Origin of the sequence: Achromobacter sp. Marseille-Q4954 (assembly GCF_943737025.1) — a bacterium.
GTDB lineage: Bacteria > Pseudomonadota > Gammaproteobacteria > Burkholderiales > Burkholderiaceae_B > Achromobacter > Achromobacter bronchisepticus_A.
Genome location: NZ_CALSFQ010000002.1, coordinates 901,676 through 1,014,151, shown reverse-complemented (window position 1 = coordinate 1,014,151; position 112,476 = coordinate 901,676). Strand labels below are relative to the sequence as shown.

At 67.0% G+C, this 112,476-nt stretch carries 110 protein-coding genes and 1 pseudogene (2 of these 111 only partly in view); 72 read left to right on the top strand and 39 right to left on the bottom strand.

The window, feature by feature from the left end; translation table 11 throughout:
- From tsf to NGK62_RS22630, 17 genes are all read left to right on the top strand, one after another.
- A protein-coding gene (gene tsf / locus NGK62_RS22710) for a translation elongation factor Ts (protein WP_059380352.1) crosses the window boundary here: on the top strand, positions 1–345 show its 3' portion. Its footprint begins 534 nt before the window's first position; the window shows 345 of its 879 coding nt (coding positions 535–879); the start codon falls outside the window, past its left edge; it ends in the stop codon at positions 343–345.
- A gap of 97 nt (positions 346–442) precedes the next feature.
- The gene (pyrH, locus tag NGK62_RS22705) at positions 443–1,159 is read left to right on the top strand and encodes a UMP kinase (RefSeq protein ID WP_013393440.1); all 717 of its coding nucleotides are present in this window, start codon (positions 443–445) and stop codon (positions 1,157–1,159) included.
- Positions 1,160–1,174: 15 nt separating this feature from the next.
- Positions 1,175–1,735, top strand: coding sequence for a ribosome recycling factor (frr, locus tag NGK62_RS22700; protein ID WP_059380351.1), 561 nt, complete (start codon positions 1,175–1,177; stop codon positions 1,733–1,735).
- Positions 1,736–1,914: 179 nt separating this feature from the next.
- Positions 1,915–2,676 carry a polyprenyl diphosphate synthase gene (gene uppS, locus NGK62_RS22695; protein ID WP_118933665.1) on the top strand — a complete coding sequence of 254 codons (762 nt, stop codon included), beginning with the start codon at positions 1,915–1,917 and terminating at the stop codon, positions 2,674–2,676.
- A 56-nt stretch (positions 2,677–2,732) separates the two neighbouring features.
- Positions 2,733–3,590 (top strand): phosphatidate cytidylyltransferase, encoded by an 858-nt coding sequence (locus NGK62_RS22690; RefSeq protein ID WP_118933666.1) that lies wholly within the window; start codon positions 2,733–2,735, stop codon positions 3,588–3,590.
- Positions 3,587–4,786 carry a 1-deoxy-D-xylulose-5-phosphate reductoisomerase gene (locus NGK62_RS22685; protein WP_059380348.1) on the top strand — a complete coding sequence of 400 codons (1,200 nt, stop codon included), beginning with the start codon at positions 3,587–3,589 and terminating at the stop codon, positions 4,784–4,786. Before NGK62_RS22690 ends, NGK62_RS22685 begins: the two co-directional genes overlap by 4 nt.
- A 58-nt stretch (positions 4,787–4,844) precedes the next feature.
- The gene (rseP, locus tag NGK62_RS22680; RefSeq protein WP_118933668.1) at positions 4,845–6,176 is read left to right on the top strand and encodes an RIP metalloprotease RseP; all 1,332 of its coding nucleotides are present in this window, start codon (positions 4,845–4,847) and stop codon (positions 6,174–6,176) included.
- 53 nt (positions 6,177–6,229) lie between these two features.
- Positions 6,230–8,563: an outer membrane protein assembly factor BamA gene (gene bamA / locus NGK62_RS22675; protein WP_059380346.1), complete on the top strand. Its 2,334-nt coding sequence runs from the start codon at positions 6,230–6,232 to the stop codon at positions 8,561–8,563.
- Positions 8,564–8,672: 109 nt separating this feature from the next.
- Entirely contained in the window at positions 8,673–9,233 is a 561-nt protein-coding gene (locus tag NGK62_RS22670) for an OmpH/Skp family outer membrane protein (protein WP_059380345.1), read from the top strand.
- Positions 9,234–9,250: 17 nt separating this feature from the next.
- Positions 9,251–10,348, top strand: a complete 1,098-nt coding sequence (gene lpxD, locus NGK62_RS22665; RefSeq protein ID WP_118933669.1) for a UDP-3-O-(3-hydroxymyristoyl)glucosamine N-acyltransferase — start codon at positions 9,251–9,253, stop codon at positions 10,346–10,348.
- Positions 10,349–10,418: 70 nt separating this feature from the next.
- Positions 10,419–10,874 (top strand): 3-hydroxyacyl-ACP dehydratase FabZ, encoded by a 456-nt coding sequence (gene fabZ, locus NGK62_RS22660; protein WP_008167730.1) that lies wholly within the window; start codon positions 10,419–10,421, stop codon positions 10,872–10,874.
- Positions 10,875–11,669 carry an acyl-ACP--UDP-N-acetylglucosamine O-acyltransferase gene (gene lpxA / locus NGK62_RS22655; protein WP_251880467.1) on the top strand — a complete coding sequence of 265 codons (795 nt, stop codon included), beginning with the start codon at positions 10,875–10,877 and terminating at the stop codon, positions 11,667–11,669.
- A complete protein-coding gene (gene lpxB / locus NGK62_RS22650; protein ID WP_059380342.1) occupies positions 11,666–12,862 on the top strand; it encodes a lipid-A-disaccharide synthase in 1,197 nt (398 codons plus the stop codon). Before lpxA ends, lpxB begins: the two co-directional genes overlap by 4 nt.
- On the top strand, positions 12,849–13,457 hold the full coding sequence (gene rnhB / locus NGK62_RS22645) for a ribonuclease HII (RefSeq protein ID WP_373428969.1): 609 nt from the start codon (positions 12,849–12,851) through the stop codon (positions 13,455–13,457). Before lpxB ends, rnhB begins: the two co-directional genes overlap by 14 nt.
- On the top strand, positions 13,454–14,242 hold the full coding sequence (locus NGK62_RS22640) for a TrmH family RNA methyltransferase (protein ID WP_251880465.1): 789 nt from the start codon (positions 13,454–13,456) through the stop codon (positions 14,240–14,242). Before rnhB ends, NGK62_RS22640 begins: the two co-directional genes overlap by 4 nt.
- Positions 14,243–14,375: 133 nt before the next feature.
- Entirely contained in the window at positions 14,376–14,846 is a 471-nt protein-coding gene (locus NGK62_RS22635) for a DUF2846 domain-containing protein (protein ID WP_059380339.1), read from the top strand.
- Positions 14,847–14,941: 95 nt separating this feature from the next.
- A complete protein-coding gene (locus NGK62_RS22630) occupies positions 14,942–15,421 on the top strand; it encodes a DUF2846 domain-containing protein (protein ID WP_251880463.1) in 480 nt (159 codons plus the stop codon).
- 51 nt (positions 15,422–15,472) lie between these two features.
- On the opposite strand, the gene ppsR is transcribed toward NGK62_RS22630, so the two are convergent.
- Positions 15,473–16,300 (bottom strand): posphoenolpyruvate synthetase regulatory kinase/phosphorylase PpsR, encoded by an 828-nt coding sequence (gene ppsR, locus NGK62_RS22625; RefSeq protein WP_059380337.1) that lies wholly within the window; start codon positions 16,298–16,300, stop codon positions 15,473–15,475.
- 192 nt (positions 16,301–16,492) lie between these two features.
- Here ppsR and ppsA point away from each other — a divergent pair, with 192 nt between their 5' ends.
- Positions 16,493–18,859: a phosphoenolpyruvate synthase gene (gene ppsA, locus NGK62_RS22620; protein WP_251880461.1), complete on the top strand. Its 2,367-nt coding sequence runs from the start codon at positions 16,493–16,495 to the stop codon at positions 18,857–18,859.
- A 72-nt stretch (positions 18,860–18,931) separates the two neighbouring features.
- Here the strand turns inward: ppsA and NGK62_RS22615 are convergent, their stop codons facing one another.
- A complete protein-coding gene (locus NGK62_RS22615) occupies positions 18,932–19,774 on the bottom strand; it encodes a bifunctional transcriptional activator/DNA repair enzyme AdaA (protein WP_118933674.1) in 843 nt (280 codons plus the stop codon).
- A gap of 101 nt (positions 19,775–19,875) precedes the next feature.
- Positions 19,876–20,613 carry a glutamine amidotransferase gene (locus NGK62_RS22610; protein WP_059380334.1) on the bottom strand — a complete coding sequence of 246 codons (738 nt, stop codon included), beginning with the start codon at positions 20,611–20,613 and terminating at the stop codon, positions 19,876–19,878.
- 169 nt (positions 20,614–20,782) lie between these two features.
- Here NGK62_RS22610 and NGK62_RS22605 point away from each other — a divergent pair, with 169 nt between their 5' ends.
- From NGK62_RS22605 to NGK62_RS22595, 3 genes are all read left to right on the top strand, one after another.
- Positions 20,783–21,217, top strand: a complete 435-nt coding sequence (locus NGK62_RS22605; RefSeq protein ID WP_059380333.1) for an NfeD family protein — start codon at positions 20,783–20,785, stop codon at positions 21,215–21,217.
- Positions 21,218–21,286: 69 nt separating this feature from the next.
- Positions 21,287–22,213, top strand: a complete 927-nt coding sequence (locus tag NGK62_RS22600; protein ID WP_059380386.1) for an SPFH domain-containing protein — start codon at positions 21,287–21,289, stop codon at positions 22,211–22,213.
- 25 nt (positions 22,214–22,238) lie between these two features.
- The gene (locus NGK62_RS22595; protein WP_118933675.1) at positions 22,239–23,426 is read left to right on the top strand and encodes a GGDEF domain-containing protein; all 1,188 of its coding nucleotides are present in this window, start codon (positions 22,239–22,241) and stop codon (positions 23,424–23,426) included.
- Here the strand turns inward: NGK62_RS22595 and smpB are convergent, their stop codons facing one another.
- Positions 23,427–23,900, bottom strand: coding sequence for an SsrA-binding protein SmpB (smpB, locus tag NGK62_RS22590; protein ID WP_059380331.1), 474 nt, complete (start codon positions 23,898–23,900; stop codon positions 23,427–23,429). It lies immediately after the preceding gene.
- 106 nt (positions 23,901–24,006) lie between these two features.
- Between smpB and NGK62_RS22585 the strand changes: the two genes are divergently transcribed.
- From NGK62_RS22585 to NGK62_RS22555, 7 genes are all read left to right on the top strand, one after another.
- Complete coding sequence (locus NGK62_RS22585; protein ID WP_042793335.1) at positions 24,007–24,441, top strand: type II toxin-antitoxin system RatA family toxin; 435 nt, start codon at positions 24,007–24,009, stop codon at positions 24,439–24,441.
- A complete protein-coding gene (locus NGK62_RS22580; RefSeq protein ID WP_059380330.1) occupies positions 24,431–24,778 on the top strand; it encodes an RnfH family protein in 348 nt (115 codons plus the stop codon). Before NGK62_RS22585 ends, NGK62_RS22580 begins: the two co-directional genes overlap by 11 nt.
- Positions 24,779–24,973: 195 nt before the next feature.
- Positions 24,974–26,128: an acyl-CoA dehydrogenase family protein gene (locus NGK62_RS22575; protein ID WP_059380329.1), complete on the top strand. Its 1,155-nt coding sequence runs from the start codon at positions 24,974–24,976 to the stop codon at positions 26,126–26,128.
- Positions 26,125–27,300 (top strand): enoyl-CoA hydratase/isomerase family protein, encoded by a 1,176-nt coding sequence (locus tag NGK62_RS22570; protein ID WP_251880459.1) that lies wholly within the window; start codon positions 26,125–26,127, stop codon positions 27,298–27,300. Before NGK62_RS22575 ends, NGK62_RS22570 begins: the two co-directional genes overlap by 4 nt.
- Positions 27,301–27,400: 100 nt before the next feature.
- Positions 27,401–28,291 carry a 3-hydroxyisobutyrate dehydrogenase gene (mmsB, locus tag NGK62_RS22565; RefSeq protein WP_059380327.1) on the top strand — a complete coding sequence of 297 codons (891 nt, stop codon included), beginning with the start codon at positions 27,401–27,403 and terminating at the stop codon, positions 28,289–28,291.
- Position 28,292: 1 nt separating this feature from the next.
- Positions 28,293–28,730 (top strand): PaaI family thioesterase, encoded by a 438-nt coding sequence (locus NGK62_RS22560; protein ID WP_059380326.1) that lies wholly within the window; start codon positions 28,293–28,295, stop codon positions 28,728–28,730.
- A gap of 73 nt (positions 28,731–28,803) precedes the next feature.
- Positions 28,804–29,493, top strand: a complete 690-nt coding sequence (locus NGK62_RS22555) for a VIT1/CCC1 transporter family protein (RefSeq protein ID WP_118933679.1) — start codon at positions 28,804–28,806, stop codon at positions 29,491–29,493.
- 30 nt (positions 29,494–29,523) lie between these two features.
- On the opposite strand, the gene ygfZ is transcribed toward NGK62_RS22555, so the two are convergent.
- A complete protein-coding gene (gene ygfZ, locus NGK62_RS22550; RefSeq protein ID WP_251880457.1) occupies positions 29,524–30,522 on the bottom strand; it encodes a CAF17-like 4Fe-4S cluster assembly/insertion protein YgfZ in 999 nt (332 codons plus the stop codon).
- A gap of 152 nt (positions 30,523–30,674) precedes the next feature.
- On the opposite strand from ygfZ, the gene mltG reads away from it, so the two are divergent.
- The 5 genes from mltG to NGK62_RS22525 all read left to right on the top strand — a co-directional run bounded on the left by mltG (position 30,675) and on the right by NGK62_RS22525 (position 35,332).
- Complete coding sequence (gene mltG / locus NGK62_RS22545) at positions 30,675–31,844, top strand: endolytic transglycosylase MltG (RefSeq protein WP_251880455.1); 1,170 nt, start codon at positions 30,675–30,677, stop codon at positions 31,842–31,844.
- Complete coding sequence (gene tmk, locus NGK62_RS22540) at positions 31,841–32,464, top strand: dTMP kinase (RefSeq protein WP_059380322.1); 624 nt, start codon at positions 31,841–31,843, stop codon at positions 32,462–32,464. The genes mltG and tmk overlap by 4 nt, the downstream gene beginning before the upstream one ends.
- Positions 32,461–33,552 (top strand): DNA polymerase III subunit delta', encoded by a 1,092-nt coding sequence (holB, locus tag NGK62_RS22535; RefSeq protein ID WP_251880453.1) that lies wholly within the window; start codon positions 32,461–32,463, stop codon positions 33,550–33,552. The genes tmk and holB overlap by 4 nt, the downstream gene beginning before the upstream one ends.
- A 68-nt stretch (positions 33,553–33,620) precedes the next feature.
- Positions 33,621–34,391, top strand: a complete 771-nt coding sequence (locus NGK62_RS22530) for a TatD family hydrolase (protein ID WP_059380320.1) — start codon at positions 33,621–33,623, stop codon at positions 34,389–34,391.
- Positions 34,392–34,429: 38 nt separating this feature from the next.
- Positions 34,430–35,332: an ankyrin repeat domain-containing protein gene (locus NGK62_RS22525; RefSeq protein ID WP_419343204.1), complete on the top strand. Its 903-nt coding sequence runs from the start codon at positions 34,430–34,432 to the stop codon at positions 35,330–35,332.
- A gap of 44 nt (positions 35,333–35,376) precedes the next feature.
- Here NGK62_RS22525 and NGK62_RS22520 read toward each other — a convergent pair whose 3' ends face one another.
- A complete protein-coding gene (locus NGK62_RS22520) occupies positions 35,377–36,075 on the bottom strand; it encodes a GntR family transcriptional regulator (RefSeq protein WP_059380318.1) in 699 nt (232 codons plus the stop codon).
- A 164-nt stretch (positions 36,076–36,239) separates the two neighbouring features.
- Between NGK62_RS22520 and gabT the strand changes: the two genes are divergently transcribed.
- From gabT to NGK62_RS22435, 17 genes are all read left to right on the top strand, one after another.
- Positions 36,240–37,598, top strand: coding sequence for a 4-aminobutyrate--2-oxoglutarate transaminase (gabT, locus tag NGK62_RS22515; protein WP_251880451.1), 1,359 nt, complete (start codon positions 36,240–36,242; stop codon positions 37,596–37,598).
- A gap of 10 nt (positions 37,599–37,608) precedes the next feature.
- A complete protein-coding gene (locus tag NGK62_RS22510) occupies positions 37,609–38,589 on the top strand; it encodes an aminopeptidase (RefSeq protein ID WP_059380317.1) in 981 nt (326 codons plus the stop codon).
- Positions 38,586–39,359: an enoyl-CoA hydratase/isomerase family protein gene (locus tag NGK62_RS22505; protein ID WP_059380316.1), complete on the top strand. Its 774-nt coding sequence runs from the start codon at positions 38,586–38,588 to the stop codon at positions 39,357–39,359. Before NGK62_RS22510 ends, NGK62_RS22505 begins: the two co-directional genes overlap by 4 nt.
- Positions 39,360–39,388: 29 nt before the next feature.
- On the top strand, positions 39,389–40,588 hold the full coding sequence (locus tag NGK62_RS22500; RefSeq protein ID WP_059380315.1) for a CaiB/BaiF CoA transferase family protein: 1,200 nt from the start codon (positions 39,389–39,391) through the stop codon (positions 40,586–40,588).
- 119 nt (positions 40,589–40,707) lie between these two features.
- Positions 40,708–41,943, top strand: coding sequence for an ABC transporter substrate-binding protein (locus NGK62_RS22495; protein WP_223283476.1), 1,236 nt, complete (start codon positions 40,708–40,710; stop codon positions 41,941–41,943).
- 27 nt (positions 41,944–41,970) lie between these two features.
- Positions 41,971–42,846 carry a branched-chain amino acid ABC transporter permease gene (locus NGK62_RS22490; RefSeq protein ID WP_059380313.1) on the top strand — a complete coding sequence of 292 codons (876 nt, stop codon included), beginning with the start codon at positions 41,971–41,973 and terminating at the stop codon, positions 42,844–42,846.
- Positions 42,847–42,850: 4 nt separating this feature from the next.
- Positions 42,851–43,753 (top strand): branched-chain amino acid ABC transporter permease, encoded by a 903-nt coding sequence (locus NGK62_RS22485; RefSeq protein WP_054456758.1) that lies wholly within the window; start codon positions 42,851–42,853, stop codon positions 43,751–43,753.
- Entirely contained in the window at positions 43,750–44,511 is a 762-nt protein-coding gene (locus NGK62_RS22480) for an ABC transporter ATP-binding protein (RefSeq protein WP_054456759.1), read from the top strand. Before NGK62_RS22485 ends, NGK62_RS22480 begins: the two co-directional genes overlap by 4 nt.
- The gene (locus NGK62_RS22475; RefSeq protein ID WP_118934172.1) at positions 44,508–45,254 is read left to right on the top strand and encodes an ABC transporter ATP-binding protein; all 747 of its coding nucleotides are present in this window, start codon (positions 44,508–44,510) and stop codon (positions 45,252–45,254) included. Before NGK62_RS22480 ends, NGK62_RS22475 begins: the two co-directional genes overlap by 4 nt.
- Before the next feature lie 81 nt (positions 45,255–45,335).
- A complete protein-coding gene (locus tag NGK62_RS22470; protein WP_251880449.1) occupies positions 45,336–46,688 on the top strand; it encodes an amidase in 1,353 nt (450 codons plus the stop codon).
- A gap of 184 nt (positions 46,689–46,872) precedes the next feature.
- Positions 46,873–47,619: an IclR family transcriptional regulator gene (locus NGK62_RS22465; RefSeq protein ID WP_059380310.1), complete on the top strand. Its 747-nt coding sequence runs from the start codon at positions 46,873–46,875 to the stop codon at positions 47,617–47,619.
- A 74-nt stretch (positions 47,620–47,693) separates the two neighbouring features.
- On the top strand, positions 47,694–48,437 hold the full coding sequence (locus tag NGK62_RS22460) for a transporter substrate-binding domain-containing protein (protein ID WP_013393488.1): 744 nt from the start codon (positions 47,694–47,696) through the stop codon (positions 48,435–48,437).
- Positions 48,434–49,102 carry an amino acid ABC transporter permease gene (locus NGK62_RS22455; protein WP_013393489.1) on the top strand — a complete coding sequence of 223 codons (669 nt, stop codon included), beginning with the start codon at positions 48,434–48,436 and terminating at the stop codon, positions 49,100–49,102. The genes NGK62_RS22460 and NGK62_RS22455 overlap by 4 nt, the downstream gene beginning before the upstream one ends.
- Before the next feature lie 47 nt (positions 49,103–49,149).
- Positions 49,150–49,908 (top strand): amino acid ABC transporter ATP-binding protein, encoded by a 759-nt coding sequence (locus NGK62_RS22450; protein WP_165867946.1) that lies wholly within the window; start codon positions 49,150–49,152, stop codon positions 49,906–49,908.
- Positions 49,905–50,852: a formimidoylglutamase gene (gene hutG, locus NGK62_RS22445; protein WP_251880447.1), complete on the top strand. Its 948-nt coding sequence runs from the start codon at positions 49,905–49,907 to the stop codon at positions 50,850–50,852. Before NGK62_RS22450 ends, hutG begins: the two co-directional genes overlap by 4 nt.
- Positions 50,853–51,150: 298 nt before the next feature.
- Positions 51,151–52,440 (top strand): Glu/Leu/Phe/Val family dehydrogenase, encoded by a 1,290-nt coding sequence (locus NGK62_RS22440; RefSeq protein WP_059380307.1) that lies wholly within the window; start codon positions 51,151–51,153, stop codon positions 52,438–52,440.
- A 346-nt stretch (positions 52,441–52,786) separates the two neighbouring features.
- A complete protein-coding gene (locus NGK62_RS22435; protein ID WP_118934184.1) occupies positions 52,787–53,896 on the top strand; it encodes a porin in 1,110 nt (369 codons plus the stop codon).
- A 197-nt stretch (positions 53,897–54,093) separates the two neighbouring features.
- Here the strand turns inward: NGK62_RS22435 and NGK62_RS22430 are convergent, their stop codons facing one another.
- From NGK62_RS22430 to NGK62_RS22405, 6 genes are all read right to left on the bottom strand, one after another.
- A complete protein-coding gene (locus tag NGK62_RS22430) occupies positions 54,094–54,912 on the bottom strand; it encodes an RsiV family protein (protein WP_251880445.1) in 819 nt (272 codons plus the stop codon).
- Between the two features lie 34 nt (positions 54,913–54,946).
- Positions 54,947–55,723, bottom strand: a complete 777-nt coding sequence (locus NGK62_RS22425) for a lipoate--protein ligase family protein (protein ID WP_059380304.1) — start codon at positions 55,721–55,723, stop codon at positions 54,947–54,949.
- The gene (lplB, locus tag NGK62_RS22420) at positions 55,720–55,995 is read right to left on the bottom strand and encodes a lipoate-protein ligase small subunit (protein WP_013393496.1); all 276 of its coding nucleotides are present in this window, start codon (positions 55,993–55,995) and stop codon (positions 55,720–55,722) included. Before lplB ends, NGK62_RS22425 begins: the two co-directional genes overlap by 4 nt.
- A 30-nt stretch (positions 55,996–56,025) precedes the next feature.
- Complete coding sequence (locus tag NGK62_RS22415) at positions 56,026–56,490, bottom strand: GNAT family N-acetyltransferase (protein ID WP_059380303.1); 465 nt, start codon at positions 56,488–56,490, stop codon at positions 56,026–56,028.
- 10 nt (positions 56,491–56,500) lie between these two features.
- Positions 56,501–57,202 carry a glutathione S-transferase N-terminal domain-containing protein gene (locus tag NGK62_RS22410; RefSeq protein ID WP_059380302.1) on the bottom strand — a complete coding sequence of 234 codons (702 nt, stop codon included), beginning with the start codon at positions 57,200–57,202 and terminating at the stop codon, positions 56,501–56,503.
- Between the two features lie 148 nt (positions 57,203–57,350).
- Complete coding sequence (locus NGK62_RS22405; RefSeq protein ID WP_059380301.1) at positions 57,351–58,256, bottom strand: DMT family transporter; 906 nt, start codon at positions 58,254–58,256, stop codon at positions 57,351–57,353.
- Between the two features lie 122 nt (positions 58,257–58,378).
- Between NGK62_RS22405 and NGK62_RS22400 the strand changes: the two genes are divergently transcribed.
- A complete protein-coding gene (locus tag NGK62_RS22400) occupies positions 58,379–58,846 on the top strand; it encodes an Lrp/AsnC family transcriptional regulator (protein WP_059380300.1) in 468 nt (155 codons plus the stop codon).
- 8 nt (positions 58,847–58,854) lie between these two features.
- On the opposite strand, the gene NGK62_RS22395 is transcribed toward NGK62_RS22400, so the two are convergent.
- The 4 genes from NGK62_RS22395 to NGK62_RS22380 form a co-directional block, all read right to left on the bottom strand.
- The gene (locus NGK62_RS22395) at positions 58,855–59,346 is read right to left on the bottom strand and encodes a glutathione peroxidase (protein WP_059380299.1); all 492 of its coding nucleotides are present in this window, start codon (positions 59,344–59,346) and stop codon (positions 58,855–58,857) included.
- Between the two features lie 9 nt (positions 59,347–59,355).
- Positions 59,356–60,561 (bottom strand): MFS transporter, encoded by a 1,206-nt coding sequence (locus NGK62_RS22390; protein ID WP_059380298.1) that lies wholly within the window; start codon positions 60,559–60,561, stop codon positions 59,356–59,358.
- 71 nt (positions 60,562–60,632) lie between these two features.
- On the bottom strand, positions 60,633–61,826 hold the full coding sequence (locus NGK62_RS22385) for a DUF1501 domain-containing protein (protein ID WP_502803005.1): 1,194 nt from the start codon (positions 61,824–61,826) through the stop codon (positions 60,633–60,635).
- 33 nt (positions 61,827–61,859) lie between these two features.
- Complete coding sequence (locus NGK62_RS22380) at positions 61,860–63,395, bottom strand: DUF1800 domain-containing protein (protein WP_251880443.1); 1,536 nt, start codon at positions 63,393–63,395, stop codon at positions 61,860–61,862.
- 235 nt (positions 63,396–63,630) lie between these two features.
- Between NGK62_RS22380 and NGK62_RS22375 the strand changes: the two genes are divergently transcribed.
- Positions 63,631–63,963 (top strand): hypothetical protein, encoded by a 333-nt coding sequence (locus NGK62_RS22375; protein ID WP_118934194.1) that lies wholly within the window; start codon positions 63,631–63,633, stop codon positions 63,961–63,963.
- A 38-nt stretch (positions 63,964–64,001) separates the two neighbouring features.
- Here NGK62_RS22375 and NGK62_RS22370 read toward each other — a convergent pair whose 3' ends face one another.
- Complete coding sequence (locus NGK62_RS22370; protein WP_251880441.1) at positions 64,002–64,961, bottom strand: methyl-accepting chemotaxis protein; 960 nt, start codon at positions 64,959–64,961, stop codon at positions 64,002–64,004.
- Positions 64,962–65,083: 122 nt separating this feature from the next.
- Complete coding sequence (gene phrB / locus NGK62_RS22365) at positions 65,084–66,502, bottom strand: deoxyribodipyrimidine photo-lyase (protein ID WP_251880439.1); 1,419 nt, start codon at positions 66,500–66,502, stop codon at positions 65,084–65,086.
- A 282-nt stretch (positions 66,503–66,784) separates the two neighbouring features.
- Here phrB and NGK62_RS22360 point away from each other — a divergent pair, with 282 nt between their 5' ends.
- Positions 66,785–68,233, top strand: a complete 1,449-nt coding sequence (locus tag NGK62_RS22360) for a CoA transferase (RefSeq protein ID WP_251880932.1) — start codon at positions 66,785–66,787, stop codon at positions 68,231–68,233.
- Positions 68,234–68,666: 433 nt separating this feature from the next.
- The gene (locus NGK62_RS22355) at positions 68,667–73,370 is read left to right on the top strand and encodes an Ig-like domain-containing protein (protein ID WP_251880436.1); all 4,704 of its coding nucleotides are present in this window, start codon (positions 68,667–68,669) and stop codon (positions 73,368–73,370) included.
- A 72-nt stretch (positions 73,371–73,442) separates the two neighbouring features.
- Here the strand turns inward: NGK62_RS22355 and NGK62_RS22350 are convergent, their stop codons facing one another.
- From NGK62_RS22350 to NGK62_RS22325, 6 genes are all read right to left on the bottom strand, one after another.
- Complete coding sequence (locus tag NGK62_RS22350) at positions 73,443–73,979, bottom strand: peroxiredoxin (RefSeq protein WP_251880434.1); 537 nt, start codon at positions 73,977–73,979, stop codon at positions 73,443–73,445.
- 95 nt (positions 73,980–74,074) lie between these two features.
- Positions 74,075–75,610 carry an adenylate cyclase gene (locus tag NGK62_RS22345; RefSeq protein ID WP_251880432.1) on the bottom strand — a complete coding sequence of 512 codons (1,536 nt, stop codon included), beginning with the start codon at positions 75,608–75,610 and terminating at the stop codon, positions 74,075–74,077.
- 30 nt (positions 75,611–75,640) lie between these two features.
- Positions 75,641–75,805 carry a hypothetical protein gene (locus NGK62_RS22340; RefSeq protein ID WP_165867956.1) on the bottom strand — a complete coding sequence of 55 codons (165 nt, stop codon included), beginning with the start codon at positions 75,803–75,805 and terminating at the stop codon, positions 75,641–75,643.
- 230 nt (positions 75,806–76,035) lie between these two features.
- A complete protein-coding gene (locus tag NGK62_RS22335) occupies positions 76,036–76,443 on the bottom strand; it encodes a DoxX family protein (RefSeq protein WP_054456781.1) in 408 nt (135 codons plus the stop codon).
- 167 nt (positions 76,444–76,610) lie between these two features.
- Complete coding sequence (gene dbpA / locus NGK62_RS22330; protein ID WP_251880430.1) at positions 76,611–77,999, bottom strand: ATP-dependent RNA helicase DbpA; 1,389 nt, start codon at positions 77,997–77,999, stop codon at positions 76,611–76,613.
- A gap of 181 nt (positions 78,000–78,180) precedes the next feature.
- Positions 78,181–78,939, bottom strand: coding sequence for an IclR family transcriptional regulator (locus tag NGK62_RS22325; protein WP_059379597.1), 759 nt, complete (start codon positions 78,937–78,939; stop codon positions 78,181–78,183).
- Positions 78,940–79,099: 160 nt separating this feature from the next.
- Between NGK62_RS22325 and xsc the strand changes: the two genes are divergently transcribed.
- The 11 genes from xsc (at position 79,100) to NGK62_RS22270 (ending at position 92,149) form a co-directional block, all read left to right on the top strand.
- A complete protein-coding gene (gene xsc, locus NGK62_RS22320; protein ID WP_059379598.1) occupies positions 79,100–80,911 on the top strand; it encodes a sulfoacetaldehyde acetyltransferase in 1,812 nt (603 codons plus the stop codon).
- An 87-nt stretch (positions 80,912–80,998) separates the two neighbouring features.
- Entirely contained in the window at positions 80,999–81,919 is a 921-nt protein-coding gene (locus NGK62_RS22315) for a bifunctional enoyl-CoA hydratase/phosphate acetyltransferase (RefSeq protein ID WP_059379599.1), read from the top strand.
- 133 nt (positions 81,920–82,052) lie between these two features.
- Entirely contained in the window at positions 82,053–83,630 is a 1,578-nt protein-coding gene (locus NGK62_RS22310; RefSeq protein ID WP_251880428.1) for an ABC transporter substrate-binding protein, read from the top strand.
- 12 nt (positions 83,631–83,642) lie between these two features.
- Positions 83,643–84,611, top strand: a complete 969-nt coding sequence (locus NGK62_RS22305) for an ABC transporter permease (RefSeq protein ID WP_059379601.1) — start codon at positions 83,643–83,645, stop codon at positions 84,609–84,611.
- Positions 84,608–85,510 carry an ABC transporter permease gene (locus NGK62_RS22300; RefSeq protein ID WP_251880426.1) on the top strand — a complete coding sequence of 301 codons (903 nt, stop codon included), beginning with the start codon at positions 84,608–84,610 and terminating at the stop codon, positions 85,508–85,510. The genes NGK62_RS22305 and NGK62_RS22300 overlap by 4 nt, the downstream gene beginning before the upstream one ends.
- Complete coding sequence (locus NGK62_RS22295; protein WP_059379603.1) at positions 85,507–86,508, top strand: ABC transporter ATP-binding protein; 1,002 nt, start codon at positions 85,507–85,509, stop codon at positions 86,506–86,508. Before NGK62_RS22300 ends, NGK62_RS22295 begins: the two co-directional genes overlap by 4 nt.
- Positions 86,505–87,527: an ABC transporter ATP-binding protein gene (locus NGK62_RS22290; RefSeq protein WP_059379604.1), complete on the top strand. Its 1,023-nt coding sequence runs from the start codon at positions 86,505–86,507 to the stop codon at positions 87,525–87,527. Before NGK62_RS22295 ends, NGK62_RS22290 begins: the two co-directional genes overlap by 4 nt.
- A gap of 28 nt (positions 87,528–87,555) precedes the next feature.
- Entirely contained in the window at positions 87,556–89,211 is a 1,656-nt protein-coding gene (locus NGK62_RS22285; RefSeq protein WP_251880424.1) for an amidohydrolase, read from the top strand.
- 1 nt (position 89,212) lies between these two features.
- Positions 89,213–90,187 (top strand): CobW family GTP-binding protein, encoded by a 975-nt coding sequence (locus NGK62_RS22280; RefSeq protein ID WP_251880422.1) that lies wholly within the window; start codon positions 89,213–89,215, stop codon positions 90,185–90,187.
- A gap of 121 nt (positions 90,188–90,308) precedes the next feature.
- Positions 90,309–90,701: a nuclear transport factor 2 family protein gene (locus tag NGK62_RS22275; RefSeq protein ID WP_118934386.1), complete on the top strand. Its 393-nt coding sequence runs from the start codon at positions 90,309–90,311 to the stop codon at positions 90,699–90,701.
- 32 nt (positions 90,702–90,733) lie between these two features.
- A complete protein-coding gene (locus tag NGK62_RS22270; RefSeq protein WP_251880420.1) occupies positions 90,734–92,149 on the top strand; it encodes an NAD(P)/FAD-dependent oxidoreductase in 1,416 nt (471 codons plus the stop codon).
- Here NGK62_RS22270 and pdxR read toward each other — a convergent pair.
- The 7 genes from pdxR to NGK62_RS22235 all read right to left on the bottom strand — a co-directional run bounded on the left by pdxR (position 92,129) and on the right by NGK62_RS22235 (position 99,599).
- On the bottom strand, positions 92,129–93,706 hold the full coding sequence (pdxR, locus tag NGK62_RS22265) for a MocR-like pyridoxine biosynthesis transcription factor PdxR (protein WP_251880418.1): 1,578 nt from the start codon (positions 93,704–93,706) through the stop codon (positions 92,129–92,131). The two genes, NGK62_RS22270 and pdxR, sit on opposite strands and share 21 nt — an antisense overlap.
- 107 nt (positions 93,707–93,813) lie before the next feature.
- A complete protein-coding gene (locus tag NGK62_RS22260; RefSeq protein WP_059379610.1) occupies positions 93,814–94,641 on the bottom strand; it encodes an ABC transporter permease subunit in 828 nt (275 codons plus the stop codon).
- Entirely contained in the window at positions 94,634–95,467 is an 834-nt protein-coding gene (locus tag NGK62_RS22255; RefSeq protein ID WP_059379611.1) for a taurine ABC transporter ATP-binding protein, read from the bottom strand. The genes NGK62_RS22260 and NGK62_RS22255 overlap by 8 nt, the downstream gene beginning before the upstream one ends.
- Before the next feature lie 91 nt (positions 95,468–95,558).
- The gene (tauA, locus tag NGK62_RS22250; protein ID WP_059379612.1) at positions 95,559–96,587 is read right to left on the bottom strand and encodes a taurine ABC transporter substrate-binding protein; all 1,029 of its coding nucleotides are present in this window, start codon (positions 96,585–96,587) and stop codon (positions 95,559–95,561) included.
- A gap of 228 nt (positions 96,588–96,815) precedes the next feature.
- Positions 96,816–97,361 (bottom strand): GTP cyclohydrolase I FolE, encoded by a 546-nt coding sequence (gene folE / locus NGK62_RS22245; RefSeq protein WP_059379613.1) that lies wholly within the window; start codon positions 97,359–97,361, stop codon positions 96,816–96,818.
- A gap of 166 nt (positions 97,362–97,527) precedes the next feature.
- Entirely contained in the window at positions 97,528–98,184 is a 657-nt protein-coding gene (locus NGK62_RS22240) for a response regulator (RefSeq protein WP_059379614.1), read from the bottom strand.
- The gene (locus tag NGK62_RS22235) at positions 98,181–99,599 is read right to left on the bottom strand and encodes a cache domain-containing protein (protein WP_059379615.1); all 1,419 of its coding nucleotides are present in this window, start codon (positions 99,597–99,599) and stop codon (positions 98,181–98,183) included. Before NGK62_RS22235 ends, NGK62_RS22240 begins: the two co-directional genes overlap by 4 nt.
- A 315-nt stretch (positions 99,600–99,914) precedes the next feature.
- On the opposite strand from NGK62_RS22235, the gene NGK62_RS22230 reads away from it, so the two are divergent.
- Both NGK62_RS22230 and NGK62_RS22225 read left to right on the top strand, forming a co-directional pair.
- The gene (locus tag NGK62_RS22230) at positions 99,915–101,996 is read left to right on the top strand and encodes a carbon starvation CstA family protein (RefSeq protein WP_251880416.1); all 2,082 of its coding nucleotides are present in this window, start codon (positions 99,915–99,917) and stop codon (positions 101,994–101,996) included.
- Between the two features lie 20 nt (positions 101,997–102,016).
- Positions 102,017–102,229 (top strand): YbdD/YjiX family protein, encoded by a 213-nt coding sequence (locus NGK62_RS22225; RefSeq protein ID WP_118935066.1) that lies wholly within the window; start codon positions 102,017–102,019, stop codon positions 102,227–102,229.
- A gap of 43 nt (positions 102,230–102,272) precedes the next feature.
- On the opposite strand, the gene NGK62_RS22220 is transcribed toward NGK62_RS22225, so the two are convergent.
- Entirely contained in the window at positions 102,273–103,448 is a 1,176-nt protein-coding gene (locus NGK62_RS22220) for an MFS transporter (RefSeq protein ID WP_059379617.1), read from the bottom strand.
- 193 nt (positions 103,449–103,641) lie between these two features.
- Here NGK62_RS22220 and NGK62_RS22215 point away from each other — a divergent pair, with 193 nt between their 5' ends.
- Positions 103,642–104,193: a Dps family protein gene (locus tag NGK62_RS22215; RefSeq protein ID WP_013393536.1), complete on the top strand. Its 552-nt coding sequence runs from the start codon at positions 103,642–103,644 to the stop codon at positions 104,191–104,193.
- A gap of 116 nt (positions 104,194–104,309) precedes the next feature.
- Here NGK62_RS22215 and NGK62_RS22210 read toward each other — a convergent pair whose 3' ends face one another.
- Complete coding sequence (locus NGK62_RS22210) at positions 104,310–104,810, bottom strand: hypothetical protein (protein ID WP_059379620.1); 501 nt, start codon at positions 104,808–104,810, stop codon at positions 104,310–104,312.
- A gap of 397 nt (positions 104,811–105,207) precedes the next feature.
- On the opposite strand from NGK62_RS22210, the gene NGK62_RS22205 reads away from it, so the two are divergent.
- The gene (locus NGK62_RS22205; RefSeq protein ID WP_251880414.1) at positions 105,208–105,942 is read left to right on the top strand and encodes an SDR family oxidoreductase; all 735 of its coding nucleotides are present in this window, start codon (positions 105,208–105,210) and stop codon (positions 105,940–105,942) included.
- Here NGK62_RS22205 and NGK62_RS22200 read toward each other — a convergent pair.
- The 3 genes from NGK62_RS22200 to msrB all read right to left on the bottom strand — a co-directional run bounded on the left by NGK62_RS22200 (position 105,823) and on the right by msrB (position 108,518).
- A complete protein-coding gene (locus NGK62_RS22200) occupies positions 105,823–106,974 on the bottom strand; it encodes a LysR family transcriptional regulator (RefSeq protein ID WP_251880411.1) in 1,152 nt (383 codons plus the stop codon). The two genes, NGK62_RS22205 and NGK62_RS22200, sit on opposite strands and share 120 nt — an antisense overlap.
- Positions 106,975–107,293: 319 nt before the next feature.
- The gene (gene msrA, locus NGK62_RS22195; protein WP_118935070.1) at positions 107,294–107,986 is read right to left on the bottom strand and encodes a peptide-methionine (S)-S-oxide reductase MsrA; all 693 of its coding nucleotides are present in this window, start codon (positions 107,984–107,986) and stop codon (positions 107,294–107,296) included.
- Between the two features lie 31 nt (positions 107,987–108,017).
- Positions 108,018–108,518 carry a peptide-methionine (R)-S-oxide reductase MsrB gene (gene msrB / locus NGK62_RS22190; RefSeq protein ID WP_059379625.1) on the bottom strand — a complete coding sequence of 167 codons (501 nt, stop codon included), beginning with the start codon at positions 108,516–108,518 and terminating at the stop codon, positions 108,018–108,020.
- Here msrB and NGK62_RS32385 point away from each other — a divergent pair.
- A pseudogene (locus NGK62_RS32385) lies at positions 108,469–108,630 on the top strand (hypothetical protein); the annotation flags it as partial. The gene msrB and the pseudogene NGK62_RS32385 overlap by 50 nt on opposite strands.
- On the opposite strand, the gene NGK62_RS22185 reads toward NGK62_RS32385, so the two are convergent.
- Genes NGK62_RS22185 through NGK62_RS22175 form a run of 3 tightly spaced genes read right to left on the bottom strand, consistent with a single transcriptional unit; the run spans position 108,553 to position 110,374 of the window.
- A complete protein-coding gene (locus NGK62_RS22185) occupies positions 108,553–108,897 on the bottom strand; it encodes a pentapeptide MXKDX repeat protein (RefSeq protein WP_251880409.1) in 345 nt (114 codons plus the stop codon). The pseudogene NGK62_RS32385 and the gene NGK62_RS22185 sit on opposite strands and share 78 nt — an antisense overlap.
- Positions 108,898–108,939: 42 nt before the next feature.
- Positions 108,940–109,731, bottom strand: a complete 792-nt coding sequence (locus NGK62_RS22180) for a molybdopterin-binding protein (protein ID WP_251880407.1) — start codon at positions 109,729–109,731, stop codon at positions 108,940–108,942.
- Between the two features lie 10 nt (positions 109,732–109,741).
- Positions 109,742–110,374: a cytochrome b/b6 domain-containing protein gene (locus NGK62_RS22175; RefSeq protein WP_251880405.1), complete on the bottom strand. Its 633-nt coding sequence runs from the start codon at positions 110,372–110,374 to the stop codon at positions 109,742–109,744.
- 147 nt (positions 110,375–110,521) lie between these two features.
- Here NGK62_RS22175 and NGK62_RS22170 point away from each other — a divergent pair, with 147 nt between their 5' ends.
- Together NGK62_RS22170 and NGK62_RS22165 are read left to right on the top strand one after the other, a co-directional pair.
- Entirely contained in the window at positions 110,522–111,250 is a 729-nt protein-coding gene (locus NGK62_RS22170) for a response regulator transcription factor (RefSeq protein WP_059379629.1), read from the top strand.
- Positions 111,247–112,476, top strand: the 5' portion of a protein-coding gene (locus NGK62_RS22165; protein ID WP_251880403.1) for a sensor histidine kinase. Its footprint extends 243 nt past the window's final position; 1,230 of the gene's 1,473 nt are visible here — the first part of the coding sequence; it begins with the start codon at positions 111,247–111,249; the stop codon falls past the right edge of the window. The genes NGK62_RS22170 and NGK62_RS22165 overlap by 4 nt, the downstream gene beginning before the upstream one ends.

The window sequence follows — 112,476 nt, the reverse complement described above, 5'->3', positions numbered from 1 at the left end:
ATGCACATCGCCGCCACCAAGCCCAAGGCTCTGAACGCCGACGGCGTGAACCCCGCCGACATCGCCGCCGAACGCTCGGTCGCCGAACAGAAGGCCGCCGAATCGGGCAAGCCGGCTGACATCGTCGCCAAGATGGTCGAAGGCTCGGTCGCGAAGTTCCTGAAGGAAGTCACCCTGCTGTCGCAGCCGTTCGTCAAGAGCGACAAGCACAGCGTTGAGCAGATGCTCAAGGAAAAGGGCGCTTCGATCAGCAAGTTCGTGCTGTTCGTTGTCGGCGAAGGTATCGAGAAGAAGACCAGCGATTTCGCCGCTGAGGTCGCCGCTGCCGCCGCCGGCCGCGCCTGACCCAGGGTAGTGCTTAAGGGCCGGCGCTAGATTAAATTCTAGTCCGGCCTATTTCTTGTCTTACACTTTCGTCGGATTGTTCTTCGGGATATCACCTATGAGCAGCAGAGCATACAAACGGGTTCTTCTCAAACTTTCCGGCGAGGCGCTGATGGGCGACGATGCATTCGGCATCAACCGCTCCACCATCGTCCGCATGACCGATGAGGTCGCTGAAGTCGCCGCCACGGGCGTCGAGCTGGCCATCGTCATCGGCGGGGGCAATATTTTCCGTGGCGTCGCCCCGGGCGCGCAGGGCATGGACCGCGCGACCGCCGACTACATGGGCATGATGGCCACCATCATGAACGCGCTTGCGCTGCAAGACGCGCTCAAGCACAAGGGTGTCGACACCCGCGTGCAATCGGCCTTGAATATCGATCAGGTCGTCGAACCGTACATCCGCCCGAAGGCGCTGCGCTACCTCGAAGAGGGCAAGGTCGTCATCTTCGCGGCAGGTACCGGCAATCCCTTCTTCACCACGGACACGGCTGCTGCGTTGCGCGGCGCCGAGATCGGGGCGGAGATCGTGCTGAAGGCCACCAAGGTCGACGGCATCTACAGCGCGGATCCCAACAAGGATCCCACCGCCACGCGTTACTCGCGCATCAGCTTCGACGAAGCGATCGTCCGCCGGCTGGAAGTCATGGATGCCACCGCCTTCGCGCTGTGCCGTGACCAGAAGCTGCCGATCAAAGTGTTTTCGATCAATAAGTCCGGCGCCCTCAAGCGGGTCGTCAGCGGCGAAGACGAAGGCACCTTGGTACACGTCTAAAGAAAAGGAAATTCCATGAGCGTCGCAGAAATCCGCAAATCCGCCGAAGCCAGGATGGCCAAGTCGCTTGACACGCTCAAGACCAACCTGGCCAAGATCCGTACGGGCCGCGCCCACACCGGCATCCTGGACCACGTGCAGGTCGAGTACTACGGCTCGCCCGTGCCGATCAGCCAGGTTGGCAACGTGAACCTCGTGGACGCCCGCACCATCAGCGTGCAGCCCTACGAGAAGAGCATGGCCTCCGCGATCGAAAAGGCGATCCGCGAATCGGACCTGGGTCTGAACCCCATGTCGATGGGCGACACGATCCGCGTGCCGATGCCTGCGCTGACCGAAGAGCGCCGCCGCGACCTGACCAAGGTGGTCCGCAGCGAAGGCGAGGACGCCAAGGTGGCCGTGCGCAACCTGCGCCGCGAAGCCAACGAAGCGCTGAAGAAGCTGGTCAAGGACAAGGAAATCTCCGAGGACGACGAACGCCGTTCGCAGGACGACGTCCAGAAGCTGACCGATCGCAGCGTGGCTGACATCGACAAGATGGTCACGCAGAAAGAAGCGGAAATCATGACCGTATAATTCCTGGATGCCGTCAGGGTGACAGGCTAGCCCCTATCTCCCTGGCGACCGGGATATCCTGCCTGAGCGCCGTCCTGTCCATTGATTCGCAGCCTTGCTGCCTAGCGGTGGAACGACGGCGCAGGCTTTTCTTCACGTAATTCCGTTTTCGCCGTTTCACCGCGCGCAGCCCCAGACCAATGGCAACCAGTTCGACCCAGGCGGTTCCCGCTACCCGCGACATTCCCGAGCACGTGGCCATCATCATGGATGGCAATGGCCGGTGGGCGACTAGGCGGCTGCTGCCGCGCACCGCGGGCCACGCCAAGGGCGTGCAGGCGGTGCGGCGCGTGGTCGAGGCCTGCGGCCGCGCCGGCGTGCGCTATCTGACCCTGTTCGCCTTCAGTTCCGAGAACTGGCGCCGTCCGGCCGAGGAAGTGTCGCTGCTCATGCGCCTGTTCGTGCAGGCGCTGGAGCGCGAGATCGGCAAGCTGGAAGAGCAGGGCGTGCGCCTGCACGTCATCGGCGACCTATCGGCCTTCGAGCCCCGTTTGCAGGAGCTGATCTTCGCGGCCCAGGAGCGCACGGCCCACAACGACCGCCTGCACCTGACGGTCGCCGCCAACTATGGCGGTCGCTGGGACATCCTGCAGGCGACCCGCGCCATGCTGGCCGCCGAGCCCGCACTGGCCACCCAGCCCCAGCTGGTGGACGAGGAGCGCCTGGCGCGCCATCTGTCCATGTCCTGGGCGCCAGAACCCGATCTGTTCATCCGCACCGGCGGCGAACAGCGCATTTCCAATTTCCTGATCTGGCAGATGGCTTACGCGGAGTTCTACTTCACGGATCGCTACTGGCCGGATTTCGGCGCCGCCGAGCTCGCGGCCGCCTTTGACTGGTACCGCACGCGCGAACGCCGCTTTGGCCGTACCAGCGCGCAAGTCAGCGAAAACGGCGCGTAATAAAACGGACGGCGACTAGCGCGTCTTTCCAGGGCTGTACACGAGGAGACCGTCAAATGTTGGGCCAGCGTATCGTTACCGCAGTCGTTCTGTTGGCCGTTCTGGCCGCCGCGATGGTCAGCGCGAACCCCTGGTGGTTCGTTGCGCTTCTGGCCCTGGCTGCCGCCTGCGCCAATTGGGAGTGGCTGCGCCTGACCCTGCCGCAACCGCCTTCCCCTCTCATTGCCGTCGGCGTCGCCGTCCTGCTGTTCGGGGGCATGCTGGCGTTGGCGTCCGCCTGGCTCGCGGGGCAGAATGCCGGCATCGCGGATCCCGTCTGGGTGCTGCGTTACGTGGTGCCGGCGGTGGCCGCGGTTTGGCTGTTCGGCGGTCTGACGGCGGTGGTGCGCGGGCGCTCCGATGCGCCTCCCGCCAGCTTGGGCTGGTCGGTTTTTTCCGTGCCCGCGGCGTTTGCCGCCTGGGCCGTGCTGGCGCAGATGTTCGTGGCGCATGGCGCCGGTTTCGTGGTGTCGCTGCTGGCACTGGTCTGGGTCGCCGACATTGCCGCCTATTTTGCCGGCAGAGCCTTTGGCAAGCGTAAACTGGCCCCGCGGGTCAGCCCGGGCAAGACGGTCGCGGGCGCGGTCGCCGGCGTCCTGGGCGCGGTGGTCTGGATCGGTCTTTCCAGCCTGTGGGAAGGCACTTACGGCCATGCGCTGGTCGAGCGCTGGAGCTTCTGGCTGGCGCTACCCATTGCCGCCGTGCTCGGCGTGCTGTCGATCGTGGGCGACCTGTTCGAATCGCTGCTCAAGCGGCGCGCCGGCCGCAAGGATTCCAGCACGCTGCTGCCTGGCCACGGCGGGGTCTATGACCGCATCGACGCGATTCTCCCGGTCGCGCCGTTTGCGCTACTTTTGTCTGGAGTGTTGTTTTGACGGCTTTTCAACGCGTCGTCGTGCTGGGATCGACCGGTTCGATCGGTGAAAGCACGCTGGATGTGATCGCCCGCCACCCCGAGCGCCTGGCGGTTTACGCGCTGTCGGCGTACAGCCGGATGGCGCGCTTGGCGGAGCAGGCGCAGGCCAGCCGCGCTGCCGTGGTGGTGGTGCCGGACTCGGCGGCCCGCGAGAAATTCATTGCCGCATGGGCGGGCGGCCAGCCCATGCCGGAAATCCGGGTCGGCGCTCAGGCGTTGGCCGATACCGCCGCCGATCCCCAATGCGACTCCGTCATGGCGGCCATCGTGGGGGCGGCGGGACTGCCCGCTGCCCTGGCGGCCGCCCGCAGCGGCAAGCGCGTATTGCTGGCCAACAAGGAAGCGCTGGTTGCAGCCGGCTCGCTCTTCATGCAGGCCGTACGCGACAACGGCGCCGAACTGCTGCCTATCGACAGCGAACATAACGCCATTTTCCAATGCCTGCCTCATGGCGGGCGAGCCGTCGCGCCGGATCGCCCGGCGCCCGGCGTGCGCCGTCTGCTGCTGACCGCCTCCGGCGGCCCTTTCCGCGGACGCGACCTGGAAGACCTGCACGATGTGACGCCGGCCCAGGCTTGCGCTCATCCCAACTGGAGCATGGGCCGCAAGATCTCGGTCGATTCCGCCACCATGCTCAACAAGGGCCTGGAGGTGATCGAGGCGCATTGGCTGTTCGCGATGCCTGCTGACCGCATCGAGGTGGTGGTGCATCCCCAGAGCGTGGTGCATTCCATGGTCGAGTACGACGACGGCTCGGTGCTGGCTCAGCTTGGCCAGCCCGACATGCGCACGCCCATCGCCTACGGCCTGGGCTTTCCCGAACGCCTGGATAGCGGCGTCGGTCCGCTGGACCTGACGCGTCTGGGGCGGCTGGACTTCGAAAAGCCGGATCTGGCCCGCTTTCCGTGCCTGGCTCTGTCGTTCGCGGCGCTGCGCGCCGGGCAGGGAGCCTGCGTGGCGCTGAACGCCGCCAACGAGATCGCCGTGGAGGCCTTCCTGAGCGGTCGGCTGCCCTATACCTGGATTCCGCGGGTAATCGAGGCTTCCCTGGAGTGGCAGGCGCGGCAAGCATCTGTTACGCTCAACAGTCTTGACGACGTGCTCGCGCTTGATTCCGACGCGCGCGTCTTCGCGGGCAACCTGGGCCTGGCCTGACGCAGGCTCGGTCGCCACCGTCCGCCTGCCTCTGATTTCCTAGATTTCTCCGATTCCGATGCTTTTCACCCTGCTGGCCTTTGCGGTTGCGCTTGGCTCCCTGATCATCTTCCATGAACTGGGGCACTATTGGGTGGCCCGTCTGTGCGGCGTGAAGGTGCTGCGCTTCTCCGTGGGATTTGGCAAGGTCATTCTGCGCCGCACCGACCGCCACGGCACGGAATGGGCCGTTTCGGCCCTGCCGCTGGGCGGCTACGTCAAGATGCAGGACGATCCCCCCGCCGGCGCGAGCCCGGCGGAAGTGGCAGGGGCCTTCAACAGCAAGCCCGTCGGCCAGCGTATCGCCATCGTCGCCGCCGGCCCCATTTTCAACCTGATACTCGCGGTCTTCCTCTACGCCGGCCTGAACATGGCCGGCACCGAAGAGCCCGTGGCCGTCATCGCCCAGCCCGCGGCCGACACGCCGGCCGCGCGCGCCGGCCTTTTGTCGGGCGACCGCATCCTGGCCATCGACGGCGAAGAGGTGGCCTCCTGGTCCGACGCGCGCTGGCGCCTGATGGACGTCATGGCTACCGGCGGCAGCGCCAGGATCGAGGTCAAGACGCCTGCGGGCGCGGTCCAGCAGCGCGAACTGGTGCTGCCGTCGAACACGATGGATCCGGCTGGCGGCGACCCGCTGGCCGCAGCCGGCGTGCGCCTGGCCCAGCCCAAGCCCGCTGTGCGCGTCGTCAACGACGGCGGCGAAGGGCAGGCGGCCGGCCTGCGGGCGGGTGACCTGGTCCTGGCCGTGAACGGCGTTCCCACCCCGGACACCAGCGCGCTGGTCCGGCAGATCCAGGAAAGCGCCGGCAAGACCCTGGCCATGACCCTGGCGCGCGACGGCGCCAATGTTTCCCTGAACGTCACGCCCCGTGCCGAGACGGTCAACGGCCAGGTAATAGGCCGCCTGGGCGTCCAGCTGGGCGGCGACATTCCCATGGTGACCGTGCGCTACGGTGTATTCGAAAGCCTGTGGAAGGGCGCCGTGCGCACCTGGGACACCGCCTGGTTCTCCCTGCGCATGATGGGGCGCATGGTCACGGGCGACGTTTCCTGGCGCAATGTCAGCGGTCCCGTGACCATCGCGGATTACGCCGGCCAGACCGCCAGAATCGGAATTGTTGCGTACATCGCTTATATCGCCTTGATCAGTATCAGCCTGGGCGTACTAAATTTGCTGCCCATTCCCATGCTGGACGGTGGCCATCTGCTGTACTATCTCGTCGAAATTGTGCGGGGTAGCCCGCCGCCAGCAAGGTGGATCGATATCGGACAGCGCGCCGGCATAGGTTTATTGGCAAGCCTGATGGGGCTTGCGCTGTTCAATGATTTCACGCGTTTGTTCACTTGAACGCGATTTAGCATAAAATCCCCCGCCATTTGCACGACCGAGGATACTCAAGGATGTCTTTTCGCCGGATGTTTCATCACAAAAAGGGTGTACTGCCGGGTTTGATCGCCGCACTGCTGGTTCCGGCCATCGCCCACGCCTTCGACCCTTTTGTCGTGCGGGATATCCGCGTAGAGGGTATTCAACGAACTGACGCCGGCACCGTCTTCGGCTATCTCCCCGTCAAAGTGGGCGAAAAGTTCACCGAAGAAGAAGCCACTGAAGCCATCCGCCGCTTGTACGGCACAGGCTTTTTCACCGACGTACAGATCCAGACGGACAACAACGTCGTCGTGGTGGTCGTGCAGGAACGCCCCACGATTGCGTCGGTGAACTTCAACGGCATGCGCGAGTTCGACTCCAAGGCGATCACCACGTCGCTGGCGCAGGTCGGCTTCGCCGAAGGCCGCATCTTCGACCGCTCCATGCTCGAGCGCGCCGAATACGAACTGAAGCAGCAGTACCTGTCCAAGGGCAAGTACGGCATCGAAGTGACTTCCACCGTGACCCCGCTGCCGCGCAACCGCGTGGGCGTGAGCTTTGACGTGTTCGAAGGCTCGGTCGCGCGCATCCAGGAAATCCGCTTCGTGGGCAACAAGGCTTTCTCCGAAAGCGATCTGCTCGACGAGTTCAAGCTGACCACGCCGGGGTGGCTGACCTGGTATACGGATACCGACAAGTACTCGCGCGAAAAGCTCGAGGGCGATCTGGAGCGCCTGCGCTCGTTCTACCTGGATCGCGGCTATCTCGAGTTCTCGGTCGAGCCGCCGCAGGTCACGATTTCGCCGGACCGCAAGGACATCCGCATCACGATTACCGTGCACGAAGGCGAGCCTTACAAGGTGCGCAGCGTGAAGCTGGCCGGCAATCTGCTGGGCCTGGACAAGGAAATCAACGCGCTGCTGGAAATCAAGCCGGAAGAGACGTTCTCGGCCGCCAAGGCCAACGGCTCGGCCAAGGCCATCACCGACTACCTGGGCGAACTGGGCTACGCGTTTGCCAACGTCAACCCGAACCCGCAGCTGGATCGCGCCAAGCATGAGGCCGATCTGACGTTCTACGTCGACCCCAGCCGCCGCGTGTACGTGCGCCGTATCCAGATCGGCGGCAATACCCGCACCCGCGACGAAGTCGTGCGCCGCGAAATGCGCCAGCAGGAAGCCGCCTGGTACGACGCCAAGGACATCAAGACCTCGCGCGACCGCGTCGACCGCCTGGGCTATTTCAGCGACGTCAACGTCAAGACCGATCCGGTTCCGGGTTCGCCCGACCAGGTCGACGTCAACGTCGACGTCAAGGAAAAGCCCACCGGCATGATCAACCTGGGCGTGGGCTACGGCTCGTCCGAAAAGGCCATTCTGTCGGCCGGTATCAGCGAAGACAACGTCTTTGGCAGCGGCACCAACCTGACCCTGCAGCTGAACACCAGCAAGACCAACCGCGCCGTGGTGCTGTCGCACACCGACCCGTACTGGACCAAGGACGGCATCAGCCGCACCACGTCCGCCTACTACCGCGTGACCGAGCCCTGGAACAACAACGACGGCGACTACCGTGTCAAGGCCATGGGCCTGGGCATGAACTTCGGCGTGCCGATTTCCGAGTATGACCGCATCATGCTGGGCGCGAACTTCGAACGCAACCAGATCGATCTGTTCAACAACTCGCCGGCAGCCTACGAGAAATTCGTCAACGATTACGGCGATTCGACCAACTCGGTGATCTTCACCACCGGCTGGACCAAGGATACCCGCGACAGCGGCCTGGCGCCGACCAAGGGCGGCTACACCCGCCTGAAGGCGGACCTGTCGACCGTGGACCTGAAGTACACGATGTTGACGGCTCAGCAACAGTACTTTGTGCCGCTGGGCGGCTCCTACACCCTGGCCTTGAACGGCATGGTCGATTGGGGCCAGAGCTACGGCGGCAAGGACTACCCGGTCATCAAGAACGTCTATGCCGGCGGTATCGGCACGGTTCGCGGCTACGAGGGCTCGTCGCTGGGTCCGCGCGACACGAAGACGGGCGACTACCTGGGCGGTACGCGGCGCGTCATCGCCAACGCGCAGCTTTACCTGCCGTTCCCTGGCGCCTCGAAGGACCGCACCCTGCGCTGGTTCATCTTCTCGGATGCCGGCCAGGTTTCGTCGGGCAGCGGCTTGCAATGCACCGGCGGCAAGCCTGGCAGCGAGGTCGAGGATCCTTGCGGCTGGAGGTTCTCGGCAGGTATCGGGCTGTCGTGGCAGTCGCCGATGGGGCCGCTGCAGTTGTCTTATGCGCGTCCGCTCAATTCGAAGCCTGGCGACGACAAGCAAAGCTTCCAGTTCCAGATCGGGACCGGTTTCTAAGCGCCTCGTTACGCTTGAAAACAAGGGAGAAGGGCGTACGGCCGGCTCCCTTGCTGTTTAGTGGCACAATACACACTTTGGCTTTGCCTTACTGGAAGGTGAGATTTTCATGATGTCTGATTCCGCACTTAAAACCTCGAAATCGCTGCGCACCATGCGCCGCGGCAAACTGGGCGGCTCCATTGCCCTGGTAGGTGCGCTCATTCTCGGTTCGGCTGCTGCGATTCCCGCGCAGGCCCAAGGCACGAAGATCGGTTTCGTCAATACCGAGCGGATCCTGCGCGAGTCGGGTCCGGCCAAGGCTGCGCAAAGCAAGATCGAAGCCGAATTCAAGAAGCGCGACGATGAGCTTCAGCGCCTGAACAACAGCCTGCGTTCGCAAGCCGAGAAGTTCGACAAGGACGCGCCTGTCCTGTCGGAGTCCGATCGCGTCAAGCGCCAGCGTGAACTGTCCAACCTGGATACCGACCTGCAGCGCAAGCGCCGCGAGTTCCAGGAAGACTTTAACCGCCGCCGCAACGAAGAGTTCTCGGGCATCGTGACGAAGGCCAACGACGCCATCAAGCGCATCGCCGAACAGGAAAGCTACGACCTGATCATCCAGGACGCAGTGACCGTCAACCCGCGCATCGACATCACCGACAAGGTGATCCAGAGCCTGGGCAAGTAAGCAGCACCCGTCACGTTATGCCGGTTCTACTGGATCTTGCCCGCGCGCCAACGCTGGAAACACTGTTGAGCGCCGCCAACACCCAGGGGATGGACTGGCGTATCAGCGCGGTTCCCGGCGCGGACCCCATGCGGGTCTGCGGCATCGGAACCCTGTCATCGGCGGGTCGGCAGGAAATCGCTTTCCTGGCCAACCCCCGCTACCAGAGCCAGTTAGGCGCCACGCAGGCGGGGGCGGTCATCGTCTCGCCGGACGTGGCGCAGGCTCTGGAGGCCGAGGGCAACGCCCGGCCGCCGTTCGCGCTGGTCGTCTGTCAGCATCCCTATCTGCTTTATGCCCGCGTGGCGCAATGGTTCGATGCCGCGAGACGGCCCGAGCTGCCCGCATCCACGCATCCTTCCGCCGTGGTCGCCGCTGACGCCATCATCGAAGAAGGCGTGCGCATCGGCCCGAATTGCGTCGTCGAATCCGGCGCCCGCATTGGCCGCGATACCGTGCTCGGACCTGGCTGCGTCATCGGCGCAGGCTCGTCCGTCGGTCCCGGCAGCCGCCTGTACGCCCACGTCACCTTGTATGACGGGGTCAAGGTGGGCGCGCGCGCCATCATCCATAGCGGCGCGGTGCTGGGCGCGGACGGCTTCGGCTTCGCGCCCGATCCCACGCTGGGCAAGGGCGCCTGGGGCAAGATTCCGCAGCTCGGCGGCGTGACCGTCGGTGACGACGTCGAAATCGGCGCCAACACCACCGTTGACCGGGGCGCGCTGGAAGACACCGTCCTGGCCGACGGGGTGAAGCTGGACAACCAGATCATGGTGGCGCACAACTGCCGGATCGGCGCGCATACCGCGATTGCGGCCTGCGTGGGCGTGGCCGGCTCGACCACCATCGGTGAGCGCTGCACCATAGGCGGCGCCGCCATGCTGTCCGGGCACCTCACGCTGGGCGACGATGTGCATGTTTCCGGCGGCACCGCGGTGACGTCCAGCATTTCGAAGCCTGGCCGCTATACCGGGGTCTTCCCGTACGCGGAACATGGCGAATGGCAGCGCAACGCCGCCGTGATACAACAGTTGGCGCAATTGCGCCGGCGCGTGCGGACGCTGGAAAAAGACTAGGGCGGCGCACTGCCGCCCCTGGCGCGTCCGCGCCGCATGATTACTTTACTTCGCAGGAAAGCATAGAAAAATGGAACTCGACATCAAGGGGATCATGGAGAGACTGCCGCATCGTTATCCGATGCTGCTGATTGACCGCGTCGTCGAAATGGTGCCTGGCAAGTCCATCGTGGCCATCAAGAACGTCTCGATCAATGAACCGTTTTTCAACGGCCATTTCCCGCACCACCCGGTGATGCCGGGTGTGCTCATCGTGGAAGCCATGGCTCAGGCCTCCGCCCTGTTCTCGTTCACCGACGAGAATGGCGGGCTGAAGTGCGAAGGTTCCAAGACCGCGTATTACCTGGTCGGCATCGACGGCGCGCGTTTCCGCCGCCCTGTGGTGCCGGGCGACCAGTTGCGCATCGAGGTCGAAGCCGAACGCCTGAGCCGCAGCATCTGTAAGTACCAAGCGCGCGCGACGGTGGATGGCCAGGAAGTCGCTTCGGCCAAGCTGATGTGCGCGATTCGCAGCCTGGAAGAGTAAATGGCAGGAAACATTCACCCCACCGCCGTCATTGATCCGGCGGCAAAGCTCGACCCGACCGTCGTGGTCGGTCCGTTCGCGACCATCGGTCCCAACGTGACCATAGGCGCGGGCACCGAGATCGGCCCGTACTGCATGGTGGACGGGGTGACGACCATCGGGCGCGACAACCGTTTCTATCGGTACTGCTCGATTGGCGGCATGCCGCAGGACAAGAAGTACCAGGGCGAGCCTACCCGCCTGGAAATCGGCGACCGCAATACGTTCCGGGAATTCGTCACGCTCAACACGGGCACCGTGCAGGACGGCGGCGTCACGACGATTGCCGACGACAACTGGGTCATGGCGTACGTGCACGTTGCACACGATTGCCACATCGGCAGCAACACCATCCTGGCCAATTCGGTGCAACTGGGCGGCCACGTCCATGTTGGCGATTGGGCCATCGTGGGCGGCCTGACCGGCGTGCACCAGTTTTCGCGCATCGGCGCGCACAGCATGACGGGCGGCAACAGCTCCCTGATGCAGGACACGCCGCCGTTCGTGCTGGCCGCGGGCAATCCGTGCCGTCCGGTGGGCGTCAACGTCGAAGGGCTGAAGCGCCGCGGCTTTACGGCCGCCGACATTTCGGCGCTGCGCGACGCCTACAAGATCATCTACCGCCGTGGCCTGTCCCTGGACGCGGCGCGGGCCGAACTGCGCGCCCGCCAAGAGGCGGAGCCCGAGGTGGCCCCGCACCTGCAGACCCTGCTCGACTTCCTGGACGTCGCAAGCCGCGGCATCATCCGCCCATGAACGCTCGGATCGGCATGGTGGCCGGCGAGCCTTCGGGCGACCTGCTGGCTGGTCGCATCATTGCCGGTCTGCAAGCGCGCGACGCCAGCGTACGCTGCGAGGGTATCGGCGGGCCGCAGATGCAGGCCCATGGTTTCGATACCTGGCACCCCATGCATGCCTTGACCGTTTTCGGCTATGTCGACGCGCTCAAGCGCCTGCCCAGCCTGCTTGGCACCTATCGCGACGTCAAGCGGCGCTGGCTGGCGGAGCCGCCCGCCGTGTTCGTCGGCATCGACGCGCCGGACTTCAATCTGCGGCTGGAGCACCAGCTACGCCAGGCAGGCACGCCCACGGTGCACTTCGTTGGACCGTCGATCTGGGCCTGGCGCTATGAGCGCATCCACAAGATCCGCGAGTCGGTATCGCACATGCTGGTGCTGTTCCCGTTCGAGGAAGAGATCTACCGCAAGGAAGGGATTCCGGTCACTTATGTGGGCCATCCGCTGGCTGGGGCCGTGCCCATGCAGCCGGACCGCGCCGCGGCGCGCGCGCGCCTGGGCATCGACCAGAATGCGCGCGTGCTGGCGATCCTGCCGGGCAGCCGCTCGTCCGAGATCCGTCTGCTGGCGCCGCGCTTCCTGCAAGCCGCGCAGATCCTGCAGAAAAAGGACCCGGCCCTGCAATGCGTCGTCCCCATGGTCAACGACCAGCGGCGCGCGGAGTTCCAGTCCATTCTGGCCCAGTACCCCGTACCGGGGCTGCGCTGCGTCACCGCGAATGATCTGCACGGCGAGGGCGGAGAGCGCCAGGCGCCCGTCGCCTGGTCCGTCATGGAAGCGGCCACGGCGGTGCTGGTGGCCAGCGGCACGGCCACGCTGGAAACGGCGCTGTACAAGCGGCCCATGGTGATTTCCTACGTGCTGTCGCCCTGGATGCGCCGCATCATGGCCTGGAAGTCCGGCCAGCAGCGTCCCTATCTGCCCTGGGTGGGCCTGCCGAACGTGCTGCTGCGCGATTTCGCCGTGCCGGAGCTGCTGCAGGACGATGCCACGCCCGAGAAACTCGCGGAGGCGACCTGGACGTCCCTGACCGACGACGCGGGCAGGGCGCGCATCGAAGCCCGCTTTACCGCCCTGCATCAGGAGCTGCTGCGCGACACGCCCGCGCTGGCTGCGCAGGCGATCCTGGAGGTGGCGGGTGGAGCAGCCTGACCTGTTCGCGGCGCCCGAGCAGCCTGCCATGATTACGGCAGGCGTGGACGAGGCGGGCCGCGGCCCGCTGGCGGGCGCCGTGTACGCCGCGGCCGTCATCCTGGATCCCGCCCGACCGATCGCCGGGCTGGCGGATTCCAAGGTGCTCAAGGCTGCCACGCGCGAGGCGCTGGCGCTCGAAATCCAGGAATTCGCGCTGGCCTGGTGCATCGCCAGCGCCAGCGTGGCCGAGATCGACAGCATGAACATCCTGCGCGCCACGATGCTGGCGATGCAGCGTGCGGTGCAGGGCCTCGCCACCATGCCGCAGTTGGCGCTGGTGGACGGCAACCAGGCTCCCAAGCTGGGCTGCACCGTGCAGACCGTCATCAAGGGCGATGCGCTGGTGCCCGCGATTTCCGCGGCTTCCATTCTTGCCAAGACCGCGCGCGACGCGGACCTGCTGCGCCTGCATGCCCTGTATCCCCAATATGCCTTCGATCAGCACAAGGGTTACGGCACCCCGCTGCATCTGGAGATGCTGCGCGAGCACGGCCCATGCGCCGAGCACCGGCGCAGCTTCGCACCCATCAAGGCCTTCGGCCTGAATCCATGAAGCACATCAGTTCTCGCGACAATCCCGCAGTCAAGGCGCTGGCCAAGCTGGCCGGCACGGCGGGCAAGCGCGGCGCGCCGGTGCTGCTGGACGGCGTGCACCTGTGCCAGGCGTGGCTGCAGCATCACGGCGCGCCCGATCAGGCGATCTTCGACGTGGAGCGCCTGTCCCAGCCCGACATCGCGGCGCTTGCGGCCGCGGTGCCGGACCGCGACTGCCTGGCCTTGGACGCGCGGCTGATGCAGTCCCTGGCGGCCGTGGAAAGCGGGCAGGGCGTGGCTTTTCAGGTGACGCCGCCCGTCCTGGACCTGCCGGATGCAGTGGACGAAAACTGCGTACTGTTCGACCGCATCCAGGATCCCGGCAATGTCGGCACGCTGCTGCGCACCTGCGCGGCGGCGGGCGTGAAGCGCGTCTTTCTGGCGACGGGCACGGCCGCGGCCTGGTCGCCCAAGGTGTTGCGCAGCGGCCAGGGCGCCCATTTCGCCTTGGCCATCCACGAACACGTCGATCTGGCTGCCTTGCTGCCCAGATTGAGGGTGCCGCTGGTGGCGACCGCGCTGGATGGCGCGCGCGACCTGTACGAGGACGCGTTGCCGCAACGCTGCGCCTGGGTATTCGGTCACGAAGGCCAGGGCGTGGCCGCGGAACTGCTTTCCGCGGCGCGCCTCAAGGTGCGCATACCGCACGACATGGCGGCGGTGGAATCGCTCAATGTGGGCGCCGCAGCCGCGATCTGCCTCTTCGAGCAGCGGCGCCAAGCCTTGCGCGGCAAGCTGGACTGAACGCCGATCTGGCCATCGTTTCGCCGCTTTTCCGCCAATTGCAGGCACCGTCCCCTGTTTATACTGCCCCGTTTGCCTGAGCCGGGCGGTCTTGAGCCGCGCCTCGAGGCCAGGATCCGATCAAGGACGGGACATGAAAAGCTGGATCAAATCGAGTCTTGCCGCGCTGGGCGCGGCGGTGTTGCTTTCCGCTTGCGCCGGCCCCCGGTATGGTGATGTGGCGGACCGCATCCCGGCGCTGGAGGCTGCCGAAGGCCGGATTTACTTCTACCAGCCCGCAACGCCCAATGGCGACAAGGTCGCGCAGCCCGCGATCCTGGTCGACGGCCGCAAGGTCGGCCGCTCCAAATCCGGCCGTTTCTTCTTCGTGGACCGCGCGCCCGGCGAGGTGGAAGTCATCACCGCCACCGACCGCAAGGAGCGCAAGGACGCGCTCAAGGTTCCGCTGGCCGGCGGGCAGACCCAATACGTGCGCGTGGATGTTGCGGGCGGCAGGCAGGTTCTGCGGCTGGAGGCCTCTGCTGACGTCGCCGTGCAGGCGATGTCGGACCTGCGCTACTGGGGCGCCGGACGGCGCGAGCGAGAGCCGCTGCGCTATGAGTAAAATTACAATATGTAGGTTTTAGACTTATTCATATACGTTCTCGCGGGATCCATCGAGCTGATGGCCTGTGGGGCTGGCACATCGGAGAAGACGGAATGAAGCGCAGGTTCAAGATGGTGGCTGCCGCCGTGCTGGGCGCGGCCTTGTTGGCGGGTTGCGGCGGTCCCCGGTACAAGGACGTTGCCAGCACCATCCCCATGATGGTGCCGGAAACCGGGCGCATCTACTTCTACCAGCCGCCGGCGCCGGTTGGCGTGGTGTCGGCCCAGCCGTACCTGCGCGTGAACGGTCTGAAGGTCGGCCGTTCCAAGCCGGGCAGCTTCTTCTATGTGAACCGGCCTGCCGGCAAGTACGTGGTCGACACGTTGCGCGACGACGAGCAACTGTCGTTCACGCTGGCCCCGGGCCAGACCCGTTACGTGCGCTTGAGCATCGAAGGCGTGAGCGGCAATTCGTCCAACATGGGCCGCCAGGATATGCGCCTGGAAGACTCGGAGGCGACCGCCCAGCAGGAGATGGGGCCGCTGAAGTACTGGGGCGCCGGCTCGCGCGAACGCGTCAAGCTGCGTCCCTGATCCGGACTACGCTGCAAGGAAGGGCGCGCCATGGGCGCGCCCTTGTCGTTTTCAGCCCCGATCCAGGCCCACTTCCTGCAACACCGTCGTGGCGATCTCCTCGATCGATTTAGTGGTGCTGGATAGCCAGGAAATGCCCTCGCGGCGCATCATGCGTTCGGCCTCGGCCACTTCGTAGCGGCATTGCTCCAGCTGCGCATAGCGGCTGTTGGGGCGGCGCTCGTTGCGGACTTCGGCCAGCCGTTCGGGCTGGATCGACAGGCCGAACAGCTTGCCGCGGTGCGGGGCGATGGTGGAGGGCAGGGTGCCACGCTCGAAATCGTCCGGCGTCAGGGGGAAATTGGCCGCCTTGATGGCGTATTGCATGGCCAGATACAGGCTGGTGGGCGTCTTGCCGCAGCGCGACACGCCGACCAGGATCACGTCCGCCTGGTCCAGCTGGTTCACGAACTGGCCGTCGTCATGCGCCAGGCTGAAGTTGATGGCGTCGATGCGGTTGCGGTACTTTTCCGAGTTGGCCTGCATGTGCGAGCGGCCGATGGAATGGCTGGACTTCAGGCCCAGCGCCTGCTCGATATGGCTGACGAAGGTGCCGAACAAGTCCAGGAAAACCCCGTTCGCCTGGCGAACGCGCGCCAGGATGTCCGGATTGACCAGAGTGCTGAACACGATCGGGGGAACGCCGGCCTCCAGGGCGCTGCGGTCGATCCGCATGGCCACTTCCGCGGCCTTTTCCAGCGTGTCGACGAAGGGCAGGCGGACAGGCTTGAAATTGACCTCTTCAAACTGTGAGAGCACTGACTGGCTGAAGGTTTCTGCGGTGATGCCGGTACTGTCGGAAACGATGTATACCGTGCGTATGATCGGGGTAGATGTCATGTGTAAAAAATTCCAACCAGGCAGATGGCCGGACGCACTCCACCGAGTACAATCAGGCCCCTATAAGTCACCCCAAGGGCGGTCCAAGGCCAGTTTGGTCAGCGCGTAAATTGGGGCTGTGATCCGACTGTGATCCAGCTTCCTGATGCATTGACCAAACTCGCTTTCATTCCATTGTAAAAGGTGACTTCAATGTCGTACGTTGTTTTGTTCGAGCAGCTCCGCATGACGGACGTGGACTCGGTAGGAGGCAAGAACGCATCACTAGGCGAAATGATCAGCCAGCTGTCTGGCGCGGGTGTCCGCGTGCCGGGCGGCTTTGCCACGACCGCTGATGCTTTCCGCGACTTCCTCAAGGCCTCCGGCCTGGACAAGCGCATCGCCGAACGTCTGACCACGCTGAACCCCGAAGACGTGCGCGAACTGGCCAATGCCGGCTCGCAGATCCGTCAGTGGATCATCGACGCGCCGTTCTCGCCCGAGTTCGAATCGCAGATCCGTACCGCCTTTGCCAAGCTCGACGCTGATGGCAAGGGTTCGTTCGCCGTGCGCTCCTCCGCCACCGCCGAAGACCTGCCCGACGCCTCGTTCGCCGGCCAGCAGGAAACCTTCCTGAACGTCGTCGGCATCGACGACGTGCTGGACAAGATCCGCCACGTGTTCGCGTCGCTGTACAACGACCGCGCCATTTCCTATCGCGTGCACAAGGGCTACGCCCACGCCGACGTCGCGCTGTCGGCCGGCATCCAGCGCATGGTGCGTTCCGACAAGGGCAGCGCCGGCGTCATGTTCACCATCGACACCGAATCGGGCTTCCAGGATGTGGTGTTCATCACCTCGTCCTACGGCCTGGGCGAAACCGTGGTGCAGGGCGCGGTCAACCCCGACGAGTTCTACGTCTTCAAGCCGACGCTGGCCCAGGGCCACTACCCGATCGTGGGCCGCCGCATCGGCTCCAAGCTGATCAAGATGGAGTTCGATCCCGAGCGTCCCGAAGGCCGCGCCGTGCGCACGGTCGACGTGCCGGTGTCCGAGCGCAACCGCTACTCGCTGACCGACGACGAGGTCAACGAACTGGCCCGCTACGCCGTCATCATTGAAAAGCACTACGGCCGCCCGATGGACATCGAGTGGGGCCGCGACGGCATCGACGGCAAGATCTACATCCTGCAGGCGCGCCCGGAAACCGTGAAGTCGCAGCAGGGCGTCAACGACGTGCAGCAGCGCTACCGCCTGAAGGCCACCGGCCAGGTCCTGATCACCGGCCGCGCGATCGGCCAGAAGATCGGCGCGGGTCCGGTGCGCGTGGTCGGCGACATCTCCGACATGGACAAGGTCGAGCCGGGCGACGTGCTGGTCACCGACATGACGGATCCCAACTGGGAACCCGTGATGAAGCGCGCTTCCGCCATCGTCACCAACCGCGGCGGCCGCACCTGCCACGCGGCGATCATCGCGCGCGAGCTGGGCATTCCGGCAGTCGTGGGCTGCGGCAACGCGACCGACCTCCTGAAGGAAGGCCAGGCCGTGACCGTGTCTTGCGCCGAGGGCGACGAAGGCCGCATCTATGACGGCCTGATCGAAACCGAAGTGGAAGAAGTGCGCCGCGGCGACATGCCCCCCATCGATCTGAAGATCATGATGAACGTGGGCAACCCGCAGCTGGCTTTCGACTTCGCCCAGATCCCCAACGGCGGCGTGGGTCTGGCCCGCCTGGAATTCATCATCAACAACAACATCGGCATCCACCCCAAGGCGGTGCTGGACTATCCGAACGTCGATGGCGAACTGAAGAAAGCCGTGGAATCGGCCGCTCGCGGCCACGCCAGCCCGCGCGCCTTCTTCGTCGAGAAGATGGCAGAAGGCGTGGCGACCATCGCCGCTGCCTTCTACCCCAAGCCCGTCATCGTGCGCATGTCGGACTTCAAGTCCAACGAGTACCGCAAGCTGGTCGGCGGTTCGCGCTACGAGCCCGAGGAAGAGAACCCCATGCTGGGCTTCCGCGGCGCGTCGCGCTACATCGCCGAGGACTTCGCCGAGTGCTTCCGCATGGAATGCGAAGCGCTGAAGAAGGTGCGCGATGAAATGGGCCTGACCAACGTCGAGATCATGGTGCCCTTCGTGCGCACCCTGGGCCAGGCGGCCAAGGTGGTGGACCTGCTCGCCAAGCACGGCTTGGCGCGCGGCGAAAACGGCCTGAAGCTCATCATGATGTGCGAAGTGCCGTCCAACGCCATCCTGGCCGACGAGTTCCTGCAGTACTTCGACGGCTTCTCGATCGGTTCGAACGACATGACCCAGCTGACGCTGGGCCTGGACCGCGATTCGGGCATGGAACTGCTGGCTGCCGATTTCGACGAACGCGACGAGGCCGTGAAGTTCATGCTGCGCCGCGCGATCAAGGCTTGCCTGGCCGCCAACAAGTACGTGGGCATCTGCGGCCAAGGCCCCAGCGACCACCCGGACTTCGCACAATGGCTGAAGGAAGAGGGCATCCTGTCGATGTCGCTCAACCCGGATACCGTTGTCGATACCTGGCAGCGTCTGGCCAAGAACTGATCGGCTTGCTGATGTGAAAACCCCGCGCCTGCAAGGGCGCGGGGTTTTTTTACGCGTGCAAGCGGGAAAGGACTATGCCGCCAGCGCTTCGCGTGCAATCAGTTCGCGCTTGCGGTCTATGCCCCAGCGGTAGCCGGCCAGCGAGCCGTCGGTGCGCACCACCCGGTGGCAGGGGATGGCCAGCGCGATGTTGTTGGTGGCGCAGGCGCGGGCCACGGCGCGCACGGCTCGCGGCGAGCCTATGCGTTCGGCGATATCGGTGTAGGTGGCGGTTTCACCCACGGGGATCTCGCGCAGGGCTTGCCATACCTGGCGCTGGAAGGCCGTGCCGCGCACGTCCAAGGGCAGGTCCAGGCCGCGGGAGGGGTCTTCGACGAAGCCCACCACGGCCGCCACCCAGCCTTCGAACTGCGAGTCCGCGCCGATCAGGCGGGCGGCCTTGAAGCGGTCCTGCAGGTTGCGCACCAGTTGTTCCGGGTCTTCGTGCAGCGCGATCTCGCAGATGCCGGTGTCGCTGGCCGCCACCAGCAGCGCGCCCAGGGAGCATTGCGCCACCGCGAAGCGGATATCCACGCCCTCGCCGCTCTTGCGAAAGGCGGTGGGCGTCATGCCCAGGATGGCGGGGGCGGCTTCGTAGAAGCGGCCGCTGGAATTGAAGCCGGCGTCGTACATGGCGTCCGTGACGCTGGCGCTTTGTTTGAGATGCTGGCGGGCGCGGCTGGCGCGCAGGGCGTCGGCGTAGGCCTTGGGAGTGATGCCGGTGGCCGCCTTGAAGACGCGGTGGAAATGGAAGCGGCTCATGCCGGCCTGTTCGGCCAGGGTGGACAGATCCGGCGGCTGCTCGGCTTCCAGGGCGCGGCAGGCGCGTTCGACGGCGGCGGCGTGCTGTTTGCTCAGGGCGGCGGCTTGGTTCATGAAAAAGCTCCTGTTGCGCGTGGATTCGCGCGCTTGGACCCATCGTCTCAAAAGCCTGCCGCCGCCGCACTCCGTATATTGCGCGGGGGCCGCGCAGGGCGCTACGCGGGGGCGTAGGCGTCCAGAAAGCGCCGCAGCAGGCCGCCCGCGACGGGCGTGGCGCGGACGTTGGCGGACAGCCCCGGGACGTCCAGGTTTTCAGCCGCGTAGCGACGGCCGAAGCGTTCCAGATGGGCGCGGATGAAGTCAGGGCCGAATTCGGGATGGAACTGGGTCGAGAACACGTTGCGGCCGATGCGGATCATCTGATGTTCGTCCAGGTCCGAGCGCGCCAGCACGGCGGCGCCGGGCGGGGGTTGCAGCACGGTCTGCGCATGCAGCATCTGGGCGGGGAAGGTGGACGGCAGTCCGGCCAGCAGCTTGTCGCCGGCGGCGGGCGGCAGCAGCTCAACGGTCTGGGTGCCGACTTCGCGCCCGGCGGGGTTGTAGCCGACCTTGCCGCCCAGCGCGTAGGCCAGCAACTGATGGCCGTAGCAGACGCCGAACATGGGCAGGCCGGTTGCGGCGGCTTCGCGCAGCCAGGCGGCGGTGTCCTCGCTCCAGGGTTCCTTGTCGGTCACCATGGCAGGCGAACCCGTGATCAGCGCGGCGCGATAGCGGGCGGGAGCCTGCGGCCGCTTGCCCTCGTGGACGGGCACGATTTCCATGGCCTCGGCGGTCAGGCCGGCGGCCTGCGCGAGTTGTTCGGCATAGCCGCCGAACTGGCTTTTGAGCGTGTCGTCCGGATCGCCGGTGTGCAGGATCAGAACGGGGAGAACGGTGGGTATTGCAGCGGTCATTGGGGGCTAGTGCGTAAAGGATGCGGGCGCCGGGTTCCAGGGGGAGATCCACCGCCAGCGCACATCATAATCCAGCGCCCGGATCCATGATGAAAGCCGCTTTTCCGTTCCGTCCCGGAAATACGTACAATCGCGCTCAGAGACTCATCCTTTCGGGCGAACGAAGACTATGTGGATTTGGCTGGGACTGGCCGCGCTGGCCCTGATCGGGGAATTGGCGACCGGCACTTTCTATCTGCTGCTGGTGGCCCTGGGGCTGGCGGCCGGGGGCGTGGCCGCCTGGTTCGGCGCCGGCCTGGAGTGGCAATTGCTGGGCTGCGGCATCGTATTGCTGCTGGGGCTGCTGGTGCTGCGCAAGACCCGCGTGTTGAAAAAGCGCGAGGTCAATTCCGCCCGCAATGCCGACGTCAATCTGGACATCGGCCAGACGGTGTCGGTCGAGGCCTGGTCCGGCCAGGGGACCGCGCGCGTCTGGTATCGCGGCGCGCATTGGCACGCGGAACTGGCGCGGGGGCATGCGCCGGTCGCGGGCGAACAGACCATTACGGAAATGCGCGGTTCGACTCTGGTTCTGACCCCCAAGGGCAAGCCCGGCTCGGCCTAAGCAGCGCCCGCGCCAGTTCCGCGCGGCGCCCGTGCACCTATTTACCAGAAGGAGAGGCTCCGAATCATGATGATCGATACATCCACCATCGTCCTGCTCGTCATCGTCGCGCTGGCGATACTGATAGTCATCAAGTCGATCGCCATCGTGCCTCAGCAGCACGCCTGGGTGGTCGAGCGGCTGGGCAAGTTCGACCGGGTCCTGTCGCCCGGCGCGGGCTTCGTCATTCCGTTCATCGAACGCGTGTCGTACAAGCACTCGCTCAAGGAAATCCCGCTGGACGTGCCCAGCCAGGTCTGCATCACGCGCGACAACACGCAGCTGCAGGTCGACGGCGTGCTGTATTTCCAGGTGACCGATCCGATGCGCGCGTCTTATGGTTCGTCCAATTACATCTCGGCCATCACGCAGCTGGCGCAGACGACCCTGCGTTCGGTCATCGGCAAGATGGAACTGGACCGCACCTTTGAAGAGCGCGACTCCATCAACAGCAACATCGTTTCTTCGCTGGACGAGGCGGCGCTGAACTGGGGCGTGAAGGTGCTGCGCTACGAGATCAAGGACTTGACCCCGCCCAACGAGATCCTGCGCGCGATGCAGGCGCAGATCACCGCCGAGCGTGAAAAGCGCGCGCTGATCGCGGCCTCGGAAGGCCGTCGCCAGGAACAGATCAACATCGCTACCGGCGAGCGCGAAGCCGCCATCGCCCGTTCCGAAGGCGAGAAGCAGGCTCAGATCAACCAGGCCCAGGGCGAGGCCGCCGCGGTGCTGGCGATCGCCGAGGCTACCGCCAAGGCCATCACCCAGGTGGCGGACTCCGTGCGCCAGCCGGGCGGCATGGAAGCGGTGAACCTGAAGGTCGCCGAGCGCTACGTCGAGGCCTTCGGCAATGTCGCCAAGGAAGGCAACACCTTGATCCTGCCGGCGAACCTGGCGGACGTGGGCGGCATGATCGCCTCCGCCATGACCATCGTGAAGTCCACTCGCAACAGCTGATAACCGCGCCCGGCGGCGCCTGACGATGATCGCTCCCGTTAACTTGCTTTTGATAGCAGCATTGGCGGGAGTGCTTGCGCTGTGCGTGCTGGGGTCGCTGGCCCGCAGCGGCATGGCCGGCATCAAGGAGACGATACGCGCCAACCTGCTGACGCTGGCGGCGTTCGGGCTCTACGCCTTCCAGATCACCGAGGCGCCGCTATGGGTGTCGGTGATGGCGGCGAACACCGCCGTTGCCCTGGCCCTCTGTGCCTATTACACCGGATTGCGCCGCCTGGTCGGCCTGACCGTGCCCAAGCGCCTGATGGCGCTGGTGTCCTGTGCCACGCTGCTGGCGCTGGCGTACTACACCTACATCGATCCTCAGATCGGGCCGCGCATGGTGGTCATGTCCTGGCTGATGTTCGGGTTCATGGTGGCCATCGCCATGACGGTCAGGCGCGGCATGCCGATGAACCGGTCCCGCTACAGCTACCATTTCGTGTGCGTGGTGGCCCTGATCTCGGCGCTGGTGTGCGCGACGCGGGCCGTCGTCTACATGTTCGACATCGCCATCGCGCAGGCCCTGTTGCTGCCCTCGGCCTGGAACATCGCATTCATGACGCTGGGCGTGCTGACGATGCCATGCCTGACCCTGGGCACCATCATGATCATCCACGACCGCATGCTGGCCGACCGCGAACAGGAGGCCAGCACCGACTTCCTGACTGGCCTGATGTCGCGCAAGGCCTGGTGGCTGCAGGCCGAGCGCTATTGCGCCCAGGCGCTGCGCACGCGGCGGCCGCTGACGCTGCTGTTGCTGGACATCGACCATTTCAAGCGTATCAATGACACCCATGGCCACGCAGCCGGCGATGCGGTGCTGCGCCATTTCGGCCTGCTGGCGACCGCCACGCTGCGCACCGGCGATCATGTCGGACGCGTGGGCGGCGAGGAGTTTGCGGTGCTGTTTCCGGATATGCGCAGCGATGCCGTGCTGGATGTGGCGGAGCGGCTGCTGGATTCGGTGCGGCGCACGCCTTGTGCGCACGGCGGCAGCACCATGTCCTATACGTTCAGCGCCGGGGTGGCGGACTGGATGCCCGGAGAGAGCCTGCAGGCGTTTTTCGAGCGGGCCGACCGCAAGCTGTATAGGTCCAAGTCGGCCGGGCGCAACCGCATCACGGGACCGGGGCAGGATGCCGAGCGCCAGATGCTGCCCGAGGCCGCCTGATCAGTCGTCCTTGCCTTTGCGCGGCGCGCGGGTGTCGTGCTTCATGATGCGCTCTTTCTCGCGCTGCCAGTCCTTTTCGCGCGCGGTGTCGCGCTTGTCGAACAGCTTCTTGCCGCGGCCCAGCGCGAAGTCCAGCTTGATGCGCCCGTTCTTGTAGTGCAGGTTGAGCGGCACCAGCGTGTAGCCGCGCTGCTCGACCTTGCCGATGAGCTTGCTGATTTCCTCGGCCTTGAGCAGCAGCTTGCGCGTGCGCATGGCGTCGGGGTGGATATGGGTGGAGGCCGTGGGCAGGGGGCTGACGTGCATGCCCAGCAGGTAGAGCTCGCCGTCGCGCACGATGACGTAGCTTTCCTTGAGCTGCACGCGGCCATCGCGGATCGCCTTGACTTCCCAGCCTTGCAGCACCAGGCCGGCCTCGTAGCGGTCTTCGATGAAATAGTCGTGCGTGGCCTTGCGGTTGTCGATAATGCTCATAAAGCCCTTGTGCCTGGGTGCCGCGCGCTATGGCTAGAGGCGTATTCTGGCCCCAGGTCGTGTTGTGCCGGTAAAATCGTGCCATTCTAGCCATTTGCGATAGTCGATGCACAAAGTACAACGATCCGTCCTGGTGCCTTACAGCGCCGCCCAGATGTTCGATCTGGTCGCCGACGTGGAGAAGTACCCCGAGTTCATGCCCTGGTGCGGCGGCGCCGAGGTGCAAACCCGCGACGAGCACGGCATGCAGGCCTCCATCCTGATCAGCTTCGCGGGCATGAAGCAGCGCTTCACCACCCGCAACACCCATGCCTATCCCGACCGGATCGACCTGGAGCTGGTCGACGGCCCGTTCTCCAGCCTGGTGGGACACTGGGAGTTCCAGCCGCTGGCCGAGGACGCCTGCAAGGTCCTGTTCACCATGGAGTACGCGTTTTCCAACCGCGCGCTGGAAATGGTGGTGGGGCCGGTGTTCAACCGCATCGCCACCAGCTTCATCGATTCCTTCACCAAGCGCGCGCAGGCCAAGTATGGCGAATGAGCCGTTCGCGGGGCCGCAGATCGGCGTCAGCGTCTGCTACGCCTTGCCGGGCCATGTCTGGCTGCGGGAGTTGCGCCTGCCCGACGGCGCCACTGTGGCCGACGCGCTGGCGGCCAGCGGCTTTGGCGAGGCCTTTCCCGTGGTTGAACCCTGGACCCGGGGCGTGGGCATTTTCGGCCGCGCCACCGAGCCGCAGGCCAGGCTGGCCGATGGTGACCGGGTAGAGATCTACCGCGGCCTGAGTTTCGATCCCAAGGAGTCGCGGCGCCGCCGCGCCGAACACCGCCGCGCCAAGACGGCGAAGAACGGCAGGGTCCGCCCGGCCGGGCTGCTGTAGGGCAGCGCTCAGAGGGGCGGCGCGCCGCCCCGCACAATGTCGCAAATAGGACAAATCGCCGTGCCGCTTCCGGCGTAACATAAGCATCGTCACGCATTTACGTTTACGTCAACGTCATGTCAAAATCGACGGGCTGGCGTTCACGAGACGGCAGCAACGCCAACAGACAATACTCAGTACAACAGGAGACAGGCTGTGGACTTTGAACTGACCGACGAGCAACGCGCTTTTGCGCAGGCGGCGCGCGACTACGCCGAGGGCGAACTGGCGCCCAACGCCGCGCGCTGGGACGCCGAAGGCATCTTCCCGCGCGAGGCTTTCGCGCGGGCGGGCGAGATGGGTTTCTGCGCCATCTATGCCAGCGAGGACATCGGCGGCCTGGGCCTGCCGCGGCTGGACGCCACGCTGGTGTTCGAGGAAATGGCGGCGGTGGATCCGTCGACCACGGCTTTCCTCACGATCCACAACATGGCTACCTGGATGGTCGGCAACTGGGGCCAGCCCGCGCTGCGGGAAGCCTGGGGGCCGTTGCTGGCCAGCGGCCAGAAGTTGGCATCCTATTGCCTGACCGAGCCGGGCGCCGGTTCGGATGCGGCGTCGCTGTCGACCCGCGCGCAGCGCCAGGGCGATGACTATATCGTCAACGGCGCCAAGGCCTTCATTTCGGGCGGTGGCGACACGGACCTGCTGGTGGTCATGGCGCGCACCGGCGGCGAGGGCGCGGGCGGCATCAGCGCGTTCGCCATTCCGGCCGACAGCGAGGGCATAGGCTACGGCCGCAAGGAGGAGAAGATGGGCTGGAACAGCCAGTCCACCCGTCCCATCACCTTCGAGAACGTGCGCGTGCCGGCGGCCAACATGCTGGGCCAGGAGGGCGAGGGCTTCAAGATCGCGATGAAGGGCCTGGACGGCGGACGCATCAACATCGGCACCTGCTCGGTGGGCGCGGCGCAAGGCGCGCTCGATGCCGCCCGGCGCTACATGGACGAACGGCGCCAGTTCAACCGCCGCCTGGCCGAGTTCCAGGCCTTGCAATTCAAGCTGGCCGACATGGCGACGCACCTGGTGGCGGCGCGCCAGATGGTGCGCCTGGCGGCCTGCAAGCTGGATGCGGGGGCTTCGGACGCGGCGACCTACTGCGCCATGGCCAAGCGCTTCGCCACCGACATGGGTTTCCAGATTTGCCTGGACGCGCAGCAGATCCACGGCGGCTACGGATACCTGCGGGACTATCCCTTGGAGCGTCTGGTGCGCGATACTCGCGTTCATCAGATTCTGGAGGGGACCAACGAGATCATGCGCGTGATCATCGCCCGCCAATTGTTGGAAAAAGGAGCCGACATAAGATGAATGCACCGGTGCTGTTCGAAGAAAAAACCGCTGCCAATGGAGTACGGTTCGGGATCGCGACGCTGAATTCGCCGCAGACCCTGAACGGCCTGTCGCTGGAAATGGTGGACCTGCTGGCCGAACGGCTGGACGCCTGGGCCCGTGATCCCGGCGTGGCCCTGGTGGTCCTGCAGGGCGCGGGCGACAAGGCCTTCTGCGCGGGCGGAGACCTGCATGGCCTGTACCGCAGCATGACGGAAAACGCCGGCAAGTCAGGCTGGAACAACGCCTATGCGCGCCGCTTCTTCGAGCACGAGTACCGGCTGGACTACCGCATCCATACCTATCCCAAGCCGGTGCTGTGCTGGGGCCATGGCATCGTCATGGGCGGCGGCATCGGCCTGATGATGGGCGCCAGCCACCGCGTGGTCAGCGAGACCTCGCGCCTGGCGATGCCGGAGGTCACGATCGGCCTGTTCCCGGACGTCGGCGGCAGCTGGCTGCTGAATCGCATGTCGGGCAGGATCGGACTATTCCTGGCCTTGACCGGGGCGCAGCTGGGCACCTCGGACGCTTTCTTCGCCGGCCTGGCGGACTTCCGGCTGGATCACGCGGATTGGCCCAAGCTGCTGGCTTCGCTGGAAGAGCAGCCCTGGGCCGGCCAGGCAGCCGGCACGGCGGAGGATGCCATTCCTCCGCGCGCGATCAACGACGGCCTGCTGCGCCGCGCCCTGACGGCGCTGGAGCCTAAGACGCCGTTGGCGCCTGGCAGCCTGCGCCAACACTCGTTCCTGATCAACAGCCTGTGCAGCGGCAACCGCCTGGACGATATCTACGAAGAGCTGGCCGCGCTGAAGGACCACGAGGATCCTTGGCTGGCGCGCGCGGCCCAGACGATGCTGGCCGGCTCGCCCGGATCGGTGCGCCTGTCGTTCGCGCTGCAGCAGCGGCTGCGCCTGCGTTCGCTGGACGACGTGTTCCGCGCCGAGTACATCGCGGCGCTGGCCTGCACCGCCCATGGCGATTTCGCCGAGGGCATCCGCGCCTTGCTGATCGACAAGGACAAGAAGCCCCGCTGGAATCCCGCCGTCATCGACATGGCGACCGACGCCTGGGTGCAGAAGTTCTTTGACGAACCCTGGCCCGAGGGCGAGCCCCACCCGTTGGCGGACCTGGGCCAGGAAGGCCGCTAGGCGCCACGCGGCGGCGGACCGGCCGCCGCCCGCCGGCGCGGCAACGCTAGTACCACGATGGTTTCACACCTATAGCTATAGCAACAGGAGACAGGACATCATGAGCAGCATCGCGTTTATCGGTTTGGGCAATATGGGCGCGCCCATGGCATTGAATCTGGTCAAGGCTGGACATAGCGTGACGGTTTTCGATCTGGTGCCGGCGGCGGTGAAGACCTTGACGGACGCCGGCGCCAAGGCTGCCGCGTCCGCTTCGGAAGCAGTCAAGGGCGCCGAGGTGGTGGTTTCGATGCTGCCCGCCAGCAAGCACGTCGAAGGTCTGTATCTGGGCGAGGACCTGCTGGGCAAGATCCCGTCCAGCGCGCTGGTCATCGAATGCAGCACCATCGCGCCCGACTCGGCGCGCAAGGTGGCGCAGGCGGCCGAGGTGCGTGGCATCGCCATGATCGACGCGCCGGTGTCCGGCGGCACGGGCGGCGCGGCCGCAGGCACGCTGACCTTCATCGTCGGCGGGCAGGCCGCGGCGCTGGAGCGCGCCCGCCCGATCCTGGAAAAGATGGGCAAGAACATCTTCCATGCCGGTCCGGCCGGCGCTGGCCAGGTGGCCAAGATCTGCAACAACATGCTGTTGGGCATCCTGATGGCCGGCACGTCCGAAGCCCTGGCGCTGGGCGTGGCCAACGGGCTGGATCCCAAGGTGCTGTCGGACATCATCGCCAAGAGTTCGGGCCGCAACTGGGCCACGGAACTGTACAACCCCTGGCCCGGCGTGATGGAGCATGCGCCGGCCTCCAAGGGCTATGCGGGCGGCTTCGGCGTGGACCTGATGCTGAAGGACCTGGGCCTGGCGGCCGAGGCGGCCTTGTCGGCGCGGGCCTCGATCCCGCTGGGCGAGCTGGCGCGCAACCTGTATTCGCTGCATAGTTCCGGCGGTTCGGGCAAACTGGACTTCTCCAGCATCGTCAACCTGGTCAAGCGCGAGCAGGACTGACATGGCGGCATCGCAAGCGCAGCCGGACCCAGCCGCACGGGTCCAGGAGAGCTTCGCCCGGCAAAGCATCATGACCTTGCTGGGCGCGGCGCTGGACGTGGTCGAGCCGGGCAGGGTGGACATCGTGCTGCCTTACCGCGCCGACCTGTGCCAGCAGAACGGTTTTCTGCACGCCGGTATTTCCACGACCATCGCCGACAGCGCCGGCGGCTATGCCGCGTATACCTTGTTCGCGCCAGGCGAGGACGTGCTGACCTCGGAGTTCAAGATGAACTTCCTGGCGCCGGCCAAGGGCAGCCGCTACGTGGCCAGCGGCCGCGTGGTCAAACCCGGCAAGCGCCTGTCCGTCTGCCAGGTCGAGGTGCATGCGTACGACGGCGAGCAAGCTACGCTTTGCGTGATAGGCTTGCTTACCGCGGTGCGCGTGACGCCGCGCTGAATCCCGCGCGCGGCGGGTCCTGCGCAAGCCGGACCTGCCGCGCGTTCATCACGCGGCGCATGGGTTTGTGGCAATGCCTTCAAAAGAACATCATCGGATTTTTCGCAGCAACTGGCTGCGCGCGGCCGTGCTGGGCGCAAACGACGGTATCGTGTCCACCGCCAGCATCATCACCGGCGTCGCGGCGGCGCAGGCCACGCAGGGCGCCATCCTGACCTCGGGGCTGGCTGGCCTGGTGGCCGGCGCGCTGTCGATGGCGGCGGGCGAGTATGTGTCGGTGAAGTCGCAGGCCGACATCGAGGCGGCGGACCTGCGCATGGAGCAGCGTTCGCTCAAGCGCAATTCCGGCGAGGAACTGGCCGAGCTGGTCGATATCTACGTGGACCGCGGCCTGACCCGCGACCTGGCCGAGCAGGTGGCGCGCCAACTGACCAGCCACGACGCCCTCGATGCGCACGCGCGCGACGAATTGGGCATCTCTCTTCATAACCGCGCCCGTCCGGTGCAGGCCGCCGTGGCGTCCGCCGCGTCGTTCGCCGCAGGCGCGGCGCTGCCGCTGGCGGTGGCCGCCGTGACGCCAGGGCCGCAACTCATCGGCTGGGTAATCGGCGCATCGGTGGTTTGCCTGGCCGCGCTGGGTGCCCTGGCCGCCGGGGCTGGCGGGGCGCCCAAGGGGCCGGCGGCGTTGCGCGTCACGGTTCTGGGCGCGTTGGCCATGGCCGTGACGGCGGGCGTGGGCGCCTTGTTCGGCGTGGCGGCCTAGGACCGCCACGGTCCGCGCGGGACGGGGAGCTCAGGGCGTGATGGAATAGGGCAGCGCGGCGGCCGCAATGCGCGGACCGTCCGCGGCGCCCAGCCGCAGATCGCCTTCCGGCAGGGCCGCCAGCGTGGTTTCGAATAGCACCGAGACCACGCCTTGCGTGCCGGCCGCATCCACGATCCGTCCGGTGGGTTCGCCGGGCTGGGTGGCGTCATAGACGTCCACGCCGGCCAGCGCCTGGCCTTGAACGGCGGCGTCGGCAATGGTGCCGTAGGCCATGCGCCGCTTGACCGTGCCGCGGTAGTGGCTGCGCGCCACCACTTCCTGGCCGGGGTAACAGCCCTTGGTGAAGCTCACGCCCTGGATCAGGTCCAGGTTGACCGTCTGCGGGATGAAGACATCCTGCGTGGCCGCAGTGATCCACGGGATGCCCGCCGCCAGGTCTGCGGCGCGCCATTGCGCGGCGGGCGCCAGGCCCAGCGCGCCGGCCAGCGCGGCCGACTGGTCCAGTTGTTCGTCCGATGCGATCCACCACCAGCGCAGATGCGCGTTGGCGGACGGCGCGGCGATCCAGGTGCCGGACGGCAGGTCGACGCGCTGCCAGGGCGCGCGCGGCAGCGCGCCGGCGGCGGCTTCCAGCGCCGCCGCGTCCGTGGGCGAGGCCGTCACGCCCGCCACATGCAGCGGCGTGGCGGCGAGCTTGGCCTTGGCGCGCAGCACGAACATCGACAGGCGTTTGAGCAACGCCTGCGCCAGATCCTGAGGCACCAGGCCGTACAGCTGGGGCGCGTCGTCCGCGCCCGGGGCGGCGCGCCACATCACCAGGGTGGCCAGCAGGCGGCCCTTGGCGGTGCAGTAGCCCGCCAGGCGGGCGGCGTCCTGGGGCAGGCCGGTGACGTCCTGCGTGAGCTGGCCGTGCAGGAAACCGAGGGCGTCCGCGCCGGATGCGGCGAAGACCAGGAAATCGTCCAGCGGCGCAATTTGCGCGCAACCTTCTGCGCGGACGGGAATCGAAGAATGGAAAGCGTGCATGGAGGCGGTGTTATCGCGTCATCAAAGTGCTGATGATAGCCGCGTTCCCCTCCGGGCTGGGCCATGTCCCCGCCGCGCGCAGGGACGCGCGCTACGTTCCGCCCCTCTTTAGCCGCAAGAGTTCCGCGCGATCAATTAAACTTCCGACACTTATGAAGAAGCGACTCTTTTTTTACGTCCTGTGGTTTTTCCTGTTGATCGCGCTGGCTGCCGCCGCAGCCGTGGGCGGCGCTTGGTATTGGGCCCACAAGCCCATGCAGCTGAAAGCCGACAGGATCGATTTCGTGGTGGATCCGGGCAGCAGTCCGCGCACGGTCGCGCGGGTGCTCAACGAGGCCGGCGTGCCGGTCTGGGAGCCGGGTTTCATCTGGATGGCGCGCCTGTCCGAACTCGACAAGCAGATGAAGGCGGGCGGCTACCAGGCCATCAACGGCGACTCGCCCTGGAAGTTGCTGGAGCGCCTGGCGCGCGGCGACATGACGCAGCGGCAGATCACCTTCCTGGAAGGCTGGACCTACCGCCAGATCCGCCAGGCGCTGCGCGCGAATCCCGACGTCAAGCAGACGCTGGGCGAAACCACCGATGAAGAACTGATGGAACGCCTGGGCTCGGAAATCAAGCAGCCGGAAGGGCTGTTCTTCCCGGACACCTACATCTTCACGCCCGGCAGCACCGATTATGATCTGCTGCGCCGCGCCTACCAGGAAGGCCAGCGCATCCTGCAGGACACCTGGGCCAAGCGCCAACCAAACCTGCCGGTGACCACGCCCTACGAGGCCCTGGTGCTCGCATCGATCGTTGAAAAGGAAACAGGCCATGGGCCGGACCGCCGCCGCGTGGCAGGCGTGTTCACCAACCGGCTCAAGATCGGCATGCTGCTGCAGACCGATCCGACGGTGATCTACGGCATGGGCGACGCCTACCAAGGCCGCATCCGCAAGCGCGACCTGCAGACCGACACGCCCTGGAACACCTATACGCGTCCGGGCCTGCCGCCCACGCCGATCGCGGCGCCTGGCCGCGCGGCGCTGCTGGCGGCGGTGCAGCCGGAGCAGCACAAGTTCCTCTTTTTCGTTTCCCGCGGCAACGGCACCAGCGAGTTCTCGGTCAACCTGAACGAGCACAACCGCAACGTTTCCCGCTACATCCTGGGCCAGGGCCAAGGCCAGAATGCCGCGCCCAGCCCGGCTTCGAGCCGCGGCGCGGCCAATGGCAATCCGGCCAACGGCACGCCCGCAGCCGCGCCCAGCGCCAGCCCGGCGCCGGACGCCGCGCCCGAGCCGGACCAGGGACAGGCACAAGTACAAGGACAAGACCAATGACCACGCGCGGACGCTTTATCACGCTGGAAGGCGTGGACGGCGCGGGCAAGAGCACGCATACCGTCTGGATCGCCGATTTCCTGCGTGCGCAGGGGCTGGACGTGGTGTCCACCCGCGAACCCGGCGGCACGCCGCTGGGCGAGAAGCTGCGCGCCTTGCTGCTGACCGACTCCATGGGACTGGACACCGAGACGCTCCTGATGTTCGCGGCCCGTTGCGAGCACCTGCACCAGGTCATTGAACCAGCCCTGGCGCGCGGCGCCTGGGTGGTCTGCGACCGCTACACCGATGCCACCTATGCCTATCAGGGTGGCGGGCGCGGCCTGGGCGCGGCGCGCGTGGCCGCGCTGGAGGCCTGGATGCAGGCCGGCCAGCCCGACCGCACCTGGCTCTTCGACGTGCCGCTGGAAGTGGCGCGCGCCCGGCTGGCCGACGCGCGCGAGCCGGACCGCTTCGAGCGCGAGGGCGCGGCCTTTTTCGAACGCACCCGCGAGGCCTACCACGCCCGCGCCGAGGCTGATCCGCAGCGCATCCGCATCGTCGATTCCACCCAGTCCATCGCCCAGATCCGCACCGGCCTGGAGGCGGGACTGCGCGAACTGCTGGGGCAGTCGGCATGAATGCGACCCGCGCCGCCAAAGACGAGGACGTCACGGCGTCCAACGCGCCGCAGTTCCTGCCCTGGCAGGCCGAGACGGCGCGCAACTGGCTCGGCAACCGCGATCGCTTCGCCCATGCCTGGCTGATCCATGGGCTGGCCGGCATCGGCAAACTGGACTTCGCGGTCGCCGCGGCGGCCAGCCTGCTGTGCGAAACGCCGGACAATGGCCTGGCTTGCGGCCGTTGCGCCGCCTGCGCCTGGTTCGCCAGCGGCAATCATCCCGACCTGCGCCGCATCCGCCCCGAGGCCGTGGCGGTGGAAGAGGGCGCGGACGCCGCCGAACCCTCGGAAGACGCCGAACCCGCCACGGGCGCGGCCAAGCGCGCGCCGTCCAAGGAAATACGCATAGACCAGATCCGTTCGCTGGAATCCTGGTTCAACACCGCCACGCACCGCGGCGGCTGGCGCGTAGCGCTGCTGTACCCGGCCCATGCGCTGAACGTGGTGTCGTCCAACGCCTTGCTCAAAGTGCTGGAAGAGCCGCCGCCGCACACGGTCTTTCTGCTGGTCGCGGATGCGCCGGACCGCCTTTTGCCCACGCTGGTGTCGCGTTGCCGGCGTTTGCCGCTGCCGGCGCCGGACCCCGACACCGCGCTGCAATGGCTGCGCGAGCAGAACGTGGAACCGGCCCGCGAATGGCTGGCGGCGGCCGGCGGCGCGCCGCTGGCGGCGTTGAGGCTGGCCCAGTCGAACGAGTCCGCTTGTCCGCCCTGGCTGACCCAGCTGGTCGGGCCGCTGTCCAAGGGCCAGTCGCCCGACGTCGGCACGCTGGCCGAGGCCCTGGAAAAAGTGGCGGCCAGCGAATGGATCGACGCCTTGCAGCGCCTATATACGGACCTGATGCTGGCCGGCGCGGGGGCGCCGTCGCGCTACTTCCCGGCCCTGGGCAGCGCGGTCGCGCGGGTCGCCGCGCGCATGAATCCGGCCAAGGTGGCCGAGGCCGCGCGCTGGCTAACGCGCCAGCGCGCGCTGGCCACCCATCCCTTGAACGCCAAGCTCTTCGCCCACGCGACCTTGCAGCGCGTGGTGCTATCCTGCCTGGCGTAAGCCCTTGATCCGGCGGCGCTTCGTCCGGTAAAGGGCGCGGCGCCGCGGCACTTGTATCCAGACTCATCATGTACGTCGATTCCCACTGCCATTTGAACTTCCCGGAACTGGCCGCCGACCTGCCGGCCATACTTGACCGGATGGCTGCCAACCAGGTCACGCACGCGCTGGTCGTCAGCGTCAACATGCCGGAATGGCCGGGCCTGATGTCGCTGGTCGAGCCGCAGGCCAATCTGTGGGCCTCGGTCGGCGTGCATCCCGATTACGAAGACACCCCGGACCCCACGCCCGAAGAGCTGGCGCGCCTGTCCGAGCATCCCAAGGTCGTGGCCATCGGCGAGACCGGGCTGGACTATTACCGCCTGTCCGAACCCCTGGACTGGCAGCGCGAGCGCTTTCGCCGCCACATCCGCGCCGCCCGCGATACGGGCCTGCCCCTGATCGTGCACACGCGCTCGTCCGCCGAGGACACCGTGCGCATGTTGCGCGAAGAGCAGGCGGCCGAGGTCGGCGGCGTGATGCATTGCTTTACCGAAAATTGGGAAGTGGCACAGGCTGCGTTGGACCAGAACTTCTATATTTCGCTGTCTGGCATCGTGACCTTCAAGAATGCGCAGATCGTGCATGAAGTGGCTGCCAAGGTGCCGCTGGACCGTTTGCTGATCGAAACCGATTCGCCGTATCTGGCGCCTGTGCCGTACCGCGGCAAGTTGAACGATCCGTCCAAGGTGATTCACGTGGCCGAAAAGATCGCGGATCTCAGGGGTATACCGGTGGCTGATGTGGCACGCGCTTCAACGGATAATTTCTTCCGTCTTTTCAATAAGATAAAGAAATAATCTAATCTTATTTATTTAAAGTGATTTATAGGAAACCCATGGCTGCCCGCAACGCTTCCGTCCAGAACACCCTCTTGTCGTGTTGCCGTGGAGCGCTGCTGGCGCTGGCCATGGGCATGGCGGTTCCCGCCGCGGCGCAGGCCGCCAATCCCGGCGATTGGTGGGTCTATGTCGCCAATGACTACCCGGACGACATCAAGGAACTGCTGGCGCGCGGCGAAGATCCCAACGTGCGCTACAAGAACGGCCAACCGGCCCTGATGCGCGCGGTGGTGGACGGCGCCTGGAAGGTGTTCGACGTGATCGCGGCCGACAAGCGCACCGACGTCAACGCCGAGAACCCGGCGGGCGAGACGCCGCTGATGTACCTGGCCATCGCCGGCCAAACCGAACGCGCCAAGAAGCTGATCGCGCGCGGCGCCCAGGTCAACCGCCTGGGCTGGACGCCGCTGCACTACGCGGCCTCGAAGGGGCAGCTGGAAATGGCGCGCCTGCTGCTGGCGCACAAGGCCATGGTCAACGCGCCCGCGCCCAATGGCGAAACGCCGCTGATGATGGCGGCGCTTTCCGGCCGCAAGCCCATGGTGGACCTGTTGCTCAAGGCAGGGGCGGATGTGGGCTCGCGTGATACCAAGGGCCAGACTCCGGCCGATTGGGCCAGGACGGGCAAGTCCACGGCGGTGGCGGCGGAACTGGATAAGCTGATCGCGCAGCAAGAGGAAGCGCGCCGCAAGCTGCGCGCGGCGCGGCCGGCCGAAGAGGGCGCCGAGGCGGCGGGTGCGCAGGCAGGCGCGGCAGTGGGCGCGCCGGCCAGCCCGGAGCCGGGTGCGGCAGCCGCGCAGGCTCCCGCCGCGGAAAAGAAAGCCCCGGCCGCGTCGTCCGCGGTCCAGGGCGTTTCGGGCGTGAAGCTCAACAACTACGACGAGCCCGCCGCGCCCTGAGGCGCGGGCTTGCCCGAGGCCGGCCCGCAAGGGGCCGGCCCGATTCAGATCACGTAGTTCTTGTAGCGCTCGATGTAGTCGCGGGCGCTGCCGTTCAGTTCGCGCACGCAGCGCTCGGCCTCGTCGCCGTCGCCGCGCACCATGGCGTCCAGCAGGGCGCGGTATTGCTTGATCCCCATCTCTGAGCGGCCCGGCAGCAGGGCCACGCGGCGCATCGACACGCGGGTGCGGTCGTAGATGCGCTCGATCATGTCGCTTAGCACCGGATTGCGCGCCAGTTTCTTGATGTGGTTGCGGAACTGTTCGATCGTGGCCACGTGGGCCTCGATGTCGCCGCTTTTCAGGCTTTGTTCGAAAGGCTCGCCCAGCAGGGCCTGCATCGCTTCCCAGTCGGCGGGGGTGGCGTTAGCCATGGCCAGCCGTACCGCCAGTCCGTCCAGGGCTTCGCGCACCTGGTACAGGCGGTAGGTGGTTTCCATGTCGACCAGGGCCACCACGGCGCCCTTGTTGGGCACCCGTTCCACCAGCGCGCGGTCTTCCAGCGTCGCCAGCACTTCGCGCGCCTTGGCGCGCGGGATGTCGTAGGCCTGCGCCAGGTCTTCTTCCGGCACGCGGGTGCCGGGCAGCAAGGCCTGCGACGCAATGCGTTCCCGCATATCGAGTATGACTTCGTGGGTGGAGGCCGCCTTGCGTGTTTCGGGGGCGGCGGCGTCAGCAGAGGCAGTCGCGCGTTTAGTGGGCATGTAGGCACCTGGGTTGAGTGGAGCAAAGCATAGCACATTTTGAACGCAAGATTGTGCACAATTTAGAGTGCGTAGTTGTAAATCAGCATTGACACAATAAAACGCACAAGAATATAGTGGCTCCACTTCGTCGCGGTACCCACTCATTCAAGGAGCCCTGGGCAATGAAAGACGCCGTGCAGTCCCCTCAACTTCCCGGCCCGCAGTGCCAGGCATATCTGGCCCGGCGCAATGCCGCCGTCGCGCTGGGCGTGGCCAACGGTCCCCCGGTGTTCGCGGCCGCTGCCCGCGGCGCCACGCTGACCGACCTGGACGGCAACGCCTACATCGATTTCGCCGGCGGCATCGGCACCCTGAACGTGGGCCACGCGCATCCCGAGGTGGTGGCCGCGGTCCAGGCGCAGGCGGCGCGCTATCTGCACACCTGCTTCAACATCGTCATGTATCCGGAATACATCGAGCTGGCCGAAACGCTGGTCGGCCTGGTGCCCGGATCCTGGCCGAAGAAGGCCATGCTGCAGACCACCGGCGCCGAGGCCGTGGAAAACGCCATCAAGGTGGCCCGCCGCGCCACCGGCCGGCAGGCGGTGGTGGCCTTCGAGAACGCCTTCCACGGCCGCACCTACATGGCGCTGTCCCTGACCGCCAAGGCGCCCGCCTACAAGACCGGCTTTGGTCCCTTCGCGTCCGAGGTCTATCGCGCGCCGTTCCCGGTGCGCTACCGCTCGGGGCTGACCGAAGCCGAATGCGCCGAGGCCGCCTTCAATGAATTCCGCCGCCTGGTCGAAACCGAGGTCACGCCGGAGCAGGTCGCCGCAGTGATCATCGAGCCGGTCCAGGGCGAGGGCGGCTTCCATGCCGCGCCGCCCGCCTTTCTGCAGGCGCTGCGCGCCTATTGCACCCAACACGGCATCGTGCTGATCGCCGACGAGATCCAGTCGGGCTTCTGCCGCACCGGAGAATGGTTCGCCACCCAGCATGCCGGCATCGAAGCCGACCTCTATACCCTGGCCAAGTCCATGGGCGGGGGGCTGCCGATAGCGGCGCTGGTGGGGCGCGCCGACCTGATGGACGCGCCGGCCGTGGGCGGCCTGGGCGGCACCTATGGCGGCAACCCGCTGGCGTGCGCCGCGGCGCTCGCCACCATCGCGGTCATGCAGCGCGAAGACTACGCGGCGCGCGCCCGCGACCTCGGCGGCCGGGTGCGCGCACGCTTTGCGGACTGGGCCGGCCAGTACGGCATCGTGGGCGACGTGCGCGGCCAGGGCGCCATGGTCGCGTTTGAAGTCGTGCGCGGCGCGGGCGACGACAGTCCCGCCGGCGACCTGGCGGCCCACATCGTGCAGGCCGCCTACCAGGGCGGGCTGGTGCTGGTGAAGGCGGGCTTTTACGGCAACGTGATCCGCTTCCTGGCGCCGCTTTCCATTACTGATGAGGAATTGGCCCGCGGCCTGGACATCCTCGGGCGCGCGGTGGCGGATGCCCAGCGCATCGCCGACGCGCGCGCGTCGCAAGCGGCTTGAGGAGCACACCATGCATACGCTGTTGAAACTGAAGAACGCGCGCAAGGTGGTCAGCCAGCTGGGCGCGGCCAAGCCAGGCATGGAAGTGCTGGTGCTGTATGACCTGCATACCCACCACAACGTCGAGCCCCTGGCCATTGCGGTGGACGAGGCGGGCGCCGGCCTGCACCTGCTGCAGATCGCCGGTTCCGCGCGCCATGGCCGGCAGTTGTCGCCGGTGGTGGCCCAGGCCATGCAGGCGGCCGACCTGGTGATTGCATTGACCCGCGCCAACGCCGCGCATACCGATGCGCGCCAGCAGGCCACGCGCGCCGGGGTCGGCGTGATCGTGCTGCCTGAATCGCATCTGCCCGATTTCTTCCTGGCCGAAGGCTGGGACTGCGACTTCGACGCGCTGCGCCCGCAGATCCAGGGGCTGGCCGACGCGCTGACCCGCGCCGACACGGCCCGCGTCACCAGCGAGCTCGGCACCGACGTGACCATGAGCATCGCCGGCCGCCGCGGCCGCGCGCTGCACGGCTTCGCCAACACCACCGACATCTCGGCGGGCTATTGCCTGGAGTCCAGCCTGGCGCCGGTGGAAGGCACGGCCGAAGGCGTGATCGTGGTCAACGCCAGCATTCCCGGCGTCTCGCTGATCCGCGACGAACCCGTGCGCATCCATATGGAAAAGGGCATGGCCGTGGCGATCGAGGGCGGCGCGGTGGCGCGCCAGTTCCGCGAACTGCTGGCCAGCTTCAACGATCCGCTGGTCTACAACCTGGGCGAGCTGGGCGTGGGCATGAACCCGCGCTGCCAGCTGGACGGCACCATGCTGTCCGACGAATCGGTCTACGGCTCGATCCAGTTGGCGCTGGGCACCAGCGCCTACATCGGCGGCACCGTCAAGGCCGCCGCCCACTACGACACCATCGTCACCGACGCCACGCTGGAACTGGACGGCAGGGTGGTGCTCAAGGGCACCGAACTGCGCCTGGAGGACGTGGCATGAGCATAGACCTGAGCCGCGACGCCGACGGCGTGGCCACCGTGTTGATGAACCGCCCGGAAAAGCGCAATGCGTTCACGCTGGACATGTACCGCGAATTCGGCCGGGTCATGCGTGAACTCGATGCCGACGATAGCGTGCGCTGCGTGGTGCTGCGGGGCGCGGGCGGCGCCTTCTGCGCCGGCAGCGATATCGGCGGCTTCGAGGAAGACCGCGACGGCGCGGCGCAGGCGGCCGAGTACGCGCTCTTCACGCTTTCCATGACCGACACGCTCAAGCACCTGCGCCACCCCACCGTGGCCTGCATCGAAGGCGTGTGCGTGGGCGGCGGGCTGGAACTGGCCGCCTTGTGCGACATCCGCATCGGCGGGCGCAACAGCCGCTACGGCATCCCGGTGAATCGCATCGGGCTGACCGTGGACCACCAGGAACTGGCCGACCTGATCCGCGTGGTGGGCGCTGCGCGCGTGCTGGAAATCCTGCTGGAAGGAAACATCTTCGGCGCCGAAGAAGCCATGTCCAAGGGCCTGCTGACCCGCGTGGTGGATGACGAGCGCGTGGCGGAACAAACCTACGCCACCGCCCGCCGCATCGCCGCGGCGGCGCCGCTGGTCAACCGCTGGCACAAGCGCTTCGTGGGCCAGTTGCGCGAAGGACGCGCGTTGAGCGCGCAAGAGCGCAGCGAAGCCTACGAATGCTTCGGCACCGAGGACTACCGGCGCGGCCGCGAGGCCTTTGCCGCCAAGCGCATTCCCGAATTCATCGGCCGCTGATCCGGCCACCGACCCAAGACGGACCGCATATGACTCAAGCTGCATCCCCCCTTGCCGGCATCAAGATCCTGGATCTTTCGCAGATCATGGCCGGCCCGTACTGCACCATGGTGCTGGCCGACCTGGGCGCCGAGGTCATCAAGGTCGAGAAGACCGGCGCCGGCGACGACTCCCGCGAAATGGGCCCCTACGTGAACGGCGAATCCACCTGTTTCGCCCAGATCAATCGCAACAAGCAGGGCGTGGCGCTGAACCTGAAGGATCCCGAGGCGCGCGAGGTGCTGTACGAGCTGGCGCGCTGGGCCGACGTGGTGGTGGAGAACTACCGCGTGGGCGTGACCAAGTCGCTGGGCGTGGACTACGAAACGCTGTCGCGCATCAATCCGCGCCTGGTGTATTGCTCCATCTCCGGCTACGGCCATTCCGGACCCTACGCGGGCAAGGGCGGCTTCGACCTGGTGGCCCAGGGCATGAGCGGCATCATGAGCATGACGGGCGAGCCCGACGGGCGGCCCTTGAAGTCGGGCATCGCCATTTATGACGTGGGGGCGGGGCTGACCGCGGTCTACGCCATCCTGGCCGCCTGCATCCACCAGATGAAGACGGGCGAAGGCCAGCACATCGACATCGCGCTGGCCGAGTGCGGCTTGCCCTGGTTCGTCTGGGAAGCCGCCGCCTATTTCGCCGACGGCACGGTGCCGCAAGGCACCGGCAGCCGCCACCGCGTGTCGGCGCCATACCAGGCCTTCGGCACGCGCCAGGGCTTCATCATGATAGGCGCGGCCAACCAGCGCACCTGGGAGCGCCTGTGCGCGGATGTGCTGGAGCGGCCCGAACTGATCACCGATCCGCGCTTCATCACCAACTCCGACCGGCTGGCCAACATCGCCGAGCTGGAGCCGTTGCTGGAAGCCGAATTCGCGCGTGCCGACGCGGCTGAATGGATCGAGCGCTGCGAACGGGCCTCCGTGCCTTGCGGCCCGATCAACGATTTCGGCCAGGCCATGCAGGACCCGCATTACCTGGCGCGCGGCATGGTGCAGGAACTGGACCATCCCGCGCTGGGCAAGATGAAGACCATCGGCATTCCGACCAAGTTTTCCAAAACGCCCGGCGCCTTGCGCACGGCGGCGCCGCTGATGGGGCAGCACACGGACGAGGTGCTGCGCCGCTTCGGCGTGGCGGAAGACAGAATTGCAGGCATGCGCGCCCGAGGAGTCATCGCGTAGCAGGCAAACCGCAGCAGGCAGTATCGAAGTCGCATCCAAGCTCCAAGGGGACGCCGGCGTTTTCGACGCCGGCGGCTATTCGAAGTTGAACAAAGATGTTCACGCCGCAAGGAACCTTCATGACACAGCCCATCCATCTTTCCCGCCGCGGCTTTATCGCGGCCAGCGCCGCGCTGGCCGCTTGCGCCGCCGCGCCCTCCCTGGTCCGGGCGCAATCGGCCCAGCCGTTCCGCCTGGGGGCGCTCAATTCCATCACCGGCGTCGGCGGTCCCTACGGGCCGGCCATGCTGGAAGCCATCAAGATCGCCATCGATGAGGTCAACGCCGCCGGCGGCGCCGCCGGCCGCAAGATCCAGCTCTACGCCGAAGACGACCAGACCAAGCCCGACGCGGCCGTTCTGGCCGTGAAGAAGCTGATCGAGATCAACAAGGTCGAGGCGGTAGTCGGCATCTGGCCCTCGTCGGTAGGCCTGGCCGCCATGCCCATCACCAATGCCGCGGGCCTCATCACCATGAACACCTGCGGCGCGCCGGAAATGCTGACCGAGAACAAGCAGGGGCTGGCCTGGATGTTCCAGGCCTCCAACGCGGTGTTCGGCCGCGCCTTCGCGGAAGTGGCGCGCCAGCGCGGCTTCAAGCGGCCGGCGGTCATGGCCTTCAATAACTCCACGTTTGTGGGGCAGGCCAACTACTTCCGTGATGCCTGGCAGGAAAAGGGCGGACAGGTCAGCGCCTTCACCATCTACGAGCCCAACCAGACCACCTATCGCACCGAACTGACCAAGGTGCTGGCCTCCAAGCCCGACGTGATTTCGCTGAGCGCCTACCGGCCCGACGCCACCATCATCCTGAAGGAGTGGTTCCAGACCGGCCAGGACTGCAAGTTCATCATGCCGGGCTGGACCGCCAACGAAGACCTGGTGAAGGCGCTGGGCAAGGAGGCCACCGAAGGCATTATCTCGATCTCCAACGTCGCCGCCCACGAGCATCAGGCGTACAAGCACTTCGCCGCCGAATTCCGCAAGCGCACCAAGCGCGAACCGGACATCTTCGCGTCGCAGTCCTACGACATGGTGATCACGCTGGCGCTGGCGATCGAGGCGGCGGGGGCTGCCGCGGACGTGGCTGCCATCAACGGCAAGATCCGCGCCGTGACCGCGCAGGGCGGCGGCGAAAAGGTCAGCGGCTTCGCGCAAGGCCAGGCGCTGCTGCGCGCCGGCAAGCCGGTGGACTACGACGGCGCGTCCTCGCGCCTGGACTTCGGCAAGCAGGGCGAGACCGTGCCGGACTTTGGCGTCTTCGACATCCGCGACGGCAAGCTGGTGCTCAATGAAGTCATCGCCGGCAAAGTCTGACGATAAAAACACTAGGGGAACACAAGTATGGATGCAATCACCGTCATCAACGCCGCGATCAACGGCGTTGTGATCGGGATGCTGCTGGCCTTGCCGGCACTGGCGATCACGCTGGTGTTCGGCATCGCCCGCTTTCCCAACGCCGCCAGCGGCGACTACATGACGTTGGGCGCCTACGCCGCCGTCTTCACGCAGGCGCTGGCCGGCGGCTCGATGCTGGCGGGCGGCCTGGCCGCCGTCGCCGGCACCACCCTGGTCAGCCTGTTCTTCTATGCCTGGGTGTTCCGGCCGCTGGAGTCGCGCTCCAACGTGTCGCGCCTGATCGCGTCCATCGGCGTGGCGTTCGCGCTGCGCAGCACGATCACCTTCTTCGCCGGGCAAGACCAGTACACCTTCGACCTGCCGCTCACGCGCGCCTGGAATTTCGGCGGCGTGCGCATTTTGCCTACCGACCTGTACATCGTCGGCACGGCGGTGGCCGCGCTGGCGCTGGTGTTCGCCCTGATGCACATGACGCCCACCGGGCGGCGCATGCGGGCGGTGGCGGACAACCCCGAGCTGGCCGCGGCCAGCGGCATCCGCGGACGGCGCGTGATGATCACGCTGTGGAGCATCGCGGGCGCCTATTGCGGGCTGGGCGGCGTACTGCTGGGCATCAAGGCGGTGGTGATCCCCGAGCTGGGCTGGGAATTGCTGATGCCCATGTTCGCGGCCGTGATCCTGGGCGGCATCGGCAATCCGGTGGGCGCCATCGTCGGGATCATGGTGTTCAGCATTGCGCAGGAAGTCGCCAGCCTGGTGGTGGGACCTGCCTACAAGATCGTATTTGCCTTCGCGGTGCTGCTGTGCGTGCTGCTGCTGCGTCCCCAGGGCATCTTCGGCCGTCCGATGGCGGCGAGGTGAAATCATGGAAGCCTATCTGATTGCTATCGCCATCGGGATCCTGATCTACATGCTGCTGGCCTTCGGCCTGTCGCTGCACTACGGGTTCACCGGACTGATCAACTTCGGCCACGTTGGCTTCTTCGCCATCGGCGCCTACACCTCGGCCCTGCTGTCGCTCAAGGGCGTGCCCATACCCATCTCCATGGCGGCGGCCGCGGCGTTCGCGGCGCTGGCCGCGTGGCCGCTGGGCATGATCGCCTTGCGGCTGGGCAGCGACTACCTCGCCATCGTGACGCTGGGTTTCTCGGAGTCGGTGCGCATGATGCTGCAGACCGAGGAATGGCTGACGCGCGGGATGCACGGCCTGCCGGGCATCCCGCGGCTGTTCGCGGGCTGGGCCTCGCCGCAGACGGTGGACCTGTGGATCATGCTGTTGCTTCTGGCGGTCAACGCCGGCGCCTTGTTCCTCATCCACCTGGTGATACGCAGCCCGTTTGGCCGCGTGATCGAGGCGGTGCGGGACAACGAAGTCGCGGTGCGGGCGCTGGGCAAGGACCCGGCCCGTTTCAAGACCCGTTCGCTGATGCTGGGCGCGGGCCTGGCCGGCCTGGCGGGCGCCTTCCAGGCGCACTACCTGACCTTCATCAGCCCCGAGCAGTTCGTGCCGCTGATCACCTTCTACATCTGGATCGCCATCATCCTGGGCGGGGTGGGGCGCCTGAGCGGCGTGGTGGCCGGCACGGTGCTGCTGGTCGGGTTCCTGGAAGGCTCGCGCTTCGTGCGCGACTTCGTCGGCGGCATCTCGGAGGTGCAGATGGCCAGCGTGCGCATCGGCGTCATCGGCCTGGCGCTCATCTGCGTGGTGCTTTACCGGCCCCAGGGCATTTTTGGCAACGCGGGCACGACGCGCAGGAGAAAGGCATGACGCTGCTTTGCATCAAAGGGCTGAGCGCCAGCTTCGGCGGCTTCAAGGCGCTGGACGACGTATCGCTGGAAGTGCGCAAGGGTGAAATGGTCGGGGTGATCGGCACCAACGGCGCGGGCAAGAGCACGCTGTTCTCGGTGGTCACGGGCTACATCCCGCCCAGTTCCGGGTCGGTGCGCTTCGCCGACGAGGACATCACGGGCGTGGCCGTGCACCAGCGCGTGCGCCGGGGCCTGGCGCGCACCTTCCAGGTGCCGCGCGAGTTCAGCCAGCTGACGGTCTTTGACAACATGATGGCGGCCGCGCCGGACCAGCGCGGCGAAAAGCTGGCGGCGCTGGTCTTCGCCCGCCGCGAAGTCGCCCGCGAAGAAGCGCGCAACGCGGAGCGGGTGCACGAGCTGCTGGCCTTCCTGAACCTGTCCCGGGTGGCGGACGAGCCCGCCGGCAAGTTGTCGGGCGGGCAGAAGAAGCTGCTGGAGCTGGGGCGGCTCTTGATGCTGGAGCCGCGCTGCATCCTGCTGGACGAGCCGTTCGCCGGGGTCAATCCGGTGCTGATCGAAGAGCTGTCGGCGCGCATCGTGGAACTGAACCAGCGCGGCCTGACCGTCGCCATCATCGAACACAACCTGGAAGAGCTGTCGCGCATCGTGCCGCGCATGTACGTCATGGACCGCGGCCGGGTCATCGCCGAAGGCACGCCCGACAGCGTGCTGGCCAATGAACAGGTGCGCGAAGCGTACATGGGGGGAGTGATATGAGCCAGCTCGTCATGCAAGGCCTGTCCGGGGGCTACGGCGAGGTCGATATCGTGTCCGGCATCGACATGCACGTGGCGCCGCGCGAGATCGTCACCATCGCCGGCACCAACGGCGCGGGCAAGTCCACGCTGGTCAAGGCGGTGATGGGTTTGTTGCCGCGCATCGCCGGCACCATGACCTTCGATGACCGCGACCTGCTCGCGCTGCCGGTCGAGGAGCGCGTGCGCATCGGCATCTCATACGTGCCGCAGGTGCGCAACGTGTTCGGCGCGCTGACGGTGCTGGAAAACCTGCAGGTGGTGGAGCACGTGCAGGCGCGCGAAAAGCGCATCCGCGACATGTTCGACCTGTTTCCCGCGCTGGCCGGGCGGCGCAAGACCCATGCCGAGAACCTCTCCGGCGGCGAACGCCAGCAGCTGGCCTTTGCCCGCGCGCTGATGTCCTCGCCGCGCCTGATGGTGCTGGACGAACCGTCCGCCGCCTTGTCGCCGGCGCTGACCGAGCAGGTGTTCGCCGAAGTGCGGCGCTTGCCCCAGATCGGCGTGGGCGTGCTGATGGTGGAGCAGCGCGCGCGCCAGGCGCTGGCATTCAGCGACCGCGGCTACATCCTGGATTCCGGCCGCATCGTGCTGACCGACACGGGGCAGGCGCTGCTGGCCAACCAGCACATGAGCGATCTGTACATAGGGCGGGGCGGCCATGCGGGCGCGGACCGTCCGCCCAGCGGCAGCGTCCCCGCTTGAAACCGCCAGAGCCATCCCGCCGGCAGCCGCCGTCGCGGATGGCAAATCCATATTCCCATATCTCTTTGCAGGAGCCGTATCTTGCCTATTTCCGAAACCATGGTTTCCCCGGCGCCCGTTGCGCGCCGTCCGGCGCCTGGCGCCATCGCCGCTTTGACCGCCACCGAGGGCCTGGCCGCGCTGGAGCAGGGCAAGCTGACTTGCGAGGCCTGGGCGCGCGCCTGCCTGGAGCGCATCGAGGAGCGCAACGGCGGCGTCAAGGCCTGGGTCCGGGTGGACGCCGAGGGCGCGCTGGCCCGCGCCCGCGAATGGGACCGCCATGGCCGGCAGCGCGCGCTGGACGGCGTGCCGCTGGGCATCAAGGACACCATCGACACCGCCGCCATGCCCACCGAATTGGGCGACCCCGAGATCTTCCCCGGCCGCCAGCCCGAGGCCGATGCGCCCGTGGTGACGCAGGCGCAGGAGCTGGGCTTCAACGTGCTGGGCAAGAACACCGTGTCGCGCCACGCCATCATGCTGCCCGGGCCTGCGCGCAACCCGCATGACCTGACCCGCACGCCGGCCGCGTCCTCGGCCGGTTCGGCGGCGGCCGTCGCCGACTTCATGGCGCCGCTGTCCATCGGCACGCAGACGGCGGGCTCCATCCTGCGGCCATCTGCATTCTGCGGCGCGGTCGGCTTCAAGCCCACGCTGGACGCCATTCCCTACGTGGCGATCCGGCGCTATTCGCGGGTACTGGACGTGATCGGGCCGATCTCGCGTTCGGTCGACGACGCGGCCTTGTTCATGCGTGCGTTTACGGGCGATCCCCGGTTTGATCCGGCGTCCTCGCTGCGCAACGACTTCCGTCTGGGCGTGTGGCGCCCCAAGGATTGGGCCGACACCGAACCCTGCATGCGCGAGAGCTTCGAGGCCAATCTGCGCGCCTTGTCGACCGCCGGCGTCAAGGTCACGGAGCTGGTCATGCCGCCGGCCTTCGACACCATGGGCGAGGCGCAGGACGTGATCATGGCCTACGACCTGGCGCGCGAGTATGCCGCCATCAAGCGCGACCATGCGGCGCTGTGCGATCCCGGGCTGATCGAGTACCTGACGATGGGCGAGGGCCTGTCCGCGGCCGATTACGCCGGCGCGCTGGACGCCGCCGACGCCTGCCGCCGGGCGTTCTACGACGTTGCGCGCGAGGTCGACGCAGTGGCCATGCCGTCCACGCTGGGCGAGGCGCCGCTCGCCAGCTCGACCGGCAGCTCGGCCTTCATCCGCATCTGGTCGTTGTTGCACAACCCGTCCATCACCTTGCCGGTGGCGCGCGGCCCCAACGGGCTGCCGCTGGGCTTCCAGATGGTCGGCTTCGTAAAGGAAGATGCGCGGCTGCTGTACTGGGCGCGTTGCGCCGAGCGCATCCTGGGGTCGACCGCCCACCAACCCTGACCGGCCCCAGGAAAGGGTCAGGTCCGACGCGCGCCGCCGGGGCGCGGCGGACGCTTTGGCGCCTTCGGGCGCTTTTTTTGCGTCCGCCATTCGGGGTTTTCCCCAGCTATTCTCAGTATTCGGGAATAAAAAGCAGAGTTAGAGCCATAAATTGATAATCTGCGCTCCGTTAGCTTGGAGCCACATGTTGAAAGCGGATCTATCAGTCGGGGCAGGCGCGGATCGCGTGCTGTATGTGCTGGCCACCTTGGCCAGGCACGACGGCCCCCTTAGCATTGCCGCGTTGGCCGAGCAGACCGGCCTGGCGCAAAGCACCCTGTACCGCCAGGTGGCGCTGCTCAAGCGCTGGGGTTTTGTCGCCGAGCACGACGGCGAATACGGCCCCGGCCCGCTATGCGTGCAGCTGGCCTGGGGCTTTGACCAGTCCTCGTTCCTGATCCATGAAGCGCAGCCCGACATGGCCGCGCTGGCCGCCGCCTCCGGCGAGACCATAGGCCTGCTGGTGGCGGTCAAGGACCAGGCGGTCTGCCTGGACATGATCGAAAGCCAGCATCCGCTGCGCTGTTCCTTCACCAAGGGGCGCGGCCTGCCGCTGGCGCGCGGCGCCTCGGCCAAGTCGCTGCTGGCCTTCATGCCGCTGGCCCGGCAGCAGGCCGCGCTGGCTTATCTGGCGGCCGAGGCCGACGTGGACGCCGGCCGGTTGGGCCACGAGCTGGAAGCCATCCGCGCCCAGGGTTATGCCGTCACCGACAGCGAAGTCGATGCCGGCGTCTGGGGTGTCAGCGTCCCTATTTTTCAACGCGCCAATCAGGCCGTGGCCTCGATCACGCTGATGGCGCCATCGACCCGGGCCGCCCAGCGGCCCGAGGCATTGACCGAAATGACCGTGGCCGCGGCCCGGCGCATCTCGGCGAAGTTGCAGGTTCATTGAAACAGCCTTCTTCCATTCCACGCCGTACCCATACCCACCCGACCGCCGTATCCCCATTCCATAGAGGACCCACCATGACCACTCGCCGCACACTGCTGACCGCCGCCCTGACGCTGGGCCTCGCCTGGAGCGCCGGTCCGGCGTTCGCCCAGGAAACCATCCGCGCCGTCACCGACGCGACCTTCCCGCCGATGGAGTTCGTCAAGGACGGCAAGCGCACCGGGTTCGACATCGAACTGGTGGAAGCGCTGGCCGGCGCCATGGGCAAGAAGGTCGAGTGGATCGACATCGACTTCAAGGGCCTGATTCCCGCGCTGCAGGCCGGCCGCGCCGATATCGCCGTGTCCGCCATCTACATCACGCCCGAGCGCGCCAAGGTGGTGGACTTCACCGATCCCTACTACGCGGGCGGCCTGGTCGTGATGACCAAGAAGGACGGCCCGGTCAAGACGCTGAAGGACCTGGACGGCCGCAAGGTCTCGGTGCAGGTCGGCACCAAGTCGGTCAACTACCTGAAGGAACACTACCCGGCGGTGCAGCGCGTGGAAGTCGAGAAGAACCAGGAAATGTTCAACCTGGTGCAGATCGGCCGCGCCGAAGCCGCCGTGACCGGCAAGCCCGCCGCCAAGCTGTTCGCCCAGAGCACGCCGGACCTGACGGTGCTGAACGACCAGATCACCACCGAGGACTACGGCATCGCCGTACCCAAGAACAAGCCCGAGCTGACCCGTGAACTGAACGCCGCGCTGCAGAAGCTCAAGGCCGACGGCAGCTACCAGGCCATCGTCAACAAGTGGTTCGAGGCCCCCGCGAAATGAACCTGGATTTTTCTCCCGTCTTTGCCGACTTCGGCGCGCTGATCAATGGCGCCGTGGTCACCGTCGAGGTGACCGCGGGCGCCTTGCTGCTGGCCTGCGTCATCGGCCTGCTGGTGGGCGTGGGGCGCCTGAACCCCAAGCGCTACGTCATCTACAACCTGTGCAGCGTCTACCTGCTGCTGTTCCGCGGCACGCCGCTGCTGGTGCAGCTGTTCATCTGGTTCTTCGGCCTGCCGCATTTCGGCATCACCCTGCCGGCGTTCGCCTGCGGCGTGCTGGGGCTGGGCATGTATTCCGGCGCCTACGTGTCCGAAATCGTGCGCGGCGCGATCCAGTCGGTGGACCGCGGCCAGACCGAAGCGGCGCGCTCGCTGGGCATGTCGTCCGGCCAGGCCATGCGCATCATCGTGCTGCCGCAGGCGGTGGTGCGCATGATCCCGCCGCTGGGCAATGAATTCATCGCGCTGATCAAGAACTCGGCCCTGGTGTCGCTCTTGACGATCCACGACCTGATGCATGAAGGCCAGAAGATCATCAGCGTGTCCTATCGCTCGCTGGAAACCTATCTGGTGGTGGCGCTGATTTATCTGATCCTGACCACGGCCACCATGCTGGTGCTGCGCAAGGTTGAACACCGCCTGCGCGCGGGAGGGATGGTGCAATGAACTCCGCAATGAACTCCGCTACGACCCGGGCCGCGGACCCGCAAGAAATGATCCGCATCCGCGGCCTGCGCAAGTCCTACGGCGACCACGAAGTCCTGCGCGGCATCGACTTCGACGTGCTGCCGTCCCAGGTGGTGGTGGTGATCGGGCCCAGCGGTTCGGGCAAGAGCACCTTGCTGCGCTGCTGCAACGGGCTGGAAGTGGCGCAGACCGGCACCATCGACATCTGCGGCCAGACCTTGCTGGACCACGGCAAGCTGTTGCCCGAGGCCGAGCTCAACCAGCTGCGCATGCAGGTGGGCATGGTGTTCCAGGGCTTCAACCTGTTCCCGCACCTGTCGGTGCTGGACAACGTGACGGTCGGTCCGCGCAAGCTGCGCGGCATGGGCCGCGAAGAAGCCCACGCGCTGGCGGCAGACCTGCTGGACAAGGTCGGCCTGGGCCAGAAGATGTCGGCCATGCCGGCCAGCCTGTCCGGCGGGCAGAAGCAGCGCGTCGCCATCGCGCGCGCGCTGGCCATGCAGCCCAAGGTCATGCTGTTCGACGAGCCGACCTCGGCGCTGGACCCGGAGCTGGTGGGTGAAGTGCTGCAGGTCATGAAGCTGCTGGCCAAGGAAGGCATGACCATGATGGTGGTCACGCACGAAATGGGTTTCGCCCGCGACGTGGCCGACGTGGTGGCGGTGATGGACGGCGGCGTGATCCTGGAATCCGGCTCGCCCGACGTGATCTTCACCCAACCGCGCGAACCGCGCACCCGCGAGTTTCTGCAGGCGGTGCTGAACGCGGGGCAGGGGGCGGCATGAGCGTGGCGCAATTCGACCGAAGCTTGTGGAAGGCCCGCGACGACAGCGCCGAACAAGGCGACACGCGCCGCCTGGCGCATATCGTCGAAGCGGCCGCCGGCCAAGCCCGCAAAGGCGAGGCGGTGCTGCTGGGCTTTGCCTGCGACGCCGGCGTGGCCCGCAACCAGGGCCGCATCGGCGCGGCTGAAGGCCCGTCGGCCATCCGCAAGTTCCTGGCGGGCCTGCCGGCCCACGGCCTCACGCGCCTGCTGGACGCGGGCGACGTGGCCTGCGAAGGCGACCGGCTCGAAGACGCCCAAGAACAGCTGGGCCTGCGCGTGGCGGAACTGATGGAGCAGGGCGCCCGCCCGCTGGTGCTGGGCGGCGGCCACGAGATCGCCTGGGGCAGCTTCCAGGGGCTGGCGCGCTGGCTGGACGCCCGCGGCGACACGGAGCCCGTGCTGGTGCTGAACCTGGACGCGCACTTCGACCTGCGCACCGGACGGCCCGGCAGCTCCGGCACGCCGTTCGACCAGATTTCGCGCTATTGCGAGGAACGCGGGCGGGCCCTGCAATATGCCTGCCTGGGCGTATCGCGGCTGGCCAACACGCCGGCGCTGTATGCGCGCGCCGCTGAAGTCGGCGCCGTCTGGGTCGAGGACCGCGACATGCAGGAGCGCCACCTGGTGGCGCGCCTGGCCAACGTCGACGCCTTGCTGGCCCGGGCGCGCCACGTCTACCTGACCATCGACCTGGACGTGCTGCCCGCGGCGGTCATGCCCGGGGTATCGGCGCCGGCGCCCTATGGGGTGCCGCTGCCGGTGATCGAGGAAATCGTGCTGCGGGTCAAGGCCAGCGGCAAGCTGCGCCTGGCCGATATGGCGGAGTTCAACCCGCGTTTCGACCAGGACGGCCACGGCGCGCGGGCGGCCGCCCGCCTGGCCTGGCAGTTGTTGAACGATTGAGCGGACCGGCGCCTCATCCTTCGGATGGGGGGCAGGATCAGGCGGGGCGGTTTCCTGGGAGGAAACCGCCCCGTTTTTCATCCCCCTTATGGCGGGCGGAAGGGCTTGCGGCTTATGGCTGGCAGGCTGGACGCTGCCGATTTGGCGGCTTAGGATAAGGGCAGCATCAGGCTTGGGTTTGCGGCCCGTTCAACCGCCGCAACAGTTATATGCCCCTAATTAAAATATTTTCGTTTTAAATGGGGACGCTATAACTTTCGTGGATAAAATGGCGCAACTTTGTCAGGAGAGCCAGCTCATGTCTCAAACTCCCACCCACGCATTGCCGTCTTATCTGAACGCCGAGGACCTCGGTCCCTGGGGCAACTACCTGCAACAAGTCGACCGGGTCACCCCGTATCTTGGTTCGCTGGCGCGTTGGGTCGAGACCCTGAAGCGCCCGAAGCGTTCCCTGATCGTCGACGTGCCGATCGAACTCGACAACGGCAGCATCGCCCACTTCGAGGGCTACCGCGTCCAGCACAACACCTCGCGCGGCCCCGGCAAGGGCGGCGTGCGTTTCCACCAGGACGTCACGCTCTCCGAAGTGATGGCGCTGGCGGCCTGGATGTCGATCAAGAACGCCGCGGTGAACCTGCCCTACGGCGGCGCCAAGGGCGGCGTGCGCGTCGATCCGCGCAAGCTGTCGGCTTCTGAGCTCGAGCGCATGACGCGCCGCTACACCTCGGAAATCGGCGTCATCATCGGACCGTCCAAGGACATCCCGGCGCCCGACGTGAACACCAACGCCCAGACCATGGCCTGGATGATGGACACGTACTCCATGAACGAAGGCGCCACCGCCACGGGCGTGGTCACCGGCAAGCCGATCGCGCTGGGCGGCAGCCTGGGCCGCGTCGAGGCCACCGGCCGCGGCGTGTTCGTGGTGGGCTGCGAAGCCGCGCGCGACCTCAACATCGACGTGTCCAAGGCGCGCGTGGTGGTGCAGGGCTTCGGCAACGTGGGCGGCACCGCCGCCCGTCTGTTCCATGAAGCCGGCGCCAAGGTCATCGCCGCGCAGGACCACACCGGCACCGTCCACAATCCGGCGGGCCTGGACGTGCACAAGCTGCTGTCCTACGTGTCGCAGCATGGCGGCGTGGGCGGCTTCTCCGGCGGCCAGGCCATGGACAAGGCTGAATTCTGGACGCTGGAAACCGAATTCCTGATCCCGGCCGCCCTGGAAAGCCAGATCACCGCCGACAACGCCGCCAAGGTGCGCGCGAAGATCGTGGTGGAAGGCGCCAACGGCCCGACCACGCCGGAAGCGGACGACATCCTGGCCGAACACGGCGTGTACGTGGTGCCGGACGTGCTGGCCAACGCTGGCGGCGTGACGGTCAGCTACTTCGAATGGGTGCAGGACTTCTCCAGCTTCTTCTGGAGCGAGGACGAGATCAACCAGCGCCTGGAGCGCCTGATGCGCGAAGCCTACGCGTCGGTGTCGCAAGTGGCCAAGGAACACAAGGTCACGCTGCGCACGGCGGCGTTCATCGTCGCTTGCACGCGCATCCTGCAAGCGCGCCAGGTGCGCGGCCTGTACCCCTGATACCGGATACGGCGGGGCGTCCCCGGACGCCGCGCCGAGGAGGGCAGGGAGACAAAAACGGAAATCGCCCCGCAAGGGGCGATTTCCATTTGCGCGTCCGCAAGCGCAACGCGCACGAATAGCACACCGGTATTGCAGGCCTGCGGGCGCCGCGCGACGGCATGCGGGCTGTCGGCGGTGCGCCACATCCCGGGCGCTTTTTTGCGGCCTAGGGATTTTCCCAGCTTGCGTAACCAGAACTGACACATTGCGTCCCTAGAATTCGTTCCTGCCATGCGCCGAGCGCGCCGCACGCGATGCGTGCCAGCCCGGATGCGCATGTCTGTTCAATCAATGGGAATTTGCAATGAAAAAGACTTTGTTCGTCACCGCGATGCTGGCTGCCTTCGGCGCAACGGCGCAAGCGGAAACCTCGGTGACGCTCTACGGCCTGATCGATACGGGTATCGGCTACCAGCGCATCAAGGGCGACGGTTACCATGAGTCCAAGGTTGGCATGGTCAATGGCGTGTCCAGCGGTTCGCGCTGGGGCCTGCGCGGCGCCGAGGACCTGGGCGACGGCCTGAGCGCCGTGTTCACGCTGGAAAGCGGCTTCAACTCGGCCAACGGCACGTCGGGCCAGAACAGCCGCCTGTTCGGCCGCCAAGCCACCATCGGCCTGAAGAGCACCTCGTGGGGCCTTCTGGAACTGGGTCGTCAGACCAACATCGCCTCGAAGTACTTCGCCGCGATCGATCCGTTCGGCGGCAGCTACGGCCAGGCCAACGTCGGCGTGGCCTTCAGCGCCGCCAACACGGTCCGCTACGACAACATGGTGCAGTACTCGACGCCGTCGTTCAGCGGCCTGCAGTTCGGCATCGGCTATTCGTTCAATGCTTCCGACACGACCACCGCGCAGACCGGCTTCAAGACCGCCGACAACACCCGCGCCATCACCACCGGCCTGCGCTATGTCAGCGGCCCGGTGAACGTGGCGCTGACGTATGACCAGCTGAACCCGGCGAACCAGTTGAACGCCGATGCCACGCCCAAGTCGTGGATGATCGGCGGTTCGTACGATTTCGAAGTGCTGAAGCTGGCGCTGGCCTACGGCCAGACGCGTGACGGCTGGTTCACCGGCCAGGGCGCCAATGCCTTCGGCAGCGGCAGCCCCACGGCCAAGGGTTTTGGCACCAACGTCGCGGTGTCGGGCTTCAAGGCCAATTCCTACCTGGTGGGCCTGAGCGTGCCGATCGGCGGCGCCAGCAACCTCCTGGCGTCGTGGCAGCGCGCCGACACGGACAGCACCAAGCTGACCGGCGACGACGCCACCATGAACATCTACAGCCTGGGCTACACCTACAACCTGTCCAAGCGCACCAACCTGTACGCCTTGGGTTCGTATGCCACCAACTTCGCGTTCACCGACGGCGTGAAGAGCACGGTGGCCATGGTGGGCGTGCGTCACCGCTTCTAAGACGAGAGGCGCGCAAGGGCGGCGCGTGGGCGCCGCCCTGCCGCCGCGGTTGCACTGAGCGGACTGGGCGTCTTACCCGGCCACAGACGCGAAAAAAGCGGCCACCTCCCTAGCTCCATCCTCAGTCCGCTCAACCGAACCCCGGTTCGCTGCCGCAGGGAGCGCCCGCGCAGGCCGCGGGCGCTTCCGGGGGCGGCCTACGAAGCCGGCAGCAGTTCCGGCTTCAGGATCCCGCGCAGTTCCGCATAGGGAATGCTCAGCTCGGGTTCGCCGTGCGAATACGGCGCGATGGAATAGGCGTCGTACTTGACCACGATGCCGTCGCGCGTCAACGCGTAGTTGTCGCTTTCCTGGAACGGCCACATCTTGTTGTAGGCCGCCGGATCGCGGCGCGCGTCCGGATTGCCGGCCAGCCACTTGGCGTGCGCCTGGCGCAGCGCCGCCACGTATTGCGGATGGCGCCCCGGTATCAAGGCTTCTTCCAGGCTCATCACGCGGCCGCGGCTGCGTTCCCAGTTCAGGTACTGGGTGGCCGGAATGCCGTGCGCGGCGCCAGTAATGAATTGCTCGGTGTGCAGTTCCACGGCCACGACGTCACCCACCGTGTCCTTCACACTGGCCTTGAAATAGGTGGCGTCGCGCGGACGCGCGACCGACCAGAAATACTGCGTGTATTCGGACAGCGTGTCGTAAGGGCCGCGGCGGTTGGCGTCGGTGCCGGTCATGTAGGCCAGCACGTGGTCCACCAGCGCGGTCAGCTTGGGTATGCCTGGAAACGCGACGCTGTCGATTTCGATGCGGGGGCAATCGCCCTCGCAGCCCGGTTTGCTGGATGCCCACTTGATGCGCTCGGTGGACAGGTCGCCGACTTTTTCCGGCGTGGACGCCGAGGCCGGCGCCTGCGTGGCCAGGGTGATGTCGGCGGGCGGCGTGCTGCCGCAGCCCACTAGCGCCAGCAGGGCCGCGCCCAGGATGAGACCGCTTATCGCGCCTTGCGGCGTGAATGTGCGACGCATTGAAACTACCTCCAGAAAATCGGGGCGCGGCCGTTCAGGGCACCACGCCGGTCCATTCGGGCGTGGAGAACTTCTCGGCCGCCTGCGCTTGCGCGCGCGCCAGCGTGTCGCTGCCTATCTGCCCGGGGGTGAGACGGTGCAGGCCGGCAAAAGTTTCCACCATGCGGTCAATGATCACTTCCCGCGCCAGCCCGGTCTGGGTGCGCAAGGGATCGACGCGCTTCTTGGCGCTGGTGGTGCCTTTGTCCGACAGTTTTTCGCGGCCGATGCGCAGGACCTCGACCATTTTATCCGCGTCGATGTCGTAGGACATGGTGACGTGGTGCAGCACCGCGCCGCCGCGGCGGGCCTGCGCCGCGCCGCCGATCTTGCCGATGTCCGAGGCGATGTCGTTGAGCGGCTGGTACCAGGCCTTGATGCCCAGGCCCTGCAAGGCGGTCAGCACCCAGGCGTCCAGGAAGGCGTAGGACTCCTGAAAGCTCATGCCGTGCACCAGCGCCTGCGGGGCGCTGAGCGAATAGGTGATGGAGTTGCCGGGCTCCATGAACATCGCGCCGCCGCCGCTGACGCGGCGCACGACCTGGATGCCATGGCGGCGCGCGCCGTCGGGGTCGACTTCGTTCTTGAGCGATTGGAAGCGGCCGATCACGACCGCGGGCGCCGCCCATTCCCAGATGCGCAGGGTGGGCGGGCGCAGGCCGGCGCCGACCTCGTCGGTGATGACGGCGTCCAGCGCCATGTGCAGTACCGGGTCTTGCGGCCCTTCATGGATCAGTTGCCAGTCGTAGTCGTTCCAGTCGGTGCGCGTCATGCCAGCGCCCTCCGCAGCACCACGGCGACGGCCTCGGCCGAGAAGCCGAACATTTCGGCATCGGCGGGCAGCGCCGATTGCACGGCCAGCGCCAGTTCCAGTTCGCCGGCATCGGCCGGCAGGCCGTTCAGGCCGCTGTTGATGGCGTCCAGGGCCTCGGGCGGTTCAAGAAAAAAGTCGCCGCTGATGCGCACGTCGGCCAGGCGGCCGTCGCGCACTTCCAGATCCGCGACGACCAGTTTGCCGCCGGGGACTTTGTATTCGCCATGCATGGGCGTTCCTTCCAAATCAGTACTGAAAAACTACAGGCTGAGCTTCATGCCGTCGTGGCTGGCCTTGAAGCCCAGGCTTTCATAGAACCTGCGCGCATCGGGGCGGGCGCGGTCGGTGGTCAGCTGCACCAGGCTGCAGCCCTGGGTGCGGCATTGCTCGATCGCCCACTCGAACATCCTGCGTCCGAGGCCGGCGCCGCGCGAGGACGACGCGATGCGCACGCTCTCGATCTGCCCGCGCCACTGGCCCAGCCGCGACAGGCCGGGTATGAACGATAACTGCAAACAGCCGACCAGTTGCGAGTCCTGCTCGACCACGGCCAGGAATTGATTGGAATCCTGGCCGATTGCGGCAAAGGCGGCAGCATAGCGCGGGTCCAGCGGCAGCGCGGGATTCTCGCGCGTGGCGCCGAGCTCGTCATCGGCCAGCAGGGCGACGATGCCCGGCAGATCCCCCAGGCGCGCGCGGCGGAAAACCAGTTGCGGGTCGGGCATGGCGGCTCCTTCAGCGGGCGGTGTTCTGGGCGGTCTGGCCGAACAGGATGCGGCGCGATTCCTCGTCGCTGACGGAGGGCGCCGTATTGATGGTGTCGGCCAGGGCATAGGCGCGCTGCGTGGCGGGGCGGGCCGCAATGGCGTCGAACCAGCGCTTGAGGTGCGGGAACTCGTTCAGGTCCTGGCCCTGCTTGGCGTGCGGCACGATCCAGGGGTAGGCCGCCATGTCGGCGATGGAATAGTCGCCGGCGACGAATTCGCGGTCCGCCAGGCGCTTGTTCAATACGCCGTAGAGACGGTTGGTTTCCTTGACGTAGCGGTCGATGGCGTAAGGAATGCGCTCTTGCGCGTAGCCGGAAAAGTGGTGGTTCTGGCCGGCCATGGGACCCAGGCCGCCCATCTGCCAGAAGAGCCATTGCGACACCTCGGCGCGGCCGCGCAGGTCGGCGGGCAGGAAGCGGCCGGTCTTCTCGGCCAGGTACAGCAGGATGGCGCCCGACTCGAACAGCGAGATCGGCGCGCCGCCGCCGGCCGGGGCCTGGTCGACGATCGCCGGAATGCGGTTGTTCGGCGCGATCGCCAGGAACTCGGGCTTGAACTGATCGCCGCGGCCGATGTTCACCGGATGGATCTTGTAGGGCAGGCCGGTTTCTTCGAGGAACAGCGTGATCTTGTGGCCGTTGGGGGTGGTCCAGTAGTAGAGATCGATCATGGGATGTCCTGTGCGTTGCGCCGGCGGCGGCCGGCGCAGGGAAAAGCCATGATAGCGGGGCCGGGTTGGCGCCGGCCCCAATAACCGGGGGGCGGGTACGGGTTTGCCCCGGTGGCGGCCCGGGGCTTGCCCATGCCGCGGCCCGCATTCAGGCCGTGCCCGCGCGCGGCCGCCCCGGCAGGCGCCAGCTCCAGTTCAGGCTCACGCCCGCCGCCGCCAGGAAGATCATGGCCACGCCCGCGATCTGCGTGGCGTCCATGCGGTGTCCGTAGACCACGAAGTCCAGCAGGATGGCGACGGCGGGATAGATGAAGCTCAACGCGGCGGTGGACGTGGTCGGCAGCTTCTGGATGGCCGAGTACATCAGGATGTACATCAGGCAGGTGTGGATCAGCCCCAGCGCCACCAGATAGCTCCATTGCAGGGGCGCGGCGGGCAGGGCGTTGAAGTCCGCCATGGGCAGCAGCATCACCGCGCCCAGCGTCACCTGCACCAGCGCCAGCACCTGCGGCGGAATGTGCTTGAGCCGCTTGACGATGATGGCGGTGACGCCATAGAGCGCCGCCGCGCCCAGCCCCAGCATCAGCCCCGACAGGTAGGCCCGGCCGTCCGCGCCGCCCGCGTCGGACAGGCGCAGCACCAGCATCAGGCCGGCGAAGGCCAGCACGGACCAGGCCAGCTTGCCGCGCGTGGGCCGTTCGCCCAGGAACAGCACGCCCAGGCCGATCAGGAAGAAGGGCTGCACGTTGTAGACCGCGGTGGCCAGCGAAATGGACGCCAGCCGGTAGGCGGAAAACAGCAGCACCCAGTTCAGCACCAGCGCGGCGCCCGCGGCCAGGGCCAGCGCCAGCGTGCGGGCGGTAAACAGGCCCGGCTTGAGCAGGCCGCGCGCCCAGCAATACAGGAACAGGGAGAGGGCGCCGAACACGCAGCGGAAGAAAACCACGTTCCAGGCGCTTTGCCCCGACTCCAGCACAAACACTCCCAGGGTGCCGGACAGGGTCATCGCCGCGGCCATCTGGGCCAGGCCCACGCGTTCTGATGAGGGATTCATGAGGGTTCTCCAGGGCCGTGCGGCCGCGATGTTCGATGGAGAAATTATCCCAGGCGGATCAAGCTGGTTATATGATGTTGATGTGGTGAATCGATTCCGAAACCTTTGTTTAGGTGGAATTTATGCAAAACGACCTAAAAAGTGAAAGCCCGGTCCTGGACGGCATCGACCGCCGCCTGGTGGAGACGCTGACGGCCAATGCGCGCACCACCACGGCCGACCTGGCGCGCCAGGTCGGGATGTCCGCGCCCAGCGTCGCGGACCGCTTGCGGCGGCTGGAAGAGTCGGGCGTGATCCGCGCCTATACCCTGGACGTGGACCCGGTGGCGCTGGGCTACGCGCTGGAGGCCATCGTCCGCATCCGCCCCTTGCCCGGGCAGCTACGCCACGTGGAAGGCCTGATCCAGGAAATCCCGGAATTCGTGGAATGCGACAAGGTGACGGGCGACGATTGCTTCATCGCCCGCGTGGTGCTGCGCTCGATCTCGCATCTGGACGGCATCCTGGAGCGCGTGACCGAATACGCCGAAACCAACACCGCCATCGTCAAGTCGCACACGGTGCGCCGCCGGTTGCCGCCGCTGCGCTGACGCGCGGCTCAGACCGGCGCGGACAGCGCCTTTTCGATGTCGTCCTTGATGCCGGCCGGCGTGTCGGTGGGCGCGTAGCGCTTGATGACCTGGCCGTCGCGGCCCACCAGGAACTTGGTGAAGTTCCACTTGATGCCCTCGGTGCCGAAGACGCCGGGCTTCTCGCCCTTGAGCCAGCGGTACAGCGGATGGGCGTCCTCGCCGTTGACGTTGATCTTGGCGTAGAGCGGGAAGGTGATGTCGTACTGCGTGCTGCAGAAATTGCGGATTTCGGCTTCGTCGCCGGGTTCCTGGTGGCCGAACTGGTCGCAAGGAAAGCCCAGCACCGCGAAGCCGTCGTCGTGGAACGAGCGGTAGAGTTCTTCCAGGCCGGCGTACTGCGGCGTGAAGCCGCATTTGGAGGCCACGTTCACCACCAGCAGCACGCGGCCGCGGTAGGTGTCCAGGGACTGTTCCGTGCCGTCGATGGCGCGGGCGGAAAAATCGTACAGGGTGCTCATGCGGGCTCCTTAGGCGTCCGAACGCGAGGGCGTCAGCGCGCCGGCTTGTTGTCCAGCGAGTGTAGCCCCGGCGTCGCGACCGTAGTAGCGCGTACCCCACAAGGTCAGCAGCAGGACGGCGGCGGTGATGCCGGCCGACATCCAGGGCAGGTCCGTCAGCGGCAGGCCGTGGCCCAGCGCCACGCTGCCCAGCCAGGCGCCGCCCGCATTGCCCAGGTTGAATGCGCCCTGATTGAGGGTCGACGCCAGGTTGGGCGCGTCGGCCGCCTGGTCCACGATCAGCGTCTGCAGCAACGGCACGACGGCAAAGCCCAGCACGCCCCAGATGAAGGTCATGACCAGCATGGGGGCCAGCGCGTGGATGGCCTGGCTGAGCGCCAGGAACACCAGCAGCAGGCCAATGAAGATGCGGCGCAACGACACTTCCAGGTTGCGGTCGCCCAGTTTGCCGCCCAGGGTGCTGCCCACCGTCAGCGCCACGCCGAAGAGCAGCAGCACGCCGGTGACGCCGCGTTCGGACACGCCGGTCACTTCGCGCAAGAGCGGCGCGATGTAGGTCAGCACGCAGAACAGCGCTGCGGAGGCAAGCACGCTGGCGGCCAGCGGCCAGACCACCCGCGCGTCGCGCAGCACCTTGAATTCGCGCAGGATGTTGCCGGGCTGCATGGGGATGCGCGCCGGCAGCCAGGCAGCCAGCGCGGCCACGGCCAGCAAACCGATGCCGCTGACCACCCAGAACGTCGAGCGCCAGCCGGCCACCTGACCCAGCGCCGTGCCCAGCGGTACGCCCAGCACATTGGCCAGCGTCAGGCCGGTGAACATCAGCGCGATGGCGCTGGCGCGCTGGTTGCGCGCCACCAGGTCCGCGGCCACCACCGCGCCCAGGCCGAAGAAGGCGCCATGGCAGAACGCGGTGAACACGCGCGCGGCCATCAGCAAGCCGTAATTCGGCGCCAGCGCGCACAGCAAATTGCCCACCACGAAGGTGCTGGCCAGGCCGATCAGCGTGGCCTTGCGCGGCAGCCTGGCGGTAATGATGGCCATGATGGGCGCGCCGATCACCACGCCCATGGCGTAGCCGGTGATCAGCAGGCCGGCGATGTCGATGCTGACTTGAAGGTCCTGGGCGACGTTGGGCAGGAGGCCCATGATGACGAACTCGCTGGTGCCGATGCCGAAAGCGGCGGCGGCCAGCGCGATGAGGTGCAGGGGCATGGGAGAAGGGCCGGGACGAAAGGGAGGGCCGCGGCGGCAATGACTGGGCAAGGACGGAATTCTAGCGCAGGCTAGACCAGCTTCAGGTCCACGGGCGCGACGCCCGGAAACACCTGCGCCAGCCGCGCGCGGTCCAGCCCGTACAGCCGCGAGAACAGGCCGGCGAACACGGCGCGGTACTCATTCAGCACGGGATAGTCGCGGTCCTGGAACAAGGTCTCGCGCTTGACCTCCACCTGGCGGCCCGCGATGCGTCCGCCGCGCACATTGCCGCCCATGATCCAGTAGACCGTGCCGTGGCCGTGATCGGTGCCCTTGTTGCCGTTCTCGCGGAAAGTGCGGCCGAATTCGCTGATGACCACGACCGTGGTCTGCTTCCAGGCCGGGCCCATGGCGTCGGCATAGGCGGCCAGCGCCCGGCCCAACTGGCCCAGGCGGTTCGACAACAGGCCGCTGGCGGCGCCCTGGCCGACGTGGGTGTCCCAGCCGCCGACGTCGACGAAACCCAGGTTGTAGCGGTCGGTCATGAAGCGCGCGATGCGGCGCGCCTCCTGTTCCAGCCTGTCGGCCGACACGGCGTTGCCGCTGGCGGCCTGCATTTCCGCGTCGATCTCCTCGCGCGCCGCGTCCATGACGCGCTGTCCCTCGGCGACCGAGGCATGCAGATCGGTGTTCCGGTACATGGACTCGATGACGCGGTTGTCGTCCGCCGTCAGCCGCGACTTGCGCGCGGCGCCGATCAGGTCGACGTTGGGCACGGGTTCGTCGCCGCGGAATATCTGCGGCACCTCGCTGGTGAATGCGGCGGGTCGGGTCCGGCCCGTGTTCAGCGTCGCCGCGAGCCGGTTCAGGAAGCCCGAACGGTAGTCGCCGCCCTTGCTCGCGCCTTGCCCCAGTTCGATGCTGTTCTGGGTTTCGAAATGGCTGCGGCTGGTGTCGTCGGTGCCGGCGAACGGCAGGAACGCGAGTTGGCGCCTTTCGTAGTAGGGCAGCAGGCTTTCGGCCAGTGCCGGGTGCAGGGCCCAGCCGTCGCTCAGGGGCAGGGCGGCGCCGGGGCCGCCGCCCGGGCGGGCAATGGCGATGTTGGGCCGGGATTCGTAATAGAAGTCGCTCGTGGCCGGCACCAGCAGGCTGGCGGCGTCGTAGGCGCCGCGCATGAAGACAAGCAGCAGGCGGTTGCCGGAAGCGGCGGGGGCGGCGTACAAGCGGCTGCTGCCCAGCGCCAGCGGTGCGGAGGCCATCAGTTGCAACAGGCGGCGGTCCATGATCCGTTCCCTTGTTCTTGTCCTGCGGGCGCTTCAGCGGCGCATGAATTCAGGCGAGGCCAGCAGATAGAGGTTGGCGTCCCGGAACGATCCTGCTTGCGCGATGGCCTCGCGCGTGGCGGGCGACAGTCCGGCGAACAGGCCGTTGCCCTCGTTTGCCTTCAGCAGGTTCGGCAGGCGCGGCGGATTGGCCGGCGCGGCGCCGTCCTCCTGATACAGGGCCTTGGCCGCGCCAACCACCGCGCCGGCGACCTCGAAGCGCACGGCCATCTGCCCGGACCCGGACCAGTCCGCCTTGCCCATCGGATAGCCGTCAGGCGTCAGGCGCTGGTTCAGCGGCTGGCCGAGCTGCTTCAGCATACCCAGGCCCGGCTGGGGATTCAGGATCGGCGGCATGTCGCCATAGGCCAGCCGCAGCGACGAATAGACGTAGTGCACGGCATCCTTGAACACGCCGGTCTTGAGCGAGGCCGCGAACTCCGGCGACGCGAACAGCGTGCGCAGGGTGGCGGCGATGTCGCCGTCGGCGGCGAGGAAGGTCTTGCTCATCTTGCCGACCAGCGTCGCGGGCGGATTGTCGCCCATGAAGTAGGCGGCGAGCTTGCCGCTGACATGCCTGGCGGTGGCCGGGCTGCGGGCCAGCAGATCGGCCGCCTCGTCCACTTCCCGAATCCCGGCCGCGGCTATGCGATGGCCCAGGAACGTCTTGTCGCCCTGGTCGTGGCGCGCGGGGTTGAAGAGGAACAGTCCTTCCTGCACGACCTGCGCACGCCATTGCGGCCGGACCTTGGGCGGTTCGGGCTTGGCGGCGACGCCCATGCCGGTCAGGATGCGGGCCAGTTCCTGCACGTCGGCCTGCGTGTATCCGCCGCCCACGCCCAGCGTATGCAGTTCCATCAGCTCGCGCGCGTAGTTCTCGTTGATCTTGCCGGCGACATTCTGCGCATTGTCCAGATAGATCAGCATGGCAGGCGCGCGCATGGTGGCCTTCAGCAGGTCGCCGAACTTGCCCAGCGCATGCGGGCGGATGGCTTGGTCTTCGTATTGCGAAAGAAAGATGCCCACGTCGCCTTTCTGCAGGTCGATATTGAAGTGGTTCATCCAGAACCAGGTCATCTGGTCCTGCAACTGCCTGTCCGAATACAACGCGCGCCACACGGCGCGCTGGTTGACCTCCGCGGCCCGCTGCAGCGAAAACTGGCGGGCTTCGCGCATGGCTTTCTGCTGTTCGTCCGGCGGCAGTTTTTTGGCCGCGGCGCGCATGTCCAGCTGGGTCGCGCGCGCGTCCTCGTCGGAGCGCTGCGAGATCGAGAGCGCGTCGATGCGCTCCTGCACCGCCGGCGGCAGCTTGCCTTCGGCGGCGGGGCGCAGTTGCGCCTGCAGGTAGCGTTCGGGTCCCATCTTCTGGATGCGGGCCAGCTCGGCAGGCGTTGCGCCCCAGGTCACGCGGTTGACCAGGGCGGCTTCGCCCGTCCGGTTGTCGGGTTCCGCTTGAGCCAGCGCGGTCGCCGCCAGCGGCAGCAGCAGCAGGGGCGTGGCGCGCAGCAGGCGCAGGCACAAGAGCTTCATGGGGCGGATACCTTGCGGAAGGCAACTTGAGGTAAGACAGGATAGTCCCCAATGAATTCACCCCGGCCCGGCATTGAAACGCGCCGAAATGGGTTTCTGCGTGGACACCTGCGCGGATGTCCGCGCCATCCCGCCCATCTCCGCGCGCGGCGCGGGGCCTTTGCGCGGATCGCGGCGCGGCCGTCCTATCATGTGCGCATCGCAGCAATGCACGAGCGCCCGCAGGAGGCCGACCATGGAAGGAATGACCCAACGCCTGGAGGCGATGCTGGCCAAGGGCACGGACAACATGCTGTTGCGCTTTTCGCTGGGCAAGGCCTATGCGGAGCAAGACTGCTTCCGCGAGGCCGAGACCCATCTGCGCGCGGCGCTGGCGTTCGATCCCGCCTATTCGGTGGCCTGGAAATGGCTGGGCAAGGCTTGCCTGGGACAAGGCGACAAGGCCGGCGCGCGCGCCGCCTGGGAGTCAGGCTTGCAGGCCGCGCAGGCGCGCGGCGATCAGCAGGTGGTGAAGGAGTTGCAGGTGTTCATCAAGCGGCTGGACAAGGAGGCCGCGGCCGGCGGTTGACGCGCGGACGCGGCGCGGGGCCATGCCGGGCAACAGGCCTAGGCGGCCGGGTGCGCAGGCCGCGGCTGGGCGCGCGCGATCCGCAATACCTCGATGGCGTGGCGCAGATCCTCTGTTTCGACCCGCTGCGCAACCGTTCCAGGCGCGTCCGCGATGCCGGTGTGCACGTCGCGGGCCAGTCCGACCAGGTTCCTGCGCGTGGCCTCCAGCGAAAACCTGAGCGCGCCGGTTTCATCGTCCGGATTGCCTGGCGCCAGCGGCGTGCCCAGATTGCCGGCGGCGATCTGCCGAGTGAAGTCGGTGGCCGTGTTCAGCAAGCCGGAAAGCGTGCGGGCGTAGGCCCAGCCCGAAGCGAAGATCAGGCAGACGCCGGCCGCCAGTACCGCAGCAGCCAAGGCCAGTTGTTCGATATTCAGATTGGCCGCCATGCCGTGCAGCGCGATGCCGCCAGCGGCGAGGAACAGCGCGGACGAAAGTCCCGCCCAGGCCAGCATGCGCGCGCGTATGCCCGACGCCCGCCAGTCGCGCAGACGCGCCAGCAGGCCTCCCGGCACGATCCGTCCCGCGCGCAATCGCAAGCCGCCGGTAATGCCGGTGCGCAGGCGCCGGTAGGCGCTGTCTGCCGTCGCGATCTGGGCGCGCGTCGGCTTTACGCGCACGCAGGCATAGCAGACGGTGACGCCGCGCTCCACCACCGGGGTGATGCTGGCCAGCGACCAATAGTGGCCGCCGTGCTTGCGCCGGTTCTTGATCACGCCCGTCCAGGACTGGCCGCGCTGTATCGTGCGCCACAGGTCGTCGTAGGCGGCCAGCGGCATGTCGGGATGGCGCATGGTGTCATGGCCCTTGCCCATCAGGTCCGCTTGCGTGTAGCCGCTGACCTCCAGGAAGGCGGGATTGGCGTAGATGATGCGGCCGCGCGCGTCGGTGCGGGTGATGAGGCACTGCTCGTCGTGCAGCGTGTATTCCTGGTCGTGGACCTGCGGATGGTCGCGCATGGCTGTGTCGTCCTGCGATCGGCGTTGGCGGGATGTCGCAGACCGATCATCCGGGACGCGGACGGAAGCGGCGTTGACCTAGGTCAAGCGCGGCCGACGTCGTTCCCGCCCGCGGCCAGCGCTCAGGCCGGCGGCAGCCCGCTGAACGCCTCCAGCGCGCGCAGCCGGCTCTGGGCCAGGTCGACAATGGGCAGAGGATAGCCAGCGGCGGCGCGCTCCATGGGGCTGGGGTCATGGATGGCGCGGCTGTCCAGATGCGCCAGTTCCGGCAGCCATTCGCGCAGGAACACGCCGTCCGGATCGAACTTGCGCGACTGCGACAGCGGATTGAAGATGCGGAAGTAGGGTACGGCGTCCGCGCCCGTGGAGGCGCTCCATTGCCAGCCGCCGTTGTTGGCGGCGAGATCGCCGTCCACCAGCTGCGCCATGAACCAGGCTTCGCCCAGCCGCCAGTCGATCAGCAGGTTCTTGGACAGGAACATGGCCGTCACCATGCGCAGGCGATTGTGCATCCAGCCCAGCGCCAGCAACTGCCGCATGGCCGCGTCGACGATGGGAATGCCGGTCTGGCCCTGCTGCCAGGCATACAGGTCCTCCGGCGCGTCGCGCCACGGCACCGCGGCAGTTTCCGGCTTCATGGGCTGGTGCATGGACAGCACGGGGTAGGCGGCCAATAGATGCTGGTAGAACTCGCGCCACAGCAATTCGTTGATCCAGGTGGCGGCGCCGCGCTTGCCGCCTTCCACCTCGCCATGGTTGGCGGTCAGCGCGGCGCGCAAGGCCTGGCCCGGCGACAGCACGCCTGCCGCCAGATAGGGCGACAGGCAGCTGGTGGCGGGCAGCGAGGGAAAATCGCGTTCTTCCTGGTAAGCGTCAATGACGCCGTCGGCAAAGGCGTCGAGCCGTTCGCTGGCCGCGTGCTCCCCGGCAGGCCAGAGCGCGCGTACGGGCTCGGCGGGCGCGTCGAACCCTTCGAAGGCCGCGGGCAGCGGATCCGCCGGCCAGGGCGGCGGGGTCTGCGCGCGCGGGGCCGGCAGGGCGCGCAGCGGCGCCGTGCGCAGCCGTTCGCGGCAGGCGCGCGCGTAAGGGGTATAGACGCGGTAGCACTCGCCCTTGCCGGTCAGCACCGTGCCGGGCCGCAGCAGCGAAGCGCCATGATGCAGCGTCCAGTCCACGTCCAGGGTCCGCAGGCGGGCGGCGACCGCGGCATCGCGGCGGCGTTCATTGACGGCCCATTCGGCGTTGACGTGAACCTGGCCGATGGCGTGGTCGCGGCAGAAAGCGGCCAGCGCGTCCGGCGCCTGGCTCCAGTCATGCACCGTCAGCAGCCGCAGCGGAATGCCCAGGCGGCCAAGCTCGCGCGAAAGTTCGCGCAGATTGCGCAGCCAGAAATCGACCTTGGCCGGCGCGTCGCCATGCAGCCGCCATTGGCCGGGCGCGGCCAGGAACAGGGCGGTGACCGTGCCGGCTTCGGCGGCGGCGGCCAGGGCAGGGTTGTCATGCGCGCGCAGGTCGGTGCGCAGCCAAAGCAGCGTGTTCATGGGCGGTCCAGGGCAGGGGGCGGCGAGGCTGGCATTCTATATTGCGCCCGCCGCGCGGACGCGCCGGCAGACCGGTCTTGGAAGACGATGTAAAAACTACGAGTAGATGTGTCCTGGCCTGCCCAGGCCGGCGCCGCCGGCCTCGCGGGGGAAAGCGCTCGGCGCGGCCGGATCGCGGCGCTTTGCGGTCAAACCATGAAACACGCTGGCGCGCCGCGGATATTGACGCGGCCTGGACCCCGCCATGTAATTCAAATAAACGACTAGAGCAAGATGAACGCTATGGGAAATCTGATGGACCTACGCCCGTCTTTTCTGAGGGGCCGCACACCCGCAGGCAACGCGTCCCGCGACGTCTTGCAAAAGCTCTGGCGCTCGGTGGATCTGCCCGACGAATCGCTGGAGCACGTGGTGTTGACTGGCGCCGATCCGGTAGTCCCATCGTCCTTCGCCGTCGGCGCCGCGGCGCAGACCAGCCTGGCTGCGGCCGCGCTGGCCGCGGCGGAAATCTGGAATTTGCGCGGCGGCGCCAGACAGCAGGTCGCCGTCGACATGCTGCACGCGGCGCAGGAATGCCGCAGCCACTACACGATCAACGGCATCACGCCCAATCCCTGGGACCCCATCACCGGGCTGTATCGCTGCGGAGACGGGGGCTGGGTCCGCATCCACGCCAATTTCGCCCATCATCGCGATGGCGCGCTGGCGCTGCTGGGCTGTCCGGCTGGCGAAGACACCACCCGCGCCATGGTCGAGCGCGCCTTGAGCCGCTGGAAGGCCTTGGACTTCGAACAGGTGGCCGCCGACGCGGGGCTGCCCGTGGCCGCCATGCGCAGCTTCGACGAATGGGACCGCCATCCCCAAGCCCTGGCGGTGGCCGCCCAGCCTCTGCTGACCATCGAGCGCATCGGCGAAGCCGATCCGCGGCCCTGGCCCAAGTACGGCAACGGCGCCCGGCCGCTCAAGGATATCCGCGTGCTGGACCTGACCCGCATCATCGCCGGACCGGTCTGTGGACGGGCGCTGGCGGCGTACGGCGCCGACGTGATGCTGCTCAACTCCCCGCATCTGCCCAACATCGACAACATCATCGACACCAGCCGCGGCAAGTTGTCGGTGCTGGCCGATCTGGATACGGCCGACGGCCGCATCGCGCTGGGCAACCTGTTGCGCAGCGCGCACGTGTTCGTGCAGGGCTACCGCCCTGGCGGCCTGGCCGCGCTGGGCTTCGGCCCGCAGGACGCGGCGCGCCTGCGTCCGGGCATTGTCTACGTGTCCTTGACCGCCTATGGCGACAAGGGTCCATGGGCTGGCCGCCGCGGCTTCGATTCCCTGGTGCAGACCGCCACGGGCTTCAACCACGGGGAGGCGCAGGCCGCGGGCCAGGACGCGCCCAAGCCCATGCCCATGCAGATCCTGGATCATGCCTCGGGCTACCTGATGGCGTTCGGCGCGCAAGCCGCGCTGGCGCGCCAAGCGACCGAAGGCGGCAGCTGGCATGTGCGCGTGTCGCTGGCGCAGACCGCGCATTGGCTGCGCGGCCTGGGCCGCGTCGAGGGCGGCTTGGCCTGTCCGATGCCAGGTTTCGAGGGCCTGCTGGAAACCGAGCCCTCTGGCTTTGGCGAGCTGGTGGCGCTGCGCCACGCCGCGCAGTTCTCCGATACGCCGGCCCGTTGGACGCGTCCGTCCAGCCCGCCCGGCACGCATCCGCCGGTCTGGCCGTTCAACTAGGAAGGCCGGCTCAGCCTGCGCTCTCTGTGCTCAGCCTTGGCTGAGCCGTCCCCATCACTCTGCAACACGAGTCCGCCCGATGCTGCCATGCCCGCAGTCATCGGGTTTTCTGTTATGGAATAAAGAAATTACATATTGATATCAACAGTTATATAAATAGCATGTCGTCATATTTTGTCATTATTAAGTAACAAGAATCCCGGGGCGTGATTGCTTTGAGCGCTGGCAGGACTTCGTCCTGCATATGACTCAGAACGAATCCGCCAATGCCGCACTTCAGTAGTTTGGCGGCTCTGCCTGGTTGGCGCATTGCCCGCCCGCGGGATTCCTATCAGACAAGGTCATGACGATGCTGAAGCCATCCAAGGCACACGCTTGGTGCAGAGCGGCTGCGCGCCAAGTCAGAAAGGCGCTCTGCACGGCGCTTTCCGGTTTGCTGCTGTTCCAGGGGTGCACCGCGCCGCTGGCCGGCGAACAACGCCAGCCGTTCCCCGGCGCCGAAGGCCGCGCCGCATCCGCCAGCGTTGCAGTTCAGGACGGAGATCGGGCGAAGGATCCAGGCGCGGCCGCAGCGAACGCGCCGATTCCCGCAGGCATGGAGCCCGCGCCCGATCTGGAAGGGCGCCCCTTGCCCGCCAATCCCAATCAAATGGCAAGCGCGGACGCCAGGTCGACGGCCAGCGGCAAGGCCATCGGCGTAGCCAAGCAGGCTGCGGAAAACTGGCTGGGCCAGTTCGGCACCGCCAGGCTGGACCTCTTGGGCAACTTCCACGGCGCAGGCCTCGACATGCTGTTCCCGCTCCACGATTCTGGGACGGGTCTGATTTTTTCCCAGTTCGGCGCGCGGCGGACCAACCTGCTGCAAGAGTCCTATCGGACCACGGTCAACCTCGGGCTGGGCTACCGCCATTTCGGCGACGGCTACATGGTCGGCGGCAACGCCTTCCTGGACCAGGACGTGTCGCGCGGCCACCGGCGGCTGGGTCTGGGTGGCGAATGGTGGGCGGACTATCTGAAGCTCAGCATGAACGGCTACTTCCGGCTGAGCGACTGGAAGCGTTCGCCCGACGCGCGGGACTATCAGGAACGTCCGGCCAGCGGCTGGGATATCCGGACCGAAGGCTATCTGCCGCAGTATCCGCAGCTGGGCGGCAAGCTGATGTTCGAGAAGTACTACGGCGAAGAGGTCGGGCTGTTCGGCGCCAGCAACCGGCAACGCAACCCCAGCGCCTGGACCCTGGGCGTTTCCTATACGCCGGCGCCGCTGGTCACGCTGGGCCTGGACCATCGCATGGGGCAGGGCGGGCAGTCCGACACCAGCTTCAAGCTGGGCCTGAAGTACGCGCTCGGCGTGCCATTGGCCAGGCAGTTGCAGCCGGGCGAAGTCGCGCGCAGCCGCAAGCTCGCCGGCATGCGCATGGATCTGGTGGAACGCAACAACGAAATCGTCCTGGAATACAAGAAGAACGATCCCATGACGATACAGTTGCCGGCGGCCGCTTCCGGGTATCCGCAGACGGTCGTCAGTTTCCCGGTAACGCTGGCGGGCGCGGATGCCGCGCCCAGGATCGAATGGTCCGGTTCCGCGGCGCCGTTTGCGATGCCATACAGCGGCGGCGCATCCGCATCGCTGACGCTGCCGGACTACCGCAGCGGCGGCGTCAACAGCTATCAGCTGATGGCGTCCGCCACCGATGCGCATGGCCGCAGGATCCGTTCCAACATCATGAATGTCAGCGTCAATCCGCTCAGCGTCAGCGTGGTCCGCTCCAAGGCCGCCGCCATGGCGGACGGCGTCGACAGCGTCAGGTTCACGGCCCAGGTTCGCGGCATTCAGGCCGAACCCATGGCGGGGCGCATCGTCACATGGGCTGTGCAGGGACCAGGCACGATCCAGGAGTCCTCGGACCGCACCGACGCCGATGGCATGGCGTATGCCCTGGTCAGCAGCACTGCCGCGGGCATGATCGGGGTCGAGGCGATGGAAGAGCACGGGTTCAAGGGCAGGAGCGAGGCGGAGTTCCTTGAAGCGCCGAGCGCGGCCAGCGTGGCGCAGCTCGTTGCGGAGCCCGCGTCCATTCTTGCAAACGGCAGGGACAAGACGGTACTGAAGGCGACGGTCAAGGACGGCAAGGGCAATGCGGTAGGCGCGGGCGTGGCGGTGAGCTGGACTGCCACCGGCGGGCGGCTTTCCAGCAACAGCAGCAATACCGACGCGAACGGCATCGCCGTGGTGGAACTGCTGTCCGCCACCGTTCCAGGCGTTGCGGCCATCACCGCCAAGGCCGGCCCCCAGGATCCGGGAAAGACGGGGTCCGTTGCCTTCCTGCTCGATGCATCCGAGGCCCAGGTGCTGCGGCTCACGCCAAGCAAGACTACCGCCTTGGCCGACGGTCTGGACACGGTGACCTTTACCGCCACCGTGGCGGATGGCCGCGGCAATCCGGCAGGGGCGGGCATCGCCGTCAACTGGAACGCCAGCCTGGGCATGTTGGGCGCCACTTCCAGCAACACCGACGCGAGCAGCCAGGCCACAGTCGTGCTGACCGCGCCGACCGCGGCTGGCGAGGCGACGATCACCGCCCGGGCCGCAAGCGGCGACCCGGGCAAGACCGCCGCGGTTGCCTTCGTCGCGGACACCGCGACCGCGCGCGTTGTCCAGCTCACGCCCAGCCAGGCCAGAGGTACGGCCAATGGCGCGGATGCCGTGGTTTTCACCGCCATGGTCGAAGATGGCCGCGGCAATCCGGTGGGGGCGGGCGTCACCGTCAACTGGAGCGCCAGCCTGGGGACGCTCGCCGTTACCAGCGTCACCAATGCCAGCGGCCAGGCTTCGGCCTTGCTGATCGCGCCTATCGTTCCCGGCACGGCGACTGTCACTGCCCGGGCGGCGGCTGGCGATGCCGGCAAGACCGCCTCGGCCGTGTTCGCGGCGGACGAACTGAGGGCCCGCGTGGCCGCACTCAGCCCAAGCAAGATCACCGGCCTGGCCAATGGCACCGACACCGTCACGCTCACGGCCACGATCGATGATGGCCGCGGCAATCCGGTGGGGGCGGGCATCGTGGTCAATTGGAGCGCCGATCGGGGCACGATAGGCGCTTCCAGTATCACCAATGCCAGCAGTCAGGCCACTGTCGTCCTGACCGCGCCTACCGCGACCGGCGCGGCGACTGTCACCGCCAAGTGCGCGCCGGCCCGCCAGGCGAAGAGCGCCGGCGGAGATCCGGGCAAGACCGCCGCCATCGATTTCATCGCTGACGCCTCCAGCGCCCACGTCATCGAGCTGGCCGCGGGCAAGACCGACGCGGTGGCCAACGGCGCCGACACCGTGACCCTCCGGGCCGTCGTCGTCGACAGGCAAGGCAATCGGGTCGGCGCAGGTGTGACCGTCAACTGGAGTACAAGTCTGGGCCAGCTCCAGACGGCCACCACGACCGATAGCAAGAGCGAAACCACGGCCGTTCTGATTGCGCCGACTTCCACGGGCGTCGCGACGGTTACCGCCAAGGCCGCGGGCGGCGATGCGGGGCAGGTTGTGTCCGTCACCTTCATGGCCGACGCGTCGACCGCCCGCGTGGCGACAGTCGCGGCGAGCAAGACGAGCGGCTTGGCCGATGGCATGGATACCGTGACCTTCACGGCCACGGTTGCGGACGCCAAAGGCAATCCGGTGGGGGCGGGCGTCGCGGTCAACTGGGGGGCCAGCCTGGGCAAGCTGGCTGCGACGGTCAGCAAGACCGACGCCCATAGCCAAGCCTCGGTTGTATTGACCGCGCCGACCGCTGTGGGCACTGCGAGCGTCAACGCCCGGGCCGCGGGCGGCGACGCGGGCCAGACCGCCACGATAGCCTTTGTGGCCGATGCCTACAGCGCGCGCGTGGTGAGTTTGGCAATTAGTAGCGGTAGGACGACGGTACGGGCCAACGGTACAGACACTGTCTTCCTCTGGGCCTATGTGAAGGACGCCAGGGGCAATCGCGTGGCGGGGGCCACCGTCGACTGGGCCGCCAGCATAGGCAGCCTGGATAGTGCTACGAGCGTCACCGACGCCCAGGGCGAGGCCCAGGTCAAGCTGGTGTCGACGGTCGCCGCTCGGGTTTTGACGAGGGCCCGGGTAGGAACGGCGGATCCGGGCAGGACCTCGCTCGTCTTCTTCGAGGCCGACCCCACCAGCGCCCGCGTGGTCGCGCTCACCCAAAGCAAGACCAACGGCGTTGCCGACGGCGCCGATACGGTGACCTTTACCGCCACGGTACAGGACGCATACGGCAATCCGATGATTGGGTGGAACAGCAACGGCTATGCAATGGGTGGCGACATGGTTGTCAACTGGACCGCGTCCGGCGGCACGCTGGCCGATGCTGTCAGCAGCCCCGACGCCAGCGGCAAGGCCACGATGGTACTGACCGCGCCGAAGGCTGCCGGCAACGTAAATGTCACCGCCGCGGCCTCGGGGCGGGACGCGGGCAGGGTAGCCAGCGTGACCTTTGCGCCCGCTACGCCCAGCACCCGCGTTGGCAGCGCCTCGGCCAGCAAGACCAGCATCGTAGCCAATGCTCGCGACACCGTGGTCTTCACGGCGGTGGTGCTGGACGGTAACGGCCGCTCGGGAGGCGCAGGTCATGTGGTCAACTGGAGCACCGATCTCGGCACGCTGGAAGCGTCATCCACCAGAACCAACGCCCAGGGCGAGGCCACTGTCGTGCTGACGGCGGGAAAGCTTGCGGGGTACGCCACGGTGACGGCCAAGACGGGTGCAGACGATTCGGGCCGGACCTTCCGCGTGGCCTTGACCGCGGATCCCATCACCGCCCGCGTCGCCTCCCTGGCCAGCAGCAAGACCTCCGCTCGGGCCGACGGCCAGGAGAAGCTGATCCTCAAGGCGACCGTCAAGGATGCCAACGGCAATCTGGAGGTCGCGGGCGTCACGGTCAACTGGCGGACCAACCTCGGGGCGCTGCTCTCGGCTACCAGCAGCACCGACGACTATGGCGTTGCCACGATGGAACTGCGCGCGCCAGTCTCTCCAGGTACCGCCGTGCTTACCGCGAGGGCCATTGCGGCGGATGCGGGCAAGACCATACGCGTCACGTTCAGTTCGGGTACGGCCCTGGTGCCGCCGCCGCAGCCATGAACACCTCAGCTCCATGCGGTCGGCGCTTGCGGCGCGTCCGTCCTGGATGGCGCCGAACCTGGACGGCAATGCCTACTGCTTGGCCTTCCAGTCGCGCAAGGCGCGCATGGTATTGGCCACGTGGGAATCGGGGTTCATGTCGGTGTATTCATACAGGATCTTGCCCTGCGGCGAGATCACGTAAGAGATGCGCTGCGCGTACTCGGGGCGCTTGTCGTGAACCGCGTCGTAGGCCTTCATGATCTTGCCATCGCCGTCGGCCGCCACCGCGAACTTGCCGCGGCATTCGCTGACCGAGAACTTGTTCAAGGTGTCGATATTGTCGGTCGACACGCCGATGATGGTGGCGCCCAGGGACTTGTACTCGTCGGTGGCTTCGGCGAAGTTGTGCGCCTCTATCGTGCAGCCCTGGGTGAACGCGGCGGGGAAGAAGTACAGCACCACCGGCCCTTTCTTGAGGGCCTCGCCGAGCGAGAACGTGTAGACCTTGCCGCCCAGCGAGGCCTGGGTGCTGAAATCCGGGGCGGGGGCGCCCACGTCCAGCGCGGCCTGGGCCGACGGGCCGGCCAGCAGGCCGCAGAGGAGTAACCAGGGGGCAATGCGCTTCATCGGAATCTCCAGGAGTCTCAGGGGCCGCGCGGCAACTGGTCTACTGTAGCCGCGCGGGAAGCGGGGGTCCAGCAAGCGGCGCGGCGTCGCCCATCCTAATCGCGTCCGGAGCCGCCGCGGCCATTCCCGTTGGCATTGCCGTCTCCGCGCGGTTGATCGCGCTGCTGTTGCTGACGAGCTTGCTGCTGGGCTTGCTGGTCGCGCTGTTGCTGCTGACGCGCTTGCTGCTGAGCCTGCAGGTCGCGCTGCTGTTGCTGACGCGCCTGCTGCTGAGCCTGCTGGTCGCGCTGTTGTTGCTGACGCGCCTGTTGCTGGGCCTGCTGGTCGCGCTGCTGTTGCTGACGCGCTTGCTGCTGCGCCTGCTGGTCACGCTGTTGCTGCTGACGCGCTTGCTGCTGAGCCTGTTGGTCGCGTTGCTGTTGCTGGCGCTCCTGCTGCTGGGCCTGCTGGTCGCGTTGCTGTTGCTGACGCGCTTGTTGCTGGGCCTGCTGGTCGCGTTGCTGTTGCTGACGCGCTTGCTGCTGAGCCTGCTGGTCGCGTTGCTGTTGCTGGCGCTCCTGCTGCTGGGCCTGCTGGTCGCGTTGCTGTTGCTGGCGCTCCTGCTGCTGAGCCTGCTGGTCACGCTGCTGTTGCTGACGCGCCTGTTGCTGGGCTTGCTGATCGCGTTGCTGTTGCTCGCGCGCCTGTTGCCCCTGCGCTTGCTGAGGGCGGCCTGTCTGCCCGGCAGACATATCGCGTCCGCGCTGCATGTCGCCGCGGTCCGCGTTGTTCCGGTCAGCACCGCCGCGGTTATCGCGCCCGTCGTTGTCCGGGCCGCGGTCGCGTCCATCCCGTCCATTGCCTGGACGCTGGCCTTCGGGCGGCCGGCCATTGGATTGATGGTCGACGTAGGCCTGGGGCGGCCGGCCCTTGTTGTGATCGTAGAACTGGGCCCGGTTGTTGCCGGCGTCGCGCGCATAGCCGCGCTGTATATCCGTCTGCGGAGAATGGCGTTCCTTGCGCGCGGCAAGTTCGCGCGGGTCCGCGTCGCGCCGGATGCCCGACGGGCCGCCGTGGTAGCTGACGCGGCGGTTGTCCACGTTGTTCACGACCACGGTGTGGTTATAGACATTGGTCACGCGCGTGACGTTCACGTTCGTGACGGAACGGTTGTAGTAGAAGCGGTCGCGCTTCCAGTAGCCGCCTACATAGCCCAGGCCGTTGTAGCCGAAGCCGTAGTTGATCCCGCCATAGAAGCCCACGTGGGGGCCCCAATAACCGGGGGTCCACAGGTAGATGCCATTGCTGAAGCCCCAATAGCCGGGGGTCCAGAGCGCGCCGGCATAGGGCGCGAGCACCCATGCGCCGGGCACCCAGAAAAACCCGTAGCGGTTCAGGCTCCAGTAGCCCGGCACCCACATATAACCGTCGGCGGGCGCCGGCGGCTGGACATAGGCGGGCAGGGGCGGCGGCGGCTGGGGGCTGCGGTCCACCAGCGCCAGGTTGGCGTTGGCAGGATCGCCGTCGTCGTAGACGGGCGCGGCGGGCGCCGGCGGCGGCTCATAGGTCTGCGCCGCCGCGCTGGCACAGGCGGCGATCAGGACAGCCGCGGCCAAAGGGCGCGGGCGCAGGATCCGGGAACAGGTATTCATGGTTTTTCCTTGGCGCAACGGGCGCGCGGATCAATAGCCACGATAGTAGTAATGGGGGGCTGGGTACGCCGGGTAGTAGTAATGCGGCGTGTAGTACACCGGCGCCGGGCGGTAATACGCCGGCCTGGCGGGCACGACCACGCAACCGGTCAAGGCGCTGGTCATGGCCAGCATAAGCAACAGACTCTTCTTCATTTTGCGACTCCTGCCGAGCGCCAGGCGTGGCTCACGCCTTTGTTGCGCTCGTCAGGATTAGGCCACAGGCCAGTCCTTACGGTTCTGGACTGTAATCGTTCCGAAACAGCTTTCCGGTGACGGATGTTTGCGCCTGCGTGACTGTCGATTTCGTTCGTATCAATGTCCGCGCATAAAAAAGGGGCCGCCTCGGCGACCCCCTGTCAGCGCGTAGCGCCGTGTTACGGCTGTTAGTTCCAGCGGCCGCCGTTGCCGGCCAGGCTGAAGCGGCCCGCGCCCATGAAGGCGATGGCCAGGCCGGTGAACAGGAACATGCCTTGCAGTTCCAGCGCCCAGCCACCATTGTTGGTCATGCTGCTGATCTGGCCGGAGTGGGCCAGCAGGATGGCGACGACCATGTTGATCGCGATCAGCAAGCCGCCCAGGCGGGTGTAGATGCCGACGATGAGCAGGACGGGCGCCAGGATTTCGCCGACGTACGCGCCATAGGCGAGGAAGCCCGGCAGGCCGTGCGAGGACAGCATGCCGCTGATGCCGCCGACGCCGCCGCCGGTCAGTTTGAACAGGCCATGCAGCAGAATCAGAATGCCGAGGGTCAGGCGCAGGATCAGCTTGCCGGTATCGTCGGATTTGATCATGGTGAGTTTCTCATCTATTGGTTGAAAGGGGACTGCGGCCGTTGGAACAGGTTGCGAGCCTTTGGTTCCGCGCTCCGGCTATCGCGAGTAGGGCGGCGGCCGGGGCAGGCCGCGCCATTATTGCAAAACCCGAGCAAAATCATCAAGTTTTTGTCACCCGCAGACGCTCAGAACTCTTCCAGATAGCGCATGCGGAAGCGCCGGCCCTTGATATTGCTGTTGGACAGGCGCGAGAACGCCTGCTTGGCGATCTGCCGGTCCAGCGCCACGTAGGAGTTGAATTCGGTGATGTTGATCTTGCCGACCTGCTCGAGCGTCAGGCCGCCGTCGCCGGTCAGCGCGCCCAGCAGGTCGCCCGGGCGCAGCTTGTCCTTCTTGCCGCCCTGGATGCACAAGGTGATCATGGGCGCGCGCAAGGGACGATCCGCCTTGGGCCGCAAGGCCTTGATGTCGCCCCATACCAGCGGTGCGCCCTGATACTGCTCGATCAGGTTGGCCCAGCGCATTTCCTCGGGCGAGCACAGGCTCAGCGCCAGGCCCTTCTGGTCGCCGCGGCCGCTGCGGCCGATGCGGTGCACGTGGACCTCGGTGTCCTTGGTCACGTCGACGTTGATCACGGCGCTCAGGTTCTGGATGTCTAGGCCGCGCGCGGCCACGTCGGTGGCCACCAGCACGGCGCAGCTGCGGTTGGCGAACTGGATCAGGATTTCGTCGCGTTCGCGCTGTTCCAGGTCGCCGTTCAGGGCCTGGGCGCTGATGCCCTCGGCCTGCAGCCGTTCCACCAGGTCGTGGCTGCGGATCTTGGTGTTGCAGAAGGCCAGCGTGGATTCAGGGCGGAAGTGCGCCAGCAGGCGCGTCACCGCATCGAGCCGGTCCTTTTCGTCGATTTCGTAGAAGATCTGCTCGATGCGGCTGGCGTCATGCTGCGCCTCGACCTTGACCTCGGCGGGATTGCGCAGGAAACGGGCGCTGAGCTTGCGGATGTTGTCGGGATACGTGGCCGAGAACAGCAGCGTCTGGCGCTTGCTGGGGCAATGCGAGGCGATGGCCACGATATCGTCATAAAAGCCCATGTCGACCATGCGGTCGGCCTCGTCCAGCACCAGGGTGTTCAGGCCCGACAGGTCCAGGCTGCCGCGCTCCAGGTGGTCCTGGATGCGCCCGGGCGTGCCCACCACCAGGTGCGCGCCGCGCGCCAGCGATTCGGCCTGGGGGCGGGCGGCGGCGCCGCCGCACAGGGTCAGGATCTTGACGTTGGCGATCTGGCGCGCCAGCCGGCGCAGTTCCTGCGCGACCTGGTCCGCCAGTTCACGCGTGGGGCAGACCAGCAGCGCCTGCGGCGTCAGCCGCGCGGGATCGAGCTTCTGCAGCACGCCCAGGCCGAAGGCCGCGGTCTTGCCGCTGCCGGTCTTGGCCTGCGCAATGAGGTCGCGGCCTTCCAGGATGAGCGGCAGGCTCTGGGCCTGGATGGGTGTCATCTGCTCGAAGCCCAGGCTCTTCAGGTTGTCGAGCAGGGCGGGCAGCAGGGGCAGGGAGGTAAAGGAGGTGTCGGTCACGATAGAGAGAGTCGCTTTCTGCCCGGCATCGGCCTGGCGGCAAAAGGAAGGGGCGGCAGCGTAAAAGGCGGCATGCGCGCGTACGCCCAAGAGTGTAATGCCTGTGGCCGATGGGCCTCGCAACAAATGCCGGAACATTGCGTTCCAGACGCGCCCCTGGGAGGGCGGGAGCCGCCGGCCGCTAGGCGTCAGGCCCGTAGGTGCCGGCCAGCGCCCGGGCGGCCTCCTGCATGCGCGGCAGCCAGGCGCGCGCGCCTTCGATGGACAACCGGGCTACGGGCGCGTGCAGGGCGACCGCGGCAATGGCGCGCGTGCCATGCAGAATGGGCACCGCCATGCAGACGATACCCAGCAGGAATTCCTCGCGGTCGAAGCTCGCGCCTTCCTTCTTGATGGTGCGCAGTTCCTGCTCCAGAGCGGCCACGTCGCACAGCGTGTTGGGCGTGTAGCGCGGCAAGGGCGCCGCGGCCAGCAGCCGCTGACGCGCCTCGCGCCGCATGTGCGCCAGGAACAGCTTGCCGCTGGCCGAGCAATGCAGCGGGACGCGCGAGCCCGATTGCAGGTTCACCCGCAGCGGCCAGGCGGTTTCGACGCGGTCCAGGTAGATGACCTCGTCACCGTCCAGCATGGTGCAGTTGCAGGTTTCGCCGATTTCGTCGACCAGGCTGTCCAGGATGCGGTGGCGCTCGCCGCGCAAGGGCGAATTCAACAGGGTGTCGCGCGCCAGCGCGCTCAGGCGCGGGCCGCTGACGTAACTTTTGCCGGCGGGCTCGCGCAGCAACATGCCGGCGTCGACCAGCCGTGACAGGATGCGCAGCACGGAGGGCTTGGGCAGGCCGGTGGCGTCCGTCAGCGCGGCCAGCGATACCGGCTGCCCGGAGCGGGCAACCTGTTCCAACAGGGTCAGCGCGCGCAGCGCTGCGGAGGATTCGTCTTTCATCTTTCAATAATTGAAGATTCGGCGGCTTGCCGCGCATCGTCGCACGGATTTTGCAGAAAATGAAACGCCGTGGGCTGGGAACGGGCAGGTTTCTGCTGCAGTATCGGATCATGCCGGCCCAGATGCAATCCGACACCGCCGGCCTGCCAGGAGAGAGACCATGAGCAGCAAGCAACACATGACCCCCAGCGAAGCGTTTGTGGAAACGCTGGTCGCGCAGGGCGTCAAGGACGTATTCGGCATCGTCGGCTCGGCCTTCATGGACGCGCTGGACCTGTTTCCGGCGGCCGGCATCCGCTTCGTGCCGACGGTGCACGAGCAGGGCGCCGCGCACATGGCCGACGGTTATTCGCGCGTCACCGGCCGCCACGGCGTCTGCATTGCGCAAAACGGCCCCGGCATCACCAATTTCGTGACCGGCGTGGCCGCGGCGTACTGGGCGCATAGCCCGGTCGTGGCCATCACGCCCGAGACCGGCACCGCGGGCATGGGGCTGGGCGGCTTCCAGGAAACCGAACAGCTGCCGATCTTCTCGCGCATCACCAAATACCAGGCCCACGTGAACCGGCCCGACCGCATGGCCGAATTCACGGCCAAGGCCTTCGACAATGCCCTGGCCGAACGCGGCCCCACGCAGCTGAACATCCCGCGCGATTATTTCTACGGCGAGATCGACGTGGCGATTCCGGAGCCGCGCCGCATCCGCCGCGGCCCGGGTTCGGAAGAGGACCTGGAGGCGGCGGCGCAAATGCTGGCGCAGGCCAAGTTCCCCGTCATCGTGGCGGGCGGAGGGGTGCTGTTCTCGGAAGGCCAGGCGGAATGCGTGGCCCTGGCCGAGCTGCTGGGCGCGCCCGTGGTCACCAGCTACCTGCATAACGATGCGTTCCCGGCCAGCCATCCGCTATGGTGCGGCCCCTTGGGCTACCAGGGCGCCAAGGCCGGCATGAAGCTGCTGTCGCAGGCCGACGTGGTGTTGGCGCTGGGCACGCGCCTGGGCCCGTTCGGCACCTTGCCGCAGCACGGGCTGGACTACTGGCCGCAGGGCGCGCGCATCATCCAGGTGGATGCCGACCACCGCATGCTGGGCCTGGTGCGTCCGGTGTCGGTCGGCATCTGCGGCGACGCCAAGCCGGCCGCGGCGGCGCTGACCGCCAAGTTGCAAGGACGCGAGGTCGCTTGCGCCGCCACCAAGGGTGGCCGCGCCGAACAGATCGCGGCGCAGAAGGCCGAATGGGAAAAGGAACTGGACAGCTGGTCGCATGAACGCGACGACTGGAGCCTGGACATCATCGAGCACGGCGGCGGCCGCATGCATCCGCGCCGCATGCTGCGCGAGCTGGAACGCGCCATGCCCAAGCACGTGATGGTCTCCACCGACATCGGCAACATCTGCTCGGTGTCCAACAGCTATCTGCGCTTTGACGAACCGAACTCCATGCTGGCCGCCATGAGCTTTGGCAATTGCGGCTACGCCTTGCCGGCGTTGATCGGCGCCAAGCTTGGCCGGCCCGACCGGCCCGCCGTGGCCTATGTCGGCGATGGGGCCTGGTGCATGAGCTTCCAGGAATTGCTGACCTGCGTGCGCGAGAAGATACCGGTGACGGCCGTGGTCTTCCATAACGGCCAATGGGGCGCGGAAAAGAAGAACCAGGTGGACTTCTATGGCCGCCGCTTCGTCGGCAGCAACCTGAAGAATCCAAACTTCTCGGAGCTGGCGCGGGCCATGGGCGCGGAAGGCATACGGGTGGAGCATGCCGATCAGGTGGGCGCGGCCCTGCAGGCCGCATGCAAGGCGCAGTCCGAAGGCAAGACCACCGTGCTGGAGATGATGGTCAGCCAGGAACTGGGCGACCCGTTCCGCCGTGATGCGCTCAAGCAGCCGGTGCGCTTCCTGGACAAGTACAAGCAGTACGTGAACCAGCCGTTCCATCCGGGCGAGGTGCCGCTGTCGATCGATCCCGCCAAGCGCTGATCGCATAGCGTGCGTCCGGCGCGGCGGCGGCCGCGCCGGAATTCTCTCGCCAGGCGCCGCGGATCTCCGCGGCAGGAGCAGACCAAAATGGAAAGCGATCGCTTGTTCGAGCCGCTGCGCAATGCCGCGCTGTCGGCCGGACGCTTGCGCACCGCGGTGGCGTATCCGCTGTGTCCGACCAGCCTGGGCGCGGCCGTGCAGGCGCGCGACGCGGGCTACATCGAACCCGTGCTGGTCGGCCCCGCCGGCAGGCTGCGCGTCCTGATGGCGGATCTGGGGCTGCGCGCAGACGAACTGGAAGTGGTCGACACGCCCGACGACGAGGTGCAGGCCGCGCGCGCCGCGGCCGCGCTGGCGCGCGACGGCGCCGTGCGCATGTTGATGAAGGGAAGCTTGCATACCGACCACTTCATGTCGGCCGTGGTGGCGCGAGACGCGGGCCTGCGCACGGACAGGCGCATCAGCCATGCCTTCGTGATGGCGGTAGCGGCCTATCCCAAGCTCTTCATCCTGACCGATGCCGCGGTCAACATCGCACCCAGCCTGCAGGAAAAGGCCGACATCGCGCAGAACGCCATCGACCTGGCGCGCGCGCTGGGCGTCGACCGCCCCAAGCTCGCGGTGCTGTGCGCCACCGAGTCGGTCAATCCTGCGATGCCCGCCACGCTGGATGCGGCCGCCCTGTCGAAGATGGCCGACCGCCAGCAAATCCGCGGCGGCGAGATCGACGGCCCGCTGGCCTTCGACAACGCCATCTCGCGGGAGGCGGCCGATCAGAAGGGCATCGTGTCGCGCGTGGCGGGCGATGCCGACATCCTGCTGGTGCCCGACATCGAGGCCGGCAACATGCTCTACAAGGAGCTGACCTGGCTGGCCGGCGCGGGTACGGCCGGACTGGTGCTGGGCACGCGCGTGCCGGTGCTGCTGACCAGCCGCTCCGATTCCATGCAGGCCCGCGTCAACAGCTGCGCGGTCGCTTCGCTGTACGCGCGGGCGCTGGCCGGTTGAATCCGGTCCGTCTGCGGGGCTGGCTCCAAAAAGTCCGGCGGTTTGGTACTAAGCCTGGACCAGCTGGCTGGATACGCTACCCCCAAGACCATCCGATGAATGGTTCGTGACACTGGACACAAAGGGGTAGAACATGCGCAGCGTAAAAAAATGCCTGACCACGATACTGACGACGCTGGCCCTGGCGGGCGGGGCCAGCGCCGCGGATGCGCCCAAGCCAGGCGGCACGCTGGTAATCGGTTCAACGCAGGTGCCGCGCCATCTGAACGGCGCGGTGCAATCGGGCATTGCAACCGCCTTGCCCAGCACGCAGCTGTTCGCCAGCCTGCTGCGCTACGACGCCGATTGGAAGCCGCAGCCCTATCTGGCGCAATCGTGGGAACTGGCGCCGGACGGCAAGTCCCTGACGCTGCATCTGCGTAAGGACGCCGTATTCCACGACGGCAAGCCGGTGACCTCGGCCGACGTGGCGTTCTCGGTCATGGCGGTCAAGAAGAACCATCCGTTCCAGACCATGTTCGCGCCCGTGGAAGCGGTGGACACGCCGGATCCCTACACGGTGGTGCTGCGCATGAGCAAACCGCATCCAGCCATCCTGCTGGCGCTGTCGCCGGCCCTGATGCCGGTGCTGCCCAAGCACATCTACGACGATGGACAGGACCTCAAGAGCCATCCGCGCAACTCGGCCGACGTGGTTGGGTCGGGTCCGTTCAAGTTCAAGGAATTCAAGCCGGGCCAGGAGATCGTGCTGGAGAAGTTCGATAAATTCTTCCTGCCCGGCAAGCCCTACCTGGACCGGATCGTGGTGAAGATCAATCCCGACGCCACCAATCTGCTGATCGGCTTGGAGCGCGGCGACATCGGCGTATTGCCCTTCATGACCGAGCCCACCATCCTGCGGCGCGCCAAGGACAATCCCGCCATCGTCATGACCAGCAAGGGCTATGAAGGCATAGGCGCCTTGAGCTGGCTGGCTTTCAACACGGCGCGCAAGCCCTTGAACGACGTGCGGGTGCGGCAGGCCATCGCCTATGCCACCGACAAGGGCTTCATCACCAAGGCTCTGAACGCCGGCTTCGCCAAGCCTGCCGACGGCCCCATTATCGGCACCAGTCCGTTTGCCACCCAGGACGTGGCGAAGTATCCGCTGGACCTGAAGAAGTCCGAGCAACTGCTGGAAGAAGCGGGCTACAAGAAGGATGCCAAGGGCGAACGCCTGTCGCTCACGGTGGACTACATGCCGGGCTCCGACGTGCAGGGCAAGAATGTGGCGGAGTACCTGCGCAGCCAGTTGAAGAAGGTCGGCATCGCGGTGCAGGTGCGCGCCTCGCCGGACTTCCCGACCTGGGCCAAGCGCATCGCCGGCAAGGATTTCGACATGACCACGGATATCGTCTTCAACTGGGGCGATCCGGTGATCGGCGTGCACCGCACCTACCTGTCCAGCAACATCCGCGACATCATCTGGACCAACACGCAATCCTATTCCAACCCCAAGGTGGACGAACTGCTGGAGCAGGCCGGCACCGAAACCGACGCCGACAAGCGCCGCGCGCTCTACGCGGAATTCCAGCGGCTGGTCACGGCCGATGTGCCCATCGACTTCCTCACGGTCATTCCGTACCACACCCTGTCGTTGAAGAAGGTGCACGGCCTGCCGGACGGCATCTGGGGCGTCATATCGCCCATGGACGACACCTACCTGCAGTAAGGCGGAACTGCCATGACGCGCTATCTCTTGCGCCGCCTGGCCTATGCGCTGGTGCTGCTGCTGGCCGTGGTGACGCTGAATTTCCTGCTGATCCACATTTCGCCGGGCGATCCGGTCGAGACCATCGCGGGCTCCATGGGCGGCATCAGCGAAGAACTGCGGGCGCAGCTGCGCGCGCAGTACGGGCTGGATAAGCCCTTCCTGACGCAGCTGGGCATCTATCTGATGCAGGTGCTGCGGGGCGACCTGGGCTATTCCTATTTCTTCAACGTGCCGGTGGCGCAGCTGATCTGGGACCGCGTGCCGGCCACGCTGCTGCTGGTGGTGACCTCGGTGCTGAGCGCGTTCCTGGCCGGGACGATGCTGGGCACGCTGGCTGCGCGCAAGCCCAACGGGCCGCTGTCGCAAGGCATCACGCTGTTGTCGGTGGTGGGTTATTCCGCGCCAGTGTTCTGGACCGGCATCATCCTCATCATCCTGTTCGCCTCGGCGCTGCCGATCTTCCCGGTGTCCGACATGCGTTCTGCCGGCGGGCCGCAGGACGGTTGGGCGGGCGTGCTGGACGTGCTGCACCACCTGGTGCTGCCGGCCTTCACCCTGGCCTTCGTCTATCTGGCGCAGTACAGCCGGCTGGCGCGCGCCAGCGTCATGGAGGCGTTGTCGGCCGACTACATCCGCACCGCGCGCGCCAAGGGCCTGCCAGAGCGCTCCGTGCTCTACAAGCACGCGCTGCGCAACGGCGTGCTGCCGGTGGTGACCATGCTGGGCCTGCAGTTCGGCAATGTGCTGGCGGGCGCGATCCTGGTCGAAACGGTCTTCAACTGGCCCGGGCTGGGCCGGCTGGCGTTCGACTCCGTGCTCAGGCGCGACTATCCCACGCTGCTGGGCATCCTGCTGTTCGCCTCGCTGCTGGTGGTCGTGATGAATCAGCTTACCGATCTGGCCTACCGCCTGATCGATCCCAGGATCAAGACCTCATGAGCCAGACCCCTCCCGTCGTATCCATTGCCGCCTTGCCGGGCCAGGCGGCACGGCCGCCGGCCCGCCCGTCGTACGAGGCCTTGCGGGTATTCGCGCGCAATCCCTCGGCGCTGGCCGGCGTGCTGCTGCTGGCCGCCATCCTCGCCGTGACGCTCTTCGGACCCATGATCATGGAGGCGGATCCCTTCGAGATTGCGGGCGCGCCGATGACGCCACCGGGCGCGGACGCGCTGCTGGGCACCGACTACCTGGGCCGCGACGTGCTGACTGGCATGGTCTATGGCGGCCGCGCCACGCTGCTGGTGGGCGTGGTGGCGGCGGTGCTGTCCATGGCCATCGGGCTGACGGTGGGCGCGCTTGCGGGCTACTACGGCGGCTGGATCGACGAAACCTTGATGCGCATCACCGAGTTCTTTCAGGTGCTGCCCACCTTGCTGTTCGCCATGGTGCTGGTGACGCTGTTCTCGCCGTCGCTGGCGACCATCGCCATCGCCATCGGCGTGGTCAGCTGGCCGGGCACGGCGCGGCTGGCGCGCGGCGAATTCCTGCGCCTCAAGCGCCGCGAGTACGTGCTGGCCGAGAGGGTGATAGGCGCGGGCGACGCGCGCATCATCTGGCGCGTGATCCTGCCCAACGCGCTGGCGCCGCTGATCGTGTCGGCCACGCTGGCGATAGGCACGGCGATCCTGTTCGAGGCCGGCCTGTCGTTCCTGGGGTTGGGCGATCCCAACATCATGAGCTGGGGCCTGATGATAGGCAGCAACCGCCCCTACATCCTGACAGCGTGGTGGGCGGTGACCCTGCCGGGCGCCGCCATCTTCCTGACCGTGCTGGCCGTCAGCCTGATCGGCGACGGGCTGAACGACGCCCTCAACCCGAACTCGAGGGGGCGGGCATGAACGCCGCGCAGCAGACACCCGTGCTGGAGGTCGACAGCCTGAGCCTGGAGTTCCAGTCGCGCGGCCGCGTGGCCGAGGTGCTGAGCGCGGTGAGCTTCGACCTGAACCCCGGCGAGACCCTGTGCCTGGTGGGCGAGTCCGGCTGCGGCAAGAGCATGACGGCGCTGGCCATCATGCGGCTGATTCCCGCGCCGGGACGCATCGGCGGGGGCCGCGTGCGCCTGCGCGGCGACGACCTGGCCGGCCGCGACGAGGAGGCCATGCGCCAGGTGCGCGGCAACAAGATATCCATGATCTTCCAGGAGCCCATGACGGCGCTGAACCCTGTGTACACGGTCGGCGACCAGATCGCGGAACCCCTGCGGCTGCACCAGGGCCTGAGCAAGGGCCAGGCGCGCGAGCGCGCCATCGAGATGCTGAAGTCGGTGGGCATCCCCTTGCCGGAGCGGCGCGTGGACGATTATCCGCACCAGATGTCCGGCGGCATGCGGCAGCGCGTAATGATCGCCATCGCGCTGGCCTGCGATCCAGACGTGCTGATCGCCGACGAGCCGACAACAGCGCTGGACGTGACGGTCCAGGCGCAGATCTTCGACCTGCTGCGCGAGCAGCAGGCGCGGCGCGGCACCGCGGTGCTGCTGATCACGCATGACATGGGCGCGGTGTCGGAGATGGCCGACCGCGTCGTGGTCATGTACGGCGGGCGGGTGGTGGAGCAGGGCGGCGTGCGCGAGATCCTGGCGCAGCCCCGCCATCCCTACACTCAGGGGCTGATCGCCTGTCTGCCCGAACTGGACCGCGAGCCCGACGACGTGCGCCCCGACTTGCCGGAGATTCCCGGCGTGGTGCCGTCGATCTGGGAGCGCGGCGCGGGCTGTCCCTTCATGGAACGTTGCGGGCAGGCCATGGCGCGCTGCCGCGACGCGTTTCCGCCCCTGACCCGTGTAGGCGAGGGCCAGGAAGTTGCCTGTTGGCTGTATCCGGAGGCCGCGCAATGACGTCACCGCAATCTCCCGCCTTGCTGTCCGTGCGCGATCTTGCCGTGCATTTTCCCATCGGCGGACGCGGCCGCGACGGCAAGCCGGTGGTCGTGAAGGCCGTGGACGGCGTGTCCTTCGAACTGCAGCGCGGCCGCACGCTGGCGATCGTGGGCGAGTCCGGCTCGGGCAAGACCACCACGGCCTTGTCCGTGCTGCGGTTGGCGGACCCGACCGCGGGCTCCATCCACTTCGACGGTACGGACATGACGGCGCTGAACGGCTCGGCCCTGCGTCGCATGCGCCGCCGCGTGCAGCTGGTGTTCCAGGATCCGTATTCCTCGCTCAATCCGCGCCAGCGGGCTGGCGACATCGTGCGCTCGCCCTTGGACCTGATGGGCATCGATCCGCCGGGCGGACGCGAGGCGCGCGTGGCCCGCATGTTCGAACTGGTGGGCCTGCGTCCGGAGCAGCGGCAACTGTTTCCGCACCAGTTTTCCGGCGGCCAGCGGCAGCGGCTGAACGTGGCCCGCGCGCTGGCCAGCGCGCCCGACCTGATCGTCTGCGACGAACCGGTGTCGGCCCTGGATATCGCGATCCGCGCGCAGATCCTGAACCTGCTGCGGCGCATCCAGCGCGAGCAGGGGCAGTCGTTCCTGTTCATCTCGCACGACATGGCGGTGGTGGAGCACATCTGCGACGACATCGCCGTCATGTACCTGGGCAAGATCATCGAGCAGGCCACGCGCAACGCCTTCTTCACGCGGCCGCTGCATCCCTACAGCGTCGCCCTGATGTCGGCGGTGCCGACCGTGAAGGGCGGGCGCGAGCTGGCCGCGCGCCGCGTGCGGCTGGCGGGCGATCCGCCCAGTCCGGTCGATCCGCCGCCGGGCTGCCGTTTCGCCGGCCGCTGCCCGGCCGCGCAGCCGCTCTGTACCACGCGCGAGCCCAGCTTGCGCGAAGTCGCGCCGGGCCACCGCGTGGCCTGCCATTTCGTCGAATCCCGCGACGGCGTCCTGGCGTCGCCGCTGCAGGGATGAGCCCACCCTCCGATAGAAGGACAGACCGATGACCCAGACCCGCGCCCGAACCACGATCTATGCCGCGCGCAGCATCCTGACCATGAACCCGATGCAGCCCCGCGCCACGCACGTGGCGGTGCGGGAGGGCCGTATCCTGGGCGTGGGCAGCCGCGAGGAGCTGGCGGGCTGGGGGCCTGCCGACCTCGACGAGCGCTATGCGGACAAGGTGCTCATGCCCGGCCTGGTCGAAGGGCATTGCCATCTGCCGGAAGGCGGCATGTGGAAGTTCGTGTACGTGGGCTTCTATGACCGGCGCGGACCCGATGGCAGGCTGTGGGAAGGCTTGAAGAGTTTCGAGGCTGTGGCCGCGCGGCTGCGCGAGGCCGAACGCGCCCTGGCGACCGGCGAGACGCTGATAGGGTGGGGATTTGACCCGATCTTCTTCGAAGGCGCGCGCATGCGCGTGCAGGACCTGGACGCCGTGTCCGCCGAGCGGCCCGTGGTGGTCATGCACGCCAGCATGCACCTGATGAACGTGAACACGCCCATGTTGGCGCGCGCCGGCATAGACCGCGATACCGACATCGAGGGCGTGACGCGCATGGAAGACGGACGGCCCAGCGGCGAACTCTGCGAATTTGCCGCCATGTTCCCCGTCATGCGCCTGATCGGCAGCCCGTTCCGCACCGTGGGGGTATCGGAAGAGGGCCTGCGCATGTTTGGCAAGGTGGCGCAGTGGGCGGGCGTCACCACGGCCACGGACCTGGTCAACGAGCTGGGCGACGAGGGCCTGGCGACGCTGGCCCGCATCACCGCCGAGCCGGACTACCCCGTGCGCATTGTGCCGGCCGCGTCCGCGCTGACCTACGCGGGCGATCCGCAGCGCTGCCTGGCCAAGCTGGCCGAGGCCCGGCGCCTGAACAACGACAAGCTGCATCTGGGCATGGTCAAGCTGGTGGTGGACGGTTCGATCCAGGGCTTTACCGCCCGGCTGCGCTGGCCGGGCTACTACAACGGCGCGCCCAACGGCATCTGGGTGATCGCGCCGGCCGAGCTGGACGCGATGGTCCAGGCCTATCACGACGCCGGGGTGCAGCTGCACATCCACACCAATGGCGACGAAGCCACCGAGCTTGCGATCGACGCGGTGGATCGAGCCCTGCGCCGCAGCCCGCGGCGCGACCACCGCCATACCCTGCAGCATTGCCAGATGGCCGACGCGGCGCAGTTCCGGCGCATGGCCAGCCTGGGCATGTGCGCCAATCTCTTTGCCAACCACATCTTCTACTGGGGCGACGCGCATCACGCCCTGACCATGGGTCCGGACCGCGCCAACCGCATGGACGCCTGTGCCTCGGCCGCGCGCGCCGGCGTGCCGTTCTCCGTCCATTCGGACGCGCCCATCACGCCGCTGGGACCGCTGTTCACGGCCTGGTGCGCGGTGAACCGCCAGACTTCGTCGGGCAAGGTGTTGGGGGAGTCCGAGCGCATCGGCGTGGAGCAGGCCCTGCACGCCGTCACGCTGGGCGCGGCGTACACCCTGCACCTGGATCACCTGGTCGGCTCCATCGAGATCGGCAAGCATGCGGACTTCTGCGTGCTGCAGGACGACCCGCTGGAGGTCGCTCCCGAGAAACTGAAGGACGTGCGCGTGCTGGGCACCGTCATCGGCGGCAGGCCCTTGCCGCTGCGGGAAGCCTGAGATGGCGGCCCATGGCGCACCGCGCATCGCGCTGACCGTGGTGGGCGGATTCCTGGGCGCGGGCAAGACCAGTCTGCTCAATCACGTGTTGGCCCGCAGCCAGCGCCGCGCGGCGGTCCTGGTCAATGACTTCGGCCCGGTCGATATCGACGCCGCGCTGATCGCGCAGCGCAGCGATCAGGTGATCAGGCTGGCCAACGGCTGCGTCTGCTGTTCCATGGCGGGCGGCCTGGACGATGCCCTGGCGCGCGTGCTGGCGCTGGACCCCTTGCCCGAATGGATCGTGATCGAAGCCAGCGGCGTGTCCGACCCCGGCCGCATCGCGCAGGTCGGCATGGCCGATCCCATGCTGCAGCTGGAGGGCGTGGTGGTGCTGGCCGATGCCGCGAACGTGCGCGCGCTGGCGGCGGATCCCTTGCTGGCCGATACGCTGGACCGCCAGTTCAAGGCCGCCGATCTGCTGGTGTTGAACAAGACCGATCTGGCGCCTGCCGAGGAGCTGCCGTCGCTGCGCCTATGGCTGCACGCGGCGACGCGCGGGGCCGCGATGGTCGAGACGCGCGAAGGGCGCGTGGACCTGCGCCATCTGCTGGGCGAGGGCGGGGCTTGCAGCCTTGCGCATGAATGCGCCAGCGGCGCTTGCGGCCATGCGGGGCACGTCCACGCCGCAACCCCCGATGACCCCGATCATCCGTTCCAGAGCTGGCTGTGGCGCGCGCCCGCGCTGCTCGACGCCGACCGGCTCGCCAGCCGGCTGCGCGACGCGCCCAGGCAGCTGCTGCGCGCCAAGGGCTGGGTGCGCACCGACCGGCACGGCCTGGTGCTGGTGCAACTGGCGGGCCGGCGCGTGCGCTACGACACGCAAGCCAGGCCGCCGGCGGATCTGGACGAACCGGCGCTGGTGCTGATCGGCATGCGCGGCGCCGTCGATCCCGCCGGCATGGACGCCTGGCTGGCGCCGGCCGCGGCGCGATGAGCGAGCAAGCGTCTGGTGCAAGCGATTTCCCGTGTCTGGTTCTAGACCCTGCCTGGGGGCTCACTTACCTTGGATCCTGAATGCTGGCGCGCGTCGCGCCAGCGTCTACCGGAGGTATGCAATGCAGAAGACCGTCACCGCGGACATGCTGGCCGAATTCGCGGCGGCCTGGAACCGCCACGATATCGACGCCCTGATGTCCTTCATGAGCGACGACTGCGTGTTCGAGACCGTGGCCGGCCCCGAGCGATGGGGCGCGCGGCACGAAGGCCGCGAGGCGGTGCGCGCCGCCTTCGCGGCGGCCTGGGCGAATTTTCCCGACGCGCAGTGGCAGAACGGCACGCATTGGGTGGCCGGCGACCGCGGCGTGTCCGAATCGACCTTTACCGGCACTGCCGCAGACGGCTCCCGCGTGGAGGCGGACATGGTGGACGTCTTCACCTTCCAGAACGGCAAGATCCGCGTCAAGAACGCCTACCGCAAGCAGCGCCCGGTATTGCCGGCCCGCGGCTGAGCACGCCCCGCACCCAGCTACCGGAACGCCGCATGGATACTCAAATGTCCTTCCAACCTGCAGGTCCGGCCCCCGCTGGCCGGACGGCGATCAGCGCCTACAACCCGGCCTACGATCCGCTGGTGTCCCCGCCCGGCCGCGGGCAGGACTACGCGCCCACCTACTGGGTCGCGACCGCGGGCGAGCCGCCCGAGGACGACGGTCCTGTCAACGGCGATATCGATGCCGACGTGGTGATCGTGGGCTCGGGCTTCACCGGGCTGTCGGCGGCGCTGACGCTGGCCCGCGACTTCGGCGTGAAGGCCGTGGTGCTGGAAGCCAACCGCGTGGTGTGGGGCTGCACCAGCCGCAACGGCGGACAGGGACAGAATGCGTCCGGACGCCTGTACCGTTCGCAATGGATAGCGCGCTGGGGATTGGCGACCGCCAAGCGCCTGGACGCCGAGATCCGCGAAGGCTTCGAATACTGGAAGAGCCTGGTGGCCCAGGTGGATTGCGACGCGCAGCCGGGCGGCCACCTGTACACCGCGCACCGCCAGAAGAAGATGGCATTCCTGGAGAACGAGGCCCGCGTGATGCGCGAGGTGTTCGGCTATGACGCCAGGATGTTGAGCCGGGAGGAATTGCGCGAACGCTACGTGTACGACCGCGAGGCGGTGGGCGCGATGCACGAGCCGGACGGCGTGGGCGTGCATCCCTTGAAGCTCGCCTATGGCTATATGCGGCAGGCGCGGGCCCTGGGCGTGCGCATCCATCCGGGCAGCCCGGTGCTGGGCTGGCGCACCGAGAACGGCGGCGTGCGGCTGCAGACGCCCAACGGCTACGTGCGTGCGCGCCGCGTGGCCTTCGCCACCGGCGGCTACACCGCGCAGGGCGTCAACCGCCTGCTGGACAATCGCATCATGCCGGTGCTTTCGAACTCGCTGGTGACGCGGGTGCTGACGCCGGCGGAACGCGACGCCGCGGGTCTGAAGAGCACGGTGTTCATTACCGATACACGGACGCTGCGCTTCTATTACCGTCTGCTGCCCGATGGCCGCATGCAGATCGGCAGCCGCAGCGCGCTGCGCGGCGCCGACGCGCAGCACCCGCGCCATCTGGCGCTGCTGCGCGAGGGGCTGGCGCGCAAGTTCCCCACGCTGGCGGGGGTGGACGTGGACTATTCCTGGTGGGGCTGGGTCGACGTGAGCCACGACATGATGCCGCGCGTCACGCAGCCCGACCCGGCGCAGCCGGTCTATTACGCCTTCGGCTACGGCGGCAATGGCGTGGCGTTCTCGGCCCACGCCGGCAAACGCCTGGCGCAGCGCATGATGGGTAAGGACGGCGTGTCCTGGGACCTGCCGATCTACGACTCGCCCTTGCCGGGGCATATGTTCGCGCCGTTCCGCAGGCTGGGCCAGGGCCTGCTGTACCGCTGGTACTACCTAAGAGATGAAGTGCTCTAGCGCGTGCAAGTCCGGGCCCTGCGGGGCCTGCTTGCCGTCCGCGGCGCGGCCGCGGTAGCGGTCGACCACCTTGGCCAGCCTGGCGATCCCCGGCTCGATGTGTTCCGGCCGGATCGAGGTGAAGCCGACCCGCAGGAAGTTGCGCGGCGCGTCGGCGCCGTTCATGAAGAAGACGTCGCCGGGCTCCACCACCACGCCTTCGGCCAGCGCGGCCTCGGATAGCTCGCAGGCGTTGAGCCAGGGCGGCCCTTGCAGCCAGCAGGACGAGGATCCGGTAATGGGGATGACCTTGAAATCGGGCAGGTGCCGCGCCAGCGCGCGGGCCAGCTCGGTGCCGCGTTCCTGGTAGGCCTGCGATTGCCTGCGCAGCAGCGAATGGTGGTGGCCCAGCGAAATGAACAGCGAAAACGCCCGCTGGATGTAGGCCGAAGGGTGGCGCAGCATCAGGCGGCGCAGGGCGCGCAGTTCGGCGGTGAGCTCGCGCGGCGCCACGATGTAGCCGATGCGCAGGCCCGGCGCGAAGGACTTGGCCAGGCTGCCCACGTAGATCACGCGGCCGTCGCGGTCCAGGCTCTTCAAGGCGGGAATCGCGCCTTCGCCCCAGCGGCTTTCGCTTTCGAAGTCGTCCTCGATGATCAGGCTGTCGGCCTGGCGCGCCAGCGTCAGCAGGTTCTGGCGGCGCTCCGGCGATAGCGTGACCGTGGTGGGGCACTGGTGGCCCGGCGTGACGAAAATGTAGTCGCAGCCCAGCAGATGGGTGCCGGTGCACAGCCCTTGTTCGTCCACCGGCAGGGGCAGCAGATTGCGCGTGTGGCTGGCGAAGATGTTGCGGGCGTCGGGATAGCCGGGGTCTTCCATGCCGACCACGGTGTCCTCGTTGACCAGCAGGTCGGCTAGCAGGTAGAGCGCATGCTGCGCGCCCACCGTGATGACGATTTCCTCGGCGTCGGCCCAGACGCCGCGGCGTGGCAGCACCTGGGTACGGATCTGCTCGATGAGCGCCGGGTCGTCGTGGGTGATCAGGTCCGGCGCCCAACTGCGGATGTCCAGCACGGACAGCGCCTTGATGCAGCATTCGCGCCATTCCGCGGTGGGGAACAGGTCCTGGTCGAACTGGGCGTAGACGAAGGGATAGGGCTGCTTCTGCCAGTCGCGCGGCTTGGTGATGTTGCGCTGCCGGGACGGGCGAAAGCGCAGCCTTTCGTCCCAGCGCACGTCGGGCTCGCCGCCCTCGGCGGGCGGGGCGTCGGCCGCCGGCCCGGAATGGCCCCGCATGACCGTGTCGCTGACGAAGTGGCCGCTGCGTTCGCGCGACACCAGATAGCCCTCGCTGACCAGTTGCTGGTAGGCGAAAACCACGGTGTTGCGCGCGATGCGCAGCTGGTCGGCCAGATGCCGGCTGGACGGCACCGGCGTGCCTGGCGGCAGGTGGCCGCTGAGGATGGCGGACACCAGCATCTGGCGCACGCAGCCCTGCAGGCTGAGATTGGGCGCGCTTTCGCGTTCGAACAGGCGCTCCCACAACACAGGCTTGAGCATCGAGGCCTGGCTGGACATGACGGCTCCTTGTCTAGGCCGCGCAGCCGGTAGCCGCTGCGCAGGCGCCGCTCTTGAGGATAGAGGAGCCGGATGGGGGACGAAATGAGGGATTGCCCGGGCGCGTTTCAGACCCGTCCCTTCCAGGGTATGGCGAACTTCTCCAGATAACGGACCAGCAGGTCGAAGGCGAAGGCGAACACGCCGATCACGATGATGCCCATGATGACGGTGTCGCTGGCCAGGAACTGGGCGGCGTTCAGCACCATGAAGCCCAGGCCGCGGTCGGCGGCCACCATTTCGGCGGCCACCAGCGTGGTCCAGCCCACGCCGATGCCGATGCGCATGCCCGTGAAGATTTCCGGCATGGCGGCCTTCAGGATCACGTGCCAGACCACCTGCGCGGGCGTGCCGCCCATGGCGTAGGCCGCGTGGATCTGTTCGATCGACACCGAGCGCACGCCGGCGCGCGCGGCGATCGCCATGGGCGCGAAGATCGCCAGGTAGATCAGCAGGACCTTGGGGAACTCGCCGATGCCGAACCAGATGATGATGAGCGGCAGGTAAGCCAGCGGCGGCAGCGGGCGGTAGAACTCGATGGGCGGATCGAAGATGCCGCGCGCGTAGCGGTTCACGCCCATCAGGATGCCGACGGGAATGGCGGTCACGCAGGCCAGGAAGAAGGCGCCGAACACCCGCGACAGGCTGGCCAGCGCATGTTCGGTAAGCGTGGAGTTGGCCACGCCGTCGGTCATGGCCGAGACGAACTTGTCGTACACGGCCAGGGGCGAAGGCAGGAATAGCGGCCGCACCCAGCCGGCGCTGGTCACCAGGAACCACAGGCCGATGAGCGCCAGGCTGGTGATCAGGCTGATGTGGCCGCTGTAGCCCGCGCCCGGCGCGCCGTAGACCTTGCCCGGCGCGGCGGGCTTGTGTCCCGGGCGGTTGCTAGCCATGGAAGCCTTGGGGGGAGGAGGCTCGCTCGTCGCCATAGATGATGCCAAGGACTTGTTCGCGCATGGCGATGAAGTCGGGACTGGATTTGATGCTGCGGCCATCGCGGGTCTCCAGGTAGCGCCGGTTGAAGTCTGGGGTGAAGGTGTGCGTGATGCGGCCCGGGCGGGGCGACATGACGATCAGCCGCGAACCCAGAAACAGCGCTTCTTCGACGCTGTGCGTGATGAAGAAGAACATCTTGTTGGTCTGCCGCCAGATGTCCAGCAGCAGCTCCTGGATGGTCTCGCGGGTCAGCGCGTCGAGCGCCGCCATGGGCTCGTCCATCAACAGCATGGCGGGGTTGCAGGTCAGCGCGCGCGCAATGCCCACGCGCTGCTGCATGCCGCCCGACAGCTGGTAGATCATGTGGCGGTGGAAGTCCTGCAGGCCCACCAGTTCCAGATTGCGGCGCGCGCGGGCGCGGCGGGTTTCCTTGTCCACGCCTTGCAGCTTCAGGCCGAACTCGGTGTTCTCCAGCACGTTCAGCCAGGGCAGCAGGGCGTGCTTCTGGAACACCACGCCGCGGTCGGCGCCGGGACCCACGATGGGCCGGCCGCCCAGCGTGATCTCGCCCTCGGTGGGCGACAGGAACCCGGCCAGCAGGCTGAGCAAGGTGGTCTTGCCGCAACCCGAGGCGCCCAGCGCGACGACGAACTCGCCGGGCTGGATGGTCAGGTTGACGTTCTGCAGCGCAATGACCGGACCGCTTTCGTGCAGGCCGGGGTAGGTGACGCTGACTTTCTCCGCGCACAGGCTATGCGTGGCGGACGTGGACTGCATGGTCATGCCGGCTCCCCTAGTTGCGGCGGGCTGCGCGCAGCCCTGCGGGATGCTGGGCAGGCGGCGCCAGACGGGCCGCCTTGGCCGCAAGCGCTTCTTACTTCTCGGCCGCCCGGGCGTACTTGTCCGTGACGTGCGGGCTGTAGTCGGCCAGGGCGCGGTCGATCTGCTTCTGGTCTTTCAGGAACTGGGCGCTGGCCGCGAAGGCGCGGGCGGCGCCCGATTCCTTGCCGCCGCCCAGCCAGACATTGGAGGCCTGTTCCTGCACGGTCGGGAAGACCAGCAGCTGGAGCGCCTCGACCATGTCCTCGGGCTTGCCGCCGATCAGTTTGACGATGCTCTTGACCTGCGGCGAGTCGGCGGTCCATTTGGCGCTGTTGGCGCGGTAGTCCGCGTAGGATTTGGCCAATACGCTGGTGAAGGCGGCCATGAACTTGGGGTTCTTGGCGGCCCAGGCGCGATCCACCACGATGCCGTCGAAGGTCGGCACGCTGGCTTTGCCGATCTGTTCCGAGTCAGCAATGATCTTGCCGCTCTTGGCGATCTCGGTCAGCGCGGGCGGCCAGACGTAGGCCGCGTCGATGTCGCCGCGCTGCCACGCGGCCACGATCTGCGGCGGCTGCATGTTCAGGATGCGCACGTCGCGCGGATTGATCTTCCAGACCTGTTCCAGCCCGACCAGCAGATGGAAGTGCGAGGTGGACACGAAAGGCGTGGCGACCCGCTTGCCCTTCAGGTCGGCCGTGCTGTTGATGCCGGAACCGTTGCGCGCCACCAGCGCCTCGGACTTGCCGATGTTGTCCAGGATCCAGAACAGCTCCATGTCCACGCCGCGGGTCGCGGCCGCGGTGATGCCGGTGGAGCCCAGCACGCCGACCGGCACGTTGCCGGAGGCCAGCGCGGTGGAGATGTCGCCGCCGGAGGTGAACTGGCGCCAGTCCACCTGGTAGCCGGCGTCCTTCAAGGCCTTGTCGAAACTGCCGTCGGCGATCGCCGTCAGGAACGGCCCGACGATCAGCTGGTAGCCGACCACCAGCTTGGTCTGGGCATAGGCGGGAGCGGCCAACAGCGCGGCGGCCAGGCCGGCCAGGGTGCAGCGGCGGATGAGGCGGAATATCGCGTTCATGGAGATCTCCGGGAGGGAACGGCCGCGCTCCGGCGCGACCGGGATGCTGGAGCCAGTTTGCCCGGATGGGGCCAGAACGCTAGGGCCAGATGCCCGGATCAGTAGGAGCCAAAAGCGGGCCGGGCCCGCCTGCCGGCCGGCGGCGCCAGGGCTGGCGCGGCCGGCGCGGCGGGGTGCGGCCGGCGAGGCGGCCCGCGATATGCGCCAAAAGGGGGAGGGGAAATCCGGCTAGCGGATGAGGCTGAGGAATTCGGCCCGGGTCGACGGATTGTCGTGGAATTCACCCAGCATGACCGAGGTCACCATGGACGAGTTCTGCTTTTCCACGCCGCGCATCATCATGCACATGTGCTGGGCTTCGATGACCACGGCCACGCCGGCCGCGCCGGTCACGGACTGCACGGCTTCGGCCACCTGGCGGCTGAGGTTTTCCTGGATCTGCAGGCGGCGCGCGTACATCTCGACGATGCGCGCGACCTTGGACAGGCCCAGCACCTTGCCGTTGGGCAGGTAGGCCACGTGGGCCTTGCCGATGAAGGGCAGCATGTGGTGCTCGCAGAGCGAATACAGCTCGATGTTCTTGACCAGCACGATCTCGCGCGTGTCCGAGGTGAACAGCGCGCCGTTGACGATTTCGTCCAGGTTCTGGCCGTAGCCGCGGCACAGGTGGCGCATGGCCTTGGCCGCGCGGGCGGGCGTGTCCGCCAGTCCTTCGCGGGACGGATCTTCCCCTAGTTCTTCAAGAATGGCGGTGTAGTGCTTTTCCAATGACATCGGGGACTCCTGGGGGCGGCGCTGGTTGCGGCGCTTTACTGTGTGTAGCGTAGTGCTGCAAGTCTACCTCAGGCCACAAGAAGGGTTTCCCCGCCGGGCCGCCCCAAGGGGAAACAGCCCCCCTCGGGGGGGCAGCAAGCACGCGTAGCGTGCGCGGCGTGAGGGGCTACACCCCACGGTTTTCGACGGCGTACTTGATCAGCTCAGCCTGTCCATCTATGCCCAGCTTGCGCTTGATGTTCAGGCGATGGGTTTCCACCGTGCGCACCGACAGCCCCAGCGCCTGCGCGATCTGCTTGTTGGCCTCGCCGCTGGCGATGTGGCGCAGCACGTCGCGTTCGCGCTGCGTCAGCATGGTGGCCGGCGCCGTGGCCTGCGACAGGCGCACCGCGACCGCCGCGCTGAAATAGCTGCGGCCCGCCATGACCGCGCCGATGGCGGTGACGATTTCCTGCGCCGGCTCGTCCTTCAGCAGATAGCCGCGCGCGCCGGCCTTGACGGCTTGCAGCATGTATTCGGGGTTGTCGTGCATGGACAGCACCAGCACGGCGATCTGCGGGTAGCGCTCGTGCAGCAGGGCGGTCAGCTCCAGCCCGCCCACGCCCGGCATGTTGAGGTCCATCAGCGCCAGGTGCGGCAGGGTGCCGCCCTGCGGATCCTCGGCCAGGCAGGCGGCCAGAAAGGCCTGGGCGGCGGCGGCGTTGCCGGCCTCGCCCACTACCTGCAACTGCGGCACGGTTTCCAGGCGCAGCCGCAGCCCGTCCCGCACCAGCGGGTGGTCGTCGATCAGCAGCAGCCGGATGGAGTCGGGCTTGTGGGTCATGCGTCGGAGCTCGCGGGTAGAGGGGCGGCGGGCAGCGGCAGCCAGGCCTGCAGGACCGTGCCGTGGGAGGTGGAGCGGAATGTCAGCGTGCCGGACAGCGCGTTCATGCGTTCGCGCATATTGCGCAGGCCGATGCCGCGGCGCGGATCCTGCTGCACCTCGGCATAGTCGAAGCCGCGGCCGTCGTCGGCGATGGTCAGGCGCAGGTCGCGCTGGGAATAAGCCAGCGTCATGTCGGCGCGGGTGGCGCCGGCATGGCGGATGACGTTGGTCAGGGCTTCCTGGGTGACGCGGAACAGGGCGGTGGCATAGGCTTCGGGCAGCTTCACCGGCTGCCCGGCGGTGTGCAGGCGCACGGCCAGCGGCGGGGCGCCATCCTGGCTGGGGATGGCGAACTCGCGGCCCAGATGTTCGAGTGCGGCCGGCAGGCCCAGGTCGTCCAGCAGCGTCGGCCGCAGGTTGTGCGAAATACGCCGGACCTCGCCCACGGCGGTATTCAGCCGATCCAGTGCGCCGCCCAGGGGGGTGTCGATATGAGCGAGGGCGCGCGGCTCGGCCGGCAAGGTCTGCCGCAGCCGCTCCCGCGCCGCTTCCAGGGACAGCTTGATCGACACCAGCACCTGGCTGATGCCGTCGTGCAGCTCGCGCGAGAGCCGCGCGCGCTCGTCCTCTTGCGAACGCACCAGCTGCCGCGCCATCAGCCGCAGCTTGGCGTCGGACTGGCGATGGTCGCTGATGTTCAGGGCCAGGCCGCAGGCCGCCACGCCCAGGATGGACACGGCGGCGATGCCGGCCACCCAGGCAAACATATCGCGGATATTGGCTTGCGCGGCGGCGTCGATGCGCTCCAGCGCCTGCTGCACGTCGTCCAGGTAGATGCCGGTGCCCAGCATCCAGCCCCAGCGCTCCAGCACCACCACATAGCCCAGCTTCTCCTCGGTCTGGTGGGTGGACGGCTTTTCCCACAGGTAATGCACCGCTTCACCGTCCTGGCCGCCGCGCCGGGCGGCGGTCAGCAGGTTCTGGATCACGGGCTGGCCCTTGGTGTCGCGCAGCTCCCAGAGGTCCTGGCCGACCAGCTCCGGCTGGCGCGGGTGCATCAGGTTCCGGCCCTTCAGGTCATAGACGAAAAAATAGCCGTCGTGGCCGAATTCCATCTGCGCCAGCAGGTCGAGCGCGCGCTGGCGGGTGGCGTCGTCGTCGGCCGCCGCCTGCAGGGGCGCGATGGCGCTGTAGGCCAGGTTGACGTAGTGGCGCAGTTCGCCTTCCTTGCTGGCCAGCCAGGCGTTTTCCACGACCTGCTTTTCGCGCTGCGCCAGCTGCAGGCCCTGCACGTAGACGGCCACCGTGATGGCGGCGACGGCCACCAGCAGGGGGACCGCGGCGAGCAGCAGGATTTTCAGGCGCAGCTTCATGAAGGATTTGTATCAGCGCGAACGCGAATATTGCGACGCAGCATTTTGCCTGCCGCAGTCAGGATCGGGAAATTCCAGCCGTGATTTTACGGTTTCCGCCAAATCATGCTGCGGCGCATTGCGTAGTAACACGTAGCGGAATTGCGTAGTTTCGCGCTTGTTGCTGCGTAGTCAAAACGAAATACTAGCGTCCGCGTCGACACGGCGCTGCGTGGACGCGCGCGCGTCCGCCACCCCACAACAATGAGTCTGCCTTCCGCGGGACGATAAAAGCGTTTCACGCCAAAAGCATGGCGGGAGGCTAGAGGAGCACTTATGCAAACCAGCAGTAAGGGACTGGGTCAGCACCTGGTCTGGCTGGCGGTTGCGGTACTGGGCGCGTTCGCGCTGGGCACCGTGGCGCTGGCCAGAGGGGAGACCATCAATGCGCTATGGGTGGTGATCGCCGCCGTATGCGTGTATTTGATCGCATACCGTTATTACAGCCGCTTCATCGCCAAGAACGTCTTCCAGCTGGATCCGACGCGCATGACGCCGGCATGGAAGCACAACGACGGCCTGGACTACGTGCCCACCAACAAGCACGTGCTGTTCGGCCACCACTTCGCCGCCATCGCCGGCGCCGGCCCCCTGGTGGGCCCGGTGCTGGCCGCGCAGATGGGCTATCTGCCGGGCATGCTGTGGATCCTGGCGGGCGTGGTGTTTGCCGGCGCCGTGCAGGACTTCACCATCCTCTTCATTTCGACCCGCCGCGACGGCCGTTCGCTGGGTGACCTGGTCAAGTCCGAACTGGGCAAGATCCCGGGCGTGATCGCGCTGTTCGGCGCCTTCATGATCATGGTCATCATCCTGGCCGTGCTGGCGCTGATCGTGGTCAAGGCGCTGACGCACTCGCCCTGGGGCACTTTCACGGTGGCCGCGACCATCCCCATCGCGCTGTTCATGGGCGTGTACCTGCGCTACATCCGTCCAGGCAAGATCGGCGAAGTGTCCATCATCGGCTTCGTCGGCCTGATGGCTGCCATCACCTTCGGCCAGGACGTGGCCGCGCACCCGGTGATCGGCCCCATGTTCGACTTCGACGGCAAGGGCCTGACCTGGATCCTGATCATCTACGGTTTCATCGCCTCGGTGCTGCCGGTGTGGCTGCTGCTGGCTCCGCGCGACTACCTGTCGACCTTCCTGAAGATCGGCACCATCGTCGGCCTGGCCATCGGCATTGTCGTGGTCGCGCCCGAGCTGAAGATGCCGGCGTTGACCCAGTTCGTCGACGGCAGCGGTCCGGTGTGGTCGGGCAACCTGTTCCCGTTCCTCTTCATCACCATCGCCTGCGGCGCCGTGTCGGGGTTCCATGCCCTGATCTCCTCGGGCACCACGCCCAAGCTGATCGAGAACGAAACCCAGGCCCGCTATATCGGTTACGGCGGCATGCTGATGGAATCCTTCGTCGCCATCATGGCGCTGGTGGCGGCTTGCGTGATCGAGCCGGGCATCTACTACGCCATGAACAGCCCGGCGGCCGTGATCGGCACCACGCCCGACCAGGTGGCCCAGGTGGTCTCCAGCTGGGGCTTCGTGGTGACGCCCGCGGATCTGATCCAGACCGCCAAGGACGTGGGCGAAAGCACGATCATCTCGCGCGCCGGCGGCGCGCCTACGCTGGCCGTGGGCATGGCGCACATCCTGCACCAGGCCATCGGCGGCCCGGGCATGATGGCCTTCTGGTACCACTTCGCCATCCTGTTCGAAGCGCTCTTCATCCTGACCGCTGTCGACGCCGGCACCCGCGCGGGCCGCTTCATGCTGCAAGACCTGCTGGGCACCTTCGCCCCGTCGCTCAAGCGCACCGACTCGCTGCCCGCCAACCTGATCGCCACCGGCCTGTGCGTGGCGGCCTGGGGCTACTTCCTGTATCAGGGCGTGGTCGATCCGCTGGGCGGCATCAACACGCTGTGGCCGTTGTTCGGCATCGCCAACCAGATGCTGGCCGCGATCGCGCTGACGCTGGGCACCGTGGTGCTGTTCAAGATGAAGCGCGACCGCTACGCCTGGGTCACGGTGCTGCCGACCCTGTGGCTGCTGGCATGCACGCTGACCGCCGGCTGGCAGAAGCTGTTCCACGCCGACCCGCGCGTCAGCTTCCTGGCGCACGCCGACAAGTACAACGCGGCCATCGCCGAAGGCAAGGTCCTGGCCCCGGCCAAGTCCCTGGGCGAGATGTCGCGCGTGGTGTTGAACGACTACATCAACGCCGGCCTGTGCGCGATCTTCATCTTCGTGGTGGTGAGCATCGTGGTGTTCGGCCTGCGCTCGGTACAGCGCGCGCGCAACGAGAACAAGCCCACCGCCCGCGAAATGCCTTACGAAACGCTGCCGGTTGCCGCCGGCGCGGACTGAGCGCAGCAGGGAGACGACGCATGCTGTTTACGAACATGAGTTCCGCGGCCGGCGCCGCCGGCCGCTACCTGGGGCAGACGCTCCGGCTGATGGTCGGCGTGCCGGACTACGAAACGTATGTGGCCCACATGCGGCGCACGCACCCGGACCAGGAGCCGATGAGCTACGAAGCATTTTTCCGCGAGCGGCAGGACGCGCGCTATGGCGGGAAGAAGCGGATCGGCTGCTGCTGACGAAGAGGCCTCGCTTGCGAGGCCTTTTTTTTCCGGCTTCTGGTCAGGCGGCCTTCCTCCGCAGTTTCTCCGCATAAATCACCAGCGGCACCGCGCCGACAGCGCACAACGCCATCACCAGGAACCCTCCCGGCGCATAGCTGCGATACAGCGCGCCGCCCAGCTGGATGCTGGCGAACATGAAGACTCCGCCCGACAGCAAGGCGTAAAGCGCGATCGCCGAGGTCTTGATCGCCGCGGGCACGTGCCGGGTGATGTACCACATGATGGCGGCGTTGTTGCCGGCCAATGTGAAGCACTGCAGCAGCTGCAGCGCCGCGATCAGCGTGGGATCGGTAGTGGCGGAGAGCCCGGTCCAGCGGATCGCGGTCATGACGGCGGATGCCAGGATCAGCCACTGGGCGCCCGTGCGCGCCAGGATGCGGGGCGCCAGGAAGAAGAACAGGACCTCGCTGGCCACGCCCACCACCCACAGCATGGATATCAGCGAAGTCGACAGGCCGCTGGCGGTCCAGTACAGCGTGGAATAGGAATAGAGAAAGCCGTTGCTGGCCTGGACCAGCGAGGCCGCCGCGATGCACATGAGCAGCGGGCGGTCGCGCAGGACCTCGAGCATGGGCAGGCGCGCCGCTGGCGCGGGCGCCTCGTCGGGAGTGGGGCGTGCCGCCCGGGGCAGCAGCCGCACGCAAGCCAGGCAGGCGATGATGAGGAGGATGGACAGCCACATCACCCAGTTGGCGTCAAAGGTCTTGATCAGGTAGCCGCCGATCACGGTGACCACGGCAAAGCCCAGCGAGCCGCAGGCGCGCATGACCGTGTAGGAACTGCCTTGGCCCCGGCCGCTGGCGATGGCCATGCGGTCCATCAGCGGCAATACCGCCGGGAAGACGGCATTGAGCAGCAGGGTGATGGCCAGCAGCCAGCCGGGCGTGCTGCTGAACGGATAGCAGACGAACAGCGCCAGCGACGCCGCCAGCGCCGCGGCGATCAGGGCGTGCGCGCGGCCGGTCTGGTCGGCGACGTGGGCGACCACGGGCGTGGACAGGATCTTGGGCAGGAAGGACGTGGCGACGATCAGGCCGATGACGGCGGGATCCAGGCCGCGGCTGGCGAACCATAGGGGCAGGAAGGGAATGCTGACTCCCTGCAGGCCGTAGTACAGGAAGTAAAACCCGTGCAGGGCGATGGCGCCTTGCCTGGTGTCGGGATTGCCGCGCATGGCGATGAAGGGATCCGGCTGAATTGACGCGCCGTAGCATACTCCTAGCCGGACCGGATTTCAGAAAGGGGGAGCGCCTTGATCCAGGACATTGGCAAAAAAGCGCGGGCGGATTTACGCTAGCGAAGTCGCGGCGCAAGCAAGCCTGGCGCCGCGCGTGCGTTTTCACCATCATTCCTAGGAGTTGCGACCCATGGCCAAGAAACTGGATGAGAAGACCACCAAAGCCCTGAAAGAGCGCCGCAAGCGCCCGCTGGCGACGCCGACCGACCTGGCGTCGGCGGCCACCAGGGATATTTCCGCCGCGCTGAACCAGATACTCGCCGACGTGTTCGCGCTGTATCTCAAGACCAAGAACTTTCATTGGCACGTCAGCGGCCCCCATTTCCGGGATTACCACCTGCTGCTGGACGAGCAGGGCGACCAGCTGTTCGCCATGACGGATCCCATCGCCGAGCGCATCCGCAAGATCGGCGGCACGACGCTGCGGTCCATCGGACACATCGCGCGCTCGCAGCGTATCTCGGACAACGATGCGGATTACGTGCAGCCGCTGGACATGCTGGCCGAGCTGCGCGAGGACAACAAGGTCCTGGCGGCGGCGTTGCGCGAAGCGCACAACATCACCGATGAACACCGCGACATCGCCAGCTCCAGCCTGATCGAGAACTGGATCGACGAGACCGAACGGCGCACCTGGTTCCTGTTCGAAGCCAGCCGGGAAGGGGATTCGACCGGGCATTGAGCCGGCCGCGATGGTTTGATTCAGTGGGACAAAGCTGGCCGCGTTGACGTGGCCAGCTTTGCTTTTGCGCGCGGGCGCCGCAGCGGCCAGCAGCCGGTGCTTGTCAGCGCCGCGTATCAGCCGTGCTTGCCGAAGCCGCCGCTGGCCCACTCCGAGGCGCGCTGCACGCTCAGCTTGTACGTCGGCGCGACCTGGGTCCGCGCCAATTGTTCGCCGGATTCGTCGTAGGCGCTCAACACGGCGTAGGGCTCGTCTTCGTCGGGAACGATATCCAGCTTGATGGTCAGGCGGCCCGCGGCGGCGTCGATCTTCACGCTCTTGTGCAGCGTCGCGTGCAATTGCTGCTCGTGACGGCGCAGGACTTCCCGGGCGGTCTTGACCAGGGTGATGAAGGCGGGGGAGTCGAGCGGCTTGGGGTTTTTCTTGTCGCGGCCCATGGTCCATGGGCCGACCAGCGCGGGCTCGGCTTCTCCGTCCATGGTCATCTCCACGGCCCAGCCGTCGTCTTCCTCGTTCTTGATGATCCGGGCGGTCCAGCCGTCATCGCGCCACAGCGTGGGCAGCTGTTCTTTGCGGTCGTCGGGGGCTTCCGTTTCCGGAATGTGGGTATCGTTCACTGCTGTACTTCTCCTGGACTCGTTTGCCGGCAACGCCGGTCTTGGCCAGCATGATACCGCCCAGCGTCGCGCCGCCGCCGTTGAGCACTGCGGTATGTCCGGATGCGGCCGATGGCGCCGCACAGGTTGGCCAACGGTACGCCCGCGACGGTGGCGATCAAAATCCCGCCAAAAATGAGGGCGGTGGCCAGGCCTCCGCGCGCGGGCGGGGCAATGCGCGTGGCGGTCGCCGCGGCCAAGGCCCAGAACACGCCGTGGGCAACGGCGCCCAGCGCACGTCCGCCGAGCCGCGCGAGCATCGGGCTAGCCGATGCCTCAATCAAACATTCCTGCTGGCGCCCGGCAGCGCGTAACGCCACCATCGCTTACTCCAAACACGTATTTCAAGGAAATGAGCATGGGCAATGGTCTTGCGGGGCAACGGGTTGTGGTGGTCGGCGGTAGTTCCGGCATGGGGCTGGCCGTCAGCGAGCGATTGCTGGGCATGCACTGCGAGGTGCTGATCGTGGGCAGATCCCGCGGCAAGCTCGAGGCGGCGCGGGAGCAGTTGCGAGCGTTTGGCGCGCCGCGCCTGCACCAGGCGGATGTGACGAGTGAAGCGCAAGTGCAACGGCTGTTTGAAGAATCAGGCCCGGTGGATCATCTGGTCTGCACGGCTGCCGACATACGCGGCGCCTATGAGCTGCTACCGGACCTCTCGCTGGACGCGCTCGACCGGGCCATCCGCTCGAAGGTCGTCGCGCCGATCCTGCTGGCCAAACATGGCGCCCAGCGCATGGCGGCGCACGGTTCCATCACCCTGACTTCCGGCATTGCCGCCTACCGTCCCCGGCCGAAGGGCATCGCCGTGGCCGCGATCAATGCCGCGTTGGAGGGTGTGGTGCGCGCCATGGCGGTCGAGCTTGCGCCGTTGCGGATCAATGCCGTATCGCCGGGCTGGGTGGATACGCCCATCTGGAATGACGTGGCCGGCGCCGACAGCGGACCGCTTTTGGCGTCGATGGCCGAGCGGCTACCCGTGGGCCGAGTCGGCGCTGGCAGCGATATCGCGGATGCCATCGGCTTCCTGATCGGCAATGGCTACACGACCGGTACCGTGCTGCATGTCGATGGCGGCCATCGGCTCGTCTGAGCCGGCCGCCGCGAGGCGGATCATCTCGATAAAGGCGGCCACCTGGCGCGTAGGCGTTCGGTGCAAGATGAGCAGGCAGATGGGAAGACCGGCTCCCGCAGTGGACAATGGCCGCCACTGGACGCCTGCCGTTGTTAATGCGGGATCCATGGCCATCCGCGGCAGGATCGATACCCCGAGGCCTGCGGACACCATCTGTATCAAGGCCGGTACGCTCTCGGCGACACCGCGGATACGCGGCTGCGCCGGGGCTTCCTGCAGCACGGCCTCCAGGTATGTCCGATACCGGCAGCCTTCCATCGTGACAACCAGCGGAAACGCGGCAAGCGCGTCGGCCTTGATGTCAGCAGCCTGGCATAGTGGATGCCCTGGGGGCATCACGACCACCGGCATGTCCCGCGCAATGGCTTCCACCCGAAGGTCGGCGTCGTTTTCCGGCCATCCGTGCACCAGACCAAGGTCGGCCGTCCCATCGAGCACAGCCTGGGCGGTTGCCATGGAGTTTTTTTCCTGGACCGCAACCTGCGTTCCGGGATGCATGCCGGCAAAGCGCAGCAGTTGCGGAACCAACACACTGGTGCACAAAGTCTGCGGCGCGGCGACCCGGATCGTGCCGCCCGAATCGCCGACGTTTTCGCGGACTTCCCGGAAGGCGTCATCGGCCCGCGCAAGCAATTCGCGCGCTCGAATGGCCAATCTCTCTGCGGCCGGGGTGGGCTGCAGGCGATTGTTCTGGCGGACGAACAGCGCCTGGCCGACGCTCTCTTCCAGCGCCCGTATCTGTTCCGTAACGCTGGGTTGGGACAGATGCACCTGTTTGGCGGCTTTCGTGAAGCTCAGCGTTTCCATCGCCGCGACGAAGATCTTTAGCTGTCGTAGTTGGAACATGTGGGTACGGGGTTGTGCCGAGCGGTTCAAGTCCAATGCGTACAAATCGAACAGTTCAACAAATTGTATGGTGTTCGACGGCAAAATTTGACGGCTTGTGGGAGTTTGGCGCTCACTCTGCCCATTTTCAACCTCTTTCAGCATTGCCATTTTTCAGGCAACCATTAGGTGTAGGCATGGGAAGCGTCTACGGTTTCCGTCTACGGTACCTGCTGCTTGTCTTTGCCTGGCCCACGAGCGGCAAATGAAGCTGCTGAAGCAGTATTTTGAGGAAATGATGAATCTTCGGGTCCTGTAGTCTTCGGTGCGTTCAAACTCCCGGCGTTGGGTACGGGCACGTTTCTCGCCATCAAGTCGCATTACGGTGGAGAAAAACGGAGACGCAGGAAAAGAAGGAGATGAGAGCTTCGTAGCCTGGCGCGCGGCCGACTTCATTCCGCGCGGCCGGCTCCATCTATCGTTTTCAGTTCACCAGTACGGGCTTGTCCCGATAGCGCTGCGGAAACGTCTTCGCCAGGTTCTCGACCTTGGGCACGTCGTTCACCATGATGTACATGCTGTACGGATGGCGCACGAGATAGTCCTGGTGGTAGTCCTCGGCGGGGTAGAAGGCCTTCAGCGGTTCTATCGTCGTGGCAAGCGCCTTGGGATAGACGCCGGTCTTGTTCAGTTGCGCGATGTAGGCCTCGGCCACCTTGCGCTGGTCGTCGTTCGCGGGGAAGACCGCGGAGCGGTACTGGGTGCCGGTGTCCGGACCCTGGCGGTTGAGCTGGGTGGGGTCGTGGGCCACCGAGAAATAGATCTGCAGCAGCTGGCCGTAGCTGACCTGGGCGGGGTCGTAGGTGATCTCGACCGCTTCGGCGTGGCCGCTGCGTCCTCCGCTGACGGTGTCGTAATTGGCGGTGGACGCCTGGCCGCCGGCGTAGCCGGAGACGGCCGAGCTCACCCCCTTGACGTGCTGGAACACGGCTTGCACGCCCCAGAAGCAACCGCCGGCGATGACGGCCTTTTGCGGAGCGGCGGCCGCGGGCTGGTCCAGGGCCGGGGGCGGAATGACGAAGGCGGTTTCGGCGGCGCTGGCCGAGGCGGCGCCCAAGAGGCCGCAGGCGGCGGCCAGCGCGGCGCAGAATTTGCGGGGCAGGCGGGTGGCGGACATGGTCTCTCCTGATGGATGGGGCGGCCCGAGTTCAGGCCTGCGGGGTGAATGCGAGGGCCACGCCATTCATGCAATAGCGTAGTCCGGTCGGGCGGGGGCCGTCGTCGAAGACATGGCCCAGATGGCCACCGCAGTTGGCGCAATGCACGGCGATGCGCGTCATGCCGAAGCTGCGATCCTTGGTCTCGCCGACGGCGCCGTCCAGCGGCTGCCAGAAGCTGGGCCAGCCGGTGCCGCTGTCGAACTTGGTGGACGACGAGAACAGCGGATGGGCGCAGCCGGCGCAGGCGTAGGCGCCCTTGCGATGCTCCTTGTCCAGCGGGCTGGAGTAGGGACGCTCGGTGCCTTCGCGGCGCAGTACCTCATATTGTTCGCGCGTGAGCCGTTCGCGCCATTGCGCGTCGCTCAGCGTGTAGGGGAAGGCCTGGGCGGCGGCGGCCGGGCCGCCGCGCGCCGCAAGGACCGGGGCCAGGCCGGCGGCGATGGCCGCCGCGCTGCCCAGGCCCAGGAAATGCCTGCGGTCTAGTCTCATGACATGCTCCGGAACAGGGCTGGTAGATTGGGAGTCACTGCTTCATGCCGTCTTTGGACATGCTGTCCTTGGACATTCCGCCTTTGGACATTCCGTCCTTCGACATTCCGTCCTTCGACATGCTGTCTTTCGACATGCCATCCTTCGACATGCTGTCTTTCGACATGGAGTCCTTCGACATCCCATCTTTCGACATGCCGTCCTTGGACATGCCGCTCTTCGACATCCCATCCTTCGACATGCCATCCTTGGACATCGAGTCCTTGGACATCGAGCCGCCGCCCATGGCGTCCTTGCTCATGTTGTCGGCGGCGTGGACTGCCGCGGCGCCGAAAGCCAGGCACAGGGACAGCGCGGCGGTGGTAGCGATTTTCTTCATGATGCGTTCCTTTATGGAGAGTGAAAGCGTGAAAGATTCCACCTAGCTGCCGCCGAACCAGTTGTAGCCCTGGTCCTCCCAGTAACCGCCCGGGTAGGTGTTGGTGACGAAAATTGCCTGTATGTGCTTGGGGTTCTTGTAACCAAGCTTGGTAGGCATGCGCAGCTTCATGGGGAAGCCGTACTCTGGTGGCAGCGTCTGGCCGTCATAGGTCAGCGCCAGGATGGTCTGGGGGTGCAGTGCGGTGGGCATGTCGATGCTGGTGTAGTAGTCGTCGGCGCATTTGAAGCCCACGTACTTGGCGCTCAGGTCCGCGCCCACGCGCTTGAGGAAGGCGGAGAACGGCACGCCGCCCCATTTGCCGATGGCGCTCCAGCCTTCGACGCAGATGTGCCGCGTCACCTGGTCGATCTGCGCCATGGCGCGCAGTTCCTCCAGCCGCCAGCGGCGCTTGTCGGCGACCAGTCCGCTGACTTCCAGGCGGAACGATTCCTCGTCCACGTGGCGGACCTCGTCAATGCCGTAGTAGGCATTGAAGGGGAAGGGCCGCGTGATCATCGATTCGGGATAGGTCGGCGCCAGCTTGTTGGGGTCGAAGATCCAGCCCTGCACCCGGTCATTGAAGCGAGAAACCGCGGTCAGCGCTTGTTCCACGCTGTCATCGTCCGACAGCGAGCATCCCGACAGCATGGCCAGCCCGCCCAGGGTCAGGCTGTTGCGCAGGAAAGCGCGGCGCGAGGGCTGTTCGACCCGTTTTTGCAGGATCCTTCCGGCTTCCTTGAGAATGGCCGGGCCGTCCAGGCCGGGCAGGGAGGGGCGCTTGTGCTTGTTCACGGAGGGCTCCTTATTTGCCGCGGATCATGGCGATCAGGCTGCGTGGCACCAGTGCCACCATCACCAGATGGATCGCCACGAAAGCCGTCAGCAAGGCCATGGCAATGAAGTGCACGCGGCGCGCGGTCTCGTATCCGCCCAGCAGCTCGCGCAGCAGTTCGAACTGCACCGACTTCCACAGCACCAGCCCGGACAGCACCAGCACGGCGATGTCGGCCATCACGAACAGGTAGGCCAGCCGCTGCACCTGGTTGTAGCGGCGCGGATCGGCGTGGGCGAGCTTGCCGTGCAGCGCCGCGCCCAGGTCTGCGGCAATGCCGCGGATGCTCAAGGGGAAGAACTTGCGCCAGAGGCGGCCGGTGGCCAGATTCATGGCCAGGTACAGGATGCCGTTGAAGAACAGCAGCCACATGCCGGCGAAGTGCCATTGCAGGGCGCCGCCGAGCCAGCCGCCCAGCGTGATCTCCCGGGGGAAGACGAAGTCGAACAAGGGCGAGGCGTTGTAGATGCGCCAGCCGCTCATTGCCATGACCACCACGGCCAGGGCGTTGAGCCAGTGCATGGCGCGCAGCCAGCCGGGATGGACGGGAGCATTGGCGGGCGGGACGGGCGGCGCGTGGTGGCTTGCGGGGGTGGCCAGCATGGCGGGCTCCGGGGGGCTGGTTGTCGTTGGAGCCATTCTTCCCCGTGGCCGATACCGAAGTCCTCACGCAAACTTAAATTAATTGTGATAACTCGGCGGCGCGGATTGGCGACAATAGGCGCATAACCCTTTTTGAGTTTCCCGCCCATGGACACGCCCCGACGCGTACTCATCGTCGAAGACGACGCCCACATCGCCGAACTGCTGCGCCTGCATCTGCGGGACGAAGGCTACGCGGTCGAACATGCCGCCGACGGCAACGAAGGCATGCGCAGGCTGGAGGAAGGCGGCTGGGACGCCCTGGTGCTGGACCTGATGCTGCCCGGCATCGACGGCCTGGAAATCTGCAAGCGCGCCCGCGCCATGGCGCGCTACACGCCCATCATCATCACCAGCGCGCGCTCCAGCGAGGTGCACCGCATCCTGGGCTTGGAGCTGGGCGCGGACGACTACCTGGCCAAGCCGTTCTCGATGCTGGAACTGGTGGCGCGGGTGCGGGCGCTCCTGCGCCGCAGCGAAGCCCTGGAGCGCAACGCGCGCATCGACGCCGGCAGCCTGGCCCTGCACGGCGTGGCCATCGACCCGGTGGCGCGCACGGCCGAGGTCGACGGCCGCCGGCTGGACCTGACGCCGCGCGAGTTCGACCTGCTGCATTTCTTCGCGCGGCACCCGGACAAGGTTTTTTCGCGCATGGATCTGCTGAACCAGGTCTGGGGCTACCAGCACGAAGGCTATGAACACACGGTCAACACCCACATCAACCGGCTGCGGGTGAAGATCGAGGCGGACCCGTCGGATCCGCAGCGCATTCTGACGGTGTGGGGCAAGGGCTATAAATTCGCCGCGGGGCCGGCCGGCGCGGGAGGCGCATCATGAAGCGGTTCACGCTTACCCAACGGCTGTCCGCCGTGTTCGCGCTGTTGTTGCTTGCCAGCTGCGGCGCCTCGGCCTGGCTGCAGATCGCGGCCAATTCCCGCTATGAGCAGGAGGTGGTCCAACGCCTGTCCAGCGGACTGGCGCAGCACATCGCCGGCGCCAACGAATTGATGGACACCAACGGCTGGAAGCCCGCCGCGGTGCGCTCGCTGTTCGACATGCTGATGGCGGTGAATCCGGCGGTCGAGGTTTACCTGCTGTCCAATGACGGCCGCATCGTGGGCGATGCCGCGCCCGCCGGCCAGATCAAGCGCGACCATGTCGACCTGGGACCGGTCAAGCGCTTGTTGGCCGGCGACACGCTGCCCATCACCGGCGACGACCCGCGCAGCCTGGACGCGCAGAAAGTCTTCAGCGCCGCGCCGGTGCGCGTGGGCGGGCAGGAAAAGGGTTACGTCTACGTGGTCTTGCAGGGCCAGGCGCACGACGCGTTGGCGATGGCCGTGTCGCGCAGTTCGGTGCTGCGCACGACCTTGTGGTCGATCGCGCTGGTCGCGCTGCTGGGCCTGGTGGCGGGCCTGGCGGCGTTTGCCTTGATCACGCGGCCGCTGCGCGGCCTGACGCGCGCGGTGCGCGCCTTCGACGGCGACGACGGGCAGGCCCTGGCCGCGCTGGAGCGTCCGGGCGATGCAGCGGCGCGCAATGGCGACGAGATCGCGGTGTTGCGGCGCAGCTTCGTGCAGATGGGCAAGCGCATATCCGACCAGTGGCGCGAACTGACGCGGCAAGACCAGCAGCGGCGCGACCTGGTCGCCAATATCTCGCACGATCTGCGCACGCCGCTGACCTCGCTGCACGGCTATCTGGAAACCCTGAGGCTGAAGGACCAGACGCTGGACGCGGACGAGCGCCGCCGCTACCTGGACATTGCGCTGGCCCAGAGCCGCAAGGTCGGCCGCCTGGCGCAGGAACTCTTCGAATTGGCGCGGCTGGAGTCCGGGCTGGTGCGGCTGGAGCCCGAGACCTTTTCGCTGCCGGAACTGGTGCAGGACGTGATCCAGAAGTTCGAGCTGGCGGCCGAGGCGCGGCAGCAGCGCCTGACCACCGATATCCCGCGCGAGTTGCCGCCGGTGCGCGCGGACCTGGGGCTGATCGAACGCGTGCTGACCAACCTGCTGGACAACGCCATCCGCCACAGCCCGCCCGGCGGCCTCATCGAACTGCGG

Coding starts and splice junctions, on each gene's coding strand:
- pyrH (WP_013393440.1), top strand. CDS start 443: ATGAGCAGCAGAGCATACAAACGGGTTCTTCTCAAACTTTCCGGCGAG.
- frr (WP_059380351.1), top strand. CDS start 1,175: ATGAGCGTCGCAGAAATCCGCAAATCCGCCGAAGCCAGGATGGCCAAG.
- uppS (WP_118933665.1), top strand. CDS start 1,915: ATGGCAACCAGTTCGACCCAGGCGGTTCCCGCTACCCGCGACATTCCC.
- NGK62_RS22690 (WP_118933666.1), top strand. CDS start 2,733: ATGTTGGGCCAGCGTATCGTTACCGCAGTCGTTCTGTTGGCCGTTCTG.
- rseP (WP_118933668.1), top strand. CDS start 4,845: ATGCTTTTCACCCTGCTGGCCTTTGCGGTTGCGCTTGGCTCCCTGATC.
- bamA (WP_059380346.1), top strand. CDS start 6,230: ATGTCTTTTCGCCGGATGTTTCATCACAAAAAGGGTGTACTGCCGGGT.
- NGK62_RS22670 (WP_059380345.1), top strand. CDS start 8,673: ATGATGTCTGATTCCGCACTTAAAACCTCGAAATCGCTGCGCACCATG.
- lpxD (WP_118933669.1), top strand. CDS start 9,251: ATGCCGGTTCTACTGGATCTTGCCCGCGCGCCAACGCTGGAAACACTG.
- fabZ (WP_008167730.1), top strand. CDS start 10,419: ATGGAACTCGACATCAAGGGGATCATGGAGAGACTGCCGCATCGTTAT.
- lpxA (WP_251880467.1), top strand. CDS start 10,875: ATGGCAGGAAACATTCACCCCACCGCCGTCATTGATCCGGCGGCAAAG.
- lpxB (WP_059380342.1), top strand. CDS start 11,666: ATGAACGCTCGGATCGGCATGGTGGCCGGCGAGCCTTCGGGCGACCTG.
- NGK62_RS22640 (WP_251880465.1), top strand. CDS start 13,454: ATGAAGCACATCAGTTCTCGCGACAATCCCGCAGTCAAGGCGCTGGCC.
- NGK62_RS22635 (WP_059380339.1), top strand. CDS start 14,376: ATGAAAAGCTGGATCAAATCGAGTCTTGCCGCGCTGGGCGCGGCGGTG.
- NGK62_RS22630 (WP_251880463.1), top strand. CDS start 14,942: ATGAAGCGCAGGTTCAAGATGGTGGCTGCCGCCGTGCTGGGCGCGGCC.
- ppsR (WP_059380337.1), bottom strand. CDS start 16,300: ATGACATCTACCCCGATCATACGCACGGTATACATCGTTTCCGACAGT.
- ppsA (WP_251880461.1), top strand. CDS start 16,493: ATGTCGTACGTTGTTTTGTTCGAGCAGCTCCGCATGACGGACGTGGAC.
- NGK62_RS22615 (WP_118933674.1), bottom strand. CDS start 19,774: ATGAACCAAGCCGCCGCCCTGAGCAAACAGCACGCCGCCGCCGTCGAA.
- NGK62_RS22610 (WP_059380334.1), bottom strand. CDS start 20,613: ATGACCGCTGCAATACCCACCGTTCTCCCCGTTCTGATCCTGCACACC.
- NGK62_RS22605 (WP_059380333.1), top strand. CDS start 20,783: ATGTGGATTTGGCTGGGACTGGCCGCGCTGGCCCTGATCGGGGAATTG.
- NGK62_RS22600 (WP_059380386.1), top strand. CDS start 21,287: ATGATCGATACATCCACCATCGTCCTGCTCGTCATCGTCGCGCTGGCG.
- NGK62_RS22595 (WP_118933675.1), top strand. CDS start 22,239: ATGATCGCTCCCGTTAACTTGCTTTTGATAGCAGCATTGGCGGGAGTG.
- smpB (WP_059380331.1), bottom strand. CDS start 23,900: ATGAGCATTATCGACAACCGCAAGGCCACGCACGACTATTTCATCGAA.
- NGK62_RS22585 (WP_042793335.1), top strand. CDS start 24,007: ATGCACAAAGTACAACGATCCGTCCTGGTGCCTTACAGCGCCGCCCAG.
- NGK62_RS22580 (WP_059380330.1), top strand. CDS start 24,431: ATGGCGAATGAGCCGTTCGCGGGGCCGCAGATCGGCGTCAGCGTCTGC.
- NGK62_RS22570 (WP_251880459.1), top strand. CDS start 26,125: ATGAATGCACCGGTGCTGTTCGAAGAAAAAACCGCTGCCAATGGAGTA.
- mmsB (WP_059380327.1), top strand. CDS start 27,401: ATGAGCAGCATCGCGTTTATCGGTTTGGGCAATATGGGCGCGCCCATG.
- NGK62_RS22560 (WP_059380326.1), top strand. CDS start 28,293: ATGGCGGCATCGCAAGCGCAGCCGGACCCAGCCGCACGGGTCCAGGAG.
- NGK62_RS22555 (WP_118933679.1), top strand. CDS start 28,804: ATGCCTTCAAAAGAACATCATCGGATTTTTCGCAGCAACTGGCTGCGC.
- ygfZ (WP_251880457.1), bottom strand. CDS start 30,522: ATGCACGCTTTCCATTCTTCGATTCCCGTCCGCGCAGAAGGTTGCGCG.
- mltG (WP_251880455.1), top strand. CDS start 30,675: ATGAAGAAGCGACTCTTTTTTTACGTCCTGTGGTTTTTCCTGTTGATC.
- tmk (WP_059380322.1), top strand. CDS start 31,841: ATGACCACGCGCGGACGCTTTATCACGCTGGAAGGCGTGGACGGCGCG.
- holB (WP_251880453.1), top strand. CDS start 32,461: ATGAATGCGACCCGCGCCGCCAAAGACGAGGACGTCACGGCGTCCAAC.
- NGK62_RS22530 (WP_059380320.1), top strand. CDS start 33,621: ATGTACGTCGATTCCCACTGCCATTTGAACTTCCCGGAACTGGCCGCC.
- NGK62_RS22525 (WP_419343204.1), top strand. CDS start 34,430: ATGGCTGCCCGCAACGCTTCCGTCCAGAACACCCTCTTGTCGTGTTGC.
- NGK62_RS22520 (WP_059380318.1), bottom strand. CDS start 36,075: ATGCCCACTAAACGCGCGACTGCCTCTGCTGACGCCGCCGCCCCCGAA.
- gabT (WP_251880451.1), top strand. CDS start 36,240: ATGAAAGACGCCGTGCAGTCCCCTCAACTTCCCGGCCCGCAGTGCCAG.
- NGK62_RS22510 (WP_059380317.1), top strand. CDS start 37,609: ATGCATACGCTGTTGAAACTGAAGAACGCGCGCAAGGTGGTCAGCCAG.
- NGK62_RS22505 (WP_059380316.1), top strand. CDS start 38,586: ATGAGCATAGACCTGAGCCGCGACGCCGACGGCGTGGCCACCGTGTTG.
- NGK62_RS22500 (WP_059380315.1), top strand. CDS start 39,389: ATGACTCAAGCTGCATCCCCCCTTGCCGGCATCAAGATCCTGGATCTT.
- NGK62_RS22495 (WP_223283476.1), top strand. CDS start 40,708: ATGACACAGCCCATCCATCTTTCCCGCCGCGGCTTTATCGCGGCCAGC.
- NGK62_RS22490 (WP_059380313.1), top strand. CDS start 41,971: ATGGATGCAATCACCGTCATCAACGCCGCGATCAACGGCGTTGTGATC.
- NGK62_RS22485 (WP_054456758.1), top strand. CDS start 42,851: ATGGAAGCCTATCTGATTGCTATCGCCATCGGGATCCTGATCTACATG.
- NGK62_RS22480 (WP_054456759.1), top strand. CDS start 43,750: ATGACGCTGCTTTGCATCAAAGGGCTGAGCGCCAGCTTCGGCGGCTTC.
- NGK62_RS22475 (WP_118934172.1), top strand. CDS start 44,508: ATGAGCCAGCTCGTCATGCAAGGCCTGTCCGGGGGCTACGGCGAGGTC.
- NGK62_RS22465 (WP_059380310.1), top strand. CDS start 46,873: ATGTTGAAAGCGGATCTATCAGTCGGGGCAGGCGCGGATCGCGTGCTG.
- NGK62_RS22460 (WP_013393488.1), top strand. CDS start 47,694: ATGACCACTCGCCGCACACTGCTGACCGCCGCCCTGACGCTGGGCCTC.
- NGK62_RS22455 (WP_013393489.1), top strand. CDS start 48,434: ATGAACCTGGATTTTTCTCCCGTCTTTGCCGACTTCGGCGCGCTGATC.
- NGK62_RS22450 (WP_165867946.1), top strand. CDS start 49,150: ATGATCCGCATCCGCGGCCTGCGCAAGTCCTACGGCGACCACGAAGTC.
- hutG (WP_251880447.1), top strand. CDS start 49,905: ATGAGCGTGGCGCAATTCGACCGAAGCTTGTGGAAGGCCCGCGACGAC.
- NGK62_RS22440 (WP_059380307.1), top strand. CDS start 51,151: ATGTCTCAAACTCCCACCCACGCATTGCCGTCTTATCTGAACGCCGAG.
- NGK62_RS22435 (WP_118934184.1), top strand. CDS start 52,787: ATGAAAAAGACTTTGTTCGTCACCGCGATGCTGGCTGCCTTCGGCGCA.
- NGK62_RS22430 (WP_251880445.1), bottom strand. CDS start 54,912: ATGCGTCGCACATTCACGCCGCAAGGCGCGATAAGCGGTCTCATCCTG.
- NGK62_RS22425 (WP_059380304.1), bottom strand. CDS start 55,723: ATGACGCGCACCGACTGGAACGACTACGACTGGCAACTGATCCATGAA.
- lplB (WP_013393496.1), bottom strand. CDS start 55,995: ATGCATGGCGAATACAAAGTCCCCGGCGGCAAACTGGTCGTCGCGGAT.
- NGK62_RS22415 (WP_059380303.1), bottom strand. CDS start 56,490: ATGCCCGACCCGCAACTGGTTTTCCGCCGCGCGCGCCTGGGGGATCTG.
- NGK62_RS22410 (WP_059380302.1), bottom strand. CDS start 57,202: ATGATCGATCTCTACTACTGGACCACCCCCAACGGCCACAAGATCACG.
- NGK62_RS22405 (WP_059380301.1), bottom strand. CDS start 58,256: ATGAATCCCTCATCAGAACGCGTGGGCCTGGCCCAGATGGCCGCGGCG.
- NGK62_RS22400 (WP_059380300.1), top strand. CDS start 58,379: ATGCAAAACGACCTAAAAAGTGAAAGCCCGGTCCTGGACGGCATCGAC.
- NGK62_RS22395 (WP_059380299.1), bottom strand. CDS start 59,346: ATGAGCACCCTGTACGATTTTTCCGCCCGCGCCATCGACGGCACGGAA.
- NGK62_RS22390 (WP_059380298.1), bottom strand. CDS start 60,561: ATGCCCCTGCACCTCATCGCGCTGGCCGCCGCCGCTTTCGGCATCGGC.
- NGK62_RS22385 (WP_502803005.1), bottom strand. CDS start 61,826: ATGGACCGCCGCCTGTTGCAACTGATGGCCTCCGCACCGCTGGCGCTG.
- NGK62_RS22380 (WP_251880443.1), bottom strand. CDS start 63,395: ATGAAGCTCTTGTGCCTGCGCCTGCTGCGCGCCACGCCCCTGCTGCTG.
- NGK62_RS22375 (WP_118934194.1), top strand. CDS start 63,631: ATGGAAGGAATGACCCAACGCCTGGAGGCGATGCTGGCCAAGGGCACG.
- NGK62_RS22370 (WP_251880441.1), bottom strand. CDS start 64,961: ATGCGCGACCATCCGCAGGTCCACGACCAGGAATACACGCTGCACGAC.
- phrB (WP_251880439.1), bottom strand. CDS start 66,502: ATGAACACGCTGCTTTGGCTGCGCACCGACCTGCGCGCGCATGACAAC.
- NGK62_RS22360 (WP_251880932.1), top strand. CDS start 66,785: ATGGGAAATCTGATGGACCTACGCCCGTCTTTTCTGAGGGGCCGCACA.
- NGK62_RS22350 (WP_251880434.1), bottom strand. CDS start 73,979: ATGAAGCGCATTGCCCCCTGGTTACTCCTCTGCGGCCTGCTGGCCGGC.
- NGK62_RS22345 (WP_251880432.1), bottom strand. CDS start 75,610: ATGAATACCTGTTCCCGGATCCTGCGCCCGCGCCCTTTGGCCGCGGCT.
- NGK62_RS22340 (WP_165867956.1), bottom strand. CDS start 75,805: ATGAAGAAGAGTCTGTTGCTTATGCTGGCCATGACCAGCGCCTTGACC.
- NGK62_RS22335 (WP_054456781.1), bottom strand. CDS start 76,443: ATGATCAAATCCGACGATACCGGCAAGCTGATCCTGCGCCTGACCCTC.
- NGK62_RS22325 (WP_059379597.1), bottom strand. CDS start 78,939: ATGAAAGACGAATCCTCCGCAGCGCTGCGCGCGCTGACCCTGTTGGAA.
- xsc (WP_059379598.1), top strand. CDS start 79,100: ATGAGCAGCAAGCAACACATGACCCCCAGCGAAGCGTTTGTGGAAACG.
- NGK62_RS22315 (WP_059379599.1), top strand. CDS start 80,999: ATGGAAAGCGATCGCTTGTTCGAGCCGCTGCGCAATGCCGCGCTGTCG.
- NGK62_RS22310 (WP_251880428.1), top strand. CDS start 82,053: ATGCGCAGCGTAAAAAAATGCCTGACCACGATACTGACGACGCTGGCC.
- NGK62_RS22305 (WP_059379601.1), top strand. CDS start 83,643: ATGACGCGCTATCTCTTGCGCCGCCTGGCCTATGCGCTGGTGCTGCTG.
- NGK62_RS22300 (WP_251880426.1), top strand. CDS start 84,608: ATGAGCCAGACCCCTCCCGTCGTATCCATTGCCGCCTTGCCGGGCCAG.
- NGK62_RS22295 (WP_059379603.1), top strand. CDS start 85,507: ATGAACGCCGCGCAGCAGACACCCGTGCTGGAGGTCGACAGCCTGAGC.
- NGK62_RS22290 (WP_059379604.1), top strand. CDS start 86,505: ATGACGTCACCGCAATCTCCCGCCTTGCTGTCCGTGCGCGATCTTGCC.
- NGK62_RS22285 (WP_251880424.1), top strand. CDS start 87,556: ATGACCCAGACCCGCGCCCGAACCACGATCTATGCCGCGCGCAGCATC.
- NGK62_RS22280 (WP_251880422.1), top strand. CDS start 89,213: ATGGCGGCCCATGGCGCACCGCGCATCGCGCTGACCGTGGTGGGCGGA.
- NGK62_RS22275 (WP_118934386.1), top strand. CDS start 90,309: ATGCAGAAGACCGTCACCGCGGACATGCTGGCCGAATTCGCGGCGGCC.
- NGK62_RS22270 (WP_251880420.1), top strand. CDS start 90,734: ATGGATACTCAAATGTCCTTCCAACCTGCAGGTCCGGCCCCCGCTGGC.
- pdxR (WP_251880418.1), bottom strand. CDS start 93,706: ATGTCCAGCCAGGCCTCGATGCTCAAGCCTGTGTTGTGGGAGCGCCTG.
- NGK62_RS22260 (WP_059379610.1), bottom strand. CDS start 94,641: ATGGCTAGCAACCGCCCGGGACACAAGCCCGCCGCGCCGGGCAAGGTC.
- NGK62_RS22255 (WP_059379611.1), bottom strand. CDS start 95,467: ATGACCATGCAGTCCACGTCCGCCACGCATAGCCTGTGCGCGGAGAAA.
- tauA (WP_059379612.1), bottom strand. CDS start 96,587: ATGAACGCGATATTCCGCCTCATCCGCCGCTGCACCCTGGCCGGCCTG.
- folE (WP_059379613.1), bottom strand. CDS start 97,361: ATGTCATTGGAAAAGCACTACACCGCCATTCTTGAAGAACTAGGGGAA.
- NGK62_RS22240 (WP_059379614.1), bottom strand. CDS start 98,184: ATGACCCACAAGCCCGACTCCATCCGGCTGCTGCTGATCGACGACCAC.
- NGK62_RS22235 (WP_059379615.1), bottom strand. CDS start 99,599: ATGAAGCTGCGCCTGAAAATCCTGCTGCTCGCCGCGGTCCCCCTGCTG.
- NGK62_RS22230 (WP_251880416.1), top strand. CDS start 99,915: ATGCAAACCAGCAGTAAGGGACTGGGTCAGCACCTGGTCTGGCTGGCG.
- NGK62_RS22225 (WP_118935066.1), top strand. CDS start 102,017: ATGCTGTTTACGAACATGAGTTCCGCGGCCGGCGCCGCCGGCCGCTAC.
- NGK62_RS22220 (WP_059379617.1), bottom strand. CDS start 103,448: ATGCGCGGCAATCCCGACACCAGGCAAGGCGCCATCGCCCTGCACGGG.
- NGK62_RS22215 (WP_013393536.1), top strand. CDS start 103,642: ATGGCCAAGAAACTGGATGAGAAGACCACCAAAGCCCTGAAAGAGCGC.
- NGK62_RS22205 (WP_251880414.1), top strand. CDS start 105,208: ATGGGCAATGGTCTTGCGGGGCAACGGGTTGTGGTGGTCGGCGGTAGT.
- NGK62_RS22200 (WP_251880411.1), bottom strand. CDS start 106,974: ATGCTGAAAGAGGTTGAAAATGGGCAGAGTGAGCGCCAAACTCCCACA.
- msrA (WP_118935070.1), bottom strand. CDS start 107,986: ATGTCCGCCACCCGCCTGCCCCGCAAATTCTGCGCCGCGCTGGCCGCC.
- msrB (WP_059379625.1), bottom strand. CDS start 108,518: ATGAGACTAGACCGCAGGCATTTCCTGGGCCTGGGCAGCGCGGCGGCC.
- NGK62_RS22185 (WP_251880409.1), bottom strand. CDS start 108,897: ATGAAGAAAATCGCTACCACCGCCGCGCTGTCCCTGTGCCTGGCTTTC.
- NGK62_RS22175 (WP_251880405.1), bottom strand. CDS start 110,374: ATGCTGGCCACCCCCGCAAGCCACCACGCGCCGCCCGTCCCGCCCGCC.
- NGK62_RS22170 (WP_059379629.1), top strand. CDS start 110,522: ATGGACACGCCCCGACGCGTACTCATCGTCGAAGACGACGCCCACATC.